The sequence below is a fragment of the Streptomyces sp. NPDC023157 genome, assembly GCF_055560575.1.
The window spans coordinates 165,443-277,777 of record NZ_JBVHIL010000001.1; the positions used below are offsets into that span (position 1 = coordinate 165,443).

Here is a 112,335-nt window from a genome sequence, read left to right on the forward strand (position 1 = left end):
GGGGCTGACGACCTCGAAAGGCGCCACCGTACGTTCGATCTTGGAAACGGGCCGCATGCAACCACCGTACGACCCGGCACTGACAGCCGGGCGGTGATCGGCCCGGCGCCGGGGCCGGAGCGGGCCGCTCACCAGTCCTGGGAGCGGTACGTGCCGCGGTGGGCGCCCCTGCGGGCCGTGCGGGCGGCGGGCCGGGACGACGACCAGTTCGCCGGCTCGCCGTACGCGGGGGCGCGGCGCGGGGCGGGCACCCCGGGGGCGCCGTGGCGGTAGCCGCCGCGGGCCGCGGGCTTCTGCCAGTCGGGCTCGCCCATGACGAGCAGCGGGTCGAACATGACCACGACGGCGGCCAGCAGGAGGAAGACGGCCGGCCCGACCAGCATGGGCAGCAGGAGCGAGGTGGCGGAGTCGCCGCTGCCCGGGGCGGCCGTGCCGTGCAGCTCGACGTCGACCGCCGCCATGGCGGTGTAGTGCATGCCGCTGACGGCCAGGCCCATCACCAGGCTGGCGCCGAGGCTGGCGAGGAAGCCGTGGATGGAGACGGCCGCCCAGAGGGCGACGGTCGCCGCCACGACGGCGATGACCACGGAGAGGGCGACCGTGGGGGTGTCGTAGGAGATCTGGCCGTGCAGCCGCATGCCGGCCATGCCCAGGTAGTGCATGGTGGCGACGCCGAGTCCGGTGATGGTGCCGCCGGTGACCAGGGTCAGGGCGGTGGCGCCGCGGTAGCCCACGATGAAGATGCCGATGCCCACCATGAGAACGGCGACGCCCAGACTGGCGAAGGTGATGGGCCGGTCGTAGCTGATGGGGGCGTGCTGGACGGAGAAGCCCATCATCGCGATGAAGTGCATGGTCCATATGCCGGTACCTATGGAGGTGGCGCCGAGCGCGAGCCAGCCGGCCTTGAAGGTGTCGTCGTGGCGCAGCGACCGTGTGGTGCAGCGCAGCCCGAGTGCCCCGCCGAGGCAGGCCATGAGGAAGGCCGCCACCGGTGTGACGAGTCCGTAGCTGAATCCGTCGACCGTGCCCTGCATGAGCGTCTGTCCTCCACCCCTGGTGCAACGTCGTCCGAAAACAGTCGGTACCGCTGAGTAGTGCTACCGGATTATGGCGCCAGGCGGGCCCCCTCGGCCACGTCGTCCGGGAATTGACCTGCCCGGTTGTCAGTGCCGGGTCGTACGGTGATCGGCATGGAGAGCGAGAAGCCGGCGACGGGACAAACGGCCGGGCGGGTGGAGTGGACGGTGGTGCCCAGCACCATCGGTCCCCTGCTGCTCGCCGCGACGGAGCGGGGTCTGGTGAGTGTGGTCTTCCACGCCGACGACCGGGTGCGCGACCGGGCCCTGGAGCGGCTCGCGGGCGCCCTGGGCGGGGAGCTCGTGGAGAGCGCGGAGGGTCTGCTGGCCGAGCCGGTGCGGCAGCTCGCCGCCTACTTCGGCGAGAGAGGGCGTGGCTTCGCCGTCAAGCTGGACTGGTCGCTGGTGACCGGATTCAACCGCCAGGTCCTGCGCGAACTCGCCGAGGGCGTCCCGTACGGGACGGTGGTGGGGTACGGGGAGCTGGCGCGCCGGGTCGGGCAGCCCGGGGCGGCCCAGGCGGTCGGCGCGGCGATGGGTGCCAATCCGCTGCCGGTGGTGGTGCCGTGCCACCGGGTGGTGGAGAGCGACGGCGGGATCGGGGGCTTCGGCGGGGGTCTGGAGACCAAGCGCCGACTCCTCGCCCTGGAGGGGGTGCTGCCGGAACCGCTGTTCTGAGCCGGGGGCGTTGCCCGGGGGCCGCCCGCCGTTCCCACGCTGTGGGAAGGCTGGCAGTATGCGTAAGTGACCACCACGCCAGGCGCCCCTGACGCGCTCCAGCCGACCGGGATATCCGGCCCCCTCTCCCCCGCACAGCTCCCGGCACTGCGCCGACGCATCCAGGCCGTGCTGATCGCCACCCAGATCCTGGGCGGTCTGGGCATCGCCACCGGAGTGGCGCTGGCCGCGGTCCTCGCCAAGGAGGTCAGCGGCACGGAGGCGCTGTCGGGGCTCGCCTCGACGGCCTCGGTGGCGGGTCCGGCCCTGCTCGCGATGCCGCTCGCCTCACTGATGTCGACCCGGGGCCGGCGCGCCGGACTCGTCCTCGCCTATCTCGTCGGCGCCGTCGGCGCGGGCGTCGCGGTCCTCGGCGCGGTCCTGGACAGCTTCCCGGTGCTGCTCATTGGCCTGGTCGGCTTCGGAGCCGGCTCCTCCGCCAATCTGGCGGCCCGCTTCGCCGCCGCCGACCTGGCCGAGCCCGACCGGCGGGCCCGGGCCATCTCCACGGTCGTGTGGGCCACCACCATCGGCGCCGTACTCGGCCCCAACATCGCGGCCCCGGCCGGGGAGAGCGTGGCCGGCCTCGGCATCCCGGTGGCGGCCGGGCCCTTCGTCTGGGCCTCCGGCGTCTTCGTGATCTCGGCCCTCGTCGTGGCCCTGCTGCTGCGCCCCGACCCGCTCCTGACGGCCCGGGCGCTGGCCGGTCCCGAGGGGGACGCGGCGGCGGAGGGCCGCTCCCTGAAGGCGGGGTTCCGTGCGGTCAGGGCCTCCTCGCGGGCCCGGCTCGCCCTGGTCACCGTGGCCGGCTCGCACACGGCGATGGTGTCGATCATGTCGATGACGCCGGTCGCGCTCAGCCACCACGGGGCGGACATCCGGCTGATCGGCCTGGTGATCAGCGGACACATCGCGGGCATGTACGCGTTCTCCCCGGTGATGGGCTGGCTGTCGGACCGTCTCGGCCGGCTGTCGGTGATCGGTCTGGCCGTCGCCCTGATCGCCGTCGCGGCCCTCCTCGCGGGCACGGCCGGACCGAGCCACGGGCAGACCGCGCTCGGCCTCTTCGTCCTCGGCCTCGGCTGGTCCGCCGGCCTCGTCTCCGGTTCGGCCCTCCTGACGGACTCCGTCCCGCAGGCCGCCCGGGCGGCGGTCCAGGGGCTCTCCGACTTCATCATGAACACCGCGGCCGGGGTCGGCGGCCTGGCGGCCGGCCTCATCGTCTCCACCGTGGGATACGGCTGGCTGAACGCGGTGGGCGCGTGCCTCCTGGTGCCGATGGCACTGCTGGCGCTGCGGGGCGCGGTGCGGCGGGCCTGAGGGCCGTCTCAGCGCGGCACCACCGGCGAACTCGCCCCCGCCGCCACCCGCCGCGGCTCCCCCGTCCCGTCCGCGGGCACGCTCCACACGTCTCCCCCGTACGCGTAGGAGACCGTGCCGGGCCCGGTCCAGGACGCCTGGTCGTCGACGGACCGGGTGTCGGCGAGCGGGTGTTCGCGCAGGGTGGCGAGGTCGAGTACGTACAGGCGCCAGGGTGCGGCGGAGTCGGTGGAGACCTTCTTCTTGTAGGCGATGCGGGTGCCGTCCGGGGAGAGCGAGGGGCACTCGACGTTCTCCTTGATGGCGCGCGCGGACCAGTTGCGCAGGTCGCCCTCGACCAGGTGGGTGCGTCCCTGGGTGGAGACGGTGGCGTAGAAGCGGTTGTCGTCGCGGGCGAAGCTGACGCCCCAGTAGTTGACGTCGGGGGCGTGGTGCCGGCGTCCGTCGAGGGTGAGCGGGATCTGCTCGATGTTCTTGACCAGGTAGCCGGTCCGCAGGTCGAGGATCGAGGTCCGGGTGGCGAACGCGGAGGTGTTGTAGGAGTCGCCGGTCGCGAAGGTCGTCCAGGCGAGCACCCGGCCGGAGGCGGAGACCCGGGCCCGGTTGGGGATGCCGGGCAGGCTCATCCGGCGCAGTTCGCGCAGCTGCCGGTCGAGCACGAGGACGTACGAGCGGGCCGGCAGTCCCGGGCGGCGCTGGAGGCAGAGCGCGGTGGTCGCGGCGGCGTGGAAGCGGTCGCAGCGCGGTCCGCCGACGAGGCGGGAGCCGGGTGCCGCCGGGTCCTGGCGGGCGACGCGTCCGGTGGCGGTGTCGCGGAGGTAGAGGGCGCCCGGGGGCCCGTCGAGGCCGAAGCCGGCGTCGGCGCCCGCGGCGGCCGCCCGTGGGTGTTCGGCGGCGGCGCGCAGGGTGTAGGCGGTGGCGCCGCCGACGAGGAGCAGGGCTCCCAGGAGGAGTGCCCACAGGCGACGGGCGGTCATGTCGTGGTCCTTCCGTGCGGTGGTTCGGCGGGCAGCAGGCGGGCGGCGCAGAAGAGGGCCGCGGCGAGACCGGCGGAGGCGAGGACGAGTGCGGTGGACGGCCCCCACAGGGTCCAGGCCGCGCCGAAGCCGGTGGCCGCGGCGACCTTGGCGAGGGCCTGCGCCGTCTGGACGAGGGCGAGCCCGCCGGCCCGCCGGGCGGCCGGGAGCAGGGGTCCGGTGAGGGCCATCAGGACCCCGTCGGTGGCGGCGTAGAAGACCCCGAGCAGGGCGAGGACGCCGCCGATGAGGACCGCGTCCGGTACGGGGGCGAGCAGCAGGGCCATGGCGAGGAGCAGGGCGCCGTGCCCGTACAGGAAGGGGCGTCGGCGGCCGATGCGGTCGGCGAGCCGCCCGGCGGGCACGGCGAGCAGCAGATAGGCGGCCGCGGCGCCGAGCGGCAGGAACGGGAACCAGGTGGCGTCCAGCGCGGTCCTGCGCTGGAGCAGCAGGTAGAGGAACGCGTCGCCGACGGTGGCCGCGCCGAGGAGCGCGGCGGCGAGCGCGACCCGGCGCACGGCGGGCTGCCGGAGCAGGGCCGGCAGCCCGCCGTGCGGACCGGGTGCGGTGCGCACGGTCTCCCGGCGCCCGCCGGGGACGAGCACGACGAGGAGGAGCACTCCCAGGAGCCCGACGCAGAAGCTGACGACGAAGACGGCGTCGTACGCGTCGGCGGTCGCCCACAGCAGCGCGAAGGCGGCCAGGGGGCCGAGGAGGGCGCCGGTGGTGTCCATGGCCCGGTGCACGCCGAAGGCGCGGCCGAGGGCGTCGGGCGGGCTTTCGAGGGTGATGAGGGCGTCGCGCGGGGCGGTACGGATCCCCTTGCCGAGCCGGTCGGCGGCGAGCGAGGCGGCGATGAGGCCGGTCGCGCCGCCCGCGAGGAGCAGGCCGAGCCGGGAGCAGGCGGACAGGGCGTAGCCGATCCCGGCGATCCGCTTGTGCCGGCCGCCCCGGTCGGCGGCGTGCCCGCCGAGGAGCCGGACGAGCGCGGTGGCACCGGTGAACAGCCCGTCGAGGAAGCCGAACTGGAGCGGGGTCAGGCCGAGTCCGAGGACCAGGTACAGGGGCAGTACGGCGGTGACCATCTCGGAGGAGACGTCGGTGACGAGGCTGACGGTGCCGAGGGCGAGAACGGTGGCGGGGACGCGCCGCCGCACCCCGGAGGGGGCGGGCGGCGCGCCGCGGCGACCGGTGGTCGCGAGGTACATCAGTGGCAGGTGTAGGTCGGGCCGGTGTCCTTGACCAGACCGTCGGTGCCGACGTACTGCCAGCTGTACGTGGTGTCGGTGAAGTCCAGCTTCAGCACCCCGTACGGACCGCTGATCCGCTTCTGGCTGTTGGGCTGGACGGTCTCGATGGGGTACGGCTCGGCGCCGCCCATGCCGCCGACGATCTCGACGATGCCGTCGGCGGTGGCCTTGCCGTTCGGGTCCTGCGGGGCGAAGCGCTCGTAGTGGTGGTCGTGCCCGTTGAGGACCAGGTCGGCCTTGGCCGCGTAGAGGATCTGCCAGACGGGCTTGGACACGGGGTCGTTGCCGTGGCCGCCGGAGGAGTACAGCGGGTGGTGGAAGTAGGCGGCGACGCAGCTCTTGGCGTTGCGGGCGAGGTCGTCCTTGAGCCACTGGATCTGGGCGGCGTCGTCGAAGGAGTTGGAGTCGAGGGCCACGAAGTGCCAGTTGCCCTCGTCGTAGCTGTAGTAGGACTTGCCCTGGGGGTAGGCGAGGGCGCCGAAGTACGACTTGTATCCGGCGAGGGAGCCGGCCGGGTCGTAGGTCTCGTGGTTGCCGGGCACGGGGCGCGTCTTGGCCTTGAAGGCGCCCCAGGTCTTGTCGTAGTAGGCGCGGTAGTCGCTCAGGCGGGCGTCGTCGTACTGGTTGTCGCCCATCGTCACGTAGAACTTCGGGTTGATCCGCTGGGCCTGTGCGGCGGTCTTGGGGTGGGCGCAGGAGCTGCTGGAGGCGGTGCACTGCGCGGCGATGTCGCCGGCCGCGACGACGGTGAAGGAGCCGGTGGGCGGAGTGGTGCCGTCCGTCGTCCCGTACACCTCCACTTCGTAGAGGGAGTAGCCGTACGAGGTGCCGCGGGCGGTGCCGTAGACGCGGAGGTAGCGGCCCTTTCCGGCCAGTCCGGTCCAGTCGTCGGTGCCGCCGTTGCCGGCGGTCTCGGTGGCGAGGGCGGTCCAGGTGGCGCCGTCGGCGGAGACCTCGACGCGGTAGGCCTTCGCGTAGGCCGCCTCCCAGGAGAGGCGGACACGGGAGACCGTCGCGGGGGCGCCGAGGTCGACGCGCAGCCACTGGGGGTCGGAACCCTCGGCGCTGGCCCAGCGGGTGGCCGGGTCTCCGTCGAAGGCCTTGGCGGGGCCGAAGCCGGCGTCCTCGTCGGAGGAGGAGGTGGCCGGCTTGCCGCGGGAGAGGAGCGGATCGGCCGCGTCGGCGCGGCCGGGGGCGGCGAGCAGGATGCCGCCGGTGAGGAGGAGGACGGCGGCGAGGAGAAGGGACAGTGTGGTGCGGCGAGGTGGGGCGGAGGCGTTCAGGCGCATACCGGGGACTCCCTGGCCTGGGGACGGCGAGAGCTGGGCACCAAGACGTGCATCGCGGCCCGGCCCGCGGGGCCGAGGGGCGCCACGGGGCGTGCTGCGGTGCACGGCGGCCGGGTCAGAGCTCTCGCTGAGCGCGTCACGCCCGCACCCAGGGAAGCCCTGGGCGCGGGCGCCGCGCCAAGCCGCTGCCGGGGATCGTAGTGGATAGGAAAGTTTCCTACCAGACTCCGGACCGGCTCCCTCCGAGGGGAGTTCAGAGGGTGATGTGGTACGCCTTGCGCAGGGTCTCGTGGACGGTCCAGGTGGTGCGGTCGCCCTCGCGCAGCACGCAGGCGTCGCCCGGGCCGATCTCCAGGGTGTCGCCGCCCTCGACCGCGACCGTGGCACGGCCGCTGACGACGACGAACAGCTCGTTCGCCTCGGTGTCGGTGACCACGCCGGGGGTGATCTGCCAGATGCCGCGGAGCTGCTTGCCGTCGGCGGACTCCCACAGGAGCTTGCCGGTCACCTCGGGGGTGCCGGAGACGATCTGGCCAGGGTCCAGCGGCTCGGGTTCGAGCTCGGCGTCGGGAATGTGGACGGCGAACGAGGGCTGCGCGTGAGTGGTCATGGGCGGTGACTGTAGCGGGGCCCCGACGCCTCCCCGGGCCCGGGACCGCCTGGAAGAATCCCTTCCGTTTCATGCTCCGACCAGGCACTTCTCCATTGAGCCCGGCACAACGGAATCCGCAGGAGGGGTTTACGGCCGGGGCACGCCCCAAGGGGCGGTCGGGCCGCGCCGAGCAGCGGCCCGGGGCACCGATTCCGCAGCCCTCCGGCAGGCGCGCGCGGGCGCGCACGAGGAGCACGATCCGGCCCCCGGGGCCCGGCCCCGGCCTCGCGGTGCCGAAAACCGCTCCCCGCGCGGGGGCGCCCGCGGACATCGCCGCTGGTCGGGGACGGCGCCTTTGGTGGGCCCAATGTTGGTACCGCGCAATGCGCACGGCGCGCTGACAACAGGGGCGCGAGGGCGTCACACTCCGAACGAACCACCCCACTCCCCCTCCTCCCCCACCCCCACCCCCACCCCGGACAGGAGAGTGCGATGCCCCCCACCCGAATCCTCGCCCGCGCGGCCGTCCTCGGCTCGGCGGCCCTGCTGACCGCCGCCACGGCCCTCCCCACCGCTTCCGCCACCGGCGCCTCCGCCGCTGATCCGGCGCCCGGCGCCCTGTACAAGGCCGCCCTCGACACCCTCGGGCCACAGAGGCTCACGGCGGGCCAGCACAGACTCGCCGCCGCCAAGCAGGCAGCGGCGGAGCGGACGTACGCGGGAGCGCGTGCCCTCGCCGGGTACAAGCTCTCCGGCGCCCTCCACCAGTCGCAGCAGACCTCCTACTGGTGCGGCCCGGCCACCCTGGTGATCACCCAGTCCGCCCACGACGAGGTCGCCGGCCGCTCCCAGCAGGACGCGGCGACCCTGCTCAAGGCGACCACCAGTGGCACCGCCTGGTACGGCATCGACATCAACGTGCCGAACCCGACCGGCTACCCCATGGCGGACGCCCTCAACTACCGGCTCCCTGGTGCCGGTTACGTACCGAACGCGCTGCCCTACACGCCGACCGCCACCGACAAGGCCGCGTTCAAGCAGCACATCACGCACAACACCGACAACGACTACGCCATCGCGGGCAACGCCTGGGAGGTGCCGGGCGGGCCGCACCTCGTCGGACACCCCAACATCGAGATCTTCCACTGGGTCTCGATCGACGGCTACAACACCGACACGGCCGCCGGGGAGGTCGACTATCAGGACCCGGTGGGCGGGGTCAGCACCAGCGTCATCTCCTGGGCGGGCCCGGTGCCGAAGTCCGCGCACATCTCCTCCGACACCCTCACCACCATCATGGGCGGCCGTGGGTACGTCTGGTAGGCGACGCCTCCTGCCGGTGCCGTTCCTGACGGGCGCCCTGCTCCTCGCGGGGTGCTCGTCGGGAGCCACCGGACCCGGCACCCCGCCCGCGCGGACGGCACTCGCCCCGGCACCCCCGACTGGGGTGCGGGCGGCGGCCTGCCAGGTGCCGCTGCCCGCCGCCTGGCAGGCCGCGTTCACCGCCGGCGAGTACCGGCCGCCGCCCGGGGAACGCGCGGTCCTCACCGAGACCGGACCCGGCTGGACGGCACTCCAGCTCACCGGCACCCAGGGGCGCCGCGCCGCCCTCGTACGCCAGGGCGAGACAGCGTCCCGCACCCTGCTCCGCCTCGCCGACCCGGCCGAACACCAGCTGCTGGCGGCGGACTTCGACGGGCGCCGCTGGGCCGCCTTCGCCGTCCTGGAGGGCCGGACCCTCGGCAGCCCGTGGAGCCTGTACGTGTGGGACGCGACCACCGGCAGGTCCCGGCGGCTCGCCCGCGCCGACCGGCCGGGCCCGCTCCCCCGCCCCGTCGTCCACGACGGCACCGTGCTGTGGGCGCAGGGCACGGGTTCCGGCAAGGCCACCGTCTTCGCGGCCCCGGCCGCGGGCGGCGCCCCGCGCGCGTGGCACACGGGTGTGCTGGACAGCCCCTTCGCCGCGGGCGGGCTGCTGGTGTGGCGCGAGGCCGCCGGCGGCGGGACCCGGCTGGCCGCCGTCTCCCTGCGGGACGGGCGCCCGGCGGCCCTGCCCCCGCCGGTCGCCGCCCTGCGCGACCTACGGTCCGCGGTGTCCGACGGCACGACCTGGGCGTGGGTGGCGGGCGAGACGGCGCCCCGGCTGATGGTGTGGCGCACGGGCCAGGCCAGGCCCACGGCCGCCGTGACCGCCTCCCCCGCCGTCGACGGCATGGACCAGCTCCGGGTCTCCGGCCGCCTGCTCACCTGGCGCACCCCGGAGACCTCCTACGGCCTGGACCTGGAGTCTGGCGCGTACGCCGAGATCACCCCCGCGTACGGGTACGCGCAGGCGGCGGGCGGCGCCCTGGCCCTCGCGTACAGCGTGGGCGACGCGAAGGCGACGGGCGCGCGGCCGGTGATCCAGGTGGTGGACGCGGACCGGCTGCCGGGGCTGCCGCGGTGTGGCTGACGGGCTGAGGCTGGCGTGCTGCGGCTGATGCGCTGTGGCCGATGGTCTGTGGCTGACGTGCTGTGGCTGACGCCGTGTGAGGGGACGCGGTGACGGACGCATCGAGGTCGGCGCGTGGTGGCCGATGCGCGCCACCGAGGTTTGCGGGGGCCACGGTTGCGTCAGAGATCCCCCATGTCCACACAGGTGTCCGAGGAGGTACGGGAGGCGCTCCGCGAGCGGCGTCCCGTCGTCGCGCTCGAGTCGACGATCATCGCCCACGGTCTGCCACGCCCGCGCAACCTGGCCGTGGCCAGAGAGCTGGAGGCCCTGGTGCGGGAGGGCGGGGCCGTCCCCGCCACCATCGCGGTGCTCGACGGCACCGCCCGGGTCGGTCTGGACGAGGCCGGGCTGACCAGGATCGCGGAGGACCCGTCGGTCCGGAAGCTGGGGCACCGCGATCTGGCGCCCGCGCTCGCGACGGGGGCGACGGGTGCGACGACCGTCTCCGGGACCGCCTGGCTCGCGGACTCCGTGGGCATCCGGGTCTTCGCGACCGGCGGGCTCGGCGGTGTGCACCGGGAGTGGGCCGAGACCCAGGACGAGTCGGCCGACCTGCGGCTGCTCGCCCGTGTCGGGGTCACCGTGGTGTGCGCGGGGGTCAAGTCCATCCTGGACGTGCCGGCGACGCTCCAGCGCCTGGAGACGCTCGGGGTGACCGTCGTCGGCTACGGGACGGACCGCTTCCCCGGCTTCTACCTCTCCTCGTCGGGCGAACCGGTCGACTGGACGCTGCGCACCCCGCACGAGGTGGCGGAAGTGATGCGCGCCCAGGACGCGCTCGGCGGCCCCCGGGCGGCGCTGATCGTCGCCCATCCGGTGCCGCGCGAGGACCAGCTCGATCCGGCGCTGCACGACCGGGTGCTCGCGCAGGGCCTCGCGGCGGCGAAGGAGAAGGGCGTCACGGGGCAGGCGGTGACGCCGTTCCTCCTCGACCACCTGACCGTGCACACGGAAGGCGCGTCCCTGGAGGCCAACCTGGCGGCGGTACGGGGCAATGTGCGGCTCGCGGCGCGGATCGCGGCGGCCTACCGCGAGCGCCCGTGACCAGCCCCGGCGGGCTCCTGGTCGTCGGGGACGTCGTCACGGACGTGATCGCCCGGCACCACAAGCCCCTGGCGGCCGCGACCGACACCCCGGCGCGGATCCGGACACTGCCCGGCGGCGCGGGGGCCAACGTGGCCTGCTGGGCGGCGCGTTCGGGCCGCGCGGACGTGCGGCTCCTGGGGCGGGTGGGCGCCGACTCGGCGCCCTGGCACGAGCGGGAGCTGCGCCGCGCGGGGGTACGCCCGCTGCTGGCCCTGGACCCGGACGCGCCGACGGCGGCGGTCATCGCCCTGGTGGGGCCCGACGCGGAGCGCACGTTCCTCACCGACAGCGGGGCCTCGCTGCGCCTGGCCCCCGAGGACTGGTCGCCGGCGCTGCTCGACGGGGTCGCCCGGGTGCATCTGTCCGGGTACCTGTTCTTCGCCGGGCCGAGCCGCGAGACGGCCGGGCGGGTGCTGCGCGACGCGCGTGCGGCGGGCGTCCCGGTGAGCGTCGACCCGGCGTCCGCCGGGTTCCTGACGGAACTCGGCACGGACCGCTTCCTCGGGGCCGTGGACGGCGCGGAGTGCCTGCTGCCCAACCTCGACGAGGCCCGCCTGCTGACCGGCCGCACCGACCCGGACGAGGCCGCCGCGGCCCTCAGCCGCCGCTTTCCACTGGTCGCGGTCACCCTGGGCGGCGAGGGTGCCGTCCTCGCCGAGGAGGGCCGGGTGACGGCCCGGGTGACGGCGCCGCCGGTCCGCGCGGTGGACTCCACCGGCGCCGGAGACGCCTTCACCGGCGCCTTCCTGGCCGCCCTCCTGACCGGCGCGACCCCGGTGACGGCGGCCGGAGCGGGCTGCCGCGCGGGAGCGGAGGCGGTCACCAAGGTGGGCGGGCGGCCCTAGTGGGCTCCCGGGGAATCCCCGAAGCCGGCCCAGGCCGGGCGCCTCGGGTCGTCGACGCGCACGACGGCGTCGGCGACGTCCCCCGGGCCGACCTCGTTCTCGTACCGCTCGAAGGCCGGGAGGGCCCAGGGCTCCTCGGTGCGGCGGGCGAGGGCACCCGGCGAGAGGCGCAGGTGCACGGTGAGGTCGAAGGGGAACCAGTGCCCGAGCAGGAAGGGCCCGTGCAGGACCAGGACACCACCGGGCGGCAGCGGAACGGCGGGGCTGCGGGTCGCGCGGTCGGTGGCCGGGTCCCACAGGTCGGGCAGCACCCGGCCGCTGCCGCCCGGCTCCAGCGGTCCGAAGACCTCCCGCCACAGCGCCCCGGTGTCGAACCAGCCGCCGTAGTAGGCGTCCGGGTCCTGCTTGCCGTACTCGAAGCGCAGGGAGGCCGGCCGCAGGAATCCGCCCGTGCCGACCACGAGCACCGACCGTCCGCGCAGCCGCAGCGCGTCGGCGACCCGGTCGGCCAGCTCCGCGCCCGGTGCGGCGGGTGCGCCGTCGATCCCCACCTTGAGCCAGGCACTGCCGTCGGCGGGCTCGGCCCCGTCGACCCGGCCGGCCACGGCGTCGGCGAGCTTCTCCCAGCTGATCGCTTCGAATCGCATCCGTCCCATCCTGCCGCACGGGGATTTTGGATACGGGCTCCCTGACACTGGATCCCGGATATTGGATCCCGGATATTGGATCCAGGCTTGACCTTGTCACTGGCGGCAACGTTCGACCCTCACCGCATGGACATCAGCACGGACAACACCCACCCCACCGCCCGCGTCGTCGTGGTCACCGGGGCCGGGACTGGGATCGGGCGGGCCACGGCACGGGCCTTCGCGCGCGAGGGGGCGACGGTCCTCGCCGTGGGGCGCAGGCCGGAACCGCTCGCGGAGACCGCCGAGGGCTTCCCGGGGGTCCGCCCCCTGGTCGCGGACATCACGGCGGAGGGCGCGCCCGAGAAGATCGTGGCGGCGGTCGACGGGTACGGGCGGCTCGACGTCCTCGTCAACAACGCCGGAATCGCCAAGGGCGGGCCGCTCGGCACCCTGGGCCGTGAGGTGATCGGCCCGCTCCTGGAGACCAATCTCGTCGCCCCGGTCCTGCTCACGCAGGCGGCGCTGCCGGCCCTGGAGGCCTCCCGGGGCGTCGTCGTCAACGTGACGACCACGATCGGGCAGCGCGGCTGGCCCGGCAACTCCTTCTATCCGGCGACCAAGAGCGCGCTGGAGACGCTGACCCGCTGCTGGGCCGTGGAACTGGCGCCGCGCGGGGTGCGGGTCGTCGCCGTCGCGCCCGGCGCGATCGAGACGCCGATCGCCGACCACATGGGGCTCACCCCGGAGCGGCGGAAGGCCCTGCGGGACTGGCAATTGGCGCACATTCCCCTGGGCCGGACCGGCCGCCCGGAGGACGTGGCCTGGGCGATCACCTCGCTGGCCTCGCCGGACGCCGCGTATCTGACGGGCACGGTACTGCCCGTCGACGGGGGCGCCCTGGTCGCGTGATACGACTGCGCGGGGAGGTGGTGTCCTTGCGGATCGGTGAACTGGCCCGGAGGACCGGAACGACGGCTCGCGCGCTGCGTCACTACGAGCAGGCGGGGCTGATCGCCTCCGTGCGCGCGGCCAACGGCTACCGGGTCTACGAGGAGGGCGCCGTGGTGCGTGTATCCAATATCCGGTACCTGCTGGACGCCGGGTTGACCCTCGACGACGTGGCCGCCTTCGCGTCCTGTCTCGACGGGAACATGCCCGCCGCGCCGCCCTCCGCCCGCGGTCTCGAGATCGCCCGCGAGCGGCTCGCGGTGATCGACGCGCGGATCGCGGCGCAGACGGAGGCCAGGAACCGCCTCGCGGCCGCCCTGGCCTCCCCCCTGCCCTTCCCCCTGAGCTCCGCGCAGAGCCCGGATCGGCCCGTCGACGCGTAGGCAGGCGTCGTCGTCGCGTCAGAGCGCCGCCGGGACCGTCTCGACGAGTTCGGCCCGGCCCGCCGTGACGGCGTCGGCGAGCGTCGACTCCCCGTTCGCCAGTGCCCGGCAGGTCTCCGCGTCGGTCACGAGGCGCACCTCGGCGTCGGCGGCCGGCCCGTCCCCGTACTCCGCCCGGCCGTCGGCCCCGGTCCGTACGTGGAACTCCCCCTCGTCGAGGGTGACCTGGACGACCCGCGCCCCCAGCGGCTCCAGGGCGGTCAGGAGCGGGATGGCGAACCAGTGGGCGCGCACGGCGTCCGTCGGCTGGGGCGCGTCGAGGGCGGGTGCGCCCCAGGCGGCGAGGGCGCGCAGGACGGGGAGCAGGTCGCGGCCGCGGTCGGTGAGCTCGTACACGGACGCGGAGGCGGGCGGCGGGAGCCTGCGGCGGGTGACGAGTTCGGCGCCCTCCATGTCCTTGAGCCGCCCGGCGAGCATGTCGGTGCTGACGCCGGGGAGATCGGCGTGCAGATCGGTGTAGCGGCGGGGCCCGGCGAGGAGTTCACGGACGATCAGGAGCGTCCATCGGTCACCGACGGCGTCGAGGGCGCGGGCTGCGGCGCAGTACTGGTCATAGCTTCGGCGGCATGGCATGCGACGCAGTCTAGACATGTTGTTGGACTTTCCAAGCTCGAACTTGGTAAAACCAAGCATCAACACATCTGGGGAGGTCGGCGCATGGAGTTCCGGCAGTCGAGCAAGCTGAGCGAGGTCTGCTACGAGATCCGCGGCCCGGTCATCGAGCATGCCAACGCCCTGGAGGAGGCGGGCCACAGCGTCCTGCGTCTCAACACCGGAAACCCCGCGCTCTTCGGTTTCGAGGCGCCCGAGGAGATCGTCCAGGACATGATCCGGATGCTCCCCAAGGCGCACGGATACACCGACTCGCGGGGCATCCTCTCCGCCCGCCGCGCGGTCGCCCAGCGCTATCAGTCGATGGGCCTGCGGGAGGTCGACGTCGACGACATCTTCCTCGGCAACGGGGTCTCCGAGCTGGTGTCGATGGCCGTCCAGGCACTCCTGGAGGACGGCGACGAGGTCCTGATCCCGGCCCCCGACTTCCCCCTGTGGACGGCGGTCACGACCCTCGCGGGCGGCAAGGCCGTGCACTACCTGTGCGACGAGTCCGCCGAGTGGTACCCGGACCTCGACGACATGGCCGCGAAGATCACCGACCGGACCCGCGCGGTCGTGATCATCAATCCGAACAACCCCACGGGCGCGGTGTATCCGAAGGAGATCGTCGAGGGCATCCTCGACCTCGCCCGCCGGCACGGTCTGATGGTCTTCGCCGACGAGATCTACGACCAGATCGTCTACGACGACGCCGTGCACTACCCGGCCGCCTCCCTCGCCCCCGACCTGGTCGTGCTCACCTTCGGCGGCCTGTCGAAGACGTACCGGGTGGCGGGCTTCCGGTCCGGCTGGCTGGTCGTCACCGGCCCCCGGGAGCACGCCAGGAACTACCTGGAGGGCCTGACGATGCTGGCCTCCATGCGCCTCTGCCCCAACGCCCCCGCGCAGTACGCCATCCAGGCCGCGCTCGGCGGCCGGCAGTCGATCCACGACCTGACCGCCCCCGGGGGACGGCTGTACGAACAGCGCGACCGCGCCTGGGAGAAGCTGAACGAGATCCCCGGCGTCTCCTGCGTCAAGCCGAAGGGCGCGCTCTACGCCTTCCCGCGATTGGATCCAAGCGTCCACAAGATCCACGACGACGAGAGGTTCGTCCTCGACCTGCTCCTGAGGGAGAAGATCCAGGTCGTGCAGGGCACCGGTTTCAACTGGCCGCGCCCGGACCACTTCCGCATCCTGACGCTTCCTCACGCGGACGACCTGGACGCGGCGATCAGCCGCATCGGGCGCTTCCTCAGCGGCTACCGCCAGTAGTCCGGGGCCGGGACAGCGGCCGGAACGGCGGCGTGCGCGGCGGCTGGAACGGCAGCGGGTCCGAGGGCGTAGCCTGCCCCCGGACCCTTTCGATGCCGCTCCCCTTCACACGCCGGCGCACTTGAGGACCCGGGTCAGTCGTCATTGCGTCGCGTCCTGCCATTGGACCACCGCCGATCGAAGCTCGGCGGACCAGATTCGAACTGGCATTTCGACGCACAGGGCCCGGGCCCGGTCGATCCGGCGATGAGCGGCGCATGCTGAGTCTGGAGCAATAGTCTGAGTTTGAACGCGATCCGGATCAGAAGTGCTCTGGTGATCCGGGCCGCGCATTCACGACAAGGCTCAGCTTCAGCTTTGCGCTCCTCGCGCACCCCGGCCGCGGCTGGCGGCCGGGGAGTTCATGGTGACGGCCGCGGGGCCGTCCGCGGACGGTTACCCGAAGAGGTAGCCGAAGACCGCGTCGCCGACGCGCTGGTCGGTGATCTCGGCGCCGTTCGCCTCCTCGCGGGCGAACTTCACCGCCTGCTGGACCTTCTCGACCCGTTCGACCAGCTCGTTGACCCGCCGGGCGGGCAGCGCGCCGGAGAACTTCACGGTCGTCCAGTACCCCACCGGTATGTCCTCGTAGTACACCTCGACCTGCGCCGGGTGCTTCTCCGTCGCCTCGGCCTTGACGTGGTTGCGCGGCACCTTCTTCGTACGGACCGTGCGGACCGGGTCGGTCTTCCACGCGTCCGTCGACGGGTCCTGCGTCCACGACTCGGCGGCGTCGAGGACCGGCAGCTTGCGGACGAAGGTGAGGATGTCCGTCAGCTGCTTCTCCAGGAAGAGCAGATACGCGACCGGCACCCCGGCCACCAGGACCCGTCCGTCGACGGTGATGTCGGCGCGGGCCTCGCAGTTCGCCCAGTCCTTGGTGGCGGTGACGTCGAAGAGGCGGGTCAGCGTCCGCGCGGTGTCGCGCAGCACGTCCTCGGCCTTGACCTGCACCAGCGTCGACTCGGGCGGCAGCTGCTCGCCCTCCTCGTCCTTCGGCTGATACGTACGGGAGATGCCCGCCAGCAGTGCCGGCTTCTGCAGTCCGTGATGGGCGGTGGTCAGGTCCTGATGCGCCCGGGACTTGACGCCTTTCTCTACTGCGATGATCTGATTGAGTTTCGTTGCCACGCGACCGACCTTAGGGTCCGGAGCCCGGCGAATCGAACTGTTTTTCCTGCCGGTTGGGCACGCGCTGACGATGCGTCGGGGGTGCGTCGAGAATGCGAGGAGCGAATCCGTCATGGATGCGGCGCTGATAGCCGTCTTCGGAACGCTGCTGGGTGCGGTCGCCACCCACTGGTTCCAGAGCCGGGCCACCGAACGGACGGCGGCCCTGGCCAGGACCGAGCAGCTGCGGCAGGAGCGGATCGCGACCTACAGCGCGTTCGCGGGCGCGGTCGTCGACTACCGGCACAGCCAGAACGACCGCTGGTTCCGGGCCAGGCTGGAACCGGGCTCCGACGAAGCGGAGGAGTCCCGGCACGCCTCGTACCGGCAGCGGACCGTCGCCCGCCAGGCCCTCTTCCGGGTCCAGCTGGTCTGCGACGAGCCGGAGACCCGTCAACTCGCCGAGTCCGCCTTCGAGATGACCCACTGCATGCACGAGGCGGCGGACGACGCCGAACGGACCGAGCGCTCGGAGCAGGCCAAGGAGGCCCTGGCCCTGTTCATCGCGGCGGCCGCCCCCGGGGTGCGCTGAGCCGCCGGGAACCCGGTCCCGGAGCGCGTTCCCGGGCATCGGCCGGGGTCCGTACGGGTAGGACGACACCGTGGATCTCGTCGCCCCCGTCGTGGTCGAACCGCTCAAGCGACGCCGCTGCTCGGAGTGCCGTCAGGGGCCGCTGGAGCGTGTGATCGTCGAGTTCAACGCGATCGTCTGCCTGGACTGCGCCGACCTCGGCCATCTCGTCTTCCTGCGCCGCGGCGACCCCGCGCTCACCCGCCGGGCCCGTGAGGGCAGCGCGCTGTGGGCGGTGGTGGTACGGCACAACAGGCGCCGCACCCGGTACGAACGCCAGGGCCTGCTCGTGGAGGAGGCGGCGCTGCGGCGCGCGGAGGCCGCCTGCCTCGCGGACGCCGAGGCACGGGCGCGGCGCCGGGCGAGGGACGCGGAGCGCCGGGCCGGATCGGACGTGGAGGTCACGGCGGCCCTGGAGGCGGAGATCCTCCGCCTCTTCCCGAGCTGCCCGGCCGACCGGGCGGCGGAGATAGCCGGGCACGCCTCGGCGAAGGGCAGCGGCCGGGTGGGGCGCACGGCCGCCGGCCGGTCCCTGGACCGGGGCGCGGTCACGGCGGCGGTACGGGCCGCCATACGGCATGTCGACACCGAGTACGACTCGTTGCTGATGACCGGGGTCCCCCGTCACCAGGCCCGGACGAGGGTCGCGCCCGCCATCGAGGCGGTGCTCCGGGCCTGGCGTATCGGCTGAGAGGACGCGTCACGCGTCCCGGTCAGCCCTGGTCGGCCGCGCGGCGGGCCCTGCGGTACATCAGCGCGCCGCCGAGGAGCAGCGCGGCGCCGGCCGGAGCGGCGAAGCCGACCGCGTCCGAGCCGGTGCTGGCGAGCTGGACCGAGCTCGACTGCGGGGCCGGGACGGGCGTCTGCTCGTCGGCGCCCGGGGCGGGCGGCACGTTGCGGACCGGGGTGTGCGGGCGCGGCGGGGGGTGCTCGTCGCAGGGCTGCTCGACCGGGCCGTTGACCGAGGTGTTGCCGATGGCCGGGTTGCCGATGCCGACGACGTTCAGCGAGTTGCCGCTGAGGTTGACCGGGAGGTCGACGGGGAGCTGCAGGCCGTTGCCGGACAGCACGCCGGGCGAGCCTACGGCGCGGCCCTCGGCCGTGGCGCCGCCGCCGTTGGACGAACCGCCCGAGCGGCCGCCGTTGTCGGAGGATCCGCTGCGCGGGGTGCCCGGCAGGTCCTTGTGGGTGGGGCCGCGGCCCTCGGAGCCGTACCCCCGGGATTCCGAGCGGTTGGCACAGTTGTTGCCGGCCGCCGGGTTGAGCAGTCCGACCACGTTGACGGTGTTCCCGCAGAGGTTGACGGGGACGTGCACGGGCAGCTGAACGGCGTTGCCGGAGCCGACCCCGGGCGAACCGACGGCGGCACCCTGGGCCGTGGAGTCGGCGTGGGCGGCGCCCGCCGAGAGCGCGAGCGCGCCACCGGTGACCAACAGTGTGGCCAGACCACTTCGGCGAATCTGCCTCATGGCTTCCTGCCTTCCGGATGTTCTTCACGGGCAGTCGCCCGTACCCGAAATAACGCCATCCGTGACGTGCGCGGATCCGACCTTTGCCGTGTTTCACTCCATCGAGCGAGTGTGGGGCGGTGGATCATGCCCCGACGTGGGGGTTCACGGACCCCCGCGCACGACGGGGTCGGCGACGCTCAGGTCCGGGGACCGCCCTGGTCGCCCGCGTCGGTCGATCCGGGCGAACCGGCTGATCCTGCTGAACCGGCCGATCCGGTCGCTCCGTTGTCGCCGATCCGGCCGGCGGTCCCGATGGTGCCGACCTGGAGGGTGAAGCCGTGATGGACCCCTCCGTTGATGGTGTTGCCGATCGTGATGTGCTGCGGCTGCGACTGCGGCGCTCCGTCACCCTCAGTCAACTCGCGCAGAATCGAACGCAGTTCTTCCGCCGACTCCGGGTCCGCCAGCAGGCTCCGCCGCATCCTCGCCCGCCATTCGACGCGGGCCTCGGTCCTGGCCTCGTCCGCTGTCCCCTGGTCGCCGGAGCGTTCGGCGCGCAGCAGGTCGTCGCGGGCCGCTTCGAGCTCCTCGCCGACCGCCTGCTCGTCCGCCCCGGAGCGGGCCGCGAAGAACGCGGCGACCCTGGTCCTGGCGCGCTCCCAGCCGTCACCCACCATCTGCTGCACCAATGCGGTCGCGCCCGCCGTCGCCAGTGCCACCAACTCGGCTTCCACCAGGCCCCCTTCGAGTCCGCTTCGCGTCGTACCAGCGTATCGGCCGATCATCTCCCCAGCAGGGCCGTGACCACCCCGACCGGGTCGGCGTCCGGGGTGCCGCGCGGCCACCAGTCCTCGCGGTCGGTGTCCGACTCGTACCCGTACCAGAGTCCGTCCCGGCCGAAGCGGAGCTGGAGGGAGCGGGTGGAGAGCCGGTTGCGCCAGGGGCGGAAGGCGGCGAGGTCCGCGGCGAGCAGGGCGGGTCTGGCCCGGTCGAACGGCCCGGCGGGCGGGTCCCAGGGCTCTTCGAGGACGGCGAGTCCGGCCGGCCCGCCCTGGCGCCAGGCGGCGACGGCGCGGGCCAGGTCGGTCGGGGTGCGGTCGAGGGCGTAGGACAGGTCCCGGTAGAGGGCGCGGGTGGAGGCGGTGAGTCCGGAGCCGGGGTGCGCGGCGGCCAGCCGTACCGCGTCCTGCCAGGGGGTGAGCGCGGCGACGGGGTCGTGGCCGGTGGTGAGGAAGGCGTGGGCGCGGGCGGCGGCCTCGCCGGCGAGCAGGTCGAGGGCGAGGGGGTCGGGTGCGTCGGGGTCGGCGGGGAAGACCGCGGGGCGGCCGGGGTGCGCGGGCGCGGGGAGCGGCGGAGGCAGTGGCGGGAGGGTGTGCCCGGTGAGTGGGGCGAGCGCGGTGCGGGCGGGGACGGTCGGGAGGACCGGGGCGGTGGTGCCGCGTTCGGCGGCGGAACGGGCCGCGTTGCGCCGGGTGAGGTCGGCGAGGAGTTCCTGTTCGCCGCGGCCGCGCATGAGGAAGAGGACGAAGGGGTCCTCGTCGAGGAGGCGCGCGGACTGGTAGCAGAGGGCGGCCGCGTGCTTGCAGGGGTAGCCGTCGTCGGGGCAGGAGCAGTCGGGGATCAGGTCGCCGGGGGCGGGGAGGAGTCCGGTGACGGCTTCCAGGGCGTGCGGGACGTCCTTGTCGAGGAGGGCGGCGATGTGCTCGGGCCGGGCGGCGGCCTCGTCGAGGAACCGCTCCCAGTCGGCGTCGCCGAGGGTGCGCAGGCGGATCTCGGTCCGGTACGGGCGCGGGCGGCTGCCGTGCACGTAGGCGACGACCCGGCCGGGGGTGACGGTGATCGCGTCCACGTGGCCGCGCTGGGCGTACGCCTTGCCGCGGGCGAGCCGGGCCGGGTCGAGGGCGGCGTCCTCCAGGGACTCGACCCAGGCGTTGCCCCACCAGGTGGCGGCGAACCGCCCGTCGGGCGCCGCGCGCGGGGCGAGCTGGGGGAAGGTCCGGCGCCGGTCGTCGTGCCGGGGCAGGGCGGGGCGGGCCGGGGCCGTGCGAGGCGGCCGGGGGCGGGCGGCGCCCGCGCGGGGGCGGCCAGGAGAGCGGGGGTCGTCGGGGTATCGGGGCTCGTCGGGGCGGCGGGGCTCGTCGGGGCGGCGGGGCTCGTCGGAGCGGCCGGACGCACCGGGGCGGCCGGACGCACCGGGGCGGCGGGGGTCGTCGGGGGTCATGACGGCCTCCTCAGGGACACCAGGTCGGCGAGATCGCGGTCGGTCAGTTCGGTGAGGGCGGCCTCTCCGCTGCCGAGGACGGCGTCGGCGAGCGCCCGCTTGGCGCGCAGCATCTCGGCGATGCTGTCCTCGACGGTGCCCTCGGCGATCAGGCGGTGCACCTGGACCGGCTGGGTCTGCCCGATGCGGTAGGCGCGGTCGGTGGCCTGCTCCTCGACAGCCGGGTTCCACCAGCGGTCGTAGTGCACGACATGGCCGGCCCGGGTGAGGTTGAGCCCCGTGCCGGCGGCCTTGAGGGAGAGCAGGAAGACGGGGACCTCGCCGGCCTGGAAGCGGTCCACCATCCGCTCCCGCTCCGGGACGGGCGTGCCGCCGTGCAGCAGTTGGGCGTCGATGCCCCGGGCGGCGAGGTGGTCGGCGAGGAGCCGGGCCATCGACACGTACTGCGTGAAGACGAGGACCGAGCCGTCCTCGGCGAGGATCGTGTCGAGGAGCTCGTCGAGGAGGGCCAGCTTCCCGGAGCGCCCGGCGAGGCGCGGGGCCCCGGCCCCGGCGCCGCTCGATCCGCGGTTCCGCGGGGAACGCTCCTTGAGGTACTGCGCGGGGTGGTTGCAGATCTGCTTGAGCGAGGTCAGCAGCTTCATGATCAGTCCGCGTCGGGCCATGCCCTCGGCGGCCTCGATCTGCGCCATGGTCTCGCGCACCACCGCCTCGTAGAGCGAGGCCTGCTCCCGGGTGAGGGCGACGGGGTGGTCGGACTCGGTCTTGGGCGGCAGCTCGGGGGCGATGCCGGGGTCGGACTTGCGCCGGCGCAGCAGGAACGGGCGGACCAGCCGGGCCAGGCGCTCGACCGCCTCCTCGTTGCCGACCTCCTCGTCGTTCTCCACCGCGCGGGCGTGGCGCGAGCGGAAGGCCTTGAGGGGGCCGAGGAGTCCCGGGGTGGTCCAGTCGAGGAGCGCCCACAGCTCGGAGAGGTTGTTCTCCACGGGGGTGCCGGTGAGGGCGACCCGGGCGGGTGTGGGGATCGTGCGGAGTGCCTTGGCCGTCGCCGAGAAGGGGTTCTTGACGTGCTGGGCCTCGTCCGCGACGACCATGCCCCACTCGTGCGCGGCGAGCTGGGCGGCGCTGGTGCGCAGGGTGCCGTACGTGGTGAGGACGAAGCCGCCGTCGAGTCCGCCGAGGGTGCGGTCGGCGCCGTGGAAGCGGCGTACGGGCACGCCGGGGGCGAAGCGCCGGATCTCCCGCTGCCAGTTGCCCAGGAGCGAGGCCGGGCAGACGACGAGGGTGGGTGCGGGGCGGGCGCGGCGCAGGTGGAGGGCGATGAGGGTGACGGTCTTGCCGAGGCCCATGTCGTCGGCGAGGCAGCCGCCGAGGCCCAGGGAGGTCATCAGGTCGAGCCAGGCCAGGCCGCGCAGCTGGTAGTCACGGAGGGTCGCGTCGAGACCGGGCGGCGGGGGGACGTCCTCGGGCCCGGCGAGGAGCCGGTCGCGCAGGGCCGCGAGGGCGCCGACGGGCACGGCGGGGACGGTCTCGCCGTCCACCTCCGCGGTGCCGCCGAGGGCGACGGCGAGCGCGTCGACCGGCTCCAGGAGTCCGAGCTCGCGCTTGCGGGCCTTGCGGACGAGGTCGGGGTCGACGACCACCCACTGGTCGCGCAGCCGGACGACGGGCCGGTGGGCCTCGGCGAGGACGTCCATCTCCCGTTCGGTGAGGGGGTCGCCGTCGAGGGCGAGCTGCCAGTTGAAGCGGAGCAGTTCCTCGCTGTCGAAGAAGGCGGTGCCGTCGGTGGCGGAGCCCGGTGCGGAGCGGGCCGGGCGGACGACGGCGGAGGCGCTGAGCGAGCGGGCGAGGTCGCGGGGCCAGTGGACGGCGACACCGGCGTCGGCGAGCCGTGGGGTGGCGGGGCCGAGGAGCTCGTACAGCTCGTCCTCGGTGATCGGGAGGACGTCGGGCACCTCCCGTTCGAGCAGGCGGCCGAGCGGCGGCCAGACGCGGGCGGCGCGGCGCAGGGCGAGGACGGCGTCGATCCGGGCGCGGGGGCCGAAGTGCTCGTCGCCGTCGCCGGCCCACAGGGCGGCGGCGTCGATGACGAGGGTGGGGTCGGCGAGGCTGTGCACCTGGAGCAGCACGGCCGCGGCCTGCCGCTCCTCTCCTTCCGCGGACTCCCCGGAGACGTCGAACAGCTCGTACTTCGACAGGTCGAGGCGGAGCGAGACGCGGACGCCCGCGTCCATGCCGGCGGCGGCCTCGGCGGCCCAGGTACGCGCGCGGGGCAGGTGGACGGCCTCCCGCGCGGCGAACGGCGCGCCGACCGCGTGGGGCGCCGCGGGTGTCCGGGGCAGGGTGTCGGCGACCGCGTCGAGGAAGGCCCGCACCAGCGCCTCCGGCTCGGGCAGGCGCAGCGGGCCGCGGCCTGAGCCGGGCCCGGGCAGCGGCGTGGCGTGACCCTCGTACGGCATGGCGGCGGCGATCGCCCTCAGGTGCGCGATGTCGTCGGCGTCGAGCGGTCCGGCCCGCCAGGCGTCGTGGTCGTCGGCGGTGAGTCCGGGCAGCAGCCGTCCCCGGGCGATTAGGTGCAGGGCGTGCAGGGCGGCGGCACCCCAGCAGGCGGTGGCGGGGTGCGCGGCCGGATGGTGCCGGGCGGCGACCAGCAGGGGCAGCGCCTCGGCGACGGGCAGGAACAGCGCGGGCACGGTCCGAGACCGGGCGCCCGCCCCGTGGCGCCGTACGACGGTCAGCTCGCCCCTGGTGGCGGAGGCGGGCGCGCCCTCGGCCCGGGCGGCCCCCGGCGTCGGGTCGAGCTGCTCCGGGTCGGGCAGGGGGGAGCCCTCGGGTGACCAGAGGGCGACCCGGCCCTCGCGGGGCAGGGCGGCGGGCAGGAAGACGGCGGCATGGCCGAGCGGGGTCTGGGTCACGGCGCTCCTCACCTCCTGTTCCGCTCCTGTTCCGCGACGGAGTTCCGACGGGACCTCCGACCATACGGGTGGGGTCTGACAACAGACTGTCACGGCGCATCGCCCGTACGGCCCAACAGAACATGACTCCCGCGCCCGGAGGGGGCACGGTGGCCAGGAACACGCTTCGCCGCCAGTCTCCGACAGACGAGGATTCCGCCATGTCCCTTCGCCGGCGTCTCACCATCGCCACCGGGGCCGCTCTGCTCGCCGTCACGGTCACGGGCTGCTCGGGCCTGGGCCGCAGCATGGTCGGCACGCTCTCGTACGAGACCGGGCGCGAGTTCGTGGTGACGGTGACCAGCCCGTCCGTGAAGGGCTGCCACCGGCTGGCGCCGTCGGGCGCGACCAGGGTCGAGAACAACACGCTGGTGGACATCCAGCTGTACCGGACCCGGGACTGCCGGGGCGAGAAGCCCATCTACGTGGCGACCAACACCGGTGACGAGATCGCGCCGGGAACCCTGCCCTGGCGCAGCTACAACGTCATCCACTGACCCCGGCGGGGCGGGCGCGCGCCCCGGCGCACCTGGGCGCGCTCGTGCCCCCCTCATCCCCCTCATCCCCCTCATTCCCGCTCGCCGTCCGGAAGTGCTTTCGGATCGCGCGTCGCGGGTGGATGCTGGAAGTGCCCTCGGAGGTTCCCGGAGGGAGATGTCGGCATCATGCGTACGGGAAGCGAGCCGGTGACCGCGCGCAGTCCCCTGCGGCTGCGGCTCGCGCTGAGTCTGTGGGGGCTGCTGTGGGCCGGCTTCGGCACCACAGTCTTCTCCTTGCTCGAACGGCCCGGCTGGGCGGCGGCCTGCGGGGCGCTGTTCGTGGTCGCCGCCGTCGACCTGATCATGGTCGTGCGCCATCTGCGGCAGGGCCCGCACTGGCAGCCGGGCCGGGACGTCCCGCCGTACGAGCCGGACCACGGCAACGACCGGCGCCGCTGACGCCCGCCGGGCCGCGGGCCTGGGGCGCCCGCCGGGCGCGCCGCGGACCGGGACTCAGTCGGCCTCCGCGCCGAAGCGGGCGGCCTCCAGGTACTCCGGCTTCGGGTCGAGCGCCGCGGCGAGACGGAAGTGACGCTTGGCCTGGTCGGGGCGGCCGGAGCGCTGGAAGGTGCGGGCGAGCGCGAAGTGCGCGAACGCGTTGTCCGGCTCGCGCTCCAGGACCAGCTCGAACTCCAGCTCGGCCGGGCGGAGTTGGGCGGCGGCGAAGAAGGCGCGGGCGCGGAGCAGGCGGGCCGCGGTGTTCTCGGGGTGGGCGGCGATCACCGAGTCGAGCAGCTTGACGGCGCCACGCGGGTCCCGGGCGGCGAGCAGTTGCTCGGCGGCGCGGAAGTCGATGACGTGGGTCTCCGGGTTCCTCTCGGCCACAGTGGCGTCCTTTCCTCGCTCCGGCGGTTCAACAAGCGGGCACGGCGGCCGTATTCCACGGGAACCCGGCGTGCGGAAGCCCCCGCCCAGGTCATCTCTACCCAGTCCAGGGGCCCTTGCCAACCGAAGCGGCCCCCGGCATTCCCCGGGGGCCGGCCCGCCGCTTCCCCTACGGGTGCCCGGCGGCGCGTTCCTTGAGCGTCTCCCAGACCTTGCGCACCTGGGGCTCCAGCGCCTCCAGCGGACCGTCGTTGTCGATGACGAGGTCGGCCACGGCCCGCCGTTGCGCGCGGGTGGCCTGCGCCGCCATCCGGGCCTTGGCCTCGGGTTCGGTCATGCCGCGCAGCCGTACGAGCCGGTCGAGCTGGGTCTCCGGGGCGGCGTCCACGACGACGACCAGGTCGTACAGGGGCGCGAGGCCGTTCTCGGTGAGCAGCGGGACGTCGTGGACGACGACGTCGCCGGCGGTGGCCCGGCTCTCCAGCTCGGCCGAGCGGGCGCCGACCAGCGGATGCACGATCGCGTTGAGGGCGGCCAGGCGCTCGGGGTCGTTGAAGACGATGGAGCCCAGGCGGGGCCGGTCGAGGGTCCCCTCCGGGGTGAGGATCCCGGGGCCGAACTCCGCCACGACGGCCGCGAGTCCGGGCGTACCGGGCTCCACGACCTCCCGGGCGATCCGGTCGGCGTCGATCAACACCGCTCCGTACGACACGAGAAGCCGTGACACTTCGCTCTTGCCGGCGCCGATGCCGCCAGTCAGGCCCACTTTCAGCATGAGCGGCAGCTTAGATCCCACCGCCGCGCCGTCAGGAGTCGCCCTCCCGTTCGGCGAGGAAGCGCTCGAACTCGCGGCCCAGTTCGTCCGCGGAGGGCAGGTCGACGGGCTCGGCGACCAGGCTGCCGCGGGTCTCGGCACCGGCCATCGCGTCGTACTGGTGCTCAAGGCCCTGGACGAGCGCGACCAGTTCGTCGTCGCCCTCGCCGATCTGGCGCTCGATCTCGGTCTGGGTGCGGCGCGCCTCGGTGCGCAGGGAGTGCGCGACGCCGGGCAGGACCAGGCCGGTGGCCGCGGTGACGGCCTCCAGCGCGGTCAGGGCCGCGTCGGGGTACGGGGAGCGGGCGACGTAGTGCGGGACGTGGGCCGCGACGCCGAGGGTGTCGTGGCCGGACTCCGTGAGGCGGAACTCGATGAGGGACTCGGCGCTGCCGGGCACCTGGGCCTCGTCGAAGGGGCTGCGGTGGCCCGGCATGAGGTCGGTGCGGTTGCCGTGCGGGGTGAGGCCGACGGGGCGGGTGTGCGGGACGCCCATGGGGATGCCGTGGAAGTTCACGGCGAGGCGCACGCCCAGGCGCTCGACGATCTGGCGCACGGCGGCGGCGAACCGCTCCCACTCGACGTCGGGCTCGGGCCCGGAGAGCACCAGGAAGGGGGCACCGGTGGCGTCCTGGACGAGCCGGACCTCGATCGCGGGCGTCTCGTACGCCGACCAGCGGTCGCGCCGGAAGGTCAGCAGGGGCCGACGGGCCCGGTAGTCCACGAGCCGGTCGTGGTCGAAGCGGGCCACGAGCTGGTGCGGCAGGGTGTCGAGCAGCCCTTCGACGATCTGCTCGCCGGTCTCACCGGCGTCGATGTAGCCGTCGAAGTGGTAGAGCATGACCAGTCCGGCCGACTCCTGGGCCAGGGCCACGTCGACCACGGCCAGCCCCTTCTGGTCCCATTCGTACAAATCCTGGGGATCAAGCACGATTTCCGCTCCTCCTCGCGTCCTTCCTGGACAACGTCCCCTGCGGCGGCGCCATTCCCCGGGTCCGGAAAAAGACCGAGGCCCGCTCCCCCGAAGGGGAGCGGGCCTCGACGCTAGCTACTGGAGCTCAGCGGAGAGCTTGTTCAGCTCTGGCCGCCGGCCAGCTTCTCGCGCAGGGCAGCCAGGGCCTCGTCCGACGCCAGGGCGCCGGAGTTGTCGTCCGACTCCGAGGAGTACGAACCACCGGAGACGCCCGCCGGGGCACCGGCCGGAGCGGCGGCGCCACCCTCGGCAGCGGCGGCCTCGTCGGCCTCGCGGGACTTGATGACCTGAGCCTGGTGCTGCTCGAAGCGCTGCTGCGCCTCGGCGTACTGGGTCTCCCAGGCCTCGCGCTGGGTCTCGTAGCCCTCGAGCCAGTCGTTGGTCTCGGGGTCGAAGCCCTCGGGGTAGATGTAGTTGCCCTGGTCGTCGTAGGACGCGGCCATGCCGTACAGGGTCGGGTCGAACTCGACCGACGCCGGGTCGGCACCGAAGGACTCGTTGGCCTGCTTCAGCGACAGCGAGATCCGGCGACGCTCAAGGTCGATGTCGATGACCTTGACGAAGATCTCGTCGTTGACCTGGACGACCTGCTCCGGGATCTCCACGTGGCGCTCGGCCAGCTCGGAGATGTGGACCAGACCCTCGATGCCCTCGTCCACGCGGACGAACGCACCGAACGGAACCAGCTTGGTGACCTTGCCGGGAACGACCTGGCCGATCTGGTGCGTGCGGGCGAACTGCTGCCACGGGTCCTCCTGCGTCGCCTTCAGCGACAGGGAGACACGCTCGCGGTCCATGTCCACGTCGAGAACCTCGACGGTGACCTCCTGGCCGACCTCGACAACCTCGGAGGGGTGGTCGATGTGCTTCCAGGACAGCTCGGAGACGTGCACGAGGCCGTCGACGCCACCCAGGTCCACGAAGGCACCGAAGTTGACGATCGAGGAGACGACGCCGGAGCGGACCTGACCCTTCTGCAGGGTCGTGAGGAAGGTCTGGCGGACCTCGGACTGGGTCTGCTCGAGCCAGGCGCGGCGGGACAGGACCACGTTGTTGCGGTTCTTGTCCAGCTCGATGATCTTCGCCTCGAGCTCCTTGCCCACGTAGGGCTGGAGGTCGCGGACGCGACGCATCTCGACGAGGGACGCCGGCAGGAAGCCACGGAGGCCGATGTCGAGGATGAGACCACCCTTGACGACCTCGATGACGGTACCGGTGACGATGCCGTCCTCTTCCTTGATCTTCTCGATGGTGCCCCAGGCGCGCTCGTACTGGGCACGCTTCTTCGAGAGGATCAGGCGGCCTTCCTTGTCCTCCTTCTGGAGAACCAGGGCCTCGATCTCGTCGCCGACCTTGACGACCTCGTTCGGGTCGACGTCGTGCTTGATCGAGAGCTCGCGGCTCGGGATGACACCTTCGGTCTTGTAACCGATGTCGAGCAGGACCTCGTCCCGGTCGACCTTCACGATGACGCCGTCGACGATGTCGCCGTCGTTGAAGTACTTGATCGTCTCGTCGATCGCGGCGAGGAAGGCTTCCTCGTTACCGATGTCGTTGACCGCAACCTGCGGGGTGGTGCTGGTGGCGGTGGTCTCGGTGCTGCTCGTCATGTGGGAAAGGGCTCCGGTTACGGACAGAAAGTCGTAGGTACTGCTACGCCGAAAGCCCGTATCGCAGCTGATGAAGCCGGCCAGCCAAAGAAGCGCCTGACCCGAGAACGGGCGGCACCTCGAAAACCGAGGGGACATACAACAGATGCGAGCGCGACCTGCTCCGTCTGAGGCGCGCAGGCTCGCAACGCAACCTTTAGCATACGGGGACGGCCGGACAGGGTCAATGCGCGAAGCGCGCACCCGGGGCGGATCGCCGCAAACCCGGCACAACTCATGTCCATCCAGGCCATCCTGGCCCGGGTCGCGCCGCGGCACTGAGCGCAAACTACATCGACGGGCGAGATGAACCAAGAGTACGGACAGGAAGACGGCCCCCAGGACGAGCCGGAGGCCACCCGGCGCGAGACCGGGGACGCGGAGAGCAGTCGGGCGAGCCGGGGCTGGTGGGACCGGAACGCCGACGAGTACCAGAACGAGCACGGGTCGTTCCTCGGGGACGACCGGTTCGTCTGGGGCCCCGAGGGCCTCGACGAGGAGGAGGCGGGGCTGCTCGGCCCGGCCGGCGCGCTGAAGGGCCTCGACGTCCTGGAGATCGGCGCGGGCGCGGCGCAGTGCTCGCGCTGGCTGGCGGCGCGGGGGGCCCGGCCGGTGGCCCTGGACCTCTCGCACCGGCAGTTGCAGCACGCGCTGCGGATCGGCGACGAGGTGCCGCTGGTGGAGGCGGACGCGGGGGCGCTGCCGTTCCGCGACGGCTCCTTCGACCTGGCGTGCTCGGCGTACGGGGCGGTGCCGTTCGTGGCGGATCCGGTACGGGTCTTCCGCGAGGTCCGGCGGGTGCTGCGGCCCGGCGGCCGGTGGGTGTTCTCGGTGACGCACCCGATCCGCTGGGCGTTCCCGGACGAGCCGGGGCCCGAGGGCCTGTCGGTCGCGGCCTCCTATTTCGACCGGACGCCGTACGTGGAGCAGGACGAGCGGGGGCGTGCGGTCTACGTCGAGCACCACCGCACGATCGGCGACCGGGTGCGGGACGTGGTGGCCGGCGGTTTCCGGCTGGTGGACCTGGTGGAGCCGGAGTGGCCGGCCTGGAACAGCCAGGAGTGGGGTGGCTGGTCACCGCTGCGGGGGAACCTGATCCCGGGCACGGCGATCTTCGTCTGCGAGCGCGCGGAGGACTGACCGTCCGGGCGGGCCCCGCCCGGCCACGCCGTGGCCCTGGCCCGGGTCCTGACCTGCCGGGCAATAGTCCTATTAATAGGTGGGGCCTGTGGACAACCGCGCACACCTGTCGGCGGGGCGTACGAGACTGACTGCGTGATCCGAAACGACGCACTCGACCTGCTCCCCGTCCGCCACGCCGTCCCCGAGCTGCTGACCGCGCTCGAGGAGCGCGGTGTCGCGGTGCTGTACGCCCCGCCCGGGACCGGCAAGACCACCCTGGTCCCGCTGGCCCTCGCGGGGCTCATAGGGGACGGGCCCCGGCGGCGGGTGCTGGTGGCCGAGCCGCGCCGGATGGCGGTGCGGGCGGCGGCCCGGCGGATGGCGTGGCTGCTCGGCGAGGAGGTCGGCGGGTCGGTCGGCTTCTCCGTGCGCGGCGAGCGCCGGGCCGGGCCCGCGACCCGGATCGAGGTGGTCACCACAGGTGTCCTGCTCCAGCGCCTCCAGCGGGATCCGGAGCTGGGCGGGGTGGACGTGGTGCTGCTCGACGAGTGCCACGAGCGGCATCTGGACGCGGACACGGCGATGGCGTTCCTGGTGGACGTGCGGGCGACGCTGCGGCCGGAGCTGAAGCTGATCGCCGCGTCGGCGACGAGCGACGCGGAGGCCTGGGCGCAGCTGCTGACCGTCCTCGACGGCGGGGGACCCGCGCCGATCGTGTGGGGCAAGGGCGAGGGGCACGGGTACGCGGTCCGTTTCACCGCCCCGCCCGCCGGGATCCGGCCGGCGCACGGCACCTGGGTGGACTCTGCGCTGCTGCGGCACGTGGCGGCGACCGTGCGGGGCGCGCTGGAGCGGCACGACGGGGACGTCCTCTGTTTCCTGCCGGGCACGGGGGAGATCGCCCGGACGGCGGGTCTGCTCGCGGACCTGGACGCGGACGTGCTCCAGCTGCACGGCCGCGCGCCCGCCGCGGTGCAGGACTCGGTGCTGCGGGGCGCCGAGCCGGGCGGGCGGCGCCGGGTGGTCCTGGCGACCTCGGTGGCGGAGTCGAGCCTCACGGTGCCGGGTGTACGGATCGTGGTGGACTCCGGGCTGGCGCGGGAGCCGCGGATGGACCACGCGCGGGGACTCGGTTCCCTGGCGACGGTGCCGGTGTCGGTGGCCGCGGCCACCCAGCGGGCCGGCCGGTCCGGGCGTGAGGCTCCCGGTGTGGTCTACCGCTGCTGGGCGGAGGCGGAGGACGGGGCCCGGGCGCGTTTCCCCTCCCCCGAGATCAGGATCTCGGACCTGGCGGACTTCGCGCTGCGCGCGGCCTGCTGGGGCGACCCGACGGGATCCGGACTGGCGCTGCTCGACGCGCCGCCGGCCGGGGCGATGACGGCGGCCCGCGCGGTCCTCACGGCGATCGGCGCCGTGGACGAGGACGGGCGCGCCACGGACCGGGGTGTACGGATGTCCCGGCTCGGCGTGCATCCCCGGCTGGGGCGGGCCCTGCTGGACGGCGCGAGGGAGGTGGGCGCCCGGCGGGCGGCGGAGGTGGTGGCCCTGCTGAGCGAGGAGCCGCCCCGGGAGTACGGGGACGACCTGGCGGCGGCCTGGCGGGCGGCACGCAAGGGCGGCGACGGGTACGGGGCACGATGGAAGGCCGAGGTGCGGCGCCTGGAGCGCTCGGCCGGGGAAGAGGCGGACGGGCGGCCCGGGGCCACGAGGGGCGGGGCGGGCGCGGGGGGCTCTTCCAGAGTGGCGGGCTCTTCCAGCACGGCACGCACCTCCACCGCTGCGGGCACATCCGGCGCATCCGGCACCTCCGGGAATGCCGGCACCTCCAGCACCGCGGCCCCGACCGGCGCCACGGGTGAGGACGCGGCGGCGGGGCTCGTGACCGCGTTGGCGTTCCCCGAGCGGGTGGCGAGGGCTCGGGAGCAGGGCGGGTATCTGATGGTGTCGGGGACGGGAGCCCGGCTCGCGGAGGGCTCGGGGCTGCGGTCCAGTGCCTGGCTGGCGGTGGCGGTGGCGGACCGGACGGCGCAGAGCGCGACCGCCCGGGTGCGGCTGGCCGCCGTGGTGGACGAGGAGGTGGCGCGGGGCGCCGCGGGGCATCTGTTCGCGGCGGGCGAGGAGGTCCACTGGGAGGACGGGGACGTGGTGGCCCGCTCGGTCGAGCGGCTCGGCGCGGTGGAGCTGACGGTCCGCCCGCTGCGGGACGGTGCCGATCCCGCGCTGGTGCGGGCGGCGCTGCTCGACGGGCTGGCCCGGGAGGGCCTGTCGCTGCTGCGGTGGAGCCAGGGGGCGACGGAGCTGCGGAGCCGGCTGGCCTTCCTGCGGCGGGAGGTGGGCGAGCCGTGGCCGGACGTGTCGGAGGGGGCGCTGCTCGCGCGGGCGGAGGAGTGGCTGGAGCCGGACCTGTCGCGGGCGCGGCGGCGGGCGGATCTGGGGCGGATCGACGCCGGGCAAGGGCTCCAGCGGCTGCTGCCGTGGGCGTCGGGCGAGGCGGGGCGGCTCGACGAGCTGGCGCCGGAGCGGATCGAGGTGCCGAGCGGTTCGCGGATCCGGGTGGAGTACGGCGGGGAGCGGCCGGTGCTCGCGGTGAAGCTGCAGGAGATGTTCGGACTGGCCGAGACGCCCCGGGTGGCGGGGGTCCCGGTCCAGGTGCATCTGCTGTCCCCGGCGGGGCGGCCGGCGGCGGTGACGGCGGATCTGGCCTCGTTCTGGCGGGAGGGCTACCGCTCGGTGCGGGCGGAGCTGCGGGGCCGGTATCCCAAGCACCCGTGGCCGGAGGACCCGTCGGCGGCGGAGCCGACCCGGCACACGAGCGCGCGGCAGCGGAGGGAGGTCAGACCGGAGCGGTGACGGGGTCCGGGGCGGGGCCGGGCCGGGCGTCCGGTTCCGGGCGCCGGGAGCGGGCTTCGAGCCAGAGGGCGAGGGCGAGCAGGAGGAGGGCGAGGACGGTGAAGGTCCAGGGGAGGTAGGAGACGACCATCAGCACCATCAGGCGGTTGGACTTGACCAGTTCGCCGACGCTCTCGACGTAGTCCTCGCGCATCTTCACGTGGCCCGCGAAGACGGTGATGGTGTCCTGGCCCATCAGGGCCTTGGCGTTGCGGAGCTCCTCCTTGTGGATCTCCTCGCCGTTGACGGGGGCGCCGGTGACGGGGTCGATCCAGAACATGCGCCGGGTGGTGTACCAGCGGGTGAGGCCGGTCTTGGCGAGGAGGTCGGGGGTGATGCCCTTGATGGGCATCGACTTGGGCATGGGGACCCGCGTCCAGGGGACGGTCTGCTCGAAGTAGTAGACCTCCATGCCGCGGAAGGTGCGGGTGCCCTTGTAGTGGATGGGGGCGGAGGTGCGGGTCTGGGCGTCGAAGTACTGGTAGTCCCGCTTCTCGACGAGGAAGGGCCACTTGAACTCGATGCCGGCGCGCCGGACCGGGTCGCCGTCGACCATCTCGCCGGTGGCGTTGACGGGGTCCTGGGTGTGGGCGTCGAAGATGTAGCGCTCGGGGATCTTGGACACCATCTTGCCGTCGGGTCCGGCGACGTAGGAGAGGGAGTCCCAGACGACGACGTCGCGTCCGGCGTCGCGTTCGATGCGCCGGGACTCCTCGACGTTGCCCTTGAGGGTCTGGACGATCGTGATCTTGTCGACCTTCTCGGCCTTGAAGGTCGAGTAGTTGAGCAGGGTCGCGGGCTTCGCCTCCAGGACGGTCACCTGGTACTGGTTCGACGGGATCTTCACCACGCGGGGGAAGACGTACCAGCGCAGGGTGGGTGCCATGGCGGCGAAGAAGACGGCGAAGGCGAGCAGGACGAGGCTGGCTCGGCGGCGCATGCGCGTCCCCCCTTACTTCTCGGGGCCGGGGACGGAGGTGAGCAGGGGGCTGGGCGAGGTGGGCCCGTCCGGCGGGATGTCGACCAGGGCGAAGAGCAGGATGACCAGGAGGACGGGGACCAGTCCGATGGCGGCGGCTACTAGGGCGCGCAAGGTCGGCCTCCCGGCGCTCGATCTGATAGGTCGTCAGGGCGGGGGAACCGTAGCAACGCGATCGCGAGATGAGAACACGTTGCACTCAGAACGACGGACGCCGCCCCCGTGTCCGGTGGGGACACGGGGGCGGCGCGGCGGAGCCGGGGAGGGCATCAGGAGGTCGGCGTGGCCTCCGGGGCGCCCGAGGACTGCGACGGGGAAGGCGTCGGGGTCGGGGTCGGCGTGGGAGTCGGCTCGGGGGCCGGCTCGGTGACCTTCAGGGTGACGGTCAGCGTGCCGCCGCCGGGCGCGGTCAGGCGCAGCAGGTAGGTGCCGGCCTTCCCGTCCGCGTAGATCTTCGGCAGGGTGAGCACCCCGTCGGCGTTCGTCTTCAGGCCCGTGAGGGTGTGGAGGGCGGTGCCGTCCGCGTCCTTGAAGTAGGGCCCCTCGGTGGCGGTCTGCGGGTTGTCCGCCGAGGTGATGAAGGTGGCGGTGAGGGCGACGCCGGAGGCGATGGCCCCGCCGTCGGTGGCCTTGACCTGCACCTGGTCGGCGAACTCGCCGCCGGTGGTGGCCGCGAGCTCCTTGGCGTCGAGACGGGTGAGCGTGTCGGCGCCCCGCTCGGTGACGGTCGCGGAGAAGGAGACGGCGCTCAGGGTCTTGCCCACGACCGTGGCGGCGACGGTGAAGCGGCCGGTCCGCTCGCCCGCCTTGAGGTTCGGGGCGACGGCCTTGCCGTTGGCCGCCGTGGTGGCGGTGATCTCGCGGGCGCCGATGCCGAAGCGGGCGTCGGTGTCACCGGTGATCTGGAAGCGCACCTGGACGCCGGCGACCGGCTTGCCCGCCGCGTCGAGCGCCACGACCGTGGGGCGGGTGGCGAAGGTGCCGCCGGCGGTGGCGGTCAGCGTGCCGGTGGAGGCGTCCTTGATCCGTACCACCTTGGTCGCCGGAGCGGGGGTGGGCGGCGTGGGCGGCTTCGGCGGGACGGGCTTCGACGGGGTCGGCTTCGGCGTGGGCGGCTTCGTGACCGGCGTCTTCGGCGGCGGGGTCTTCCCGCCGGGCGGGGTGACGCGGTCGTCGCTGCGGCCGCCGGGCAGCACACCGGTGCCGTCGGGCACCTGGTGGGTGCCGCGCTTGTAGTACTCGAACCAGGAGAGGACCGTGTTCAGGTACTCCCGGGAGTGGTTGTAGCTGAGGACGGCCCGGTCCAGGTCGGCCTTGACCGCGAGGTTGCGGTCGTTGGCGCAGAGGTACATGCCGGCGGCCTGGGCCGCGTCGTAGATGTTGCTGGGGTCCTTCTTCCCGTCGCCGTTGGCGTCCTGGCCCCAAGTGGCCCAGGTGGACGGGATGAACTGCATCGGACCTATCGCGCGGTCGTGCGTGGTGTCACCGTCGTAGGCACCCTTGTCCGTGTCCGAGATGTTGGCGAAGCCGACACCGTTGAGGACCGGGCCGAGGATGGGCGAGAGGGTGGTGCCGTTGGCGTCGACCTTGCCGCCGCGCGCCTGCCCCGACTCGACCTTGCCGATGCCCGCGAGCAGCTGCCACGGCAGGTTGCAGTTGGGGTCGGTCGACCGGATCGACTGCTCGGCGCGCTTGTACGCGGCGAGGACGGACGCGGGTATACCGGCCTCGGCGGGGCCGGTGATGACCGGCAGATTGGTGGTCGCGCCGGGCTTGTTCGGGGTGTTCAGCGGCGGCAGGTCGGTGTAGTACGGCGAGTTGCCGGAGGCCGAGCCGCCCGGGGGCGTCGCCGTGTCCTCGGCACCGGCGGGCAGGTCACCGCTCGCGTTGTCCGAGGGCGGCGGCGCCATGTCCGGTGCCTGCGAGGCGGCCAGTGCCGCGACAGCCGCGGCCACCACCGCACCGCTGGTGGCTCCCCTGCGCAGCCGACGCCCCAAGTGCGATGCCATACGTGTGGTCCCTCCCCGTTCACCGCCATCGCGCTCCCCGCGCGAGATCTGACCACGTGACCCTATGCCAACTCCCGGCGCGGCGGCACCGGGCCCTGACCGTGTTTCACGGTTTCGTCACCACTTGGCCGTCGCCGCTTTCGACACCGGCCGCTCTTGCATACTGGGCCGGACACCACACGAGGGGATCCCGGTGCCGTTCACACTGAGCCATGCCGCCGCCGTCCTGCCGGGCATCCGGAGCGACGGCAGAGCGCGCGGGCCCCTGGTGGCCTCGGCGCTCGTCGCGGGCTCCTTCTCCCCCGACCTGACCTACTTCGCGGCGACCGCGATCCCGGGCGCGATGCGATTCGGGAACGTCACCCACTCCCTGCTCGGGGTCGTCACGGTCGACGTCCTGATCACGGCGGCGCTGGTGGCCCTGTGGCTGATGGTGCGTGAGCCACTGCTGGGGCTGCTCCCACGCCGGTGGAGCGGCCGGGTGTACGGGTTCGTCCGGGGCCGCCCGTGGCGGGACCGGCGGCCCGCCGGGCTCGTCCTCTGGTTCGTCCTCTCGGCGGTGCTGGGGGCGACGACCCACGTGGTGTGGGACGCGTTCACCCACCTCGACCGCTGGGGCACCCGGCTGATCCCGTTCCTGGGCGAGATCGTCGGCGGCTTCCCCGTCTATCTATACGCGCAGTACGGGGGTTCGGCGCTGGCGCTGGTCCTGCTCGGCTGGTTCACCGTACGGGCACTGCGCGCCACCCCGGCCGGAGCCGAGCCGCCCGCCGGGGTCCCGGTCCTCGACAGGCGCGGGCGGCTCCTCGCGGCCACCGTGATCGGAGCGTGCGTCCTGGCCGCCACGGCCCATCGGGTGGTGCGCTTCTACGCGTACTGGGGACGGGTCGACAAGCCCCTCGACATCATCCCGACGCTCTGCTTCGGGGCGGGTTCGGGGCTGGCGCTCGGTCTGGTGCTGTACGGGGCGGGGACGCGGCTGTGGCCACCCCGCCGACCGGAGGCCGGACCGGCAGCCGGACCGGAGGCGCGGCTGGAAGTCCTGTCGGAAGCCGGGCCGGATGCCCGGGTCCAGCGCCTCCCGGAAGCGGGTCCGGGCGCCCCGGCAAGCGTGTCGGGTCGTGCGCCGGAGCGCTCCCGTCCGGGAACTCGCTGACCCCTCGCCTGGGCGGTGAAGCGGCAGTCGGCCGTCGTTCCGCCACCGAGCCGGCGGTGCACGGCGAGGGCGCCGGGCGCCGGGCGACGGCGGCGAGCGGGGTGAGCTGGTCTCGGGCGGTGGTGCGGGTGAGTCCCCCGTACTGGTCGTGGCCCAGGAGGGTGCCGGTGGCCCCGGCCTCGCGCGGCACCCGGTTCATGCGCTCCCGGTACGTGCCCAAGCCCGCCTGGCCCGGGCACGTGTCGGAACACGGGACCGGGCGGCCGGCCTCCTCGGCCGACCGCCCGGTCCCGTACCGTCCGTGCCGTCAGTGGGCGGCGGAGTCCCAGTCCGGTCCGACGCCGACCGAGACGTCCAGCGGGGCGCGCAGGTCGACGGCCTGGGACATCTGCTCGCGGACCAGGGCCTCGACCCGGTCGCGCTCGCCGGGGGCGAGCTCCAGGACGATTTCGTCGTGGACCTGGAGGAGCATCCGGGACGCGAGGCCCGACTCCGTGAGGGCGCGGTCCACGTCGAGCATGGCGACCTTCACGATGTCCGCCGCGGTGCCCTGGATGGGGGCGTTCAGCGCCATCCGCTCGGCCGCCTCACGGCGCTGGCGGTTGTCGCTGTTGAGGTCCGGGAGGTAGCGGCGACGGCCCAGCATCGTCTCCGTGTAGCCAGTGGCGCGGGCCTCGTCGACGACCCGGCGCAGGTAGTCGCGGACGCCGCCGAAGCGCTCGAAGTAGGTGTCCATCAGGCCGCGGGCCTCGCCCGGGTCGATGCCCAGCTGCTGGGAGAGGCCGAAGGCGGACAGGCCGTAGGCCAGACCGTACGACATGGCCTTGATCTTGCGGCGCATCTCCGCGTCGACGGCGGACCGCTCGACGCCGAAGACCTGCGAGGCAACCGTGGTGTGCAGGTCCTCGCCGGAGGCGAAGGCCTCGAGCAGGCCCTCGTCCTCGGAGAGGTGGGCCATCACGCGCAGCTCGATCTGGCTGTAGTCGGCGGTCATCAGGGCCTCGAAGCCCTCGCCGACGACGAAGCCGTGCCGGATGGCGCGGCCCTCGTCGGTGCGCACCGGCACGTTCTGCAGGTTGGGGTCGGTGGAGGAGAGACGGCCGGTGGCGGCGACGGTCTGGCTGAAGGTGGTGTGGATCCGGCCGTCGGCCGCGACGGTCTTGATCAGGCCTTCGACGGTCGAGCGCAGCCGGGCCTGCTCGCGGTGGCGGAGCATGATCACCGGGAGCTCGTGCTCGGTCTGGCCGGCGAGCCAGGCGAGGGCGTCGGCGTCCGTGGTGTAGCCGGTCTTGGTCTTCTTCGTCTTCGGCAGGTTGAGTTCGCCGAAGAAGACCTCCTGGAGCTGCTTGGGCGAGCCGAGGTTGAACTCGTGGCCGACGGAGGCGTGCGCCTCCTTCACGGCCTGCTGCACGGCGCCCGCGAACTGCAGCTCCAGGGCCTCCAGGTGGTCCCGGTCGGCGGCGATGCCGTGCCGCTCCAGGCGGGCGAGGAGGACGGACGTGGGCAGCTCGACGTCGTGCAGGAGCTCCCGCGCGCCGACCTCGGCGAGCCGCTCGTCGAAGGCGGCGCCGAGGTCGAGGACGGCACGGGCCTGGCTCATCAGGGCCTCGGCCTCGGCGGTGTCCTCGGCGCCGAAGGCGAGCTGGCCGTCGGCGGCGGCCGCGGGGGCGAGCTCGCGGCCCAGGTACTCGACGGAGAGCGCGTCCAGGGCGAAGGAGCGGCGGCCCGGCTTGACCAGGTAGGCGGCGAGCGCGGTGTCCATGGTGATGCCCGCGAGGCTCCAGCCGTGCTCGGGGAAGACCCGCAGGGCGCCCTTGGCGTTGTGCAGGACCTTGGGCCGCTCCGGGTCGGCGATCCACGCGGCCCACGCGCGCTCGTCGGCCTCGTCGAGCTGCGACGGGTCGAACCAGGCGGCGGCGCCGTCGGCCGCCGCGAGGGCGACCTCGGCGACGCTGCCGGTGCCGAGCGCCCAGCTGTCGACGGTGGCGACACCGAGCGGCTGGGCACCGTGCCCGTCGAGCCAGCCGGCGAGCTCGCCGGAGCCGAGGACGGTGAAGTCGAGCTCGACGCCGGCGGCGGGGGCCGGGGCGGCCTCCTCGGCGGAGCCGGGGTCGACGGCGAGGAGCCGCTCGCGCAGCGAGGGGTTGCGGATCTCCAGGGTGTCGAGGACGAGGGCGACGGCCGTGCGGTCGTACGGCTCGCGGGCCAGGTCCTGGACGCCCTTGGGCAGCTCCACGTCACGCACCATCTCGGTGAGGCGGCGGTTGAGCTTCACCGACTCCAGGTGGTCGCGGAAGTTCTGTCCGGCCTTGCCCTTGACCTCGTCGGCGCGCTCCACGAGCTCGGCGAAGGAGCCGAACTGGTTGATCCACTTGGCGGCGGTCTTCTCGCCGACGCCGGGGATGCCGGGGAGGTTGTCCGACGGGTCGCCGCGCAGGGCGGCGAAGTCCGGGTACTGGTCGGGGGTGAGTCCGTACTTCTCCTGGACCTTCTCCGGGGTGAAGCGGGTCAGCTCGGAGACGCCCTTGGTCGGGTAGAGCACGGTGGTGTGGTCGGTGACCAGCTGGAAGGAGTCCCGGTCGCCGGTGACGATCAGGACCTCGAAGCCGGCCGCCTCGGCCTGGGTGGCGAGGGTCGCGATGACGTCGTCCGCCTCGAAGCCCTCGACAGCGAAGCGGGGCGCGTGCATGGCGTCGAGGAGCTCGCCGATCAGCTCGACCTGCCCCTTGAACTCGTCGGGGGTCTTGGAGCGGTTCGCCTTGTACTCGGGGAACTCGTCCGAGCGCCAGGTCTTGCGGGACACGTCGAAGGCGACGGCGAAGTGCGTGGGCGCCTCGTCGCGGAGCGTGTTCGCGAGCATGGACGCGAATCCGTAGATCGCGTTGGTCGGCTGCCCGGTCGCGGTGGTGAAGTTCTCCGCGGGCAGCGCGAAGAACGCCCGGTACGCCAGGGAGTGCCCGTCCATGAGGAGCAGGCGCGGACGGTTCTCTTCGGTCATATCGGTCTTCTTCGCTGCTGTCTCGGCCACGGGACGATCCTGCCACGCGCCACCGACATTCCCGTCCACCGCTCGGTGGCCCGACCGGGCCTGGGCGCCTGTCGGTGGGGCGTGACAGGATCGGAGACGTACGAGAGTCGTCCCCCGGACCCGTCCGGGGGCCCACCGCTCAAGGGAGAGCGCGATGGTCAGCAAGCCGCCCGCCGGCGATCCGGTCCAGGACGCGCCGCAGGTCGCGGCGCCGCAGCACGCCGCGGCCGGTCTGCCCGCCGTCGCGCACACGCTGCGGATCGCGCAGGCGCAGATGGGTGTGCGGCGCACCGCGCAGACCCTGCTCAAGGTCAACCAGAAGGACGGCTTCGACTGTCCGGGCTGCGCCTGGCCCGAGGGCGACAAGCGGCACGTCGCGGAGTTCTGCGAGAACGGGGCGAAGGCGGTCGCCGAGGAGGCGACGCTGCGCCGGGTGACCCCGGAGTTCTTCGCCGCGCATCCGGTGGCGGACCTGGCGGCCCGCAGTGGGTACTGGCTGGGCCAGCAGGGCCGGATCACGGACCCCATGTACCTGGCGGAGGGGGCCGACCGGTACGAGGCGGTGTCCTGGGAGCGGGCCTTCGCGATCCTCGGGGAGGAGCTGACCGCGCTCTCCTCCCCCGACGAGGCGCTGTTCTACACCTCGGGGCGCACGAGCAACGAGGCCGCGTTCCTGCTCCAGCTGTTCGCCCGCGAGTTCGGCACCAACAACCTGCCTGACTGCTCCAACATGTGCCACGAGTCCTCGGGCTCGGCGCTCAACGAGACGATCGGGATCGGCAAGGGCAGCGTCTCCCTGGAGGACCTGCACCGGGCGGACCTGATCGTGGTCGCGGGGCAGAACCCGGGGACGAACCATCCGCGGATGCTGTCGGCCCTGGAGAAGGCGAAGGCCGCCGGCGCGCGGATCATCTCGGTGAACCCGCTGCCGGAGGCGGGCCTGGAGCGCTTCAAGAACCCGCAGACGCCGCAGGGCATGCTCAAGGGCGCCGCGCTCACGGATCTCTTCCTGCAGATCCGCATCGGCGGCGACCAGGCACTGTTCCGGCTGCTCAACAAACTGGTCCTGGAGACGCCGGGCGCCGTGGACGAGGAGTTCGTCGCCGCGCACACCCATGGGTACGAGGAGTTCGCCGCCGTCGCGCGAGGCGCCGACTGGGACGAGACGCTGGCGGCGACCGGCCTGTCCCGGGCGGAGATCGAGCGGGCCCTGGAGATGGTGCTCGCCTCGGAGCGGACCATCGTCTGCTGGGCGATGGGGCTCACCCAGCACAAGCACTCCGTGCCGACCATCCGCGAGGTGGTCAACTTCCTGCTGCTGCGCGGCAACATCGGCCGGCCGGGCGCCGGCGTGTGCCCGGTGCGCGGTCACTCCAACGTGCAGGGCGACCGGACGATGGGGATCTTCGAGCGCCCCTCGACGGCCTTCCTCGACGCCCTGGACAAGGAGTTCGGGATCGTCTCGCCGCGCCACCACGGCTTCGACGTGGTCCGCTCGATCGAGGCGCTGCGGGACGGCGAGGCGAAGGTGTTCTTCGCCATGGGCGGCAACTTCGTGGGCGCCACCCCGGACACCGAGGTCACCGAGGCGGCGATGCGCAAGGCCCGCCTGACGGTGCACGTGTCGACGAAGCTGAACCGCTCGCACGCGGTGACCGGCACGCGCGCGCTGATCCTGCCGACGCTGGGGCGCACCGACAAGGACGTGCAGAAGAGCGGCAAGCAGTTCGTCACGGTCGAGGACTCGATGGGCCTGGTGCACGCCTCGCGCGGCAACCTGCCGCCGGCGGGCCCGCGGCTGCTCTCCGAGCCGGCGATCGTGGCCCGGCTGGCGCGGGCCGTCCTCGGCGAGGGCTCGGCCACGCCGTGGGAGGCGTTCGAGGCGGACTACGCGACGATCCGGGACCGCATCGCCCGCGTGATCCCGGGCTTCGAGGACTTCAACGCGCGCCTGGCGGCCAACCCGGGCGGCTTCGCCCTGCCGCACGCCCCGCGCGACGAGCGGCGCTTCCCGACGGCGACCGGCAAGGCCAACTTCACGGCCGCGCCGGTCGAGTACCCGAAGGTGCCGGAGGGCCGGCTGCTGCTGCAGACGCTGCGCTCGCACGACCAGTACAACACCACGATCTACGGTCTCGACGACCGCTACCGGGGCATCACGGGCGGCCGCCGGGTGGTCATGGTGCACCCGGAGGACGCGGCGGCGCTGGGCTTCGCGGACGGGACGTACGCGGACCTGGTGAGCGAGTGGACGGACGGCAGCGAGCGCCGGGCGCCCGGCTTCCGGGTGGTCCACTATCCGACGACCCGCGGCTGCGCGGCCGCGTACTACCCGGAGACGAACGTGCTGGTGCCGCTGGAGTCCACGGCGGACATCAGCAACACCCCGGCGAGCAAGTCCGTGATCGTACGGCTGGTCGCACCGGCGGGTGACTGACCGGTTACGTGCTGCGCGGGAGGAGCGGGGATTCTGTATCCTCCACTCCCGCGCCGCGGCAGCCGGCCGACGGCCGAGGACGCCACGGGGGTCCTGTTGTCCACTCCTCCCTCCGGCGGACACCCGCCGGAGCAGCACCCGCCCGCACAGTCCCCACCCGCACCGAGCCCGCCGCAACCCCCGGTGCCGCAAGGCCCGCCGGCGCCGCAGAGCCAGCCCGTACCGCTGAGCCCTCCCGTACCGCAGAGCCCGCCGGCTCCCGCACCCCCGGTGGTCCCGCCCCCTCCCCCGCATCCGCCCACCGTCCCCGCCCCACCCGCCTTACCCGCCCCGCCCCCGCCCGAGCCGCCCGCCCCCTCCCTCAGTGCCCTCGCCCTGGAGCGGATCGCGCCGGGAAGTCCGGTGCCGTCGTCGCGGCGGGGCCGGTTGCGGGTGCTGGTCCGGGGGCTGCTGGTGATCGCCGCGGGGCTGGTGGCGACCGCGCTGCTCAGCCAGGTCGTCACCTACGTCTACGACACCGTCTTCGCCACCGACCGGGCCCGGGCCGAGGACGCCGCCCAGGACCGGCTGAACGACGAGAAGGCCCCGTTCACCGCCACGGCGGACGCCGATCTCTCGGCGCTCGACGGCGACGACTGGACGATCGTCCTCGACCGGACGCTCACCCCCGCCGAGCAGCGCGCGGTGCTGGCCGTGGAGGTCGAGGCCACCGGCTACGGCCGGAACGTCTGGCGGATCCTGGGGCCGCTCGGGGCGCGGGTCATCGGCACCACCCCGCATCTGGACGAGGGGCGGGACGGCGTCGTCTCGCCTCGGAGCGGGCCCACCACCCAGTTCCGGCTGAACCTCTTCAGCGACCGCACCTCCCAGCTGTCGGTCACCGGCATGGAGGCGGTCGACCTGCGCTGCCGCCCCTCCACGGCCCGCTTCGTGCTGCGGCACCCCGCCCAGGGCGAGGCGAGCTATCCGGGCGTCCACTTCGATCTGCGCCGGTCGGCCGCGAACCCGGTCATCACCGACGAGGGGGACGACCAGGGGCAGCGGTACTTCGACCGGCGGCGGATCGATCTCGGCGGGGGCAGCGAGCCGGGCGGGCTGCGGATCGCGGCCACGGTCGGCACCGAGACCTGCGACTGGGCGATCAGGGCCGTCTACCGCGACGCGTCCGGGGCGCGCGGCGAGCTCGTGATCCGCGACGGGGGCAAGCCGTTCCGCGCGGAGGCGCCGCCGGCCGCGCCCGACCAGTTCTACTTGGCACAGGTCGCCCCGTACCGGCTCACCCCGTGTCATGAGCCCGTGTACGCGGAAGACCGCCTCTGCCGTCTCTTCCTTCGGGGTGCATGACACAATCACCCTCACCTAAGCGTTTGCTCAGGCAGCTCAGGCAGCTCAGGAAACCAGGGCGGCCCGGGACGACGCAGCAGACCAGCCGTACGAAGACGAACGGAGCCGGACCCATGGGTGAGCAGCAGCACGTGAAGTTCCCGCAGGAGGTCATCGACGAGTACGCCTCGCTCGGCGTGGACCTGCCCGCGCTCTTCTCGGCGGGTCACCTCGGGAACCGGATGGGCGTGCAGATCCTGGAGGCCTCGGCGGACCGGGTCGTCGGCACCATGCCGGTGGAGGGCAACACCCAGCCGTACGGTCTGCTGCACGGCGGCGCCTCGGCGGTGCTCGCCGAGACGCTGGGCTCGATCGGCTCGATGCTGCACGGCGGCGTGTCCCGGATCGCCGTGGGCGTGGACCTGAACTGCACCCACCACCGCGGGGCGCGCAGTGGTCTGGTGACCGGCGTCGCGACGCCCGTGCACCGGGGCCGGTCCACCGCCACGTACGAGATCGTGATCACCGACGAGCAGGACAAGCGGGTCTGCTCGGCGCGGCTGACCTGCATGCTCAAGGAGATCGGCCCGAACGACGCGGGGAACCTGCCGGAGGCCGGACGCACCACCGGCGCCTGACGCGCGGCACACCGGGGCCCCGGGACGGACTTCCGTCCCGGGGCCCCGTCGCATTTCCAACTCCCTTTACCTCAGGGCCCCTTGCCCCCGGGCGCGGCAAGCGCTTCACTGGCGGGCGACTCACACACGAGGGGTTCCCGTTGAGGTCCACGCGCACCACGACCAGGGTGACCGCCGGCATCGCCGCGGCCCTGGCGGGCTGTGTCCTCGCCCTGTCCACCGGATGTGAGCGGGCACCCGCGGACCCGGAGCCGCGCGCGAGCTCCCCCGCGGACGTGTGCGCGAGCCTCGTGTCGTACTGGGTGAAGGAAGCACTCAAGGGCAGCAAGTGGGCCGGGCTCGACTGGGAGCAGAAGGGGCTGTCCAACGAGCAGTACGGGATCCATGACGAGGTCCTGCTCGCGGCGCGTGCCGAGGAGCGGCGGGCGGGCCGTGACGCCGCCTTCGCACTGGCCGACCGGGAGAGCCGGCGGCGCTGCGAGGAGGCCAAGGGAGCGACCGGAAGTTCGGAGAACTGGCGTCCGCCCAGCGAACAGAGAGTACCCACCGGCGGACTCAGACCCTCCTCTTCGTAACACTGCGTAACACTGGAGAAATGTCGGAGCGGAGCCCTCCGGTCAGGCCGCGCGTCCGCTGATACCGAGGCGAGTGTCCGATATCCGGAGAGGTGACAGGCTCGGTCGTCAGGAGCCAAAACCGCTCAAGCCCCTTAGCGGAACTGGGCGTTCTCAGCATGTGAACACCGCGGTACCGACCGTTGTGCCCGGCTTTGCCCACCGCCCGCACACCGTCTCCCCCCGTCGGCATAACAAGACAGTCACATCCTGACCTCGGCGCTCCCCGACCTTCCCCACCTGCGCCTAGAGTCACGGCCAGTCACCGCGCCGCCGGGCGCCCGCTCTGCACGGCACCCGCTCCACCCCGTACGGCCCGGCTTCGAAACGGCACCTCTAGCTACACAGCTTCACGGCACCGCCTCAGCTTGAGGGGGCCGCGCCAGGGAAAGGATTTTTCGTGCGACACCGTTCTTTGCTCATCCTCACCAGCGTGCTCACCACGGGAGCGCTCACCCTCACCGCCTGCGGTTCGCGCGACGAGGGCAAGGGCGGCGGCGACAACGCCGGCGGCACCACCACCGTCGTGATCGGTGTGGACGCCCCGCTCACGGGCTCGCTCTCCGCGCTGGGCCAGGGCATCAAGAACTCCGTGGACCTGGCGGCCAAGACCGCCAACAAGAACAAGGAAGTCCCCGGGATCACCTTCAAGGTGGAGGCCCTGGACGACCAGGCCGTCCCCGCCTCCGGCCAGGCCAACGCCACCAAGCTGGTCGGCAACAAGGACGTCGTGGGCGTCGTCGGCCCGCTGAACTCCGGCGTCTCCCAGCAGATGCAGGGTGTCTTCGCCGCCGCCGGCCTCGCGCAGGTCTCCCCGGCCAACACCAACCCCTCGCTCAGCCAGGGTGACAACTGGGGCAAGGGCGAGTTCAAGCGCCCCTTCCCGACCTACTTCCGTACCGCCGCCACCGACGTGGTCCAGGGCAAGTTCGCCGCCCAGTACCTCTTCAAGGACGCCGGCAAGAAGAAGGTCTTCGTCGTCGACGACAAGCAGACCTACGGCGCCGGCCTCGCCTCGATCTTCACCGACGAGTTCAAGCGTCTCGGCGGCCAGGTCGTCGGCACCGACCACGTCACCGTGAAGGAGACCGACTTCTCCTCCACCGCCGACAAGGTCAAGGCCTCCGGCGCCGACTCCGTCTACTTCGGCGGCCAGTACCCCGAGGGCGGTCTGCTCTCCGACCAGGTCAAGAAGACCGGCGCCAAGATCCCCGTCATGGGTGGCGACGGCATCTACGACCCGGCGTTCATCAGCGCCTCCGGCGAGGCCAACGACGGCGACCTGGCCACCTCGATCGGTTACCCGGTCGAGAAGCTGGACACCGCCAAGAAGTTCATCGCCGACTACAACGCCGGCGGCTACAAGGACCCGTACGCGGCCTACGGCGGCTACTCCTACGACGCCGGCTGGGCGATCATCCAGGCCGTCAAGGCCGCCGTCGCCGCCAACAACGGCAAGCTGCCGACCGACGCCCGCGCCAAGGTCACCGAGGCCCTGGGCAAGGTCTCCTTCGACGGTGTGACCGGCAAGGTCTCCTTCGACGAGTTCGGCGACACCACCAACAAGCAGCTCACGGTCTACAAGGTCGAGGGCGGCAAGTGGGTCGACGTCAAGAGCGACACCTTCAACCAGTAGTACTCCGGTCCGCCCCCGGGCCCTGAGGCCCGGGCGGCGAGACCCGCCCCCCGCAGTACCGCACACCTGAACCACACCCGCGCGAGGGCGCAAACAGCGCCCTCGCGCGGAGTCTTATCCGACACGCTCATCGGAGGCCCTGCGGTGAACGAACTGCCGCAACAGCTGGCCAACGGCCTGGCCCTCGGTGCTCTCTATGGCCTCATCGCCATCGGGTACACCATGGTCTACGGCATCGTCCAGCTCATCAACTTCGCCCACGGCGAGATCTTCATGATCGGGGGCTTCGGAGCCCTCACCACCTACACCGCTCTGCCGAGCGGAACGTCCCTGCTGGTGGCGATACCGCTCATGATCGTCGGTGGCGCGATAGCCTCCGTGGCCGTCGCCACCGCCGCCGAGCGGTTCGCCTACCGGCCGCTGCGCAGCGCGCCCCGGCTGGCCCCGCTCATCACCGCGATCGGCCTGTCCATCGCGCTCCAGCAGCTCGTCTGGCAGTTCTACCCGGACGCCAAGAAGGCCGTCAGCTTCCCCGAGTTCAAGGGTGAGGCCTTCCAGCTCCTCGACAACCTGGCGATCCAGCGCGCCGACGCCTTCGTGCTCATCCTGGCGCCGCTGTGCATGCTCGCCCTCGGCGTCTTCGTCTCCAAGAGCCGCAGCGGCCGCGCCATGCAGGCCACCGCGCAGGACCCGGACACCGCGAAGCTGATGGGCATCAACACCGACCGCATCATCGTCATGGCCTTCGCCATCGGTGCCGCGTTCGCCGCCGTCGCCGCGGTCGCCTACGGCCTCGACAAGGGCCAGATCAACTTCGAGATGGGCTTCATCCTCGGCCTCAAGGCGTTCACCGCGGCCGTCCTCGGCGGCATCGGCAACATCTACGGCGCCATGGTCGGCGGCGTGGTCCTCGGCATCGCCGAGTCCCTCTCGATCGCCTACATCGAGGACATCCCCGGCATGCAGCAGCTCGGCGGCGGTGCCTGGTCCAACGTGTGGGCCTTCGTCCTCCTCATCGTCGTCCTCCTCGTGCGGCCCCAGGGCCTGCTCGGCGAGCGCGTCGCGGACAGGGCGTGAGCGGCATGAGCGAGAACCTCACCAAGACCGAGGCTCCCGAGGCCGCGGCCCCGGCCGCCGGCAAGCCCGCCGGCCTGCTCTGGACGGTCGTCGGCGGCAGCGTCGCGACCGCCGTCAGTGCCTTCCTCGCCTGGACGTGGACCACCGACTTCCCCGGCAACCTCACGATCTACGGCAACCCCGCCCCGCTCCAGCTGCTCACCCTCGTCGGAGCCGTCCTCACCGCCGCCTACGCGCTCTCCGCGCTGGGCGTGAAGGGCCTCGGCTGGCTCACCCCGGCCGGCTCCCGCAAGGCGCTGTGGATCGTGGCCCTGGGCACCTTCGCCACCACCCTGTTCACGGCGCTCTCGATCGTCGTCGAGCTGGGCGCCCTGGTGGACCTGGAGCCCGGCGCCGGTGTCGCCGTCGTCGCCTCGGCCGTCCCGGCGCTCGCCGCGTACAAGCTGCCGGACGACACGCGCCGGCCGGCCCGCGCCAAGGCCCTCCCCTCCTGGGCCGAGGTCCTGATCATCGTCGCCGTCTTCGCCCTGGGCCTCTTCGTGGTCACCTTCGGCATCGACACCGACGACTCGGAGCCGCAGCTCTTCATCGCGTACCTGATCCTGGTCGGCTTCTCCACCACGGCTCTGGTCAAGTCCGGTCTCACCGGGCGCCTTTCGCAGATGACGGCGCGCAACCGCCAGGTGACCGTCACGGCCAGCCTGGTCATGGCGATCGCCTTCCCGTTCATCCAGCAGAGCGGCGACACGTACACGCTGATCGCGGTCAACATCCTGATCTTCGCGACCGTCGCCCTCGGCCTGAACATCGTCGTCGGTCTCGCCGGTCTGCTCGACCTCGGTTACGTCGCCTTCCTCGGCGTCGGCGCGTACACCGCGGCCCTGGTCTCCGGTGCCACCTCCTCCGCCTTCGGCGTCCAGTTCCCGTTCTGGGCCGCGGCCCTCACCGGCATGGCCGCCTCGCTGGTCTTCGGCGTCGTCATCGGCGCGCCGACCCTGCGGCTGCGCGGCGACTACCTCGCCATCGTGACCCTCGGCTTCGGAGAGATCTTCCGCATCGCCATGGGCAACCTCGACGGCACCTCCGGCCCGAAGATCACCAACGGTCCGAACGGCATCCCGAACATCCCGCAGCTGGAGTTCTTCGGCTACAACTTCGGGGAGTCCCACACCGTCCTGGGTGTCGAGCTCGGCGCGTACGCCAACTACTACCTGCTCATGATCTTCATCATGGCGCTGGTCGTGGTGGTCTTCTCCCGCGCCGGCAACAGCCGCATCGGCCGGGCCTGGGTCGCCATCCGCGAGGACGAGACCGCCGCCACCGCCATGGGCATCAACGGCTTCCGGGTCAAGCTGGTCGCCTTCGCCCTCGGCGCGGCCCTGGCCGGCCTCGCCGGCACGGTCCAGGCGCACGTCAACACCACGGTGGTGCCGGAGAACTACGTCTTCGCCGGCCCCGTGCCGCCGAACTCCGCCTTCCTGCTCGCGGCCGTCATCCTCGGCGGCATGGGCACGATCAGCGGTCCCATCGTCGGCTCCGCGCTGCTCTTCCTGATCCCGGCCAAGCTGTCCTTCCTCCAGGACTACCAGCTGCTCGGCTTCGGCATCGCCCTGATCCTGCTGATGCGCTTCCGCCCCGAGGGCCTCATCGCCAACAAGCGCGCCAAGCTGGAATTCCACGAGAACGACGAACAGCCCGACGTACCGGAGCAACGGCAGCCCGCCGACGCGGAGTCCGGTGTCGGTACGGCGAAGGCGGGGGCGTGAACGCCATGACGACCACCACCGAGACCGGCACGGAGACGCCCGAGACGGCGGCCGCCGTCCTGGAGGCGCGCGGGGTCACCATGCGCTTCGGCGGTCTGACCGCCGTCCGCGAGGTCGACCTGACCGTCCGCCAGGGCGAGATCGTCGGCCTGATCGGCCCCAACGGCGCCGGCAAGACCACCTTCTTCAACTGCCTGACCGGTCTGTACGTCCCGACCGAGGGGCAGGTCAGCTACAAGGGGACGGTCCTGCCGCCCAAGCCGCACCTGGTCACCCAGGCCGGCATCGCCCGTACCTTCCAGAACATCCGCCTCTTCTCCAACATGACGGTCCTGGAGAACGTCCTCGTCGGACGCCACACCCGGACCAAGGAGGGCCTGTGGTCCGCGCTGCTGCGCGGCCCCGGCTTCAAGCGGGCGGAGGCGGCCTCCCGTGCCCGGGCCATGGAACTCCTGGAGTTCGTGGGCCTGGCCGCCAAGGCCGAGCACCTCGCGCGCAACCTGCCGTACGGCGAGCAGCGCAAGCTGGAGATCGCCCGGGCGCTCGCCAGCGACCCCGGTCTGCTGCTGCTCGACGAGCCGACGGCCGGCATGAACCAGGCCGAGACCCGCACCACCGAGGAGCTGGTCTTCGCGATCCGCGACCTCGGCATCGCGGTCCTGGTCATCGAGCACGACATGAAGTTCATCTTCAACCTGTGCGACCGGGTGGCCGTCCTCGTCCAGGGCGAGAAGCTGGTCGAGGGCACCTCCGAGGTCGTCCAGGGCGACGAGCGGGTCGTCGCCGCGTACCTGGGCACGCCCTTCGAGGGCGCGCCCGGCGCGGAGGAGGCCGCCGAGGTCGAGGCCGCCGAAGCCGCGGCCGAGGCTGCGTCGGAGCCAGAGCCGGAGCCGCAGGCGGAGTCGGAGCCGGAGTCGGAGGGCGAGGCCGAGGAGGCTTCGGACGCCGGGACCGAGTCGGACGCCGAGGAGGCCTCGGACGACGAGGCCACCGAGACCGCCGAGACCGCCGAGGAGGCTTCGGGCGACGAGGCCGCCGAGGGCGACGCCCCCGCCCCGGCCGGGACCCCCGCGTCGGAGGACGCGGACAGCACCACCGAAGGAGACTCCAAGTGACCGCGCTTCTGGAGGTCGAGGACCTCAGGGTCGCCTACGGCAAGATCGAGGCCGTCAAGGGCATCTCCTTCTCCGTCGAGGCGGGCCAGGTCGTTGCCCTGATCGGCACCAACGGCGCCGGCAAGACCACGACGCTGCGTACGCTGTCCGGTCTGCTCAAGCCCTCCGGCGGCACGATCACCTTCGACGGCAAGCCGCTCAACGGCATCCCGGCCCACAAGGTGGTCTCGCTGGGCCTCGCCCACTCCCCCGAGGGGCGGCACATCTTCCCCCGGCTGAGCATCGCCGAGAACCTCCAGCTGGGCGCGTTCCTGCGCAGCGACAAGGACGGCATCGAGCGGGACATCCAGAAGGCCTACGACCTCTTCCCGATCCTGGGCGAGCGTCGCAAGCAGGCCGCGGGCACCCTCTCCGGCGGTGAGCAGCAGATGCTGGCGATGGGCCGGGCGCTGATGTCCCAGCCGAAGCTGCTGATGCTGGACGAGCCCTCGATGGGCCTCTCCCCGATCATGATGCAGAAGATCATGGAGACCATCGCGGCGCTGAAGGCCGAGGGCATGACGATCCTGCTCATCGAGCAGAACGCGCAGGCCGCGCTCTCCCTCGCGGACTACGGGTACGTGATGGAGGTCGGCACGGTGAAGCTGTCCGGCACCGGCCCCGACCTGCTCGTCAACGACGACGTGCGCAAGACGTACCTCGGCGAGGAGTAGGCACCACGGACGAAGGCCCGCCCCACGGCGACGTGGGGCGGGCCTTCCTCGCGTGTACGGGGCGGACTACTGCTCCTTGGCCTTCGCGGCCTTCTTCTCCTCGGCGTCCTCGATGACCGCCTCGGCGACCTGCTGCATCGACATGCGGCGGTCCATGGAGGTCTTCTGGATCCAGCGGAAGGCGGCCGGCTCGGTGAGCCCGTACTGGGTCTGGAGGATCGACTTGGCACGGTCGACCAGCTTGCGGGTCTCCAGGCGCTGGGAGAGGTCGGCGACCTCCTGCTCCAGGGCGCGCAGCTCGGCGAAACGGGAGACGGCCATCTCGATGGCCGGCACGACGTCGCTCTTGCTGAACGGCTTGACCAGGTACGCCATGGCGCCGGCGTCGCGGGCGCGCTCGACGAGCTCGCGCTGGGAGAAGGCGGTGAGCATGAGGACCGGGGCGATGGACTCGCCGGCGATCTTCTCGGCCGCGGAGATGCCGTCGAGGACGGGCATCTTCACATCGAGGATGACGAGGTCGGGGCGGTGCTCGCGGGCGAGCTCGACGGCCGTGGCGCCGTCACCGGCCTCGCCGACGACGGTGTAGCCCTCCTCTTCCAGCATTTCCTTGAGGTCCATGCGGATGAGGGCCTCGTCCTCGGCGATGACGACGCGGGTCGTCAGCGGCGGGACGTGCGACGTGTCGGCGTCGTCGTCGGCGGCGGGCTGGGGCGACTCGGGGGCGGTCACGCGGGCTCCTCGTTCAAGGCCTCGTTCGCAGGGTCATCGAGGCGGATACAGCTCCCCATGAGCCTACCCACCTCCTGTAAGGTAGGGGCACGGCGGGTGACCGCCTCCCTTCGTTTCGAAGGATGCCCCGGTAGCCCAGCGGCAGAGGCAATGGTCTCAAACACCATCTAGCGTGGGTTCGAATCCCACCCGGGGTACATTAACGCGATTTCCAAGGTCACGCCCCGACTGCGGCTTCCGGGGGACCTTCATTCCGCCGGGGGCTCCCCGATGTGGTGGACCCGGACCAGGTTGGTCGAGCCGGCCACACCGGGCGGAGAACCGGCCGTGATGACCACGATGTCCCCCTTCTCGCAGCGCCCGATCCGCAGCAGCTCCTCGTCGACCTGCGCCACCATCGCGTCGGTGGAGTCGACGTGCGGGCCGAGGAAGGCCTCGACGCCCCAGGTGAGGTTGAGCTGGGAGCGGGTCGCCGGGTCGGGCGTGAAGGCCAGCAGCGGGATCGGCGAGCGGTAGCGGGAGAGCCGCTTCACGGTGTCGCCGGACTGGGTGAACGCGACCAGGAACCGGGCCCCGAGGAAGTCCCCGATCTCGGCGGCGGCCCGGGCCACCGCGCCGGCCTGGGTGCGGGGCTTGCTGCGCTCGGTCAGCGGCGGCAGCCCCTTGGCGAGGACGTCCTCCTCGGCGGCCTCGACGATCCGGCTCATCGTGCGCACGGTCTCGACCGGGTACTTGCCGACGCTGGTCTCGCCGGAGAGCATCACGGCGTCGGTGCCGTCGATGACGGCGTTGGCGACGTCGGAGGCCTCGGCGCGGGTCGGCCGGGAGTTGTCGATCATCGAGTCGAGCATCTGGGTGGCGACGATGACCGGCTTGGCGTTCCGCTTGGCCAGCTTGACGGCCCGCTTCTGGACGATCGGCACCTGCTCCAGGGGCATCTCCACGCCCAGGTCGCCACGGGCGACCATGATGCCGTCGAAGGCGGCGACGATGTCCTCGATGTTCTCGACGGCCTGCGGCTTCTCGATCTTGGCGATGACCGGGACCCGGCGGTCCTCCTCGTCCATGATGCGGTGGACCTCCTCGATGTCCCGGCCGCTGCGGACGAAGGAGAGGGCGATGACGTCGGCGCCGACGCGCAGGGCCCAGCGCAGGTCCTCGACGTCCTTCTCGGAGAGGGCGGGGACGGAGACCGCGACCCCGGGCAGGTTGAGGCCCTTGTTGTCGGAGACCATGCCGCCCTCGACGACCCGGGTGTGGACCCGGGGTCCGTCGACGGAGACGACCTCCAGGGTGACCCGGCCGTCGTCGACGAGGATGCGCTCACCGGCGGTGACGTCCTCGGCGAGGCCCGCGTAGGTGGTGCCGCAGCAGTGGCGGTCGCCCTCCATCGGCTCGACGGTGATGGTGAACTCGTCACCGCGTTCAAGCAGTACGGGGCCTTCACGGAATCGGCCGAGACGAATCTTCGGGCCTTGAAGGTCGGCGAGGACGCCGACGCTGCGGCCGGTCTCCTCGGAGGCCTTGCGAACGCGCTGGTAGCGCTCCTCGTGCTCGACATAGGAGCCGTGGCTGAGGTTGAGACGGGCCACGTCCATCCCGGCTTCGACCAACGCCTTGATCTGGTCGTATGTTTCGGTGGCGGGCCCAAGGGTACAAACGATTTTTGCTCGGCGCATGAGGCGAGCCTAGGGCTTACCGGCGGGTAGCGAATGGGCCGGGCATGACGACTCAACAACCTTTCAGTGAAAGGTTGTTGACAAGTCTTGAATCTGTGCGAACGCCTGCTCTGATGAGCGATTTTCGCGGCCGGGGACCGGATGTCTCAGAGTGCGGGCGGGGCCATCGTGAACCGCGCGGCGACCTCGGCGGTGACCGTCTGGCGCTGCGGTTCGAGCTCCATCGGCGCCGGCGCGTCCACCGCCTCCGCCGCGAACGCCATCCGCGCCCCACCCATCGGTACGTGGCCACCGCCCTGCCCGAGCCCGGTGTCGGAGAGTTCGAGCAGCGCCACCAGCGAGGAGTCCAGCGCCTCCGCGTACTCGCGCGCCCGGCGCACCGCCTCCCGTACGGCCTGCCTGCGGGCCTCCGCGTACGCCGGGGAGTCCGGGCGCAGCGCCCACCACGGGCCGTCCACCCGGGTCCACTCCAGATCGGCCAGGCGCGTGGTCAGCTCGCCGAGGGCGGTGAAGTCGGTCAGCTCCGCCGACAGACGCACCCAGCCCTGGTAGCCGCGCACCCGCTCGCCACGCCCGTGCCGGGAGGGCTCAGGACTGACCGAGAGGGCGCCCGTCTCCAGCTTGGCGACGGCGTCCCCGTACGACTTGACCAGGGCGATCGCCTCGGCGTTCCGGCTCGTCAGGGCGGCCAGGACCGAGGAGCGGTCGGTGCCCCGGGCGCGTACCGAGACACCGATCCTGGCGAGCTCCGGATCGACCTCCAGGCGGCCTTCGCCACGAACCGTCACCTGGGGTGCCTCGGGGGTGGGCTGCTGCTGTGTCATACCGAACACTTTCCCACTCCGTAACCCGAAAGGTCTGTTGCGACGGTGCGGTCTGAGCCAGAATCTACGCGCGTTGTGCGCCACGGTCGGCGCCTTCGCCACAGAACCAAAGGGGAGAAACACACATGCCGCTGAACCGCAGGACGTTCCTGGAGCGCTCGGCCGCCGCCGGGGCCGGAGTGGCCCTCACCGGCGCCGTCGCCGTTCCCGCCGAGGCCCACGACGGAGCCCCCGGCCACGGCCGCCCGCGTCCGCAGAAGCGGTACTCCTTCACGGTGATGGGCACCACCGACCTGCACGGGAACGTCTTCAACTGGGACTACTTCACCGACAAGGAGTTCGACGACAAGGCCCACAACGACGTCGGCCTCGCCAAGATCTCCACCCTGGTCGAGCAGGTCCGCGAGGAGAAGGGGCGCTGCAACACCCTCCTCATCGACGCCGGCGACACCATCCAGGGCACCCAGCTGTCCTACTACTACGCCAAGGTCGACCCCATCACCAAGGCCGGCGGCCCGGTCCACCCGATGGCACAGGCCATGAACGCCATCGGCTACGACGCCGCCGCGCTCGGCAACCACGAGTTCAACTACGGCATCCCGGTGCTGCGCAAGTTCCAGGACCAGCTCGACTTCCCGCTGCTCGGCGCCAACGCGCTCGACGCGAAGACCCTGCGCCCGGCCTTCCCGCCGTACAGCATCCACCGGCTGCGCACCCCGCACGGGCGGGACGTCAAGGTCGCGGTCCTCGGCCTGACCAACCCGGGCATCGCCATCTGGGACAAGGCCAACGTCAGCGGCAAGATGGTCTTCCCCGGCCTGGAGGAGCAGGCCGCCAAGTGGGTGCCGAAGCTGCGCTCGCTCGGCGCCGACGTGGTCGTCGTCTCGGCGCACTCCGGCTCCAGCGGCACCTCCTCGTACGGTGACCAGCTCCCGTACATCGAGAACGCGGCCGGGCTCGTCGCCGAGCAGGTCCCGGGCATCGACGCGATCCTCGTCGGGCACGCCCACACCGAGATCCCCGAGTACCGGATCGCCAACAAGGAGACCGGCAAGGACGTCGTCCTGTCCGAGCCGCTCAAGTGGGGCCAGCGCCTCACCCTCTTCGACTTCGACCTGGTGTGGGAGAAGGGCCGCTGGACCGTCGAGAAGGTCGGCGCGCAGGTCCTCAACTCCAACACGGTCGCCGAGGACCCGGAGATCACGGGGCTGCTCGCGGACGAGCACAAGAAGGTCGTCGCGTACGTCAACCAGGTCATCGGCACCTCCACCGCCGCCATGACCACGGCCGACGCGCCGTGGAAGGACGAGCCGATCATCGACCTGATCAACGTCGTCCAGGCCGAGACGGTGAAGGCGGCCCTGGCCGGCGGCGCCTACGCGAACCTGCCGGTGCTCTCGCAGGCCTCCTGCTTCTCCCGGACGGCCCGCATACCGTCCGGGACCATCTCCATCAAGGACGCCGCCGGGCTCTACCCCTTCGAGAACACCCTGGAGGCCCGGCTGATGACGGGCGCCCAGCTCAAGGAGTACCTGGAGTACTCGGCGAAGTACTACGTCCAGACCCCGGCGGGCGCGCCCGTCGACACCGCGAAGCTCACCAACGCGGACAACACCCCGGACTACAACTACGACGCCGTGTCCGGGCTGACGTACGACATCGACATCGCCAAGCCGGCCGGGCAGCGGATCGCGAACCTGCTCTTCCTGGGCAAGCCGCTCGACCCGGCCGCGCAGTTCGTGCTCGCGGTGAACAACTACCGGGCCAGCGGCGGCGGCGCCTTCCCGCACGTGGCCAAGGCCCAGCAGCTGTGGGCGAACTCGGACGAGATCCGCAACACCATCATCCAGTGGGTGAAGGCCAAGGGCACCGTCGACCCGTCCCTGTTCGCCTCGGTGGACTGGAAGCTGACCCGGGACGGCGCGCCGGTGTTCTAGGACGGCTCCCTCCGGGGACTCATACGTTCTGCGTGAGAGGCGTCAGCTTCTGGCCCTGTGCCGGGATGCTCGGCGCCTCTCGCGCGTCCAGGCCGAAGGTGGTGAAGGCGGTGCGGCGGGGCAGCGGGTACGGCTCCTCACCGGTGACCGAGTTGAGGATGACGGCGCTGCGCCAGGCGGCGAGCCCCAGGTCGGGGGCGCCGACGCCGTGGGTGTGCTTCTCCGCGTTCTGGACGTAGACCGAGCCGGTCACCGAGTCGTCGAGCACCAGCCGGTAGGCGCTGTCGATCCGGGGCCGGCCGGCGGAGTCGTGCCGCAGGTACGGGTCCAGGCCGGCGAGCATCCGGTCGACCGGGCGCTCGCGGTAGCCGGTGGCCAGGACCACGGCGTCGGTGGTGAGCCGGGAGCGGGTGTTCTGCTGGGCGTGCTCCAGGTGCAGCTCGACCTTGGTGGTGGCGACCCGGCCGGCCGTGCGGACCCGGACCCCCGGGGTGAGGACGGCGTCCGGCCAGCCGCCGTGCAGGGTGCGCCGGTAGAGCTCGTCGTGGATGGCGGCGATGGTGTCGGCGTCGATGCCCTTGTGCAACTGCCACTGGCGGGGCACCAGTTCGCCGCGCACCGGCTCGGGCAGGGAGTGGAAGTAGCGGGTGTAGTCGGGGGTGAAGTGCTCCAGGCCCAGCTTGGAGTACTCCATGGGGGCGAAGGCCTCGCTGCGGGCCAGCCAGTGCAGCTTCTCGGCCCCCTCGGGGCGGGCGCGCAGCAGGTCGAGGAAGACCTCGGCGCCCGACTGGCCGGAGCCGATGACGGTGACGTGCCCGGCGGCGAGCAGGGTCTCGCGGTGGGTCAGGTAGTCGGCGGAGTGGATCACGGGCACGCCGGGGGCATCGGCGAGCGGGCGCAGCGGCTCGGGGACGTACGGCTCGGTGCCGACGCCGAGGACGACGTTGCGGGCGTACGCGCGGCCCAGCGCCTCGGCCTCGCCGTCGGCGTCCAGCTGGGTGAAGTCGACCTCGAACAGACGCCGTTCGGGGTTCCAGCGGACGGAGTCGACCTGGTGCCCGAAGTGGAGCCCGGGGACCAGGCCGCTGACCCAACGGCAGTAGGCGTCGTACTCGGCGCGCTGGATGTGGAACTTCTCGGCGAAGTAGAACGGGAAGAGCCGGTCGCGGCTGCGCAGGTAGTTGAGGAAGCTCCACGGGCTGGCCGGGTCGGCGAGGGTCACCAGGTCGGCCAGGAAGGGGACCTGGAGGGTGGCGCCCTCGATGAGCAGGCCGGGGTGCCAGTGGAAGACGGGCCGCTGCTCGAAGAAGGCGGTGGTCAGACCGCCGGGGACGCCCTGGGCGAGCGCGGCGAGGGAGAGGTTGAACGGGCCGATGCCGACGCCCACCAGGTCGTGCGGACGGTCGAGGTCGTGCGGGGGGGTGCTGCCGGTCATCGGTCGATGCCGCCTTCCACGAGGGTGATGATCTGTGCCAGGTCGCCGGGGGTGGCGTGGGGGTTGAGCAGGGTGGCCTTGAGCCAGAGCCGCCCGTCGGCCGTGGCCCGGCCGAGGACCGCGCGGCCCTCGGCGAGCAGGGTGCGGCGGATCCCGGCGACGGTGTCGTCGGGAGCGCCGTACGGCCGGAACAGGACGGTCGTGAGGGTGGGCCGGGCGTACAGCTCCAGTCCCGGGGCCTTCTCGATCCGTTCGGCCAGCTCCTCGGCGAGCGCCATGCAGGCGTCGACGAGGGCGCCGAGCCCCGAGCGGCCGAGGGCGCGCAGGGTGACGGCGGTCTTGAGGACGTCGGGCCGCCGGGTGGTGCGCAGCGACCGCCCGAGGAGGTCGGGCAGTCCGGCGTCGGTGTCGTCGTCGGCGTTCAGGTAGTCGGCGCTGTGTCCGAGTACGGCGAGGTCGTCGGCGTCCCGTACGGCGAGCAGCCCGGCGGCGGCCGGCTGCCAGCCCAGTTTGTGCAGGTCGACGGTGACCGTACGGGCCCGGTCGAGGCCGGCGAGGAGCGGGCGGTGCCGGTCGCTGAAGAGGAGCGGGCCGCCGTAGGCCGCGTCCACGTGGAGGTCGGCACCGCCGTGCGCCGCGCACAGCTCGGCGATCTCCGGGAGCGGGTCGACGAGTCCGGCGTCGGTGGTGCCGGCGGTGGCGGCGACCAGCAGCGGCCCGGGGAGGTCGGTGAGCGCCTGTTCCAGGGCGGCCGGGTCCATGGTGCCGTTCGGGGCCGGCACGAGGACCGGCTCGGGCAGGCCGAGGAGCCAGGCGGCGCGCCGGAAGGAGTGGTGGGCGTTGGCTCCGACGAGCGTCCGCACGGTGCCGCCGCGTTCCCGGGCGAGGAGCAGGGCCAGCTGGTTGGACTCGGTGCCGCCGGTGGTGACCAGGGCGTCCGGGCGGGGCGCGGCGGGGAACGCCTCGGCGGCGAGGGCGGCCGTGACCAGCTCTTCGAGCACGGAGGCGGCGGGGGCCTGGTCCCAGGAGTCCAGGGACGGGTTCAGCACGGAGGCGGCGAGGTCGGCGGCGGCCGCGAGGGCGAGCGGCGGGGTGTGGAGGTGCGCCGCGCACAGCGGGTGCGCGGGGTCGGCGGCACCGGCGGTGACCGCCCGCACGACGGCGTACAGCGCCTCGGCGCCTCCCGTGCCGTCCTCGGGCAGCGCCTCCCCCAGCGCCTCCCGCACCTGATGGGCCACCGCCCGGGGCCCGCCCGCCGGGAGGGGGCCGCCGCGGTCCTCCGCGCCGGCGCGGAGGGCGTCGAGGACGGTGTCGAGAAGGGGTCGGAGCTGCTCGGGGCCGGGGGCGCCTCCGGCGAGGGGTGCGGCACGCATGGACGACAGAGTGCCGGGGGTTCTGGGGGTTTGTCCGGAGAGTCGGGTGGTGTGACCCGAACGGGGGACGGGAAGGTGGGCCTTCGCTCCGCGGAGCGGAGCGAAGGCCCACGATGGACCGAGCTCTAGCCGCGGACCCGCAGCGCCCGGCGCAGGTCGTCGAGTTGGTCGACCAGCTTGCGGTGGAGGGACGGGATCGGCTTGTCCTCGGCGAGGTGGCGGTCGCCGAGGGCCAGGGAGTCGGCGTCGACCGCGTCGGCGGGGAAGGCCCAGCGGCCGGCGGCTTCGGCGATGGCGGGGCCCCGGCGGTCGGCGAGGGCGAGGGCGGCCGGGTAGAAGCGGGCCACGTAGGGGTGCAGCAGCTCGGCCTGTTCGGGCTTCCAGAAGCCCTGGGCGGTGGCCGTGAACAGGTAGTTGGAGAGGTCGTCGGAGTCGAACATGGACGCCCAGGCGGCGGCCTTGGCCTCCTCCGTGGGCAGCGCGGCGCGACAGCGGGCGGCGCCCTCCTGGCCGGTGGCGCTGGGGTCGCGGTCGAGTTCGGCGGCGATGGCGGCCTCGTCGGTGGCGCCGAGGACGGCGAGGCGGGCGAGGATGCGCCAGCGCAGCTCGGGGTCGAGCTCGGGGCCGCCGTGGACGGTGCCGTCGGCGAGCCAGGAGGCGATCTTGTCGGGGGTGGTGGCGCTGTCGACGTAGGTGCGGACGGCGGTGAGGCGCAGGCCGGGCGCGTCGCCGTCCTCGGTCCGGCGCATCAGGTCACGGGCGATCCCGCAGATCGTGGCGAGGGCGGCGGGGCGGTCGGCGGCGGAGACGTACCGGTCGGCGATCTGGCCGCGGGCGAAGCCCAGGACGCCCTGGACGACGGCGAGTTCGGTCTCCTCGGGGAGGTGCGCGAGGGCGGTCTCCAGGTAGGCGGCGGGCTCCAGTTCGCCGTCGCGGACCATGTCGCGCAGCGCGTTCCAGATCACGGCGCGGGTCAGGGCGTCGGGGATGCGGGAGAGGCCGCGCAGGGCGGTCTCCTCCGACACCTCGTCGAAGCGCATCTTGGCGTACGTGAGGTCGCCCTCGTTGAGGACGACGAGCGCGGGGCGCGGGCCGGTGAGTTCGAGCGGGGCGGCCTGGGGGACGTCGAGCTCGTGCCGGGCGCGCGGCACGAGGTCGCCGGCGGCGTCGCGGTCGTACACGCCGACGGAGACGCGGTGCGGCCGGCTGCCCTCGCGGTCGACGGTGAGCCGCCACCGCGTGGCCTCGCCCTCGACGCGCGGGGTGAGGACGTCGACGCCGGTGGTGCGCAGCCACTGCTCGGCCCAGCCGTGGACGTCGCGGTCGGTGGCGGCGGCGAGGTTGTCGATGAAGTCGGCGAGGGTCGCGTTGCCGAACTTGTGGCGCTTGAAGTGGATGTTGATGCCGGCGAGGAAGTCCTCCTCCCCCATCCAGGCGACGAGCTGGCGCAGCGCGGAGGCGCCCTTGGCGTAGGAGATGCCGTCGAAGTTGAGGAGGGCGGAGGCGGTGTCGGGGACGGCGTCCGGGTCGGGGGCGACGGGGTGGGTGGAGGGCCGCTGGTCGGCCTCGTAGCCCCAGGCCTTCCGGGTGGCGCCGAAGTCGATCCAGGTGTCGGCGAAGCGGTCGGAGCAGGCCTCGTTGATGGTCTGGAAGCCCATGTACTCGGCGAAGGACTCGTTGAGCCAGATGTCGTCCCACCAGCGCAGGGTGACGAGGTCGCCGAACCACATGTGGGCCATCTCGTGGGCGATGACCATGGCGCGGGTCATCCGCTCGGTGTCGGTGACGGCGGAGCGGAAGACGAACTCGTCGCGGAAGGTGACGAGTCCGGGGTTCTCCATGGCGCCCGGATTGAACTCGGGGACGAAGGCCTGGTCGTACGAGTCGAAGGGGTACGGCTCGTCGAACTTCTCGTGGTAGCGGTCGAAGCAGGCCTTGGTGATGTCGAGGATCTCGTCGGCGTCGGCGTCGAGGTGGGGGGCGAGCGAGCGGCGGCAGTGGATGCCGAAGGGCAGGCCGGCGTGCTCGGTGCGGACGGAGTGCCAGGGGCCGGCGGCGACGCAGACGAAGTAGGTGGAGAGCAGCTGGGTGGGCGCGGCGGTCCAGCGCCCGTCGGCGCCGCGCTCGGTGACGCCGTTGGACAGGACGGTCCAGCCCTCGGGGGCGGTGACGGTGATCTCGAAGACGGCCTTGAGGTCGGGCTGGTCGAAGGCGGCGAAGACCCGCTGGATGTCCTCCATGAACAGCTGGGTGTAGACGTACGCCTCGCCGTCGGTGGGGTCGGTGAAGCGGTGCATGCCCTCGCCGGTGCGGGAGTAGCGCATGGTGGTGGCGATGCTGAGGGTGTGCTCGCCCTCGGTGAGGGTGAGCGGGAGGCGGTTGCCGTCGAGGGCGGCGGTGTCGAGGGGTTCGCCGTCGAGGACGGCGGAGTGCAGTGCTTCCGGCTTGAGCTCGACGAAGCTGGTCCCGGCGGCGCGGGCGGTGAACCGGATGAGACTGCTCGACTCGAAGGTCTCGTCGCCGGTGGTGAGGTCGAGCTCCACGGTGTAGCGGTGGACGTCGAGGAGCTGGGCACGGGTCTGCGCTTCGTCGCGCGTCAGTACGGACATGGGGGCCATGCTGCCTGATGCCGCCCTGCCCCGGCAGGCGGGTTCGGGATCAGGGCATGTCCGAGCCCTGCGCGTCGGGGGCGGGCCGGGGCGTTCGGAGCGGGCGCGACGGGCGGGCCGGGCGGGCCGGGCCTGAAGCGAAGGGCTCGGACAGGTCCGATGCGAAGGGCTCGGACAGGCCCTACGCCAGGCCCGCGCCGTCCAGGTGGGCGAAGGCCGCCGAGATCCGGGGCCGGTCGTATCCGGCGGGTCCCTTGGCGCCGCTGGAGAGCAGGGCGTGCAGCAGGAGCCGGGCCTTGGCGGGGGCGAGCGGGCCGGCCGGGACGAGGCCGCGGTGCAGCAGGTCGTACTCGGAGCCGGGGCCGCGGTAGGTGTGCGAGAGGGTCGCGCCCGCGCCCGTACGGGAGGCGAGGACGACCGGGATGCGCTCGGCGAGCGCGGCGAGGGGTTCGACGAGCCCGGCGGGGACGTGGCCGGCGCCGAAGGCGGCGACGACGAGGCCGTCGTAGCGGTCGGCGACGGCGTCGAGGAGTTCGCCTCGGTCACCGAGGGAGAGGGTGAGCAGGGCCACCCGTACGGCGGGGTCGACGCTGAGCGGGCAGAGCCGGGACGGCACGGCGGGGCGGAGCAGGATCCGCGGCTCGCCCTCGACGACGGCGCCGAGGGGTCCGGCGCCGGGTGAGGTGAAGGTGGCGATCGAGGTGGTGTGGGCCTTGTGGGCGAAGCGGGCGGCGTGGATCTCGTCGGCGAGCACCACGAGGACGCCGAGGCCGCGGCAGCCGGGGTCGGCGGCGACGGCGAGCGCGGCGGCGAGGTTGGCGGGGCCGTCGGCGCCGGGCAGGTCGGGGCGGCGCATGGCGCCGGTGACGGCGATCGGCTCCTCGGTGGTGCAGAGCAGGTCGAGGAGGAAGGCGGTCTCCTCCAGGGTGTCGGTGCCCTGGACGACGACCGCGCCGGAGCCGGCGGCGACGGTCGCGCGCACCTCGTCGGCGAGGGCCGCGAGGTCCTCGAAGGAGAGCGAGGAGCTGGGCACGCGGCGGAAGTCGCGGAGCTCCACGTCGACGCCCTCGGGGGCGACGCCGAGCTCGGCGAGCACCTCGGTGCCGGTCATGCGGGAGGCGTCACCGCCTCGCGCGGAGATGGTGCCGCCCAGCGTGAATACGGTGACCCGGGCCATCAGCGTGCTCCGTCCGCGATCGTCTCGTGGTGCCGGATGACCTCCGCGATGATGAAGTTCAGCAGCTTCTCCGCGAAGGCCGGGTCCAGTTTCGCGTTCCCCGCGAGTTCCCGCAGCCGGGCGATCTGCCGGGCCTCCCGGGCCGGGTCGGCGGGCGGCAGCTCGTGCTCGGCCTTGAGGACGCCGACCTGCTGGGTGCACTTGAAGCGCTCGGCGAGCATGTGGACGACGGCGGCGTCGATGTTGTCGATGCTCTCGCGCAGCCGGGTCAGCTCGGCGACGACGGAGGGATCGATGCCGCCGGTGCCCCCGGCCTCGCCGGTGCCGCTGGTGCCGTGGGTGCCCCTGGTGTCGCCGGGCTCGCTGGACTCGCTCATGAGCAGCGACCTTATCCGGATCTCGGCAGGATCGTGGGCGGGTGTTCGGGATCCGGAACGGTGGTGCTCCAGCCGCCGGGGACGGCTCTGCCCTGTTGTTCGCGGAAGCGGATGGGGGCGGTGCCGACGCGGCGGGTGAAGAGGCGGGAGAAGTAGGCGGGGTCGTCGTAGCCGACCCGCCGGGCGACGGCGGCGACCGGGAGGTCGGTGCCGGCGAGGAGTTCCTTGGCGCGGCCGAGGCGGACGGTGAGCAGGTAGTCCTTGGGGCTGCAGCCGGCGGCGCGGCGGACGGCGGTGCGCAGCTCGGCGGCGGTCATGCCGTGCCGGGCGGCGTGTTCGGCGACGCTGAGGCGGCTGAAGGCGTCACGGGCGAGGGCGGTGAGGACGGGGTCGCCGTCGGCGTTGGTGTCGGCGCGGGAGCGGCGCAGGGCGACGAGGAGCTCGTGGACGGCGGCGCCGGTCTCGACCTCCAGGAAGGGGTTGCCGGGGCGGGCGGCGCGGGCGATGCGGCCGATGGCAGCGCGGGCGGGGGCGGCGTCGGCGAGGGGGACGACGGGCCGGTCGGGTTCGATGTAGCCGAGCTCGGTGTAGGTGGCGGTGGCGGGCCCGGTGAAGTCGACGAAGGACTCGTCCCAGCCGGTGCCGGGGTCGGCGGCGTAGTGGTGGGGCACGCCGGGGGTGAGCCAGATGACGGCCGGGGCGGTGACGGTGGTGCGGCGCCCGTCGGGGCCCCGGTACCAGCCGCCGCCCGAGCTGACGAGGACGGCGACGTGGTGGTCGAGGGTGCGCGGGCCGACGGTGGGCAGCGTGCCGTGCTGGAGCCCGACGCCGAGGCAGACCAGGCCGAGGCGGTGGTGGACGGGTCCGGGCGTGAAGTAGCGCATCCAGGTGTGGTACATCGCGTGGCAGCCTCCTCCTCAGCGCCCTCGAAGGTCCAAACTGCGACGATCTTTGTCCATGGACCGGTTCGCCGCCAGAGGGTGAAGGTGAGGCGCATGAGCGAGTTCGTGGTGGGTGACGAGGACTTTCTTCTCGACGGGCGGCCGGTGCGGCTGCTTTCGGGGGCGCTGCACTACTTCCGGGTGCACGAGGAGCAGTGGGCGCACCGGCTCGGCATGCTGCGGGCGATGGGCCTCAACTGCGTCGAGACGTACGTGCCGTGGAACCTGTACGAGCCGGAGCCCGGCCGCTACGGGGACGTGGACGCGCTCGGGCGGTTCCTGGACGCGGTGGCGGACGCCGGGATGTGGGCGATCGTGCGCCCCGGCCCGTACATCTGCGCCGAGTGGGAGAACGGCGGCCTGCCGCACTGGCTGACCGGGCCGCTCGGGCGGCGGGTGCGCACGGACGACGCGGAGTACCTGGCGCATGTGGAGCGCTGGTTCCGGCGGCTGCTGCCGCAGGTGGTGGAGCGGCAGATCGGCCGGGGCGGTCCGGTGGTCCTGGTGCAGGTGGAGAACGAGTACGGCAGCTACGGCACCGACGCCGGCTATCTGCGGCGGGTCGCCGACCTGCTGCTCGCCTGCGGGGTGGAGGTGCCGCTGTTCACCTCGGACGGCCCGGAGGACCACATGCTGACGGGCGGTTCGGTGCCGGGGGTGCTCGCGACGGCGAACTTCGGCTCGGGGGCGCGGGAGGCGTTCGCGACGCTGCGGCGGCACCAGCCGGGCGGCCCGCTGATGTGCATGGAGTTCTGGTGCGGCTGGTTCGACCACTGGGGCACGGAGCACGTCGGGCGGGACGCGGCCGACGCCGCCGCGACGCTGCGGGAGATCCTGGAGTGCGGGGCGTCCGTGAACATCTACATGGCGCACGGCGGGACCAGCTTCGCCGGGTGGGCCGGGGCGAACCGGGCCGGGCGGCTGCACGAGGGGGAGCTGCGGCCGACGGTCACGTCGTACGACTACGACGCGCCGGTCGACGAGGTGGGGCTGCCGACGGAGAAGTTCTGGCGCTTCCGCGAGGTCCTTGCCGCGTACGCGGAGGGGCCGCTGCCCGAGGTGCCGGAGCCGCCGGCCCGGATCGGCGCGCCCGCCGCCGGGGCGATGGACGGCTGGGCGCCGCTCGCGGAGGTGCTGTCGGTGCTCGGTGACGCCGAGACGGTCTCGCCGACGCCGCCGACCTTCGAACAGCTGGGCGTGGACCGGGGCCTGGTCCGCTACCGGGTGCAGGTGCCGGGCCCCCGGCAGCCGTACCCGTTGGCGGTGACCGGGCTGCGCGACCGGGCCTCGGTGTACGTGGACGGGATCCTCGCCGGGGTGCTCGACACGGAGGACGCCGTGCTGCCGGAGCCGGTGGCGGGGCCCGCGGTCGTCGAGCTGTGGGTGGAGTCCCTGGGTCGGGTCAACTACGGGCCGCGGCTCGCGGAACCGAAGGGCGTCACGGGCGGCATCCGGCACGAACGGCAGTACCTGCACGGGGTACGGGCCCGGGGCCTGCGGCTCGACGCCTTCGAGGCGGCGGCCGTGGACAAGGTGCCGTTCGCCCCGGCCCCGGCCACCGCGGGCCCGGGCCTCCACCGCGGCACCGTGACCGTCCCCTCCCCCGGCGACGCGACCCTTCGCCTGCCGGGCTGGACCCGCGGCTACGCCTGGGTCAACGGCTTCTGCCTGGGCCGCTACTGGAACACCGGCCCCCAGGACGCCCTGTTCGTCCCGGGCCCGGTGCTGCGGGAGGGACCGAACGAGGTGTGGGTGCTGGAGCTGGAGGGCGGGGCGGGGGGTGGGGTGGAGTTGGGGTAGGGGGGCGAGGGGGTGCGGGCGGGGGCGGGCGAGGCGGGGTGCGCGGGGGCGTGGCGGCGCGGGGTGGGGCGCGCGGAGGTGCGCGCGGGAGACTCGTACGTACCGGAGTGCCCGCAGGGGCCCCGTACGCGCGAAGGCGCCCGGTGGAGACCCGTACGCACGAAGGTGCCCGGGGCTTCGCGCCCGGGCACCCCGTGTGTTCACGTGGCCGCTACAGCGTGGCCGCGGCCGCCTTGATCGCGGAGGCGAAGGTCGAGACCTCGGTGTAGACGCCGGGGTAGCCGGCGCGGGCGCAGCCCTCGCCCCAGCTCACGATGCCGACCTGGACCCAGGCGTTGGTGTTGTCCTTGCGGAACATCGGGCCGCCGGAGTCGCCCTGGCAGGTGTCGACGCCACCCTGGCTGAACCCGGCGCAGATCTCCTCGGCGGGGACGAGGGAGCTGCCGTACGCCGCCTGGCAGGAGGCGTCCGAGACGAACGGGACGACCGCCTTGCGCAGGTAGCGCTGCTGGCCGCCGCCCTCGGTGGCGGCGCCCCAGCCGGCCACGGTGAAGTCGCCGCTGTTGTACGCGGTGGTCTCGGCGATCTTCAGGTTGGGCAGGCTGCTGATCGGCGAGGCCAGCTTGATGAGGGCCCAGTCCTTGCCCTGGCCGTTGTAGCCGGGGGCCTGGTACACCTTGGTCGACTTGACCTTGATGGCGCTGCTCGACTGGAGGTCGACGACTCCGGCGGTGGCCGTGATGCTCGTGTTGGCACCGGAGCCGTTCACACAGTGCGCGGCGGTGAGGACGACCTGCGGGGTGATCAGGGAGCCGCCACAGCCCATCGAGAGCCGGACCATCCAGGGGAACTCGCCCTGGGCGGCGCGGACTCCGCCGACGACCGGCGCGGGCGCGGCCGAGGCGGTGGTGGGCTGGAGGCTGACGGCGGCGAGGACGACGGCGCCGGCGGCGGCGATTTTCTGCAGCGCGCGGACCAGACTGTGCTTCTGCATGCGACTGCCTTCCTTCATGGGGGGTTGATCTTGATGGCATGAGCCCGTCAAGACGTGGTCCGGATTATGGACAGCGCCCGACGGGGGCAACAAGGAGGCCTTTTCGGCCAGGCGGTGGATGCCCAGGGGCACCGGCCACGCCGCCCGTACCCTGGACGGCAGGGGGTGGTCCGGGATGCCGCACAGCGACGAAGTCTCCCGTGTCGTCCACGGGTTCCCGCACCTCGACACGGTCCGAGCCGCCATCCGCGCGCTCTACCGGCGCCTCTCCCCCGACGGCGTACGCCGTTACGAGACGAGCCTCCCCGCCTCCGACGTCGCCGTCGAGGACCTGGAGGGGCTCCACCTCGGCGCGCAGGCCGCGGCCCGCGCCCTCGTCCGGCACCTGCGGCTGCCCGACGCCCGGATGGTGGTGAGCTTCCGCGCGATGGACCACGCGGCGGGCGTCGAACTGACGGCCGGTCCGGAGTACTTCGTCGAGCTCAACGAACGCTTCGCCCGGCCGGCCCACCGCCGGGACATCGGCGCCGCCCTCGCGCACGAGATCACCCATGTGCTGCTGCACCGCCTCGGGCTCGCCTTCCCCACGACAGCCGAGAACGAGATCCTGACCGATGTCGTCACCACCTACCTCGGCGCGGGCTGGCTGCTGCTCGACGCGTTCCGGCAGGACGGCATGTCCAGCCAGAAGCTGGGCTATCTGACGCCCGAGGAGTTCGGCTACGTCCTCGCCAAACGGGCCGAGGTGTTCGGGGAGGACCCCTCCCCGTGGTTCACCAGCGCGGTGGCGTACGACGCGTGGGTACGGGGCCGGGAGGAGGCCGCCCGCGACTGGCGGCACCCGCCGCTCGTCGGCGCCGGCTGGGCCGCCCGGCGGCGCGCCCGGGCCGGCGGGGACGGCGTCTTCCCCTGCCCGGTCTGCGGACAGCGGCTGCGCGTGGCGCCCGCCCGGGGGCGGGTCAAGGCCCGGTGCGGGGTGTGCGCCACCGTTCTGGAATGCGCGCCCTGACCGTACGTCAAGGAATGGATTTGCGCCGTTCGGGCGACTCGGGTGAGGGTCGGGCGCATGAGCACGTTGTTCGAAGCGCTGTGGAACGGGGACGACGACGGGGTCGTACGGGCCCTCCGGGACGGGGCCGACCCCGAGACACGCGAGGACGGCGAGACCGCGCTGTACCGCGCGGCCGTCGGCAACCAGCCCGTGGCCGTCCGGCTGCTGCTCGCCGCCGGGGCCGACCCGGCCCGGCGCGGCGGCGAGGACGACGCCGACCTGCCGCTCTGCGGGGCGGCCTGCGGCGGCCACGCCGAAGTGGTGCGGGCGCTGCTGGCCGCGGGCGCGGACCCGGACCAGGAGGAGGGCTACGGCTTCACCGCACTGGCCTGGGCGATCCGGCTCGGCCACACCGAGGTGGTGCGCGAGCTGCTCGAAGCGGGCGCCGCCCCGGACCGGCCGGGCCCCGACGGACTCCCCCCGCTCGTGGCCGCCGCCCGGCGCGGCTCCACCTCCTGCGTCCGCGCGCTGCTCGAACACGGCGCGGGCAGCAGGGCGGAGGCGCTCGACGAGGCGCGGCGGTGGATCGGCGCGGACATGGCGGCGGTGCTGCGGCGCGGGCTCGTCGAAGGCGGGGGCGTCGGGGACACCTACGAGGCGGTGGTGCGGCGGGTGCCCGAGGACGGCGGCGTGACCGTGATCGTCGAGCTGCTGCGCGAGGACGGCGCGCCGACCCGCGGCGACGAACGCCAGACCGGCCACGCGGCCATCGCCACCCTCCTGGAGGGCGCCCTCGGCCTCCGCACCCCGCACGAGGAGCTCGCCCGACGCGCCCTGCACTGCGGCGACCCCGCCCAGGACGCCTGGACGACAGCCGTCGCCGCCCTCACCGTCCGCCCCGACGAAACCGTCGCCACGGCCGCCACCACCTGGTGCACCACCCCCGACCCCCTCCGCCGCGCCCTCGGCATCCAGGTCCTCGCCGGCCTGCCGGGTCACGGAGCGCGGGGGCTGCCGGTGTTGCGGGGGCTGGCGGGGGAGATGGGGGCGGGGTTGCGGGGCGCCGGGGGTGGGGGCGGGGGCTCCGCCTCGGCGGGGGCGGGGGCCGGGGCTGCGGCCGAAGCCGGGGCCTCGGCCCGGGCTGCGGCCGGAGCTGACTCGGTGGCCGGGGCCCGTGCAGTGGCCTCAGCCGGGGCCTCGGCCGGGGCCCGTGCAGTGGCCTCAGCCGGGGCCTCGGCCGGGGCTGACTCCGTGGCCGGAGCGGGCGCCGAGGCCGGAGCCTCGGCCGGCCCGCCGGACGTCCCCGCCCCCACGCCCCCGCCCGCCGACGCCCCGCCCGTCCCCCGCGAGCCCGCCCTCTCCCTGGCCGTCGCGCTCGGGCAGTGCGCGGACCCGGGTGCCGTGCCCGGGCTGCTCGGGCTCGCCGGGCATCCGGATGGGGAGGTGCGGCGCCAGACGGCCGCCGCGCTGACCGGACTCGTACCAGCCGGGCACGCCGAGGCGGTCGGGGTGCTCCTCGGGCTGAGCCGGGACCATGAGCCCCGGGTACGGGACTGGGCCACCCTCGCGCTCGCCGAACTCCCCGACGACACCCCCCTCGTACGCGAGGCCCTCGCCGCGCGGCTCGCCGACCCGGACCCGGAGACGGCGGCCGAGGCCGCGCGGGGCCTGGCCATCCGTCAGGACCCGCGCGCCGTGGAGGCGCTGGCCCGCATCCTGGCGGACGGCGACCCGGACGGCCCCGCCCGCGAGACGGCCCTGGCCGCCCTGGAACACGTGACGGACCCCCGGACCCGGACCCGCCTGGAGTGGACGGCACCGCGCGGACGCTGAGGCGGGCGCGGGGCGGGGGGCGCGGGCGGGCGACGCGGACGGTTCAGGCGCGTCCGACTCGGGCACGGACCAGGACCCCGGCCCCAGCCCCGGCCATGGCCCTGGCCCGGCCGACCCCCCTCGGCCCAGCCCCGACCCTGGCCCGGCCGACCCTCCCCTGCCCGGCCCTGGCCCGGGCCCCGCCCCAGCCCTGGCGCGCCCCGGCCACAAGAGGCCCCGCCGACCCCGACGCCGCCCCTCCCCTCCGGCTCCCTCGGCTGCTACCTTCCTCCCAGCACGCTCACCTAACAAATGTTTGGTGGAAAGGTGGCCGATCCGCACATGGGGCGTCCCCACCTCCCGCCCGGACAAGGGCATCGCGCTCGTCATCGTCGACCGTCCGCAGGAGGACGCGTGACCGACAAGACCATGAGCCCCGAGCGCGTCGTGGCGCGGCCGCGGTCCGGTACGAGGCCGACTTCCGCCGCCTCTCCGGGCCGTCCTGGGCGGCGTAGGTCCGCGAGGGCCTGGCGACGCGCCACCGCCACGGCCACGGCCACGGCCACCGCCACGGCAAGGACCTGTCCTGGCCAGGCCCTGCTCGCCGCGAACACCCCGATGCTGCTGAAGGCTTCCCTGGTCGAGGGCCGCACCGACCTCGGCGTCATGGCCTCCGGACAGGTCGCGGGGGCGATCGAGGACCTGCCCAGCCGCGAGGAACTCGTCACCCGGATCGTGTCCGAGGCCGCGCACGTGCTCCGTACCCTCCCTTCTCCCTGACGGAGTCAGTCATGTCCCTGTCGAGACGCGCACTGCTGAGCACCGCCGGCGCCACCGCGATCCTGGCGGCCACCGCCCCGCCCGTCCTGGCCAGGCCACGGATCCGCACCGCGAACACCATCCGGCAGGTCCCCCTCCAGGGCGCGGTCAACGTCCGCGACCTCGGCGGGTACCTCACCTACGACGGCGCCCGGGTCCGGCACGGCCTGGTCTACCGGGGCGACCACCTCGGCAAGCTCACCGACGCCGACGTGACCGTACTGAACGGCCTCGGCCTCACCCGGGTGATCGACTTCCGGATCCCCCTCGAAGTCCAGTCCGACGGCACGGACCGCCTGCCCGCCGGCCCCGCCCTCGTGTCCCGGCCCGTCACCGACAACGGCCTGTACGGGCAGCTGCTCGCCGCGATCGGCTCGCGCGACCCGGTCCGGCAGGAGGAGATGCTCGGCGGCGGCCGGGCCGCGGCCTTCATGACCGAGGTGTACCGCACCTTCGTCACCAGCCCCGCCAACCGCGAACGCTTCGGCACGACCCTGCGCGAACTGGCCGCCCCGGGCGCGGGCCCGCACCTCTACCACTGCACCTCGGGCAAGGACCGCACCGGCTGGACCAGCTGGCTGCTCCTCACCCTCCTCGGCGTACCGGACCGCACGGCCACCGAGGACTACCTGGCCTCCAACACCTTCCGCGCCGCCAACGACGCCCGCGTCCGCGAGGGCCTCCGCCAGGCCGGCCTGATGCAGAACCCGGACCTGATCATCCCCCTCCAGGAAGTCCGCCCGTCCTACCTGGACGCCACCCTCACCGAACTCCGCACCACCTACGGCAGCGTCTACCGCTACCTGACGGACGGCCTGGGCCTGGACCTCCGGGTCCTGGCGGCCCTGCGCGGCCGACTGGTCACCTGACCCGCGCGGGAGCGACGGCGGCCCGCCGTCCCGGGCCGCCGCGCGACAACGCGACCGAAATTCCCCAACGCACCGCCCCCGACATGCAGTTAATCTCTCCAAGCCCACCAAAGCGTGATCGCGAAGCCCGACCGCACGAGCGTCTGGAGAATTGCCGCCGTTGAGTACCGATCTCAGCACCGCGACCGGCGCCCGGCAGTCCGTCACGGTCATCTTCCCCGTACGGCTGCCGGCTCCACCCCTGTGGGAGACCGGCCCGCTGCCGCTCCGGCTCGGCGCCCGCACGACCGACGCGGGAACCCGGCAGACGTACTTCACCCCCGCGGCCGCCCGCGCGCTGTACGGCACCCCCGAACGCCCGTGCCGCTGGCACACGTTCACCTCCGTGGCGCACGGCGACCTGACGCTGCGGGCGATGGAGATCCTGCACACCGCCACCGCACAGCATCCGCGGCACGCCCTCGCCATCCTGCACCTGGAGGTGAAGGGCCCGTCGCTGCTGACGACCCTGCGGGCCATCGGCCAGCGGCCGACGGCCGGTCCCGACCCGCTCGACGGCCCGCTGGACCCGGCCGTCCTGCTCGCCGGCATCGCGGTGCCGATGACCGCCCGGGGCCCCTTCGCCATAGCCCGCCCCTACACCGTCGCCTTCCTCACCCCGCGCCCCGAGCACGCCGCGGCCGTACGGGTCGACGGGCGGCTGCCGGACTCGGCCGACGGCTGGCTGTGGTCGCTCGCGTCCCGCTCCGCCGACGCGGACTTCCCCTCGGCGCCGGAGCAGTTCCCCCGGCAGACCGCCGACACGGTGCGCATCTCGGCGGACTGGAGCGCGCTGGTCCTGCGGCACGGCGCGGCGTTCCTGGGGCACCGTCCCGACACCGGTGACGGGGACTTCTACGACTTCGCCGCGCTCCACTCCCGGACCGTGTACCTGGACGCGATCCTGCTCGGCACCATCCAGCGCGACCACATCGACGAGCTCACCGAGGGCCTGTCGAACGTCTTCGACGGACGGCGCCTGGCCCGCCGGGTGACCGCCCTGGAACGCCACATCGCCGCCTTCCGCAGCACGTACTGGCGCCAGCACCTCACGGCCCACGGCCCGGCGAACGAGCTGCTCCTCGCCTTCCAGGCCCAGTACCGGCTGGCCGACCGCTTCACGGAGATCCTCGCCGAGGCCGCCGACTACAGCCGCCTCGTACAGACCCAGGACAACCAGCAGATCGCAGGCGCCCTCGGCGTCCTGACGATCCTCGGCCTCCCCCTCAGCACGGCCCTGGGCATCCTCCAGGTCCTCGGCGACGACAGCCCGACCCACCTGCTGATCGGCCTCGGCGCAGCCCTGATCGCCACCGCCGGCGCCTTCGCCACCCGCTACGGCCGCATCGTCCTGGCCTCGCTGAGCGGGGACCGGAGGTAGGGGGACGAGGCGGAGAAGTGGCTGGCGGGCACCCGCCGGTCTTGGTAGCTTCCGCGAAAAACAGTGAAGAGGACACGGGCGACGTGACGGTGAACGAGGGGGAGCCGATCCGGTTGTACCGGAAGGCTTTGCGCTACGCGGAGGCGGACCCGGAGGTCTTCCTCAGTACGGCACGGAGGGCGGCGGAGTCGATCCTGATGGATATCGCCATCAAGCAGGCGGTCGGCTCGAAGCCGACGCTGGAATCCTTATTGACGATCCTCTCGGCGAAGGGCCTGGTCCCGCCGAAGGTCGTGCTCGCCGTGCGGACCATCCAGAACTACGGCAACTACGGCAGTCACGCGCAGGACGCCGCCGGTGAGGAGATCTCCACCGAGGACGTGCAGCCCTGCCTCAACGCCCTGACCCAGCTGGCGGTCTGGTACGGCAGGACCACCGCGTCGTTCGCGGAGGACGAGGCCCAGCACGAGCTGTCCGCGCTCAAGCACCGTTCGGGGACGACCCGCCTCGCCGACTCCACCCTGATCGTGGTGAAGGCGGTGCTGCTGGGCTGCGGGTTCGACGAACTCCTCGGCCGTCGCCGCCATCGCGTCGTGCATGTGCAGATGCCGTGGTCGGACAGGCTGGTGACCGATGTCGCCGGGGGCCTGCTGGACCTCGCCGTCTACAACGAGCAGCGGTTGCTGCGCATGCGGGAGACGGACCCCGAGGTCGCCTCGCAGGTCGTCCCCATCGGCCAGGTCGGCTACTCGATGGGCGGCCGCAACTTCTACCTCCTGGCCGCCCGGGACGGACGCTGGGGAGGCACCTCGGGCGAGGAGTTCCTGCGGGACCCCGCGGGGGCGACGATCGCGGTGCCCAAGCACAGCGACATGTTCGACAACATCCTGCGGGCGTTCTCGACGGACGAGGCGGGACTGGCGGCGAAGGGGGTGCGCATCCTCGACGTGCCGCACCACCTGGGCCTGGAGCTCTTCCATCTCAACGGGGACGTCCTGGCGGTCGGCGGTCAGAACCTGCGGATGCACGCCCTGGAGGACGACGCGTACTTCGAGCTGCTGAACTCCGACATGCTGCCCCCGAACGCCCAGGCGCAGCTGCGGTCCGCGGCCGCGAACGTCCTGCTGGCCAACCGCGCCTGGCTGGAGGAGCTGAAGGTGCCGCCGGAGCAGCTGCACCAGGAGTTCATGCGTTCCTTCCACGATCTGAGTTCGGACGCGGCGCGGCTCGAGGAACTGGTGCGCGATCTCGTCACGCACGCCTCGTTCCCGCTGCAGAACACCGGTGAGAGCAGGGAGCGGCTGGTGCGGCACGTCCTGTTCGAGAGTTACCGGCTGGGGCGCCCGTGACCCGGCCGCGCCGTGTGCTCGTGGCCGGGGGCACCAACTTCGACATCATCGTGCACGCCGGGCGGCTGCCCGAGGAGCACGAGAAGCTGCGCGGCGGCGAGTACAGCGCCCAGCCGGGCGGCTCCGCCGCCAACACGGCGCTCGGCCTGGCCCGGCAGGGCTGCGAGGTGCGGCTGGTGTCGGCGGTGGGCGACGACCTGCTCGGACGGGTGTGCCTGGACGACCTGAGGGCGGGCGGGGTGGGCACCGGACTGATCCGCGTCGATCCCGCCGCGAGGACCGGTATGGCGATCGTCCTCGCCGCCGGCGACGGCAAGCGGATGATGACCTTCCCCGGTGCCGACCGCGACGCGGCGATCGCCTCGGTCACCGCGGACGACGTCCGCGAGGTGGACCACGTCCACCTCGTCGGGGAGCCTCGGCCGGCCCTCGACCGGCTCGTGTCGCTGGCCCGGAAGGCCGGCCGTTCCGTCTCCGTGGAGTGGAACGGGCGGGACATGGGGGCGTCCCTCGGACGGGGGGCGCTGAACTTCATGAACGCGGACGAGGCCGCCCGCCTGCCCGACGCGGTCCCCGGCGACCCCGAGGCCACGGCCCTCCGGTACGCCGCTTCCCTGTCCGGTCATGTGATCCTGACCCTGGGGCCGCGCGGCGCGCTGTGGGCGTCGCCGGACGGCAGGGTCGTCACCGAACCGACGGTGGCCGTCCGCCCGGTGGACCGGACCGGCGGCGGCGACGCGTTCGACGCGGGTTTCCTCGCCGGCTGGTTGGGCGGGGAGACCCGGGCGTCCTGCCTGCGCCGAGGGCTCGACGCCGCACTGCACGTGATCACGAAGATTGGAGCTCAGCCGTGACGAGATGGCTCGGCATCGCCCTGTTGCCCAGCGCGGAACACCGCACGACCGCGATTCGCCTCCAGCAGGAGGTGGGCGGGGACCACGTGTTGCGGCCGCCGCTGAGCCCGGAGGGCAACCTGCCCCATGTCACGGTGTTCCAGGGCCCGTTCCTCGACTCCCTCGACCCGGCGACGGAGCTCGACCGGATAGTCGACGCCGTGGACGCACCGGAGCGGATCACCCTGGCTTCGCACGGGGTCGTCTACCAGCCCACCGGCTGGGTGTTCCTCTCGTTGGAGCGGCCCGCCCTGCTGGAGAGGATCCAGCAGGCGACGCTGAAGGCGCTGGAGCCGCATCTGGACCGGGCCGCGTTCGACCCGTCCAAGGACATCTCCCGGTTCACCCCGGACGAGCGGGAGAGCTTCGAGCGGTACGGGTACCGGTACACCGGACCCGCGTACGCGCCCCACATCACCCTGGGGCGCGCCGATGAGGCGGTGGCCAAGGAGCTGGTCCGGTCGGCGCCCGAGCGGGTCGCCGTGCCGGGGACCTGGGTCTTCGACCGCTTCAGCTTCTACGTGATGGGCGAGAACGGTGCCCATGCGGAGATCCTGGAGGAGAGGACGCTGAACCCGCGGTGACGGGAGAAGGTGAGCTCCTCGCCGTCGCGGGCGAGGCCGTCGACGCGGGGGCGCGCTGGCTGGCCGGGGCGGACGCGGACTGGTCCCGGGCCCGGCACAAGCCCTCGGGCGAGGAGGTCACCGACGCCGATGTGGAGATCGAGCGCCGGGTCTCCGCGTTCCTGCGCCGCCGGACCCCGGACATCCCGGTCGTCGGCGAGGAGAGCTTCGCCGGGGGCCCGCTGCCGGACCGGTGCTGGCTGCTCGACCCCGTCGACGGCACCATGAACTTCGCCCGTGGTGCGCCGCTGTACGGCATCTCGCTGGCGTACGCGGAGGGCGGATCGCCGCGGCTCGGCGTGGTCGACGCCCCTGCGCTCGGCCGTCGTTGGACGGCCGGCGGGAGGTCTTCGCCCGACCGGGTCGCCACCGAGCCGCCCGGCACCGTACGGGAAATCGGGCGGGCGGTCGTCGGCCTGACCGGCACCGGCTCCGGTGACCCACGGGCGCGGACCCTGCTGGCGCTGTTGTACGACGAGGCCTACCGGATCCGGCTCCAGGGCGCGATGAGCCTGGACCTCGTCGGTGTCGCCGAGGGCTGGATCGACGCCTGCCTGTGCATCGGTCCGAAGCCCTGGGACGTGGCAGCGGGAGTCCCGCTGGTCCGGGAGCGCGGTCTGGCGGTCCTGGGCGCGGACGGGGCGGACTACCGCCTCGGCTCGCCGGTGCTCGCCGCGGGCAGTCGCCGTGCGGCGCGCGAGCTGGTCGACCGGTGGAGGCGGTCCGCTGCGGCCTGCCCCTGACCGGGTCGCGCCGCTTCGACGACGCAGGTCCCGGGCATCGCCGCTCCTCCCGGGGTGACCTGGGGCTAGGCGCGTACGGCGATTCCGTCCAGGACCATCGACAGGTACTGGCGGGCGATCTCCTCGGGGCTGTGCCGGCCGCCGGGGCGGTACCAGGACGCGGCGACCCAGACGGTGTCGCGGACGAAGCGGTAGGTGAGGCGGATGTCGAGGTCGGCGCGGAAGACGCCGGCCTCGACCCCGCGCTCCAGGGTGCCGAGCCAGGCCTTCTCGAACCTGACCTGCGAGTCGGCGAGGTACTGGAAGCGGTCCTGGTCGACGAGGTGGCGGGACTCCTTCTGGTAGATGGCGACGGCGGCGCGGTGCCGGTCGATCTCCCGGAAGGATTCGGTGACGAGGGCCTCGATGGTCTCCCGGGGGCCGAGGCCGGCGGCGAGCACGGTGTCGTAGCCGTCCCACAGCTCGTTCAGGAAGGTCGAGAGGATCTCGTCGAGCATCGACTCCTTGGAGTCGAAGTGGTAGTAGAGGCTGCCCGCGAGCATGCCGGCCTCGTCCGCGATCCTGCGGACGGTGGTGGCGTTGTAGCCCTGGGCGGCGAACACCTCGGCGGCGATGTCGAGGAGCTCGCGGCGCCGCTCGGGCGAAGCGGTCACCTGCGGCTTCTTCTTGGCGGATGAGGCGGCGGAAGTCTTGGTCGTCGGCACACGTCCATTCTGGTCCACGGGTGCCGGCTGCCGACCGCGCCCGTCTCGCCGGTTTTGGACGAGGGGTCGGGGGGCGGCCGGGAAGGCGGTGGCGTCGGCGGGCCTGCCACGGTTCCGCAGGCCGTCCGAAGGGGCTCCGGGTGGTCGCCTCAGGGGTCCCGGGTGGGCGCCTCGGGGTCCCGGGTGGGCGCCTCGGGGGTCCCGGGTGGGCGCCTCGGGGGTCCCGGGTGGGCGCCTCGGGGGTCCCGGGTGGGCGACTCGGGCTTATGACTCCCGCGCCGGCGCATCGTCGTTCCCTCGCCGGATCGTGCGCAGCGGCCGGCCCGGCGCCCATGTGCGCAGGACTAGCTCCTCGCCCTCGACCGCCGTGCGGACGACCTCCGTCGGCTCGACGCGGAAGAGGTGGAACGGCAGGGGCTGGCCGGCCTCCTTCGCGTACCACTCCAGGGTCCGCCGGTCGGTGATCTCGACCGCCCTCCCGGAGACGCGGACGTCGCCGCCGCCCATGCCGGTGCCCTCGCCGGGGTTGGCGAGCAGCGAGAAGCGCGGGTCCCGTAGGAGGTCCAGCGCCTTGCGGGAGTGCGGCATCATGCCGAGCCACAGCTCGTCGCCCCGGAAGTCCGCCTCGATGCCGCTGAGCCGCGGCGAGCCGTCCTTGCGGAGGGTGGCGAGGACGTGGTGGGTGTACTGCCCGAAGCGCTCGCGCACGGTGGCGGCGAAGGCGGGCTCCGCGGCCTCGAAGGCGGCCCAAGTGGCCGGGGCGGCGGGGGGCGTGGTGGTTCCGGTGTCTCCCATGGCTCCAGGAGACACCGGAATCCCGACAACCTCTGTCCTGATTACTCTGGATTACTCCGGATCGGTGTCGGTCAGTGCCGATCGGTGCCGACCGCCGCTGGCTACTCCGCCTGCTCGGTCGCGGCCCGCTCCCCCTTGCTGCGCTCGACGCAGAACTCGTTGCCCTCCGGGTCCGCGAGGACCGCCCAGCCCAGGCCGTCCGGGCGGCGCTGGTCGTCGACGAGGGTGGCGCCGAGGGCGAGGAGGCGTTCGACCTCCTCCTCGCGAGTGCGGTCCTCCGGCTGGAGGTCGAGGTGGATCCGGTTCTTCAGCGACTTCTTCTCGGGCACCTGGATGAAGAGCAGGCCCGCGCCCGGCGACTCGACCAGCACTTCGGGGTCGCCCGGCCGGTCGTCGTCGGACAGCTTGGAGTCGAGGACCTGGGCCCAGAAGCTGCCCAGGGTGTAGGCGTCGGCACAGTCGATGGTGATGTGGCGTACGAGAGAGCTCATCCGGTCACTATCGCCCGTGGGGAACGCTTCTGACCATCCGATATCCCTGCATCCCTGCATCCCGGCAACTCGGTATCTCGGCAACTCGGTATCTCGGCCACGTGCAGTCCGCCGCCGGGGTCCCGGGCTCAGGCGCGGACGATGCCCTCGGCCCGCGCCGCGGCGAGCCAGGTGGGGAACTCGGCGACCAGCCGGTCGTACAGCTCCTCGTCCGGCACCCGGCGCGGGTCCTTTCCGGCGTGGAAGAAGCCCGCGTTGTCGACCGGGCGCTTCGCGGGGACGGCCAGTTCGTCGAGGCGGCGCAGGAAGTCGAACTGGCGGCTGTCCGGGTCGCCGAAGCCGATGAACTGCCAGAAGATCGGCAGCCGGGCCGCCTTGCACACGTACCGCTCGGCGGCCGGCTTGTTGATCGGGCCGCCGTCGGTCTGGAAGACGACGAGCGCGGGCGCCGTGGTGCCGCTGTCGAGGTAGTGGTCGATGACCGCGTCCATGGCCAGGTGGTAGCTGGTCTTCCCCATGTGTCCGAGGCCCGCGACGATGCGGTCGATCCGGCCCTCGTGGCCGGCGAGTTCGATGTCGGTCTCGCAGTCGATGTCGGTGGAGAAGAAGACCACCGGCACCCGCCCGTCGTCGTCGAGCTGCGCCGACAGCCCGAGGACCCGGTCGGCGAGGGCCTGGACGCTGCCGTCGGTGTAGTAGGGCCGCATCGAGCCGGAGTGGTCGACGACGAGGTAGACGGCGACCCGCTGCCCTTCGATGCCGTGCCGGCGGAGCGAGTCGCCCGCCGTCTTGTACAGGCTGACCAGCGCGGGGGCGGTCTCCTCGATCTTGCGCAGGCTCAGTGCCACGGGCGATTCCTCTCCAGCTCCTCGATGTCCGCGAGCATGGCGTCGGCCAGGTCGCGCTCGGCGGCGTAGTACCGCTCGGCCCATTTGAGGGTGAGCAGCGGGTACGCCCAGGAGGCGTCGGCCCCGGCGTCGGCGGCGTCCGCCTCGGCGCGCAGCCGCATGGTCTCGGCGTGCTCCCGGTGTCCGGCGAGGATCTCGCGGGTCCGCTCGGGTTCGAGGAGGTGTCCGAGCCAGAGGCGCAGCATCGGCCCGTGTTTGAGGACCGGCGGGTCGAGGGGGGCGGTGTGGGCCCAGGTGCGGACGGCGGCGAGGCCTTCGCCGGTGATGCGGTAGACGCGTTTGTCGCGGGAGCCGGACTCCGGGGCGACCAGGCGGGAGGTGGCGTAGCCGGCCTGTTCCAGGCGCTTGAGCTCGGCGTAGATCTGGCTGAAGGACGGGCTCCAGTAGAAGAGGCCGAGCGAGCGGTCGGACCATTTCTTCAGGTCGTAGCCGGACAACTCCCGCCCGAAGGAGAGCAGTCCGAGCACGGCCCAGCTGGTCGCGGGCAGCGCGGGCAGTGCGGGCACCTTCTCGTCGTCCACCACGGTGGGCAGTCTACGGCTCTCTTCTCTCCTCCCCCTATACCTGCTAGAAGTATTTCGATTAGGCATACCGCCGATCGGTTTCGGTTTCGGTTTCGGGAGGAGCTCCCCCGTGAAGTTCTCGATGATCTTCGAAGCACAGCTCGTCGACCCCACCCCCGCCCGCGAACAGCAGGTCATCCACGACTGCGTCGAACAAGCCGTCCACGCCGAGGAGATGGGCTTCGACCGGATCTGGGCGGTCGAGCACCACTCCCTCACCCAGTACGCCCACATGAGCGCGTCCGAGATCTTCCTGACCTGGGTCGCCGCCCGCACGCGCACCATCCGGATCGGCCACGGCGTGGTCACCCTGCCCTTCGGCTACCAGCACCCGGTGCGGGTGGCCGAGCGCACCGCCATGCTCGACGTGCTCTCCGGCGGCCGGGTCGACATCGGCGCCGGCCGGGGCGCGACCCGCCAGGAGACCCGCATGTTCGGCGTGGACCCGGCCGACACCCGGCCGCAGATGGAGGAGGCCCTGCGGATCCTCGCCGCCGCCTGGCGCGAGCCGGAGTTCGAGTGGCACGGCTCCCTCGACATCGGCCCCGGCGCGGTCCTGCCCCGGCCCGTGCAGGGCCCGCACCCGCCGCTCTTCATGGCCTGCTCGCAGCACGACTCCCTCAAGCGGGCCGCCGAACTCGGCGTCGGCGCGCTGGTGATGGGCTTCGCGGGCGCCGACGACGTCCGCGCGATGCGCGGGGTGTACGACGAGGCCATCGCCGTACGGGACGGCTCGCAGCTCGTGTCCACCGAGGTCAACGACCACTTCTCCGCGCTCTGCCCGACCATCGTCCTGGACGACGCCGCCCGCGCCCTGCGCCTGGGCACCCGCGGCCAGCGCTTCTTCGCCGAGTCCATCGCCCACTGGTACGGCGGCGCCCCCGCGCCCACCGGCTACGCCGAGGACGAGGACCACGCGGGAGCCCTCGAACAGGAGCGGCGGGAGCTGGTCGCCCGGCTGCACGAGGCGAACATCCCGGCCCGGCCGGTCGACACCGGCACGTACCACACGGACCACGCCTACGGGGACGCGGACACCGCCATCGCCTATGTCGAACGGCTGCGGCGGATCGGTGTCGACGAGGTCATGTGCCTGATCCAGATGGGGACCGTGCCGCAGGAGGTCTGCATGGAGACCATCCGGCAGTGGGGCGAGAAGGTCATCCCGCACTTCCGCGCGCTGGACACCGCCGCGTGAGCCGGCGCGACGGCAGGAAGGTCGTCGCGACCGGCGCGGGGAACGCTCCGACCGTCGACGCGATTGGCGCGGGGAACGCTCCGACCGTCGTCGTGACCGGCGCGGGGACGCGCATCGGCGCCCTACCCAGTCGTCCGGTCGGGGACATTCGGGGGGCGCCGCGCTCAGTTCCGTACGTCGTTGTACGGGACGTTCTCAGGGGGTCCGGCCGGTCAGACCGTCAGGGAACGGTCCGTGGGACGGATCGGGGCCGGCAGGGAGCTGGCGCCCGTCAGGTGGCGGTCCACGCCGCGGGCGGCCGAGCGGCCTTCGGCGATGGCCCAGACGATGAGTGACTGGCCACGGCCGGCGTCGCCGGCGACGAAGACGCCATCGACATTGGTGGCGAAGTCCTCGTCACGGGCGATGTTACCCCGCTCGTCGAGGTCCAGACCAAACTGCCCGACGAGGCCGTTCTCGACGTCCGTGCCGGTGAAGCCCATGGCGAGGGTGACCAGCTCGGCGGGGATCCTGCGCTCGGTGCCCGGCTTCTGGGTCAGCTTGCCGTCGACGAACGCGACCTCGATGAGGTGCAGGAAGCGGACGTTGCCGTCCTCGTCGCCCTCGAAGTGGGTGGTGGAGACGGAGTAGACCCGCTCGCCGCCCTCCTCGTGGGCCGAGGTGACCTTGTAGAGCATGGGGAAGGTGGGCCAGGGCTGGCCCGGGTTCCGCTCCTCGCCCGGCCTGGGCATGATCTCCAGCTGGGTCACGGAGGCCGCGCCCTGCCGGTGCGCCGTGCCGACGCAGTCCGCGCCGGTGTCGCCGCCGCCGATGACGACGACGTGCTTGCCCTCGGCGGAGACCGGCGAGGAGACGAAGTCGCCCTCGACGACCTTGTTGGCGAGCGGCAGGTACTCCATCGCCTGGTACACGCCCTTGAGCTCCCGGCCCGGGACGGGCAGGTCGCGGGCGGTGGTGGCGCCGGCGGCGACGACCACCGCGTCGAACCGCTTGCGCAGGTCCGTCGCGGTCAGGTCGCGGCCGATCTCGATGCCGGTGCGGAACTTGGTGCCCTCCGCGCGCATCTGCTCGATGCGGCGGTTGATGTGCCGCTTCTCCATCTTGAACTCGGGGATGCCGTAGCGCAGCAGTCCGCCGATGCGGTCGGCCCGCTCGTACACGACGACGGTGTGGCCGGCCCGGGTCAGCTGCTGGGCCGCGGCGAGACCCGCCGGGCCGGAGCCGATGACCGCGACGGTCTTGCCGGACAGACGCTCGGGGGCCTGCGGCCGGACGTCGCCGCCGTCCCACGCCTTGTCGATGATGGAGACCTCGACGTTCTTGATGGTCACGGCCGGCTGGTTGATGCCGAGCACGCACGCCGCCTCGCACGGAGCCGGGCACAGGCGGCCGGTGAACTCCGGGAAGTTGTTGGTGGCGTGCAGCCGCTCCGACGCCGCCGACCAGTCCTCGCGGTAGGCGTAGTCGTTCCACTCGGGGATGAGGTTCCCGAGCGGGCAGCCGTTGTGGCAGAACGGGATGCCGCAGTCCATGCAGCGGCCGGCCTGCTTGCTGATGATCGGCAGCAGGGAGCCGGGAACGTAGACCTCGTTCCAGTCCTTGACTCGCTCGCCCACCGGCCGGGTCTTGGCGACCTCGCGCCCGGTGGTCAGGAAGCCCTTGGGGTCAGCCATGGGTCGCCGCCTCCATCATCTTCTCGGTGGTCTCGGTCTCGGAGAGACCGGCGAGCTCAGCGGCGTCCTTGGCGGCGAGCACTGCCTTGTACGTGGTGGGGATGATCTTGCTGAACCGGTCCGCGTTCGCGGTCCAGTCGGCCAGCAGCTTCTCGGCGACGGTCGAGCCGGTCTCCTCGGCGTGGCGGCGCACGACGTCGTGCAGCCATGCCTTGTCGGCGTCCGACAGGGCCTCGACCGCGCCCTGGTTGCCGGGGTTGACGTGGTCCCGGTCGAGGTCGATCACGTAGGCGACGCCGCCGGACATGCCGGCCGCGAAGTTGCGCCCGGTCTCGCCGAGGACGACCGCCGTACCGCCGGTCATGTACTCGCAGCCGTGGTCGCCCACGCCCTCCGAGACGACCAGCGCGCCGGAGTTGCGGACGCAGAAGCGCTCGCCGGTGCGGCCGCGCAGGAACAGCTCGCCGCCGGTCGCACCGTACGCGATGGTGTTGCCCGCGATGGTGGAGTACTCGGCGAGGTGGTCGGCGCCGCGGTCCGGGCGGACCACGACCCGGCCTCCGGAGAGGCCCTTGCCGACGTAGTCGTTGGCGTCGCCCTCCAGGCGGAGGGTGACTCCGGACGGCAGGAAGGCGCCGAAGGACTGGCCGGCGGAACCGGTGAAGGTGATGTCGATGGTGTCGGCGGGCAGGCCCGCGCCACCGAACTTCTTCGTCACCTCGTGGCCGAGCATGGTGCCGACGGTCCGGTTGATGTTGCGGATCGCGACCTGGGCGCGGACCGGCTGGGCGGCCTCGGCGGACGCGGCGTTCAGGGCCTCGGCGGCGAGCTCGATCAGCTCGTTGTCGAGGGCCTTCTCCAGACCGTGGTCCTGCTCGACCACGGCGTGGCGGACCGCGCCCTCGGCCAGCTCGGGCACGAAGAACAGCGGCTCCAGGTCCAGGCCCTGCGCCTTCCAGTGGGTGACCGCGCGGCTGGTGTCGAGGAGCTCGGCGTGACCGACGGCCTCCTCCAGGGTGCGGAAGCCCAGCTCGGCGAGGAGCTCGCGGACCTCTTCGGCGATGAACTCGAAGAAGTTGACGACGAACTCGGGCTTGCCGGAGAAGCGGTCGCGCAGCACCGGGTTCTGGGTGGCGATGCCGACCGGGCAGGTGTCCAGGTGGCAGACGCGCATCATGACGCAGCCGGAGACCACGAGCGGCGCGGTGGCGAAGCCGAACTCCTCGGCGCCGAGGAGCGCGGCGATGACCACGTCGCGGCCGGTCTTGAGCTGGCCGTCGGTCTGGACGACGATCCGGTCGCGCAGGCCGTTGAGCAGCAGGGTCTGCTGGGTCTCGGCGAGGCCGAGCTCCCAGGGGCCGCCCGCGTGCTTCAGCGAGGTCAGCGGGGAGGCGCCGGTGCCGCCGTCGTGGCCGGAGATCAGCACGACGTCCGCGTGGGCCTTGGACACACCGGCCGCGACCGTGCCGACGCCGACCTCGGAGACCAGCTTCACGTGGATGCGGGCGGCCGGGTTGGCGTTCTTGAGGTCGTGGATCAGCTGGGCCAGATCCTCGATGGAGTAGATGTCGTGGTGCGGCGGCGGGGAGATCAGGCCGACGCCGGGCGTCGAGTGACGCGTCTTGGCGACCCACGGGTAGACCTTGTGGCCGGGCAGCTGGCCGCCCTCGCCGGGCTTGGCGCCCTGGGCCATCTTGATCTGGATGTCGTCCGCGTTGACCAGGTACTCGCTGGTGACGCCGAAGCGGCCGGAGGCGACCTGCTTGATCGCGGAGCGGCGCTCCGGGTCGTAGAGGCGGTCCGGGTCCTCGCCGCCCTCACCGGTGTTGGACTTGCCGCCCAGCTGGTTCATGGCGATGGCGAGGGTCTCGTGGGCCTCGCGCGAGATGGAGCCGTACGACATGGCGCCGGTGGAGAAGCGCTTGACGATCTCGGAGACCGGCTCGACCTCGTCGAGGGGGATCGACGGACGGTCGGTGCTGAAGCCGAACAGGCCGCGGAGCGTCATGAGGCGCTCGGACTGCTCGTTCACCCGCCCCGTGTACTGCTTGAAGATGTCGTACCGCTTGGAGCGCGTGGCGTGCTGCAGGCGGAAGACGGTCTCCGGGTCGAACAGGTGCGGCTCGCCCTCGCGGCGCCACTGGTACTCGCCGCCGATGTCCAGGGCGCGGTGCGCCGAGGGGACGCCGGTGACGGGGTACGCCTTGGCGTGGCGGGCGGCGACCTCCTTGGCGACGACGTCGAGGCCGGCGCCGCCGATCTTGGTGGCGGTGCCGTTGAAGTACTGCTCGACGAAGGCGGCGTCGAGGCCGACGGCCTCGAAGACCTGCGCGCCGCGGTAGGAGGCGACGGTGGAGATGCCCATCTTGGACATGACCTTGAGAACGCCCTTGCCCAGCGCGTAGATCAGGTTGCGGATGGCCTGCTCGGGCTCCAGACCCTCGATGAAGGTGCCGGCCCGGACCAGGTCCTCGACGGACTCCATGGCCAGGTACGGGTTGACGGCGGCGGCGCCGTAGCCGATGAGGAGGGCCACGTGGTGGACCTCGCGGACGTCGCCGGCCTCGACCAGCAGGCCCACCTCGGTGCGCTGCTTGGTGCGGATGAGGTGGTGGTGGACGGCCGCGGTGAGCAGCAGCGACGGGATCGGCGCGTGCTCGGCGTCGGAGTGCCGGTCGGACAGGACGATCAGGCGGGCACCGCCCTCGATCGCCGTGTCGGCCTCGGCGCGGATCTCCTCGATCCGGGCGGCCAGGGCCTCGCCGCCGCCGGAGACCCGGTAGAGGCCGGAGAGCGTCGCGGCCTTCATGCCGGGCATGTCGCCGTCGGCGTTGATGTGGATGAGCTTGGCCAGCTCGTCGTTGTCGATCACCGGGAAGGGCAGCGTGACGCTGCGACAGGACGCGGCGGTCGGGTCGAGCAGGTTGCTGCCGGGGCCGAGCGAGGAGCGCAGCGAGGTGACGAGCTCCTCGCGGATGGCGTCCAGCGGCGGGTTGGTGACCTGCGCGAACAGCTGGGTGAAGTAGTCGAAGAGCAGCCGGGGCCGCGCGGACAGGGCCGCGATGGGCGAGTCGGTGCCCATGGAGCCGATCGGCTCGGCGGCGCTGCGGGCCATCGGGGCGAGGATGACGCGGAGCTCTTCCTCGGTGTAGCCGAAGGTCTGCTGGCGGCGGGTGACCGAGGCGTGGGTGTGCACGATGTGCTCGCGCTCGGGGAGGTCGGAGAGCTCGATCTCGCCGGTCTCCAGCCAGTCCGCGTACGGCTTCTCGGCGGCGAGGCCGGCCTTGATCTCGTCGTCCTCGATGATGCGGTGCTCGGCGGTGTCGACGAGGAACATCTTGCCGGGCTGCAGGCGGCCCTTGCGGACGACCTTGGCGGGGTCGATGTCGAGGACGCCGACCTCGGAGGAGAGGACGACGAGGCCCTCGTCGGTGACCCAGTAGCGGCCGGGGCGCAGACCGTTGCGGTCGAGGACCGCGCCGACCTGGACGCCGTCGGTGAAGGTGACGCAGGCCGGCCCGTCCCAGGGCTCCATCAGGGTGGCGTGGTACTGGTAGAAGGCGCGCCGGTCCGGGTCCATGGAGTCGTGGTTCTCCCACGCCTCGGGGACCATCATCAGGACCGCGTGCGGCAGCGAACGGCCGCCGAGGTGGAGCAGCTCCAGGACCTCGTCGAAGGAGGCCGAGTCGGAGGCGTCCGGCGTACAGACCGGGAAGATCCGCTCGATGCCCCGGCCGTCGGCGCCGGTGCCGAAGACGTCGCCGGCGAGCTGTGCCTCGCGGGCGGTCATCCAGTTGCGGTTGCCCTTGACCGTGTTGATCTCGCCGTTGTGCGCGACGAAGCGGTACGGGTGGGCGAGCGGCCAGCTCGGGAACGTGTTGGTGGAGAACCGGGAGTGGACCAGGGCCACGGCGGTGGCGCAGCGGCGGTCCGACAGGTCCGGGAAGAAGGGCTCCAGCTGGCCGGTGGTCAGCATGCCCTTGTAGACGATCGTGCGGGCGGAGAGCGACGGGAAGTACGTCCCGGCCTCGCGCTCGGCGCGCTTGCGCAGCACGAAGGCCTTGCGGTCCAGCGCGATGCCCGTGCTGGTGCCGTCGGCCACGAACAGCTGGCGGAAGACCGGCATGGTGGAGCGGGCGGAGGCGCCGAGCAGCTCGGGGGCGACGGGGACCTCGCGCCAGCCGAGGACGTTCAGACCTTCCTCGGACGCGATCGTCTCGATCCGCGAGACGGCCTGTGCGGAGCCGTCGGCGGGGAGGAAGGCGATGCCGACGGCGTACGCGCCGGCCTCGGGAAGCTCGAATCCGGCGACCTCGCGCAGGAAGGCGTCGGGGACCTGGAAAAGGATTCCGGCGCCGTCCCCGGAGTCGGGCTCGGAGCCGGTGGCGCCGCGGTGCTCGAGGTTGCGCAGTACGGTCAGCGCCTGCTCGACCAGCGCATGGCTGGCTACACCGGTGAGGGTGGCCACGAACCCGACACCACAGGCATCGTGTTCGTTACGGGGGTCGTACATCCCCTGGGGGGCGGGGCGACCGTCCATGGGCGACCAGGCGTCGGAACGCATCGGCTCTCCCGTCGTCGTCGTGGCATATGCAGCAGCCGAGGGACGACGTTGGCCCTCCGCGAAATTTCGTGCAGGTTACATGATGGCTGGCTTCTCGGGAAGTGGATAGCTCATTCCAGCATGCGGACACCGCGCGTGCGAGCGGTGGCAATGATCCAGCCGTGGGACACGGGAACTTCGGGGCTCCCATGGCACCCATGGGGGGGGACGGATCGCGATTTCCGGGGGTCTTCGGCGACCCGTCGCAGAGCGGGCCTCATTGCCCGCGGCGCTTACGCCTCATGCCCGGTGGTCAGGCTTTCGAAACCGCCGGGTAACCGGCTAGTTATGTGGCGCTGTGCATAGTGTCCCACCGGAAGGGTGGATCCGCTCCGGGATATACGTCACAGAGACAGGGGCCGTCGGTCGTGTCTTCGGACATGCGAAAGGCCCCCGGGGCGTGGACCGGGGGCCTTTACGGCGCATACGGGGGCGAGCGGGAGGGGCAGGGCTCGCGGGGTGGGACGGGGTGCGCGGGGTGGGACGGGGCTCGCGGGGCGGGACGGCCCGTTCCTACAAGGCGGCGCCGAAGAGCATGCCGAGCCCGTACGTGAGGGCCGCGGCGGCGCCGCCGAGGACGAGCTGGCGCAGGCCGCTGAACCACCAGCTGCGGGCGGTGACCCGGGCGACCAGGGCGCCGCAGGCGAAGAGCCCGAGGAGCGCGAGCAGCACGGCCGGCCACAGCGCGGTCGCGCCGAGCAGGAACGGCAGCACGGGCAGCAGGGCGCCGAGCGCGAACGAGCCGAACGAGGACACCGCGGCGACCATCGGCGACGGCAGGTCGTCGGGGTCGATGCCCAGCTCCTCGCGGGCGTGGATCTCCAGCGCCTGCTCCGGGTCCCTGGACAGCTGCATGGCGACCTCGCGGGCGAGCGCGGGCTCCACACCACGGGAGACGTAGAGCGCGGCCAGCTCCTCCATCTCGTCGACCGGGTGCTTGCGCAACTGACGCCGCTCCACGTCCAGTTCGGCCTGGACCAGCTCGCGCTGCGAGGCGACCGAGGTGTACTCGCCGGCCGCCATGGAGAAGGCACCGGCCGCGAGCCCGGCGAGGCCGGTGATCACGACGGTCTGCGTGGAGACGGCGCCGCCGACGACACCGGTCATGAGGGCGAGGTTGGAGACGAGTCCGTCCATCGCGCCGAAGACCGCCGGGCGCAGCCAGCCGCCGTTGACGTCACGGTGGGTGTGGTTGTCGCGGTGGGCCTCGTGGAGCGGTGCGACGGCTTCGATGATGGACATGCTTCTCCCCTGTCTTTCCAGCGGGTTCGGCACGCCCGCCCCCTTCGACATCATCGAAAATACGCCCGATGTAAGGGGCGCGCCAGCAAGCCAGGCCGTACTTACTAAGGCTCGCTTTACTGAGGCAGGCCTGCCTGACCTGCTGTCACCCGGGTGACAGAAACGTTTCTGTGGAGGGTCGGGCCCCCTCGCGTGGCAGGCATTCGGGGGAGCGCGGAAGGGGAGCGAACATGATCGGCGAGACGGTGTGCGACGTCCGGGAGCGCGCGAGGGGCGCGCTGCTCGGACTCGCGGTGGGCGACGCGCTCGGCGCGCCCGCCGAGAATCTGCGCCCCTCGGAGATCCGGCGCCGGTGGGGCCGGATCGAGGGCTTCGTGACGGACCGTCCGGCGGGCACGGACGACACCGAGTACGCCGTCTTCTCCGGCCTGCTGCTCGCCCGGCACGGTTCGGCGCTGACCGTCGCCCACGTCGAACGGGCCTGGCACCACTGGATCGCCGACCTCGACGAGGGCCCGTTCCGCGGCGCCGGCTTCTCCGAACGCGGCACCCTGGAGAACCTGCGCCGGGGCCTGGCCGCCCCCATCTCCGCCCAGCACCGGCACGCCTGGAGCGACGGCCTCGCCATGCGGGCCGCGCCCTTCGGGGTCTTCGCGGCGGGCCGCCCCGCCGAGGCGGCCCGGCTGGTCGCCATCGACGGGAGCGTCAGCCACGAGGGCGAGGGCATCTACGGCGGCCAGGCCGTCGCCGCGGGCGTCGCGGCGGCGATGGGCGGCGCCTCGGTCACCTCGGTGATCGCGGCGGCCCTGTCGGTCGTCCCGATGGACTCCTGGACGGCCCGTTCGATGCGCCGCGCGGTGGTCGCGGCCCAGCGCGTCCAGCCCGACCCGCTGACCCGCGAGCGCACGGTCCGCTCGGCGGTCGTCATCGGCGGCTACCCCTGGACGGACCTGGCCCCCGAGGCCGTCGCCCTCGCCTTCGGCGCCTTCGCCGCCGCCCGCGGAGACTTCCGCACGGCGGTCCTGACCGCCGTCAACATGGGCCGCGACGCCGACACGACGGCTGCGGTCGCAGGCGCCCTGGCCGGCGCGTCGGGCGGCCTCACCGCCATCCCGGAGGAATGGTCCACCGCCATCACCCCGGTCACCGGCAGCTGCCTGCCCTCGATGCGGGGCTACCACGTACTGGACATCGCGGACTTGCTGACACCGGAGGAGGAGGCTTGATGAGCGGAGACACGACGGTCGCCTCTGCCGCAGCGGCTGTGGGCGATCGTTCCGCAGGGCGAGGGGGGTCCCCCCGGACGGAGCCCGGGGGAGGCTGGGCACAGCCCACGACGGCGGAGACCGCCTCCCCGGACCCGGCCTCGGCCCCCGCCCCCGCCTCCGAGAGCCCGCCCCCAGGACGCCGCCGCACCCGACGCGCCCCCGTCCTGGGCACCCGCCGCACCGCCCCCCGCACCAAGGCAAGACGCCCCGACGCCATCGAAGGCCTTCTCCTGGGCCTCGCCGCAGGCGATGCCGCCGGCTGGCCCGCGGCCCGCCACCGAGCGGCCCGCATGCCCGAATGGACCCGCCGCCTCACCCGCGAACTCGACACCTTCGCGGAGCAGAACGCCACGACCACCCTCCCCGTTCCCATCGCCCTCAACCAGCCCCCCGAACCCCTCCGCCTCGGCCCCTCCGACGACGCCGAGTGGGCGGTGTTCACCGCCGAGGCCCTGCTCGCCTCGGCGGGCCCGCTCTTCGATGCCCTGCCCCCCGAGCGCCGCCTGCGCGCCGCCGTCGACATGGCCTGGAACGCGCTCGCCGGGCAGGTCGCCGCCGCCGCCGACCGCGCCCCCGAGGTCGAGTCGGCCGTCCTCCCCCTCCGGGCCCGGATCTCGGTCCGGGCCGGTCTCGGCAACCTCGCCGCCGGTCTCCGTCCGCCCGCCACGGGCCACGACAACCCGCACTACTTCGACGACGCGGCCTGTGTACGGGCCGCCGTGCTCGCCCTGGTGCACCCCGGCGACCCGGCCGCCGCCGCCGAACTCGCCGAGTTCGACGCCCGGTACACCCAGGACGGCGACGGCGTGCACGGCGCCCGGGCGATGGCGGCGGCCACGGCGGCGGCCCTCGGCGGGGCCTCGCCCGACGAGACCGTGGCGGCGGCCCTGGCGCAGCTGCCGCCCGCCACCGAGATCGGCCGCAACGGCCGGTACGCCGTCGAACTGGCCCGCACCACCGCCTCCGCGTTCGAGCTCGTCCCGCTCCTGGAGCACCGGATCGTCGACCACGTGTACAGCTACGGCATCGCCGCCGCCGAGACGGTGCCGGTCGCGCTCGCGCTGACCGTCGCCGCGCGCGGTGAGATCGCCGTGGCCGTACCGGCCGCGGCCTGTCTGTCGCGGGTCGCCGACTCGGCTCCGGCGCTCGTGGGCGCGCTCACCGGCGCGCTGGGCGGCGGCGGTTCGGTCCCGGCGACCTGGCGGGAGGCCTGCCGTACGCTCGCGGGCTGTGCGCTGCCCCGGCTCGCGGGCACCGACCTGGTGGAACTCGCCGGTCTCCTCGGAGCCACGGAACCGGCCTACCGGGGTGGACAATTCCGACATGACACCCACTCTGGATGACCGGATCACCGGCAGCCTCATCGGTGCCGCCGTCGGCGACGCCCTCGGCGGCCCCGTCGAGGGCTATACGCCCGCCCAGATCCTGGAACGCCACGACGGCCGCGTCACCGGCATCGTCGGCCCGTGGAACGGCGAGGCCTGGCGTACGGCGCGCCCCCTCGCGCCGTACCACAAGGGCGACGGGCACGTCACCGACGACACCTTGATGACGCACGCCCTGATCAGGGTGTACGAGAAGGTCCGCGACCACCTCGACGCGTACGCGGTCGCCGAGCACCTGGTCCCCGAACTCATGGGCCGCCCCGTGTGGATCCCCGAGCTGGAGGCGGAGGCCCTGCCCCTCCAGCGGGTGTTCCTCGCCGAGAAGTGGATCGTGACCCGGCTCCACTACGCGCACGCCGACCCGCGCGAGGCGGGGACCGGCAACATCGTCAACTGCGGCGCCGCGATGTACATGGCGCCGGTCGGCCTGGTGAACGCGGCGAACCCGGCGGGTGCCTACGCCGAGGCGCTCGACCTGGCGGGCGCCCACCAGTCCTCGTACGGCCGGGAGGCGGCCGGTGTCTTCGCGGCGGCGGTCGCCGCGGCCTGCGTCCCGGGCGCCACCCCGCGCTCGGTCGTCGACACGGCGCTGGCGCTCGCCAAGGACGGCACCCGCGCGGCGATCCGCGCGGTCGCCGAAGTCGCCGGGGCGTACCGGGACTTCGAGTCCGCGCTCGATCCGCTGCGCCGCGCGGTCGCCCCGTACGACTCCGTCGGCCCCGACTACCGCGCCCCCTCCCTCGACGCCCGCCGCCCCTCCCGCGTCCACGCGATCGAGGAACTGCCCGTCGCCCTCGGCATGCTGCTCGTCGGCGCGGGCGACTACCGGCGTACGGTCCTGGGCGCGGTCAACTACGGGCGGGACTGCGACTCGATCGCCACGATGGCGGGCGCGATCAGCGGCGCGCTGGGCGGCGAGTCGGTGATCCCCGCGGAGTGGGCGAAGCGGGTGGCGGAGGCCAGCCGCCTCGACCTGCACGCCCCGGCGCGCGCCCTCGCCGCGGTCTCCCGCGAGGTCCACACCCGTGACACCGCACGCCGCCGCGCCCACGAGTCGGCCTACGCGGCCCTGACGGGCTCGGCCCGATGACGACCGCCGAAGCCGGGGCACCGTCCCGGACCCGGCCGCCCGCCGGGGCGGCGGAGGAGCCGCTGCGGCTGACGTGGGTGCAGCCCGAGGACCTGGTCGGGCACGAGCTGCGCCAGGCCGCGGAGGACGGGCGCGACGCCACGGAACTCGCCGCCCGCTGGTACGCGGCCGGCGGCCCCCCGGCCCCGACGACAGCCGGAGCCTCCCCCGGCACCCGCCCGGAACTACGCCCCCTGGCCGAGGAGATCCTGGACGCCCTGTCCGCACTCCCCTCCCCCCTGGCCACCCGCGAACCGACCACTCTCACCGCCATCGTGGCAGCCTGCCCGGACTGGCCGGACGGCCCGGGACAGCCGCCGGGCGCTCCCGGCGGCACCCACCTCGCGCTCCTCCCCCGCCTGCACGCCGCCTGGCTCGGACGGGCCGTCGGCTGTCTGCTCGGGAAGCCCGTCGAGAAGCTGCCCCTGGACGCGATCCGGGCCCTCGCCCGCGCCGCCGGCAACTGGCCGCTCGCCGACTGGTTCACCGCCCGCGGCGTGCCCCCCGCCCTGCTCGCCGCGCACCCGTGGAACCGGCGCTCCGCCCCCACCTCCCTCGCGGAGAACATCGCCGGGATGCCCGAGGACGACGACCTCAACTACCCCCTCCTGGCGCTGCTCCTGCTGCGCCGTCACGGCCGTGACTTCAGCACCGCCGACGTCGCCCGGCTGTGGCTCGACGAGCTGCCGGCCGGCCGTACCTTCACCGCCGAGCGGATCGCCTACCGCAATCTGCTCGACGGCGTCGAACCCCCTCTCACCGCCTCCCGCCGCAACCCGTTCCGGGAGTGGATCGGCGCCCAGATCCGCGCCGACGTGCACGGCTGGACCCACCCCGGGGACCCGGCCGCCGCCGCCCGCCAGGCGCACCGGGACGCGGTGCTCACCCACACCGGCAACGGCGTGTACGGCGCCCTGTTCGTCGCCGCCACCCTCGCGACCGCCGCCACCGGCACCGCCGACGTGCACGAGGCCCTGGCGTCCGGACTGGCCGTCGTACCGCCGGAGTCACGGCTGGCCGAGGCGGTCCGGTACGGCATCACCGCCGCCCGCGGCGCCCGGACGCCGGACGCGTTCGACTCGGTCGTGGACCGGCTCCACGCCCGGTACGGCGGGTATCACTGGGTGCATGCCGTCCCCAACGCCGCGCTGCTCGCCGCCGCCCTCACCCACGCCGACGGCGACTTCACGCGCTCCGTCTGCGCGGCCGTCTCCGGCGGCTGGGACACCGACTCCAACGGCGCCACGGCCGGCTCCGTCGCCGGTCTCCTCGCCGGCCGGCCGGACCGGCTCCCCGCCCACTGGACCTCCCCCCTCCAGAACCGCCTCTCCACCTCGGTGCCGTCCTTCGACGGCATCGGCTTCGACACCCTGGCCGCACTGACACACTCGGAGGCCGTACGCCCATGACCAGCATCGTCGTGCTCGGCAGCACGAACATGGACCTCGTGGCCTATGTGCCCAGGGCCCCCGCCCGCGGCGAGACCGTGACCGGCCGCGAGTTCCGCACCGTCCCCGGCGGCAAGGGCGCCAACCAGGCCGTGGCCGCCGCCCGGGCCGGTGCCGAGGTGTCGATGATCGGCGCGGTCGGCGCCGACGACTTCGGCGCCCGGCTCCGGTCCGCGCTCGACCACAGCGGCGTCGACACCGACCTGCTGCGCACCGTCGAGGGCCCCTCCGGCACCGCGCACATCGTCGTCGACGACGAGGGCGGCAACGCGATCGTCGTCGTCCCCGGCGCCAACGGCACCGTCACCTCCCTCAGCCACGGCGACGAGGCCCTGATCGGCACCGCCGACGCCCTGCTCCTCCAGCTCGAACTCCCCCTCCCCGTCGTCGTCGAGGGCGCCCGCACCGCCCGTGGGCTCGGCGTGCGCACGGTCCTCACCCCCGCCCCCGCCCGCTCCCTGCCCCCCGAACTCCTCGCCTCCACGGACCTGTTGGTGCCCAACGAGCACGAGGCCGCCGCCCTCACCGGTCACACCGAACCGCACGCCGCCGCTCAGGCGCTGCTGCGCTTCGTCCCCGAGGTGGTGATCACCCTCGGCGCCAGCGGCTGCCTGTACGCCGCGCGCGGCGCCGAACCGGTCACCGTGCCCGCGGCCCGCGTCCGGGCCGTCGACACCACCGCCGCGGGCGACACCTTCGTCGGCGCGCTGGCCGTCGCCCTCACCGAGGGCCGGCCCGCGCCGGAGGCGCTCGCCTGGGCGTCGGCCGCCGCCGCGCTCTCCGTCCAACGCCCCGGCGCGTCCACCTCGATGCCGTACCGCTCCGAGATCGACGCGGCGGCCGGCGCACCGGAGGCCGAGCGCGCATGACCGCCACCGACCCGCCCGCCTCCACCGTCCCCGCCCCTCCCCTGCGCGGACTGCGCGTCCTCGACCTCGCCACTCTCTTCGCCGGCCCGCTCGCCGCGATGATGCTCGGCGACTTCGGCGCCGACGTGGTCAAGATCGAGCACCCCCGCCGGCCCGACCCCTCGCGCGGCCACGGCCCGGCGAAGGACGGGGTCGGTCTGTGGTGGAAGGTCCTCGGCCGCAACAAGCGGACGATGACCCTCGACCTGTCCACCCCCGGCGGCCGCGACACCCTGCTGCGGCTCGCCGCCGACGCCGACGTGATCGTGGAGAACTTCCGCCCCGGCACCCTGGAGCGCTGGGACCTCGGCTGGGACGAGCTGTCCACCGTCAATCCGCGCCTCGTGCTCGCCCGGGTCACCGGCTTCGGCCAGTTCGGCCCGTACGCCCACCGGCCGGGCTTCGGCACCCTCGCCGAGGCGATGAGCGGCTTCGCCGCCATCACCGGCGAACCCGACGGCCCGCCGACCCTGCCGCCCTTCGGCCTCGCCGACTCGATCGCCGCCCTCGCCACCGCGTACGCGGTGATGACGGCGCTCACCGCCAGGACCACCACCGGCCGCGGCCAGGTCGTCGACATGGCCATCATCGAACCGATGCTCTCCGTCATCGGACCCCACCCCCTCTGGTACGACCAGCTCGGCTATGTCCAGCCCCGCACCGGCAACCGCTCCCGCAACAACGCCCCGCGCAACACCTATCGGACCGCCGACGGGTCCTGGGTCGCCGTCTCCACCTCCGCCCAGTCCATCGCCGAACGCGTACTGCGCCTGGTCGGCCGCCCGGAGCTGATCGACGAGCCCTGGTTCGCCGACGGCACCGGCCGGGCCGCGCACGCGGAGCTCCTCGACGAGGCCGTCGGCTCCTGGATCGCCCGCCACACCCGCGACGAGGCCATGGCCGCGTTCGAGAAGGCGGAGGCCGCCATCGCCCCGGTCTACGACGTCCGGGACGTGCTCGCCGACCCCCAGTTCCAGGCGCTCGGCACCGTCACCGAGGTCCCGGACCCCGAACTCGGCCCGCTCCGCATGCAGAACGTCCTCTTCCGGCTCTCCGAGACCCCCGGCGGAATCCGCTGGGCCGGCCGCCGGCACGGCGCCGACACCACCGAACTCCTCACCGAGCTGGGCCTCAGCGACGCCGAGATCGACGCCCTGCGCGAGGAGGGAGCCGTATGACGGGCCCCGCCGGGCACACCGAACTCACCCGGCGCGCCCGGCAGGCCACCCCGCCCGTCCCCCTCACCTGGCTCTACGCCCCCGGCGACCGCCCCTCCGTGGTCCGCAAGGCCCTGGCCTCCGGGGCCGATGTCGTCATCGTCGACCTGGAGGACTCGGTGGCCCCGGACCGCAGGGCCTACGCCCTGGCCGCCACCGCCGAACTGCTCGCCGAACCCCACCCCGTACCGATCCACGTCCGCATCCACTCGCCCCGCGACATCCCCGCACTGGCACCCCTCCCCGGCCTCGTCGCTCTCCGTGTTCCCAAGGTGACACACCCCACTGACATCACCCGGATCGCCGAACTCGCCCAGGGCCTCCCGCTCTACGCGCTCCTGGAGAACGCCCTGGCCGTGGAGCGCGCGTACGCCATCGCCGCCGCCCACCCCTCGGTCCACGGCATCGCCCTCGGCGAGGCGGACCTGCGCGCCGATCTGGGCGTACGGGAGGACGGCGGTCTCGACTGGCCGCGCGGCCGGATCGTGGTCGCCGCCCGCGCGGCCGCGCTCCCGCCGCCGGTCCAGTCGGTCCACCCGGACATCCGCGACCTGGACGCGCTCGCCGCGGGATGCGCGCGGGGCCGCGCCATGGGGTTCCTCGGCAGGGCCGCGATCCACCCCCGCCAGCTCCCCGTCATCGCCCGGGCCTACCTCCCCACGCCCGACGAGATCGCCGCGGCCGAGGAGGTCGTGAAGGCGGCGGAGACCGAGGAGGGGGCGCTCGCCCTTCCCGACGGACGCTTCGTGGACGCGGCGGTGGTCGAGGGCGCCCGCCGCGTCCTGACCCTCGCGGCCCGTGCGGTCTGAGGGCGGGGCGCCCGGAAAAAGCGGAAGGGCCGCCGGGACCGGATGGTCCCGACGGCCCTTCGCCGTGTGCGTGCGGCCGGGTCAGCGCCCGCCCGCGCCGGCGCCGTTGTCCACGCCGTCCTTCGCGGCGGCGTCCTCGGCCGGAGCGTCGGAGGGCTCGCCTTCCGGCGTCCTGCCCGCCTTGCCCTGCGGAGCCTCGTCGGCGGCGGCGTCCTTCGCGAGGACGTCGTCCGGGCCGGAGTCGCCGTCGGGGGCCTTGTCGCCGCCGTCCGCCTTCTCACCGGCGACGTCATCGCCCTTGTCGGCGTCGTCGGCCTTCGCGGCCTTCTCGGCCTTCTCGTCGTTCTCGTCCTTCTTCGCCTTCGGCTCCACGATCTCCTCGCGGCCCGGGCGGATCTTCGCCGAGATCACGATGTAGACGACCGCGAGGACGAAGACGATGATCGCCGTCCAGACGTTCAGCCGCAGGCCGAGGATGTGGTGCGCCTCGTCGACGCGCAGGTACTCGGTCCAGACGCGGCCCGCGCAGTACGCCGCGACGTACAGCGCGAAGGCGCGGCCGTGGCCCAGCTTGAAGCGGCGGTCCGCCCAGATGACCAGGAGCGCGACACCGACGCACCACAGCGACTCGTAGAGGAAGGTCGGGTGGTACAGGCCGGCTTCGCGGTTGGGGCCCGCGGTGATCTTCAGCGCCCAGGGCAGGTCGGTCGGCTTGCCGTAGAGCTCCTGGTTGAACCAGTTGCCCCAGCGGCCGATGGCCTGGGCGAGGGCGATACCGGGCGCGATGGCGTCCGCGTACGCCGGGAGCGGGATGCCGCGGCGGCGGCAGCCGATCCAGGCGCCGACGGCACCGAGCGCGATGGCGCCCCAGATGCCGAGGCCGCCCTCCCAGATCTTGAAGGCGTCGACCCAGTTCTCACCCTCGCTGAAGTACAGCTGGTAGTCGGTGATCACGTGGTAGAGCCGGCCGCCGACAAGGCCGAAGGGCACGGCCCAGACGGCGATGTCGGCCACGGTGCCGGCAGTGCCGCCCCGGGCGATCCAGCGCTTGTTGCCGAGCCAGACGGCGACGAAGACACCGATGATGATGCAGAAGGCATAGCCGCGCAGCGGGATCGGTCCGAGGTGGATCACGCCGGTCGACGGGCTGGGAATGTAGGCAAGGTCCATGGCAGGTCCGACGCTACCCTGCCGGGCGGGCCGTGCGGCAGCCAGCCCGGCAACTTCTCCGTAACTACCGCGACGGACGAGGTCAGCGGGTGGCGGATCCGGCGGCCGGGGAGGCGGTGCCGGCCTTCTTGCCCTTGTTGGCCTCGGCGACCCACTTCTTCAGGTTCTCCGGGGAGATCTGCTCGTTCCCCTTCGAGGGGAAGATCGATTCGCCGTTGAGCAGGACGGACGGCGTGCCGGTGAACTCGCTGGCCTTGAAGGCGTCGTTCGACTTCTTCACCCAGGCGTCGTGCGTGCCGTCCTCGACGCAGCTGCGGAAGGCGGGGGTGTCGAGTCCGGGGACCTTCGCGGCGAGCTCGATGAGCCTGCTGTTCTTCGCGTAGGCGTCGTCGGTCTCCTGCGGCTGGTTGATGTAGAGCACGTCGTGGTACTTCGTGAACTTCCCGGCGTCCTGCGCGCAGGACGCCGCGTTGGCGGCGCGCAGGGAGCCGCTGCCGCCCATGTTCCCGTCGATGAGGGTGGCGAGGTGGTACTCGGCCTTGACGGCGCCCGAGGCCTCCAGCTCGTGGACGGTGTCCCGGAAGAAGTTCTCGAACTGGGCGCAGGCCGGGCAGCGGAAGTCCTCCCAGACCGCGAGCGTCGACGGGGCGTCCTGCCTGCCCTGGGGGATGGCCGGCTTGTCGCCGCCGATGGCCCCGGTGGGGGCGACCACGGGGCCGGCCTTGTCGGAGCTGTCCTTGCCGCCGCTGTTGGCGGCGATCACTCCGACGACCGCGGCCAGGCCGAGGACGCCGACGACCGCCGCCGACACGATGAGGACGCGCCGCTGCTTCTCGCGGGCCTTGTCACGCTGACGCTGCTGTTGGAGGCGCTCCCGCGCGCTCTGGGTACCGCCACTGTTCTTCTCGCTCACGCCCACAGCAACGAACCGGGGAGGCACCACCGTGCCTCCCCGGTCCGGAATCCACCCGTATGGGTTACGGGGTGCGGCGCACGCCTTCGGCGAGTTCGGCCGCCAGTTCCCTTACGGCGTCCAGTCCGGCGCTCTCGTCGCCGTCGGCGTCGAGGATCCGCCGCACGAAGGCGGAGCCGACGATGACGCCGTCGGCGAAGCCGGCGACCTCCTTCGCCTGGCGCGCGTTCGAGACGCCGAGTCCGACGCAGACGGGCAGGTCGGAGGTGGCCCGGGTGCGGCGGACGAGGTCGGAGGCCTGCTCGCCGACCGACTCTCGGGTGCCGGTGACCCCCATGAGGGAGGCGGCGTAGACGAAGCCGGAGCCGGCCGCGGTGATCGTGGCGAGCCGCTCGTCCTTGCTGCTGGGCGCGACGACGAAGACGGTGGCGAGACCGTGCTTGTCGGCGTGCTCACGCCAGAGGGCGGACTCCTGGACCGGCAGGTCGGGCAGGATGCAGCCCGCGCCGCCGGCCGCGGCAAGCTCCTCGGTGAAGCGCTCGACGCCGTAGCGGTCGATGGGGTTCCAGTAGGTCATGACGAGGACCGGCTTGCCGGTGGCCTCGTGGGCCTCCTTCACCGTGCGCATGACGTCGGCGATCTTGACGCCGCCGCGCAGGGCGATGTCGTCGGCGGTCTGGATGACCGGGCCGTCGAGGACCGGGTCGCTGTGCGGCAGACCGACCTCGACGACGTCGGCACCGCCGTCGAAGACGGCCTTGATGGCGGCGATGCCGCCGTCCACGGTCGGGAACCCGGCCGGGAGGTAGGCGATGAGCGCGGCCCGGTTCTCCGCCTTGGCCTTGGCCAGGGTGTCGCTGAGCAGCTGAATGTTCCCGGTCACTTGGCGACCCCCTCGGCTCCGTTGTCGTACAGCCCGAAGTAGCGGGCCGCGGTGTCCATGTCCTTGTCGCCGCGCCCGGAGAGGTTGACGAGGAGCAGCGCGTCCTTGCCGAGCTCCTTGCCGATCTCCAGCGCCCCGGCGAGGGCGTGCGCCGACTCGATGGCCGGGATGATGCCCTCGGTACGGGAGAGCAGGCGCAGGGCCTGCATGGCGGCGTCGTCGGTGACGGCGCGGTACTCGCCCCGGCCGCTGTCCTTGAGATAGGCGTGCTCGGGCCCGATGCCGGGGTAGTCGAGTCCGGCGGAGATCGAGTACGGCTCGGTGATCTGACCCTCGTCGTCCTGGAGGACGTAGGAGCGGGAGCCGTGCAGGATGCCGGGCTCGCCCGCGGTCAGGGTGGCCGCGTGCTCGCCGGTCTCGACGCCGTGGCCGGCCGGCTCGCAGCCGATCAGCCGGACGGAGGCGTCCGGGACGAAGGCGTGGAAGAGGCCGATGGCGTTGGAACCGCCGCCGACGCAGGCGACGGCCGCGTCGGGCAGGCGGCCGGCGCGCTCCAGGATCTGGCGGCGGGCCTCGACGCCGATGACGCGGTGGAAGTCGCGGACCATGGCGGGGAAGGGGTGCGGGCCCGCGACGGTGCCGAAGAGGTAGTGGGTGTTGTCGACGTTGGCGACCCAGTCGCGGAACGCCTCGTTGATGGCGTCCTTGAGGGTGCGGCTGCCGGACTTCACCGCGATGACCTCGGCGCCGAGCATGCGCATGCGGGCCACGTTGAGGGCCTGGCGCTGGGTGTCGATCTCGCCCATGTAGATGGTGCAGTCGAGGCCGAACAGGGCGCAGGCGGTGGCGGTGGCGACGCCGTGCTGGCCGGCGCCGGTCTCCGCGATGACGCGGGTCTTGCCCATGCGCTTGGTGAGGAGGGCCTGGCCCAGCACGTTGTTGATCTTGTGCGAGCCGGTGTGGTTGAGGTCCTCGCGCTTGAGGAAGACGCGGGCGCCGCCGGCGTGCTCGGCGAAGCGCGGGACCTCCGTCAGGGCGCTGGGGCGGCCGGTGTAGTTGACCATCAGGTCGTTGAGCTCGCGGGCGAACTCGGGGTCGGCCTTGGCCTTGTCGTACTCGACCGCGACCTCGTCGACTGCGGCGACGAGGGCCTCGGGGATGAACTTGCCGCCGTAGGCGCCGAAGTAGCCCTCGGGGGAGGGGATCTGACCGTCCGGGTCTGGGATGAAGAACTCGCTGGACATGCGGTTGCTCCTGATACGCGTGCTGATGATGGCCACCGTATGCGCGCGCCCCCACCCACCACCCCCCAACACGAGCCACCGCCCGCTATGGGCCGCCGCCCCGCCCGTCGCGGACCGCCGCCCCCCCGTTGTGGGCATTCGTTCCGCTGGGGCTGGGGGTCCCCCCGGACGAAGTCTGGGGGAGGGTGGGCACAACGGAACGGCGCCCCTTGCCGGGCCTAGGCTCCAGCGCCTGTAGCCCAGCCCCCTTGGTGCAGGACCCTCGTGGTGAGGGTCCAGGCGCTGGGAGCGGAGGCGCCGCAGAGGGCGCCGTCCCGTGTGCCCACCCGTCCCGCCCTGCGGGACGATTGCCCACACGGGGGGTGGGCGAGGGCGGTTGCCCACGTGGGGGTGGGCTCGGGGCGGTTGCCCACGCGGGGGTTCGCGAGGGGTTGGGTGGCGGTTCGCGACGGGTTGGGGTGGCGGGGGCGCCGCCCCGTGCCGGTGCGGGGGTGGTTACGTGTTGGTGGTGTGGGTCGCGGTGCGCGCTGGGCGCGGGCGCCATCGCATGCCGTTGACCTGGCCGGGCTCGTCGCCGATGACGTACCGGACCCGGCGGCCGTGGACACGGCGGGCGGGTGCGCGGCAGCCGCGCGGCCGGCAGCCCCGGGCCAGCGGGGCGTGGGCGGTCGCGGCGGCGGTGCGGAGACGGGTACGGCGCGCCGACGGTGCTTCCGGCGTGGCGGCGCGGCGGACGGTCATGGCCGGGTCAGCTCCGGCCGTGGCGCAGGGCCGGGTGGGCGCCGGCGGCGACGAGGTCGGCGACGGCGGCCTTCGGGTCGCGGCCGGTGACGAGCGACTCGCCGACCAGGACCGCGTCGGCGCCGGCGTTGGCGTACGCGATCAGGTCGTGCGGGCCGCGGACGCCGGACTCGGCGATCTTGACGATGTGGTCCGGGATCTCGGGGCCGACGCGCTCGAAGGTGGTGCGGTCGACCTGGAGGGTCTTCAGGTTGCGCGCGTTGACGCCGATGATCCGGGCGCCGGCCTCGACGGCCCGCTCGACCTCGTCCTCGTCGTGGACCTCGACGAGCGGGGTCAAGCCGATGGACTCGGCCCGCTCGATGAGGGAGACCAGGGCCTCCTGCTCCAGGGCGGCGACGATGAGGAGGGCGAGATCCGCTCCGTACGCCCGCGCTTCCCACAGCTGGTACGCGGTGACGATGAAGTCCTTGCGCAGCACGGGGATGCCGACCCGGGCGCGGACGGCCTCCAGGTCGGCGAGGGAGCCGCCGAAGCGGCGCTGCTCGGTGAGGACGGAGATGACGGCGGCGCCGCCCTCTTCGTAGTCCGCGGCGAGCGCGGCCGGGTCGGCGATGGCGGCGAGTGCGCCCTTGGACGGGCTGGAGCGCTTGACCTCGCAGATCACCTTGACGCTGTCCCCGCGCAGTGCGGCGACGCCGTCCTTGGCCTGCGGCGCCTTGGCGGCGCGCTCCTTGAGCTCGTCGAGGGAGACCCGCGCCTGCCGCTCTGCGAGGTCGGCGCGCACGCCTTCGATGATCTCGTCGAGCACACTCACGCGAGAGGCCCCCTTCCGGGACGGTGACGGTGTTGATGAACGCCGGGGAACAGTGTTCAGCCAAGTCGATGGTATCCGCAGGTGGGCCCCGGACCCGCATCGGTTCGGGACGCGTCCCACCTGCTGGGACTTCAGGGGGCCAGCGCGGAGCCGAACGGAAGGTTCCGCACCAGGGTGAAAAGGGCCAGGACGGCCCCGATGCCCCACCAGAGGACGGGGGAGACCGCGAGGCGCATCGGGACGCCCTTGACGGCTCGAATCAGCCAGACGGTCATGACGACCGCGAAGACGCCGTAGCCGACGACGGCCAGGGCGTTCGCGCCGAAGGCGGCGCCGAGGTCGCCGTGGACGAAGGCGTGGGCGCTGCGCAGACCGCCGCAGCCGGGGCAGTAGAGGCCGGTGAAGCGGAGCAGTGGGCAGACGGGGTAGTGGCCGGGTTCGTTGGGGTCGACCGTGCCGACGTACGCGAAGGCCGCGGCGACCCCGGTGAGGGCGCCGAGCGGGGCGAGCAGCCGTCGGGCGAGGGGCTTGGGCGGCACGGCGGGGGTGTACGGGCCGGGCGGCGGCGCCCAGGGGGCCCGTACGGGTTCGGTCTCGGCTGCCGCCGTCGGCTTCGCGTCCACCCGGTGATTCTCGCCCGGGACGCGCGATGGCGCAGCCCCGCGTCGCGGGACTGCGCCATCGGAGTGACCTCGGGGTGTCAGGCGCGCGCCTTGATGCTCTCGGTGGCGGCCTCACGGGCGGCGACGACGGCGGCCGACTGCTTCGGCATGCCGAGGCCCGCGACCTTCATCACGCCACCGACGATGCCGCCGAGGACGATGACTCCGATGCCGCCCCAGAAGCCGGGGATGTTGGCGGCCACCATGAAGACTCCGGCGATGCAGAAGCCGATGAACGAGATGATGACACCGGTCCAGGCGGCCGGGGTGTGTCCGTGGGCGCTGCCCGCCATGAGTTGCTCCTCGTCGATGTTGCTCGGTGGTGACGCCTCATTCTTCCGCACATGGGGGCGCGGAGATGAATCGGGGTGCCCGAACGATCACGCGTCGCGCTCGCGGTCCGGCCGTCAGTCGCCGTGGGTGGGGTCCTCGCCGCGGTCGAGGGCCTTCCACAGGTCCTCGGGCCGGTCCGGATCGGCGGTCGCGGCGCGTCGCGTCGCGCGGGGGGCGCCGGTGCGCTCGTAGCGGCCGCCCATGGCGGGCCAGGTCTTGCCGTAGCGCAGGGCGAAGAGCCCGGCGGCCAGGATGAGGACGGCGCCGGCAGCGGTCACGTACGGCCAGACGGTGTGGCTGAGGCCGCCGACGACGGCGGCGGTGTTGCCGCTGATACGGGCCGCCTCGGCGTCCAGGGCGGCGCTGTCGGAGGCGCCGAGGACGGCGGCGAGGGCCGCGCCCGCGCCGCTGAGGGCGAGCAGGGCGGCGACCAGGGCGCGACCGGTGCGGCGGACGGCGAAGACGGCGACGAGCGCGGCGAGGCCGACGATCGCGAGCGCGGTCGGCACGCCGGTGACGGCGCCGCCGTCGGCGTGCACGGGGACGGCTCCGCCGCCGACGGCCGCGGTCCCCTCGGCCCAGATCTGGCCCGCGGAGAGCAGCACGACGGTGGCGCCGAGGGCGCCGAGCAGGAGGGCCGCGGCCAGGCTGCGGCGGGCGCCGGAGGAAGAGGCGGCGCCGCCCGTGCGGGCGGCTCGGGGCTGGGGTACGGGTACGGCACTCACGTACCCCACTATCCCCTACCGGCTCCCCGTGCGTTCATCCGGTCGTGGTCATCCGGTTGGCCGTGTGGACGGCGCGGAGCACCGCCGCGGCTTTGTTGCGGCACTCGTTGTCCTCGGCGACCGGGTCGGAGTCGGCGACGACACCGGCGCCCGCCTGCACGTACGCGGTGCCGTCGCGCAGCAGCGCGGTGCGGATGGCGATGGCCGTGTCGGAGTCCCCGGCGAAATCGAGATACCCGACACATCCGCCGTACAGGCCGCGCCGGGTGGGTTCGAGCTCCTCGATGATCTGCATCGCGCGGGGCTTGGGCGCGCCGGAGAGGGTGCCGGCGGGGAAGCAGGCGGTGAGCACGTCGAAGGCGGTCTTCCCCTCGGCGACCCGGCCGGTCACGGTGGAGACGATGTGCATGACGTGCGAGTACCGCTCGATCGACATGAAGTCGACGACCTCGACGGAACCCGGCTCGCAGACCCTGCCGAGGTCGTTGCGGCCGAGGTCGACGAGCATGAGGTGCTCGGCGCGCTCCTTGGGGTCGGCGAGCAGTTCCTCGGCGAGGTCGTGGTCCTCCTGCGGGGTGGCGCCGCGGTGCCGGGTGCCGGCGATGGGGTGGACCATCGCCCGCCCGTCCTCGACCTTGACCAGCGCCTCGGGCGAGGAGCCGACGACGTCGAAGCCGTTCTCGAAGCGGAAGAGGTACATGTACGGGGAGGGGTTGGTGGCCCGCAGGACCCGGTACACGTCCAGGGCGGTGGCGGCGCACGGCGTCTCGAAGCGCTGCGAGGGCACCACCTGGAAGGCCTCTCCGGCCCGGATGCGCTCCTTGATGTCCTCGACGGCGTCCTGGTAGGCCGGGCCGCCCCACAGGGCGGAGAACTCGGGGAGCGCGGAGGCGGGCAGGGCGGCGGGGACGGTGGCGACCGGGCGGGCCAGGTCGGCCTCCATCGCGTCGAGGCGGGCGACGGCGTCCGCGTACGCCTCGTCGACGCCGGTCTCCAGGTCGTTGTGGTTGATCGCGTTGGCGATCAGCAGGACCGTGCCGTCCCAGTGGTCGAGGACGGCGAGGTCGCTGGTGAGCAGCATGGTGAGCTCGGGCAGCCGGAGGTCGTCGCCGCCGTGCTCGCCGATGCGCTCCAGGCGGCGGACGATGTCGTAGCCGAGGTAGCCGACCATGCCGCCGGTGAACGGGGGCATGCCGCCCGCCAGGTCGCGGGGGGTGTGCAGGGTCTCGACGGTCGCCTTGAGGGCGGCCAGCGGGTCGCCGTCGACGGGGACGCCGACCGGCGGGGTGCCGAGCCAGTGGGCCTCGCCGTCCTCGACGGTCAGGGTCGCGTCGCTGCGGACCCCGATGAAGGAGTAGCGGGACCAGCTGCGCCCGTTCTCCGCGGATTCGAGGAGGAAGGTGCCGGGGCGTTCGGCGGCCAGCTTGCGGTAGAGCCCGACCGGGGTGTCGCCGTCCGCGAGGAGCCTGCGGCTGACGGGGATGACGCGGCGGTCGGCCGCCAGCTTGCGGAAGTGCTCGAGATCCATGGCGCCAGACCCTACTCGGCCGCGAGGAGGACGTCGGCGTCGAAGCAGGTCCGGGCCCCGGTGTGGCAGGCCGCGCCGACCTGGTCGACCGTGACCAGCAGGGTGTCGGCGTCGCAGTCGAGCGCGACGGACTTGACGTGCTGGACGTGACCGGAGGTGTCGCCCTTGACCCAGTACTCCTGGCGGCTGCGGGACCAGTAGGTGCAGCGGCCGGTGGTGAGGGTGCGGTGCAGGGCCTCGTCGTCCATCCAGCCGAGCATGAGCACCTCGCCGGTGTCGTACTGCTGGGCGATGGCGGGGATCAGACCGTCCTCGCTCCGCTTGAGGCGGGCGGCGATGGCCGGGTCGAGGTCGCTGGGGGTGCGGGGCGTGCTGCTCATACCGCCATTCTGCCGCGCCCGGCGGGGATGTCCGGCGGTGCGTCCACTGGGCGGACCGGCGGGCGCCGCCGTACCCTGGCGAGCATGTCGACCCATGCCAAGCGTGAACGCCTTCTGCTCGCCGACCTGTTGGAGGCGGCCGGTCCGGACGCCCCCACGCTCTGCGAGGGGTGGCGGACCCGGGACCTGGCGGCCCATGTGGTGGTGCGCGAGCGCCGTCCGGACGCGGCGGCCGGTTCGGTGGTGCCGGTGCTGAAGGCCAGGCTGGAGCGGGTGCAGGCGGAGTTCGCCGAGAAGCCGTACGAGGAGCTGGTCCAGCTGATCCGTACGGGTCCGCCGCGGCTCTCGCCGTTCACGATCAAGCAGGTGGACGAGGGCGCGAACGTGGTGGAGTTCTACGTCCACGCCGAGGACGTGCGCCGGGCGCAGCCGGAGTGGTCGGCGCGCGTACTCGACCCGGTCTTCTCCGACGCGCTCTGGTCGCGCCTGGAGAAGACCGCCCGGCTGCTCGGCCGCAAGGCCCCGGTCGGCCTGGTGCTCCGCCGCCCGAACGGGCAGACGACGGTCGCGCACAAGGGCACCCCGGTGGTGACGGTCTCCGGGGAGCCGGGCGAGCTGACGATGTTCCTGTTCGGCCGCCAGGACGTGGCGAAGGTGGCCGTGGAGGGCGAGCAGGACGCGGTGGACCGGCTGCACGAGACGAAGCAGCTGGGGATCTGAGCGACGGCTGCCGGCCCGGCTCCCTGGCCGCTACGTGGGCAGCTCGGCCTTGCGGACCGCCGGGACGACGAGACCGTAGACCCCCGAGAGGGCGCAGACGGACGCGCTCACGACGTACACCGGGCCGATGCCCCACAGGCCGATCGCCGCGCCCGTGAGCGGGTAGCTGAGCGGGGCGAGGCCGAGGGAGCAGAGGCCGGCCACGGCGGTGACGCGGCCCAGGTAGGCGGGGTCGCAGTGGGTCTGGAGGAGGGCGTTGCACAGCGCCCCGGAGAGTCCGGCGAGCAGGCCGATGGCCAGGGCGACGGCGACCGCGACGGGCAGGAGCGACGCGTAGGCGAGCGCGCCGATGGCGACGGCGCCCAGGGTCATGGTCCAGCCGCTGACGGCTCCGGCGCGCGGCACGTGGCCCCGTACCGTCAGGAGCAGTGAGGCGGCGCCCGCGCCGATGCCGAAGCCGGCGAGGATCCAGCCGATGCCGGACGCGCCCCAGTCGCGCTGCTCGGCGAGGACGGCGAGGCCGACGTTGAGCGGGCCGGCGAAGCCGAGGTCGCTGAGGAGCACGATGACCATGAGCGGGCCGAGGACGCGGTGCCCGCGCAGGTAGCGCAGTCCGTCGGCGAGGTCGCTCAGCGCGGTGCCGTCGCGGGCCTCGTCGGTGGCGGGGAGCGGGCGGAGCCGCAGCGCGCACAGCAGGGGGATCGAGAGGGCGAAGAGCACTCCGGCGGCCCCGAAGGCGGTGGCCGGGCCGCCGACGGCGACCGCGAGGCCGCCGAGCGGGCCGCCGAGGACGGCGCCGCAGCGGTACGCGAGGCCGCGCAGGCCCTGGATCCGGGCCAGCTGGTCGGTGGGGGCGATCCGCGGCGGCAGGGCGCCGACCGCGGGCAGGAACAGGGCGTCGACGGTGCCGAAGACGAGGGCGACGGCGGCGAGCGCCCACAGGCCGGGCGAGGTGAGGAAGAGGGTCGCGGCGAGGCCGAGGACGACGAGGCCGCGGACGGCGTCGGAGCCGATGACGACGCGGCGCGGGCCGAGGCGGTCGGCGATCACTCCCCCGCCGAGCATGAGCAGGGCGCGGGGCACGGCGCTGACGGCCATGACGAGTCCGGCCTGGGTGGGGGTGCCGGTGCTGACGACGGTCCAGGACAGGGCGAGGTAGTAGATGCTGTCGCCGAGCGTGGAGGCGGTGTAGGCGCCGACCCAGCGCAGGACGTTCGGGTCGCGGTGAGCGGGGCGCGCGGGGGCGGGGGCGGCGGCCGTGGCGGTGGTCATCGGCTCAGCCCCGGTACGGGAAGCCGAAGAGGTGGACGGCGACGTTCTCGCGGCCCTCGGTGTCGCCCGCGGCCTCGGCGGCGCGGGCCCGCTCGTCGTACTTCCTGAGGACCGCGTCGAGCTCCGCGCCGAGCGCGCCGAGTTCGGCGGCGGTGAGCCGGGGCAGCCACTCGGAGCTCAGGGCGGCGGCGCGCCACTCCTCGGGCCAGGTGTTCCGCTCGTCGAGGAAGCGGCTGTGCATCTCGGTGCGCTGCGCGTTGACGGTGTGGCCGAACGCGGCGGTCGCGGCGGCGAGTTCGGGCGCGCCCCGGAGGTCCTCCTCGCGGATGCTGAACCCGTAGGAGCTGGGCTGCCACCAGCGCTCGCGGCCGTCGGCGGACTGGTTCGCGGCCTCTTCGATGAGACCGTGGTCGGCCAGCTTGCGCAGGTGGTAGCTGACGAGGGAGACGGCCTCGTCGACCTGGTCGGCGAGCTGCGAGGCGGTGGCGGTGCGGGCGACGAAGAGGGCGCGGTAGAGGCGCATCCGCAGCGGGTGGGAGATGGCTTTGAGGGTGCCGAGATCGGTGATCCGGCGGTTCTCCGACGAGGTCATGTCAGGAACTCTAGATAGGAAAGAAAACTTGCGCAATGGATCTTGCGCAAATAATCCAGTGCATCTGGGCGCGAAAAAGGCCCCCGGAACCCGGGGGCCTCTCCGCACAGCCTGCGTCCGTACAGCCTGCGCTCAGCGGACCTGGTGGCCCGCCTCCTTCAGCGCCTGCTTGACCTCGCCGATCCGCAGATCGCCGAAGTGGAAGACCGAGGCCGCGAGCACCGCGTCCGCGCCCGCCGCGATGGCCGGCGGGAAGTCGGACAGCTTGCCGGCGCCGCCGGAGGCGATCACCGGCACGGTCACGTGCTTGCGCACCGCCGCGATCATCTCGGTGTCGTAGCCGTCCTTCGTGCCGTCCGCGTCCATCGAGTTGAGCAGGATCTCCCCCGCGCCCAGCTCGGCGGCCCGGTGCGCCCACTCGACGGCGTCGATGCCGGTCCCCCGGCGACCGCCGTGCGTGGTGACCTCGAAGGAGCCCGTCTCGGTGCGGCGGGCGTCCACCGACAGGACGAGGACCTGACGGCCGAAGCGCTCGGCGATCTCACGGATCAGCTCGGGGCGGGCGATGGCGGCCGTGTTGACGCCCACCTTGTCCGCGCCGGCCCGCAGCAGCTTGTCGACGTCCTCGGCGGAGCGGACCCCGCCGCCGACGGTCAGCGGGATGAAGACCTGCTCGGCGGTGCGGCGCACCACGTCGTAGGTGGTCTCCCGGTTGCCCGAGGAGGCGGTGATGTCGAGGAAGGTGAGCTCGTCGGCGCCCTCGGCGTCGTACAGCTTGGCCATCTCGACGGGGTCGCCCGCGTCCCGCAGGTTCTGGAAGTTGACGCCCTTGACGACCCGGCCGTTGTCCACGTCCAGGCAGGGGATCACGCGTACGGCGAGACTCATGCGGCGCCTCCCTCGGTGGCGTCCGGGCGGTACGCCTCCACCTCGACCTCGACGACCAGACGCGGGTCGACGAATCCGGAGACGATGATCATGGACGCCGCGGGGCGGACGGCGTCGAAGAGCTCCTTGTGGGCCCGGCCGACCTCGTCCACGTCCCGCGCGTGCGTGAGGTACATGCGGGTGCGGACGACGTGCTCGGCGCCCAGACCCAGCTGCTTCAGGGCCTCGAAGGCGACATGGAAGGAGTTGACGGCCTGGTCGTACGGACCGCCGTCGGCGATCGCGCCGCCGACCACGGAGGTGCAGCCGGCGACCAGCACGGTCCCGTTCGGCAGCTCCACCGCGCGGGAGTAGCCGAACTGCTCCTCCCAGGGGGCGCCGGTCACGACCTTGCGCACGGAGTCGCTCATACGGCGGCCACCGCCCGCAGGGCCTCTTCCAGGGTGAACGCCTTCGCGTACAGCGCCTTGCCGACGATCGCGCCCTCGACGCCCAGCGGGACCAGACCGGACAGGGCCCGCAGGTCGTCAACGGAGGAGACGCCGCCGGAGGCGACGACCGGCTTGTCGGTGGCCGCGCAGACGTTCCGCAGGAGCTCCAGGTTGGGGCCCTCCAGGGTGCCGTCCTTGGCGATGTCGGTGACCACGTAACGGGCGCAGCCCTCGGAGTCGAGGCGGGCCAGCGTCTCGTACAGGTCGCCGCCGTCGCGGGTCCAGCCGCGGCCGCGCAGGGTCGTGCCGCGCACGTCCAGGCCGACGGCGATCTTGTCGCCGTGCTCGGCGATGACCTTGGCGACCCACTCGGGCGTCTCCAGGGCGGCGGTGCCCAGGTTGACGCGGGTGCAGCCGGTGGCGAGCGCCGCGGCCAGCGAGGCGTCGTCGCGGATGCCGCCGGAGAGCTCGACCTTGATGTCCATCGCCTCGGTGACCTCGCGGACCAGCCGCCGATTGTCGCCGGTGCCGAAGGCGGCGTCCAGGTCGACCAGGTGCAGCCACTCGGCGCCGGAACGCTGCCACGCGAGGGCGGCCTCCAGGGGCGAGCCGTAGGAGGTCTCCGAGCCGGACTCGCCGTGCACGAGCCGGACGGCCTGGCCGTCGCGGACGTCGACGGCGGGGAGGAGTTCGAGCGCGCTGGTCACAGGGTTCCGATCCAGTTGGTGAGGAGCTGGGCGCCGGCGTCGCCGGACTTCTCGGGGTGGAACTGGGTCGCCCACAGGGCCCCGTTCTCCACCGCGGAGACGAACGGCTCGCCGTGGGTGGACCAGGTCACCTTGGGGGCACGGATGTGCGGGTTGCCGATCTCCAGCTCCCACGCGCGCACCCCGTAGGAGTGCACGAAGTAGTAGCGGGTGTCGGCGTCCAGGCCGGCGAACAGCTCGCTTCCCTCGGGGGCGTCGACCGTGTTCCAGCCCATGTGGGGCACGACCGGCGCGTCCAGCGGCTCGACCGAACCGGGCCACTCGTCGAGCCCCTCGGTCTCCACGCCGTGCTCGATGCCGCGGGCGAAGAGGATCTGCATGCCGACGCAGATGCCCATGACCGGGCGGCCGCCGGAGAGCCGGCGCCCGATGATCCAGTCGCCGCGGGCCTCCTTGAGCCCCTCCATGCAGGCGGAGAAGGCGCCGACGCCGGGGACGAGGAGGCCGTCGGCGTTCATGGCGCGCTCGTAGTCGCGGGTGATCTCGACGTCGGCGCCGACCCGGGCGAGGGCGCGCTCGGCGGAGCGGACGTTGCCGAAGCCGTAGTCGAAGACGACGACCTTCTTGGGGCTGCCGACGCTCATGACCACACGTCCAGCCGCAGCACACCGGCCGCCAGACACATGGCGGCGCCGATGGAGAGCAGCACGATGAGGCCCGCGGGCATCTTCTGCTTGGCGAAGGAGTAGATGCCGCCGAGCAGGAAGAGACCGACGACGATCAGGATGGTGGAGAGGCCGTTCACTTTTACAGCGCGCCCTTCGTGGAGGGGAGGATTCCGGCGGCGCGCACGTCACGCTCGGAGGCGTACCGCAGGGCGCGGGCGAGCGCCTTGAACTGGCACTCGACGATGTGGTGGGCGTTGCGCCCGTACGGCACGTGGACGTGCAGGGCGATCTGCGCCTGGGCGACGAAGGACTCCAGGATGTGCCGGGTCATCGTCGTGTCGTAGGAGCCGATCATCGGCGCCATGTTCTCGGGCTCGGTGTGCACCAGGTACGGGCGGCCGGAGAGGTCCACGGTGACCTGGGCGAGCGACTCGTCCAGCGGGACGGTGCAGTTGCCGAAGCGGTAGATGCCGACCTTGTCGCCGAGCGCCTGCTTGAAGGCGGCGCCCAGGGCGAGGGCGGTGTCCTCGATGGTGTGGTGCGAGTCGATGTGGAGGTCGCCGTCGGTCTTCACGGTCAGGTCGAACAGACCGTGCCGGCCGAGCTGGTCGAGCATGTGGTCGTAGAACCCGACCCCG

At 73.1% G+C, this 112,335-nt stretch carries 101 protein-coding genes, 1 tRNA gene and 2 pseudogenes (2 of these 104 only partly in view); 46 read left to right on the forward strand and 58 right to left on the reverse strand.

All coding sequences use genetic code 11. The annotated features are described in order from the left end of the window. Nucleotides 1-57, reverse strand: the 5' end (the start) of a protein-coding gene (gene uvrB / locus ACZ3ZE_RS00805) for an excinuclease ABC subunit UvrB (RefSeq protein ID WP_361164353.1). The gene continues 2,076 nt to the left of window position 1, outside the view; the window shows 57 of its 2,133 coding nt (coding positions 1-57); its start codon is at nt 55-57; its stop codon lies off the left edge, out of view. Nucleotides 58-128: 71 nt separating this feature from the next. Continuing rightward, entirely contained in the window at nt 129-1,037 is a 909-nt protein-coding gene (locus ACZ3ZE_RS00810) for an MHYT domain-containing protein (protein WP_361164350.1), read from the reverse strand. A gap of 156 nt (nt 1,038-1,193) precedes the next feature. Between ACZ3ZE_RS00810 and ACZ3ZE_RS00815 the strand changes: the two genes are divergently transcribed. After that, entirely contained in the window at nt 1,194-1,757 is a 564-nt protein-coding gene (locus tag ACZ3ZE_RS00815; RefSeq protein WP_361164347.1) for a methylated-DNA--[protein]-cysteine S-methyltransferase, read from the forward strand. A gap of 66 nt (nt 1,758-1,823) precedes the next feature. Continuing rightward, nucleotides 1,824-3,116 (forward strand): MFS transporter, encoded by a 1,293-nt coding sequence (locus ACZ3ZE_RS00820; protein ID WP_467256922.1) that lies wholly within the window; start codon nt 1,824-1,826, stop codon nt 3,114-3,116. Nucleotides 3,117-3,124: 8 nt separating this feature from the next. Here ACZ3ZE_RS00820 and ACZ3ZE_RS00825 read toward each other — a convergent pair whose 3' ends face one another. From ACZ3ZE_RS00825 to ACZ3ZE_RS00840, 4 genes are all read right to left on the reverse strand, one after another. Further along, the gene (locus ACZ3ZE_RS00825) at nt 3,125-4,093 is read right to left on the reverse strand and encodes a TolB-like translocation protein (protein WP_361164344.1); all 969 of its coding nucleotides are present in this window, start codon (nt 4,091-4,093) and stop codon (nt 3,125-3,127) included. Further along, nucleotides 4,090-5,340, reverse strand: a complete 1,251-nt coding sequence (locus tag ACZ3ZE_RS00830; RefSeq protein ID WP_361626047.1) for an MFS transporter — start codon at nt 5,338-5,340, stop codon at nt 4,090-4,092. The genes ACZ3ZE_RS00825 and ACZ3ZE_RS00830 overlap by 4 nt, the downstream gene beginning before the upstream one ends. Further along, entirely contained in the window at nt 5,340-6,671 is a 1,332-nt protein-coding gene (locus tag ACZ3ZE_RS00835; protein WP_361626050.1) for a discoidin domain-containing protein, read from the reverse strand. The genes ACZ3ZE_RS00830 and ACZ3ZE_RS00835 overlap by 1 nt, the downstream gene beginning before the upstream one ends. 253 nt (nt 6,672-6,924) lie before the next feature. Beyond that, nucleotides 6,925-7,281: a cupin domain-containing protein gene (locus ACZ3ZE_RS00840; RefSeq protein WP_361164335.1), complete on the reverse strand. Its 357-nt coding sequence runs from the start codon at nt 7,279-7,281 to the stop codon at nt 6,925-6,927. A gap of 474 nt (nt 7,282-7,755) precedes the next feature. Here ACZ3ZE_RS00840 and ACZ3ZE_RS00845 point away from each other — a divergent pair, with 474 nt between their 5' ends. The 4 genes from ACZ3ZE_RS00845 (at nt 7,756) to ACZ3ZE_RS00860 (ending at nt 11,688) form a co-directional block, all read left to right on the forward strand. Then, nucleotides 7,756-8,586 (forward strand): hypothetical protein, encoded by an 831-nt coding sequence (locus tag ACZ3ZE_RS00845; protein ID WP_361626053.1) that lies wholly within the window; start codon nt 7,756-7,758, stop codon nt 8,584-8,586. Beyond that, nucleotides 8,570-9,715 (forward strand): hypothetical protein, encoded by a 1,146-nt coding sequence (locus tag ACZ3ZE_RS00850; protein ID WP_361626056.1) that lies wholly within the window; start codon nt 8,570-8,572, stop codon nt 9,713-9,715. Before ACZ3ZE_RS00845 ends, ACZ3ZE_RS00850 begins: the two co-directional genes overlap by 17 nt. A 174-nt stretch (nt 9,716-9,889) precedes the next feature. Continuing rightward, nucleotides 9,890-10,801, forward strand: coding sequence for a pseudouridine-5'-phosphate glycosidase (locus ACZ3ZE_RS00855; protein ID WP_442304270.1), 912 nt, complete (start codon nt 9,890-9,892; stop codon nt 10,799-10,801). Continuing rightward, complete coding sequence (locus tag ACZ3ZE_RS00860) at nt 10,798-11,688, forward strand: carbohydrate kinase family protein (RefSeq protein WP_467256924.1); 891 nt, start codon at nt 10,798-10,800, stop codon at nt 11,686-11,688. Before ACZ3ZE_RS00855 ends, ACZ3ZE_RS00860 begins: the two co-directional genes overlap by 4 nt. Here the strand turns inward: ACZ3ZE_RS00860 and ACZ3ZE_RS00865 are convergent. After that, entirely contained in the window at nt 11,685-12,335 is a 651-nt protein-coding gene (locus tag ACZ3ZE_RS00865; protein ID WP_442304269.1) for a nucleoside/nucleotide kinase family protein, read from the reverse strand. The two genes, ACZ3ZE_RS00860 and ACZ3ZE_RS00865, sit on opposite strands and share 4 nt — an antisense overlap. A 126-nt stretch (nt 12,336-12,461) precedes the next feature. On the opposite strand from ACZ3ZE_RS00865, the gene ACZ3ZE_RS00870 reads away from it, so the two are divergent. Together ACZ3ZE_RS00870 and ACZ3ZE_RS00875 are read left to right on the forward strand one after the other, a co-directional pair. Beyond that, complete coding sequence (locus ACZ3ZE_RS00870; protein WP_467256925.1) at nt 12,462-13,226, forward strand: SDR family NAD(P)-dependent oxidoreductase; 765 nt, start codon at nt 12,462-12,464, stop codon at nt 13,224-13,226. A gap of 26 nt (nt 13,227-13,252) precedes the next feature. Further along, nucleotides 13,253-13,648: a MerR family transcriptional regulator gene (locus ACZ3ZE_RS00875; RefSeq protein WP_467256927.1), complete on the forward strand. Its 396-nt coding sequence runs from the start codon at nt 13,253-13,255 to the stop codon at nt 13,646-13,648. An 18-nt stretch (nt 13,649-13,666) separates the two neighbouring features. Here the strand turns inward: ACZ3ZE_RS00875 and ACZ3ZE_RS00880 are convergent, their stop codons facing one another. Further along, nucleotides 13,667-14,299: a winged helix-turn-helix transcriptional regulator gene (locus tag ACZ3ZE_RS00880; protein WP_467256929.1), complete on the reverse strand. Its 633-nt coding sequence runs from the start codon at nt 14,297-14,299 to the stop codon at nt 13,667-13,669. Nucleotides 14,300-14,365: 66 nt separating this feature from the next. On the opposite strand from ACZ3ZE_RS00880, the gene ACZ3ZE_RS00885 reads away from it, so the two are divergent. Further along, a complete protein-coding gene (locus ACZ3ZE_RS00885; RefSeq protein ID WP_361164308.1) occupies nt 14,366-15,577 on the forward strand; it encodes a pyridoxal phosphate-dependent aminotransferase in 1,212 nt (403 codons plus the stop codon). Nucleotides 15,578-16,012: 435 nt separating this feature from the next. Here the strand turns inward: ACZ3ZE_RS00885 and ACZ3ZE_RS00890 are convergent, their stop codons facing one another. Then, nucleotides 16,013-16,747, reverse strand: a complete 735-nt coding sequence (locus tag ACZ3ZE_RS00890) for a DUF7873 family protein (RefSeq protein ID WP_361164305.1) — start codon at nt 16,745-16,747, stop codon at nt 16,013-16,015. Between the two features lie 112 nt (nt 16,748-16,859). Here ACZ3ZE_RS00890 and ACZ3ZE_RS00895 point away from each other — a divergent pair, with 112 nt between their 5' ends. Together ACZ3ZE_RS00895 and ACZ3ZE_RS00900 are read left to right on the forward strand one after the other, a co-directional pair. Further along, nucleotides 16,860-17,318, forward strand: coding sequence for a hypothetical protein (locus ACZ3ZE_RS00895; protein WP_361164302.1), 459 nt, complete (start codon nt 16,860-16,862; stop codon nt 17,316-17,318). Between the two features lie 70 nt (nt 17,319-17,388). Continuing rightward, nucleotides 17,389-18,048: a DUF2293 domain-containing protein gene (locus ACZ3ZE_RS00900; RefSeq protein WP_361164299.1), complete on the forward strand. Its 660-nt coding sequence runs from the start codon at nt 17,389-17,391 to the stop codon at nt 18,046-18,048. Nucleotides 18,049-18,070: 22 nt separating this feature from the next. Here ACZ3ZE_RS00900 and ACZ3ZE_RS00905 read toward each other — a convergent pair whose 3' ends face one another. From ACZ3ZE_RS00905 to ACZ3ZE_RS00920, 4 genes are all read right to left on the reverse strand, one after another. Next, complete coding sequence (locus tag ACZ3ZE_RS00905; protein WP_361164296.1) at nt 18,071-18,826, reverse strand: chaplin; 756 nt, start codon at nt 18,824-18,826, stop codon at nt 18,071-18,073. Between the two features lie 179 nt (nt 18,827-19,005). Beyond that, nucleotides 19,006-19,542, reverse strand: a complete 537-nt coding sequence (locus ACZ3ZE_RS00910) for a hypothetical protein (protein ID WP_467256931.1) — start codon at nt 19,540-19,542, stop codon at nt 19,006-19,008. A 47-nt stretch (nt 19,543-19,589) separates the two neighbouring features. Next, nucleotides 19,590-21,029 (reverse strand): SWIM zinc finger family protein, encoded by a 1,440-nt coding sequence (locus tag ACZ3ZE_RS00915; protein ID WP_467256933.1) that lies wholly within the window; start codon nt 21,027-21,029, stop codon nt 19,590-19,592. Next, nucleotides 21,026-23,944: an SNF2-related protein gene (locus tag ACZ3ZE_RS00920; protein ID WP_363291130.1), complete on the reverse strand. Its 2,919-nt coding sequence runs from the start codon at nt 23,942-23,944 to the stop codon at nt 21,026-21,028. The genes ACZ3ZE_RS00915 and ACZ3ZE_RS00920 overlap by 4 nt, the downstream gene beginning before the upstream one ends. A 200-nt stretch (nt 23,945-24,144) precedes the next feature. On the opposite strand from ACZ3ZE_RS00920, the gene ACZ3ZE_RS00925 reads away from it, so the two are divergent. Then, entirely contained in the window at nt 24,145-24,480 is a 336-nt protein-coding gene (locus ACZ3ZE_RS00925) for a hypothetical protein (RefSeq protein WP_361164284.1), read from the forward strand. 168 nt (nt 24,481-24,648) lie between these two features. After that, nucleotides 24,649-24,921 carry a DUF6343 family protein gene (locus ACZ3ZE_RS00930; RefSeq protein ID WP_361164281.1) on the forward strand — a complete coding sequence of 91 codons (273 nt, stop codon included), beginning with the start codon at nt 24,649-24,651 and terminating at the stop codon, nt 24,919-24,921. Nucleotides 24,922-24,975: 54 nt separating this feature from the next. On the opposite strand, the gene ACZ3ZE_RS00935 is transcribed toward ACZ3ZE_RS00930, so the two are convergent. The 4 genes from ACZ3ZE_RS00935 to rpsA all read right to left on the reverse strand — a co-directional run bounded on the left by ACZ3ZE_RS00935 (nt 24,976) and on the right by rpsA (nt 28,744). Further along, entirely contained in the window at nt 24,976-25,347 is a 372-nt protein-coding gene (locus tag ACZ3ZE_RS00935; RefSeq protein ID WP_361164278.1) for a tetratricopeptide repeat protein, read from the reverse strand. Nucleotides 25,348-25,516: 169 nt separating this feature from the next. Further along, nucleotides 25,517-26,122, reverse strand: coding sequence for a dephospho-CoA kinase (gene coaE / locus ACZ3ZE_RS00940; RefSeq protein WP_363291129.1), 606 nt, complete (start codon nt 26,120-26,122; stop codon nt 25,517-25,519). Nucleotides 26,123-26,153: 31 nt separating this feature from the next. Next, the gene (locus ACZ3ZE_RS00945; RefSeq protein WP_361164272.1) at nt 26,154-27,092 is read right to left on the reverse strand and encodes a PAC2 family protein; all 939 of its coding nucleotides are present in this window, start codon (nt 27,090-27,092) and stop codon (nt 26,154-26,156) included. Nucleotides 27,093-27,235: 143 nt separating this feature from the next. After that, the gene (gene rpsA, locus ACZ3ZE_RS00950; RefSeq protein ID WP_315890802.1) at nt 27,236-28,744 is read right to left on the reverse strand and encodes a 30S ribosomal protein S1; all 1,509 of its coding nucleotides are present in this window, start codon (nt 28,742-28,744) and stop codon (nt 27,236-27,238) included. Nucleotides 28,745-29,089: 345 nt separating this feature from the next. Here rpsA and ACZ3ZE_RS00955 point away from each other — a divergent pair, with 345 nt between their 5' ends. Then, nucleotides 29,090-29,923, forward strand: coding sequence for a class I SAM-dependent methyltransferase (locus tag ACZ3ZE_RS00955; protein ID WP_361164269.1), 834 nt, complete (start codon nt 29,090-29,092; stop codon nt 29,921-29,923). A gap of 135 nt (nt 29,924-30,058) precedes the next feature. Further along, entirely contained in the window at nt 30,059-32,755 is a 2,697-nt protein-coding gene (locus tag ACZ3ZE_RS00960; RefSeq protein ID WP_467256935.1) for an ATP-dependent RNA helicase, read from the forward strand. On the opposite strand, the gene pgfA is transcribed toward ACZ3ZE_RS00960, so the two are convergent. The 3 genes from pgfA to ACZ3ZE_RS00975 all read right to left on the reverse strand — a co-directional run bounded on the left by pgfA (nt 32,739) and on the right by ACZ3ZE_RS00975 (nt 35,782). Next, nucleotides 32,739-33,734 carry a cell envelope lipid trafficking protein PgfA gene (pgfA, locus tag ACZ3ZE_RS00965; protein WP_361164263.1) on the reverse strand — a complete coding sequence of 332 codons (996 nt, stop codon included), beginning with the start codon at nt 33,732-33,734 and terminating at the stop codon, nt 32,739-32,741. The genes ACZ3ZE_RS00960 and pgfA overlap by 17 nt on opposite strands. 12 nt (nt 33,735-33,746) lie before the next feature. Beyond that, nucleotides 33,747-33,887, reverse strand: coding sequence for an SPW_0924 family protein (locus ACZ3ZE_RS00970; RefSeq protein ID WP_361164261.1), 141 nt, complete (start codon nt 33,885-33,887; stop codon nt 33,747-33,749). A 155-nt stretch (nt 33,888-34,042) separates the two neighbouring features. Continuing rightward, on the reverse strand, nt 34,043-35,782 hold the full coding sequence (locus ACZ3ZE_RS00975; protein WP_363291126.1) for a lytic transglycosylase domain-containing protein: 1,740 nt from the start codon (nt 35,780-35,782) through the stop codon (nt 34,043-34,045). Nucleotides 35,783-35,975: 193 nt separating this feature from the next. Between ACZ3ZE_RS00975 and ACZ3ZE_RS00980 the strand changes: the two genes are divergently transcribed. After that, on the forward strand, nt 35,976-36,938 hold the full coding sequence (locus ACZ3ZE_RS00980; protein ID WP_361164257.1) for a DUF4184 family protein: 963 nt from the start codon (nt 35,976-35,978) through the stop codon (nt 36,936-36,938). Between the two features lie 307 nt (nt 36,939-37,245). Here the strand turns inward: ACZ3ZE_RS00980 and polA are convergent, their stop codons facing one another. Beyond that, nucleotides 37,246-39,966, reverse strand: a complete 2,721-nt coding sequence (gene polA, locus ACZ3ZE_RS00985; protein WP_442304640.1) for a DNA polymerase I — start codon at nt 39,964-39,966, stop codon at nt 37,246-37,248. A gap of 154 nt (nt 39,967-40,120) precedes the next feature. Here polA and ACZ3ZE_RS00990 point away from each other — a divergent pair, with 154 nt between their 5' ends. The 9 genes from ACZ3ZE_RS00990 to ACZ3ZE_RS01030 all read left to right on the forward strand — a co-directional run bounded on the left by ACZ3ZE_RS00990 (nt 40,121) and on the right by ACZ3ZE_RS01030 (nt 51,285). Beyond that, on the forward strand, nt 40,121-42,403 hold the full coding sequence (locus ACZ3ZE_RS00990) for an FdhF/YdeP family oxidoreductase (protein WP_467256937.1): 2,283 nt from the start codon (nt 40,121-40,123) through the stop codon (nt 42,401-42,403). A gap of 402 nt (nt 42,404-42,805) precedes the next feature. After that, nucleotides 42,806-43,747, forward strand: a complete 942-nt coding sequence (locus ACZ3ZE_RS00995; RefSeq protein WP_467256939.1) for a hypothetical protein — start codon at nt 42,806-42,808, stop codon at nt 43,745-43,747. A gap of 113 nt (nt 43,748-43,860) precedes the next feature. Then, the gene (locus tag ACZ3ZE_RS01000; protein ID WP_361164249.1) at nt 43,861-44,364 is read left to right on the forward strand and encodes a PaaI family thioesterase; all 504 of its coding nucleotides are present in this window, start codon (nt 43,861-43,863) and stop codon (nt 44,362-44,364) included. Nucleotides 44,365-44,504: 140 nt separating this feature from the next. Further along, a complete protein-coding gene (locus ACZ3ZE_RS01005) occupies nt 44,505-44,939 on the forward strand; it encodes a hypothetical protein (RefSeq protein WP_361164247.1) in 435 nt (144 codons plus the stop codon). A 439-nt stretch (nt 44,940-45,378) separates the two neighbouring features. Continuing rightward, nucleotides 45,379-46,614, forward strand: a complete 1,236-nt coding sequence (locus tag ACZ3ZE_RS01010; RefSeq protein WP_361164245.1) for a branched-chain amino acid ABC transporter substrate-binding protein — start codon at nt 45,379-45,381, stop codon at nt 46,612-46,614. Between the two features lie 144 nt (nt 46,615-46,758). Next, complete coding sequence (locus ACZ3ZE_RS01015; protein ID WP_361164243.1) at nt 46,759-47,691, forward strand: branched-chain amino acid ABC transporter permease; 933 nt, start codon at nt 46,759-46,761, stop codon at nt 47,689-47,691. 5 nt (nt 47,692-47,696) lie between these two features. Then, the gene (locus ACZ3ZE_RS01020) at nt 47,697-49,457 is read left to right on the forward strand and encodes a branched-chain amino acid ABC transporter permease (protein ID WP_361164241.1); all 1,761 of its coding nucleotides are present in this window, start codon (nt 47,697-47,699) and stop codon (nt 49,455-49,457) included. 5 nt (nt 49,458-49,462) lie between these two features. Continuing rightward, a complete protein-coding gene (locus ACZ3ZE_RS01025) occupies nt 49,463-50,572 on the forward strand; it encodes an ABC transporter ATP-binding protein (protein WP_467257494.1) in 1,110 nt (369 codons plus the stop codon). Next, nucleotides 50,569-51,285, forward strand: a complete 717-nt coding sequence (locus ACZ3ZE_RS01030; protein WP_361164239.1) for an ABC transporter ATP-binding protein — start codon at nt 50,569-50,571, stop codon at nt 51,283-51,285. The genes ACZ3ZE_RS01025 and ACZ3ZE_RS01030 overlap by 4 nt, the downstream gene beginning before the upstream one ends. 66 nt (nt 51,286-51,351) lie before the next feature. Here ACZ3ZE_RS01030 and ACZ3ZE_RS01035 read toward each other — a convergent pair whose 3' ends face one another. After that, the gene (locus ACZ3ZE_RS01035; RefSeq protein ID WP_329419736.1) at nt 51,352-52,017 is read right to left on the reverse strand and encodes an ANTAR domain-containing response regulator; all 666 of its coding nucleotides are present in this window, start codon (nt 52,015-52,017) and stop codon (nt 51,352-51,354) included. Between the two features lie 124 nt (nt 52,018-52,141). On the opposite strand from ACZ3ZE_RS01035, the gene ACZ3ZE_RS01040 reads away from it, so the two are divergent. Next, nucleotides 52,142-52,214 (forward strand) — tRNA-Leu (locus ACZ3ZE_RS01040). Between the two features lie 51 nt (nt 52,215-52,265). Here the strand turns inward: ACZ3ZE_RS01040 and pyk are convergent. Beyond that, entirely contained in the window at nt 52,266-53,696 is a 1,431-nt protein-coding gene (gene pyk / locus ACZ3ZE_RS01045; RefSeq protein ID WP_361164235.1) for a pyruvate kinase, read from the reverse strand. 146 nt (nt 53,697-53,842) lie between these two features. After that, a complete protein-coding gene (locus tag ACZ3ZE_RS01050) occupies nt 53,843-54,520 on the reverse strand; it encodes an SIMPL domain-containing protein (protein ID WP_442304637.1) in 678 nt (225 codons plus the stop codon). A gap of 125 nt (nt 54,521-54,645) precedes the next feature. Here ACZ3ZE_RS01050 and ACZ3ZE_RS01055 point away from each other — a divergent pair, with 125 nt between their 5' ends. Further along, nucleotides 54,646-56,457 (forward strand): bifunctional metallophosphatase/5'-nucleotidase, encoded by a 1,812-nt coding sequence (locus ACZ3ZE_RS01055; protein ID WP_467256941.1) that lies wholly within the window; start codon nt 54,646-54,648, stop codon nt 56,455-56,457. A 19-nt stretch (nt 56,458-56,476) separates the two neighbouring features. Here the strand turns inward: ACZ3ZE_RS01055 and ACZ3ZE_RS01060 are convergent, their stop codons facing one another. From ACZ3ZE_RS01060 to ACZ3ZE_RS01085, 6 genes are all read right to left on the reverse strand, one after another. After that, complete coding sequence (locus ACZ3ZE_RS01060) at nt 56,477-57,892, reverse strand: lysine N(6)-hydroxylase/L-ornithine N(5)-oxygenase family protein (protein WP_361164229.1); 1,416 nt, start codon at nt 57,890-57,892, stop codon at nt 56,477-56,479. Further along, nucleotides 57,889-59,265 (reverse strand): pyridoxal phosphate-dependent decarboxylase family protein, encoded by a 1,377-nt coding sequence (locus tag ACZ3ZE_RS01065; protein WP_361164227.1) that lies wholly within the window; start codon nt 59,263-59,265, stop codon nt 57,889-57,891. Before ACZ3ZE_RS01065 ends, ACZ3ZE_RS01060 begins: the two co-directional genes overlap by 4 nt. Before the next feature lie 125 nt (nt 59,266-59,390). Then, a complete protein-coding gene (pepN, locus tag ACZ3ZE_RS01070; RefSeq protein WP_363291123.1) occupies nt 59,391-61,874 on the reverse strand; it encodes an aminopeptidase N in 2,484 nt (827 codons plus the stop codon). Between the two features lie 181 nt (nt 61,875-62,055). Then, nucleotides 62,056-63,051, reverse strand: coding sequence for an asparaginase (locus ACZ3ZE_RS01075; protein ID WP_361164223.1), 996 nt, complete (start codon nt 63,049-63,051; stop codon nt 62,056-62,058). Continuing rightward, entirely contained in the window at nt 63,051-63,428 is a 378-nt protein-coding gene (locus ACZ3ZE_RS01080; protein WP_361164221.1) for a chorismate mutase, read from the reverse strand. The genes ACZ3ZE_RS01075 and ACZ3ZE_RS01080 overlap by 1 nt, the downstream gene beginning before the upstream one ends. Nucleotides 63,429-63,439: 11 nt before the next feature. Continuing rightward, nucleotides 63,440-64,327 carry a helix-turn-helix domain-containing protein gene (locus ACZ3ZE_RS01085; protein WP_363291122.1) on the reverse strand — a complete coding sequence of 296 codons (888 nt, stop codon included), beginning with the start codon at nt 64,325-64,327 and terminating at the stop codon, nt 63,440-63,442. Nucleotides 64,328-64,423: 96 nt separating this feature from the next. Here ACZ3ZE_RS01085 and ACZ3ZE_RS01090 point away from each other — a divergent pair, with 96 nt between their 5' ends. After that, on the forward strand, nt 64,424-66,169 hold the full coding sequence (locus tag ACZ3ZE_RS01090; protein ID WP_442304636.1) for a glycoside hydrolase family 35 protein: 1,746 nt from the start codon (nt 64,424-64,426) through the stop codon (nt 66,167-66,169). Between the two features lie 211 nt (nt 66,170-66,380). On the opposite strand, the gene ACZ3ZE_RS01095 is transcribed toward ACZ3ZE_RS01090, so the two are convergent. Further along, nucleotides 66,381-67,163, reverse strand: coding sequence for a S1 family peptidase (locus ACZ3ZE_RS01095; RefSeq protein ID WP_361164215.1), 783 nt, complete (start codon nt 67,161-67,163; stop codon nt 66,381-66,383). Between the two features lie 175 nt (nt 67,164-67,338). Between ACZ3ZE_RS01095 and ACZ3ZE_RS01100 the strand changes: the two genes are divergently transcribed. From ACZ3ZE_RS01100 to ACZ3ZE_RS01140, 9 genes and pseudogenes are all read left to right on the forward strand, one after another. After that, nucleotides 67,339-68,172, forward strand: coding sequence for a hypothetical protein (locus tag ACZ3ZE_RS01100; RefSeq protein ID WP_361164749.1), 834 nt, complete (start codon nt 67,339-67,341; stop codon nt 68,170-68,172). A gap of 57 nt (nt 68,173-68,229) precedes the next feature. Continuing rightward, nucleotides 68,230-69,987: an ankyrin repeat domain-containing protein gene (locus ACZ3ZE_RS01105; protein WP_467256943.1), complete on the forward strand. Its 1,758-nt coding sequence runs from the start codon at nt 68,230-68,232 to the stop codon at nt 69,985-69,987. A 416-nt stretch (nt 69,988-70,403) separates the two neighbouring features. Then, a pseudogene (locus ACZ3ZE_RS01110) lies at nt 70,404-70,746 on the forward strand (nitronate monooxygenase); the annotation flags it as partial. An 11-nt stretch (nt 70,747-70,757) separates the two neighbouring features. Then, a complete protein-coding gene (locus tag ACZ3ZE_RS01115; protein ID WP_363291119.1) occupies nt 70,758-71,654 on the forward strand; it encodes a tyrosine-protein phosphatase in 897 nt (298 codons plus the stop codon). A gap of 160 nt (nt 71,655-71,814) precedes the next feature. Further along, nucleotides 71,815-73,074, forward strand: coding sequence for a hypothetical protein (locus tag ACZ3ZE_RS01120; RefSeq protein WP_363291118.1), 1,260 nt, complete (start codon nt 71,815-71,817; stop codon nt 73,072-73,074). An 83-nt stretch (nt 73,075-73,157) separates the two neighbouring features. Continuing rightward, entirely contained in the window at nt 73,158-74,423 is a 1,266-nt protein-coding gene (locus ACZ3ZE_RS01125; RefSeq protein ID WP_361164207.1) for a DUF4145 domain-containing protein, read from the forward strand. After that, the gene (locus ACZ3ZE_RS01130; protein WP_361164205.1) at nt 74,420-75,277 is read left to right on the forward strand and encodes a carbohydrate kinase family protein; all 858 of its coding nucleotides are present in this window, start codon (nt 74,420-74,422) and stop codon (nt 75,275-75,277) included. Before ACZ3ZE_RS01125 ends, ACZ3ZE_RS01130 begins: the two co-directional genes overlap by 4 nt. Beyond that, nucleotides 75,274-75,900, forward strand: coding sequence for a 2'-5' RNA ligase family protein (locus tag ACZ3ZE_RS01135; RefSeq protein ID WP_467256945.1), 627 nt, complete (start codon nt 75,274-75,276; stop codon nt 75,898-75,900). The genes ACZ3ZE_RS01130 and ACZ3ZE_RS01135 overlap by 4 nt, the downstream gene beginning before the upstream one ends. Then, complete coding sequence (locus ACZ3ZE_RS01140; RefSeq protein ID WP_361164201.1) at nt 75,897-76,682, forward strand: inositol monophosphatase family protein; 786 nt, start codon at nt 75,897-75,899, stop codon at nt 76,680-76,682. The genes ACZ3ZE_RS01135 and ACZ3ZE_RS01140 overlap by 4 nt, the downstream gene beginning before the upstream one ends. 65 nt (nt 76,683-76,747) lie before the next feature. Here ACZ3ZE_RS01140 and ACZ3ZE_RS01145 read toward each other — a convergent pair whose 3' ends face one another. From ACZ3ZE_RS01145 to ACZ3ZE_RS01165, 5 genes and pseudogenes are all read right to left on the reverse strand, one after another. Beyond that, nucleotides 76,748-77,386: a TetR/AcrR family transcriptional regulator gene (locus ACZ3ZE_RS01145; RefSeq protein WP_361623704.1), complete on the reverse strand. Its 639-nt coding sequence runs from the start codon at nt 77,384-77,386 to the stop codon at nt 76,748-76,750. Between the two features lie 264 nt (nt 77,387-77,650). Beyond that, the gene (locus ACZ3ZE_RS01150) at nt 77,651-78,181 is read right to left on the reverse strand and encodes a pyridoxamine 5'-phosphate oxidase family protein (protein WP_361623701.1); all 531 of its coding nucleotides are present in this window, start codon (nt 78,179-78,181) and stop codon (nt 77,651-77,653) included. A gap of 119 nt (nt 78,182-78,300) precedes the next feature. Continuing rightward, nucleotides 78,301-78,672, reverse strand: a pseudogene (locus ACZ3ZE_RS01155) (VOC family protein); the annotation flags it as partial. A 128-nt stretch (nt 78,673-78,800) separates the two neighbouring features. Beyond that, on the reverse strand, nt 78,801-79,520 hold the full coding sequence (locus ACZ3ZE_RS01160; RefSeq protein WP_361623698.1) for a vWA domain-containing protein: 720 nt from the start codon (nt 79,518-79,520) through the stop codon (nt 78,801-78,803). Further along, complete coding sequence (locus tag ACZ3ZE_RS01165; protein WP_467256947.1) at nt 79,511-80,104, reverse strand: PadR family transcriptional regulator; 594 nt, start codon at nt 80,102-80,104, stop codon at nt 79,511-79,513. Before ACZ3ZE_RS01165 ends, ACZ3ZE_RS01160 begins: the two co-directional genes overlap by 10 nt. Nucleotides 80,105-80,213: 109 nt before the next feature. On the opposite strand from ACZ3ZE_RS01165, the gene ACZ3ZE_RS01170 reads away from it, so the two are divergent. Continuing rightward, entirely contained in the window at nt 80,214-81,341 is a 1,128-nt protein-coding gene (locus ACZ3ZE_RS01170; protein WP_467256949.1) for an LLM class flavin-dependent oxidoreductase, read from the forward strand. A 212-nt stretch (nt 81,342-81,553) separates the two neighbouring features. Here the strand turns inward: ACZ3ZE_RS01170 and ACZ3ZE_RS01175 are convergent, their stop codons facing one another. The 3 genes from ACZ3ZE_RS01175 to ACZ3ZE_RS01185 form a co-directional block, all read right to left on the reverse strand. Further along, complete coding sequence (locus ACZ3ZE_RS01175) at nt 81,554-83,014, reverse strand: glutamate synthase subunit beta (RefSeq protein WP_361164189.1); 1,461 nt, start codon at nt 83,012-83,014, stop codon at nt 81,554-81,556. Further along, nucleotides 83,007-87,578, reverse strand: coding sequence for a glutamate synthase large subunit (gene gltB, locus ACZ3ZE_RS01180; RefSeq protein WP_361164187.1), 4,572 nt, complete (start codon nt 87,576-87,578; stop codon nt 83,007-83,009). The genes ACZ3ZE_RS01175 and gltB overlap by 8 nt, the downstream gene beginning before the upstream one ends. A gap of 552 nt (nt 87,579-88,130) precedes the next feature. Beyond that, entirely contained in the window at nt 88,131-88,859 is a 729-nt protein-coding gene (locus ACZ3ZE_RS01185; RefSeq protein WP_361164185.1) for a VIT1/CCC1 transporter family protein, read from the reverse strand. A gap of 230 nt (nt 88,860-89,089) precedes the next feature. Between ACZ3ZE_RS01185 and ACZ3ZE_RS01190 the strand changes: the two genes are divergently transcribed. Genes ACZ3ZE_RS01190 through ACZ3ZE_RS01220 form a run of 7 tightly spaced genes read left to right on the forward strand, consistent with a single transcriptional unit; the run spans nt 89,090 to nt 97,023 of the window. After that, nucleotides 89,090-90,085, forward strand: coding sequence for an ADP-ribosylglycohydrolase family protein (locus ACZ3ZE_RS01190; RefSeq protein WP_467256951.1), 996 nt, complete (start codon nt 89,090-89,092; stop codon nt 90,083-90,085). After that, complete coding sequence (locus tag ACZ3ZE_RS01195) at nt 90,085-91,470, forward strand: ADP-ribosylglycohydrolase family protein (RefSeq protein WP_467256952.1); 1,386 nt, start codon at nt 90,085-90,087, stop codon at nt 91,468-91,470. Before ACZ3ZE_RS01190 ends, ACZ3ZE_RS01195 begins: the two co-directional genes overlap by 1 nt. After that, nucleotides 91,451-92,602 carry an ADP-ribosylglycohydrolase family protein gene (locus ACZ3ZE_RS01200; protein ID WP_467256954.1) on the forward strand — a complete coding sequence of 384 codons (1,152 nt, stop codon included), beginning with the start codon at nt 91,451-91,453 and terminating at the stop codon, nt 92,600-92,602. Before ACZ3ZE_RS01195 ends, ACZ3ZE_RS01200 begins: the two co-directional genes overlap by 20 nt. Next, nucleotides 92,599-94,050, forward strand: a complete 1,452-nt coding sequence (locus ACZ3ZE_RS01205) for an ADP-ribosylglycohydrolase family protein (RefSeq protein ID WP_467256956.1) — start codon at nt 92,599-92,601, stop codon at nt 94,048-94,050. Before ACZ3ZE_RS01200 ends, ACZ3ZE_RS01205 begins: the two co-directional genes overlap by 4 nt. Next, nucleotides 94,047-94,958: a ribokinase gene (gene rbsK / locus ACZ3ZE_RS01210; protein WP_361164175.1), complete on the forward strand. Its 912-nt coding sequence runs from the start codon at nt 94,047-94,049 to the stop codon at nt 94,956-94,958. Before ACZ3ZE_RS01205 ends, rbsK begins: the two co-directional genes overlap by 4 nt. Beyond that, on the forward strand, nt 94,955-96,175 hold the full coding sequence (locus ACZ3ZE_RS01215; RefSeq protein WP_363291113.1) for a CaiB/BaiF CoA transferase family protein: 1,221 nt from the start codon (nt 94,955-94,957) through the stop codon (nt 96,173-96,175). The genes rbsK and ACZ3ZE_RS01215 overlap by 4 nt, the downstream gene beginning before the upstream one ends. Next, nucleotides 96,172-97,023: an HpcH/HpaI aldolase/citrate lyase family protein gene (locus tag ACZ3ZE_RS01220; RefSeq protein ID WP_361623680.1), complete on the forward strand. Its 852-nt coding sequence runs from the start codon at nt 96,172-96,174 to the stop codon at nt 97,021-97,023. Before ACZ3ZE_RS01215 ends, ACZ3ZE_RS01220 begins: the two co-directional genes overlap by 4 nt. Nucleotides 97,024-97,104: 81 nt before the next feature. Here the strand turns inward: ACZ3ZE_RS01220 and lgt are convergent, their stop codons facing one another. From lgt to hisI, 11 genes are all read right to left on the reverse strand, one after another. Further along, a complete protein-coding gene (lgt, locus tag ACZ3ZE_RS01225) occupies nt 97,105-98,193 on the reverse strand; it encodes a prolipoprotein diacylglyceryl transferase (protein WP_467256958.1) in 1,089 nt (362 codons plus the stop codon). Nucleotides 98,194-98,275: 82 nt separating this feature from the next. Next, nucleotides 98,276-99,106 carry a DsbA family protein gene (locus ACZ3ZE_RS01230; RefSeq protein WP_467256960.1) on the reverse strand — a complete coding sequence of 277 codons (831 nt, stop codon included), beginning with the start codon at nt 99,104-99,106 and terminating at the stop codon, nt 98,276-98,278. Between the two features lie 64 nt (nt 99,107-99,170). Beyond that, a complete protein-coding gene (gene trpA, locus ACZ3ZE_RS01235; protein WP_361164165.1) occupies nt 99,171-99,989 on the reverse strand; it encodes a tryptophan synthase subunit alpha in 819 nt (272 codons plus the stop codon). Next, nucleotides 99,986-101,233, reverse strand: a complete 1,248-nt coding sequence (gene trpB / locus ACZ3ZE_RS01240; RefSeq protein ID WP_467256962.1) for a tryptophan synthase subunit beta — start codon at nt 101,231-101,233, stop codon at nt 99,986-99,988. The genes trpA and trpB overlap by 4 nt, the downstream gene beginning before the upstream one ends. 495 nt (nt 101,234-101,728) lie before the next feature. Beyond that, nucleotides 101,729-101,974, reverse strand: a complete 246-nt coding sequence (gene trpM / locus ACZ3ZE_RS01245; protein WP_442304627.1) for a tryptophan biosynthesis modulator TrpM — start codon at nt 101,972-101,974, stop codon at nt 101,729-101,731. Nucleotides 101,975-101,981: 7 nt separating this feature from the next. Further along, entirely contained in the window at nt 101,982-102,791 is an 810-nt protein-coding gene (trpC, locus tag ACZ3ZE_RS01250) for an indole-3-glycerol phosphate synthase TrpC (protein ID WP_361164159.1), read from the reverse strand. Between the two features lie 131 nt (nt 102,792-102,922). After that, nucleotides 102,923-103,414 carry a DUF2752 domain-containing protein gene (locus ACZ3ZE_RS01255; RefSeq protein ID WP_442304626.1) on the reverse strand — a complete coding sequence of 164 codons (492 nt, stop codon included), beginning with the start codon at nt 103,412-103,414 and terminating at the stop codon, nt 102,923-102,925. Nucleotides 103,415-103,491: 77 nt separating this feature from the next. After that, complete coding sequence (locus ACZ3ZE_RS01260) at nt 103,492-103,746, reverse strand: HGxxPAAW family protein (RefSeq protein WP_361164157.1); 255 nt, start codon at nt 103,744-103,746, stop codon at nt 103,492-103,494. A gap of 114 nt (nt 103,747-103,860) precedes the next feature. Beyond that, nucleotides 103,861-104,520 (reverse strand): TIGR02234 family membrane protein, encoded by a 660-nt coding sequence (locus ACZ3ZE_RS01265; protein ID WP_361623671.1) that lies wholly within the window; start codon nt 104,518-104,520, stop codon nt 103,861-103,863. A gap of 25 nt (nt 104,521-104,545) precedes the next feature. Next, nucleotides 104,546-106,039: an anthranilate synthase component I gene (locus tag ACZ3ZE_RS01270; RefSeq protein ID WP_361164153.1), complete on the reverse strand. Its 1,494-nt coding sequence runs from the start codon at nt 106,037-106,039 to the stop codon at nt 104,546-104,548. Between the two features lie 11 nt (nt 106,040-106,050). After that, nucleotides 106,051-106,419 (reverse strand): phosphoribosyl-AMP cyclohydrolase, encoded by a 369-nt coding sequence (gene hisI, locus ACZ3ZE_RS01275; protein ID WP_361164151.1) that lies wholly within the window; start codon nt 106,417-106,419, stop codon nt 106,051-106,053. An 84-nt stretch (nt 106,420-106,503) separates the two neighbouring features. Here hisI and ACZ3ZE_RS01280 point away from each other — a divergent pair, with 84 nt between their 5' ends. Then, nucleotides 106,504-107,139, forward strand: a complete 636-nt coding sequence (locus ACZ3ZE_RS01280; protein WP_361164149.1) for a TIGR03085 family metal-binding protein — start codon at nt 106,504-106,506, stop codon at nt 107,137-107,139. Between the two features lie 30 nt (nt 107,140-107,169). Here the strand turns inward: ACZ3ZE_RS01280 and ACZ3ZE_RS01285 are convergent, their stop codons facing one another. From ACZ3ZE_RS01285 to hisB, 8 genes are all read right to left on the reverse strand, one after another. Further along, nucleotides 107,170-108,411 carry an MFS transporter gene (locus ACZ3ZE_RS01285; protein ID WP_361164147.1) on the reverse strand — a complete coding sequence of 414 codons (1,242 nt, stop codon included), beginning with the start codon at nt 108,409-108,411 and terminating at the stop codon, nt 107,170-107,172. Between the two features lie 4 nt (nt 108,412-108,415). Further along, the gene (locus ACZ3ZE_RS01290) at nt 108,416-109,003 is read right to left on the reverse strand and encodes a winged helix-turn-helix domain-containing protein (RefSeq protein ID WP_467256964.1); all 588 of its coding nucleotides are present in this window, start codon (nt 109,001-109,003) and stop codon (nt 108,416-108,418) included. Nucleotides 109,004-109,135: 132 nt separating this feature from the next. Beyond that, the gene (hisF, locus tag ACZ3ZE_RS01295; protein WP_351659751.1) at nt 109,136-109,891 is read right to left on the reverse strand and encodes an imidazole glycerol phosphate synthase subunit HisF; all 756 of its coding nucleotides are present in this window, start codon (nt 109,889-109,891) and stop codon (nt 109,136-109,138) included. Then, nucleotides 109,888-110,301 (reverse strand): RidA family protein, encoded by a 414-nt coding sequence (locus tag ACZ3ZE_RS01300; RefSeq protein WP_467256966.1) that lies wholly within the window; start codon nt 110,299-110,301, stop codon nt 109,888-109,890. Before ACZ3ZE_RS01300 ends, hisF begins: the two co-directional genes overlap by 4 nt. Then, nucleotides 110,298-111,029: a bifunctional 1-(5-phosphoribosyl)-5-((5-phosphoribosylamino)methylideneamino)imidazole-4-carboxamide isomerase/phosphoribosylanthranilate isomerase PriA gene (gene priA / locus ACZ3ZE_RS01305; protein ID WP_361164141.1), complete on the reverse strand. Its 732-nt coding sequence runs from the start codon at nt 111,027-111,029 to the stop codon at nt 110,298-110,300. The genes ACZ3ZE_RS01300 and priA overlap by 4 nt, the downstream gene beginning before the upstream one ends. Further along, the gene (hisH, locus tag ACZ3ZE_RS01310) at nt 111,026-111,673 is read right to left on the reverse strand and encodes an imidazole glycerol phosphate synthase subunit HisH (protein ID WP_361623659.1); all 648 of its coding nucleotides are present in this window, start codon (nt 111,671-111,673) and stop codon (nt 111,026-111,028) included. The genes priA and hisH overlap by 4 nt, the downstream gene beginning before the upstream one ends. Then, nucleotides 111,670-111,834, reverse strand: coding sequence for a hypothetical protein (locus tag ACZ3ZE_RS01315; RefSeq protein ID WP_329419812.1), 165 nt, complete (start codon nt 111,832-111,834; stop codon nt 111,670-111,672). The genes hisH and ACZ3ZE_RS01315 overlap by 4 nt, the downstream gene beginning before the upstream one ends. Before the next feature lie 2 nt (nt 111,835-111,836). Further along, nucleotides 111,837-112,335, reverse strand: partial view of an imidazoleglycerol-phosphate dehydratase HisB gene (gene hisB, locus ACZ3ZE_RS01320; protein ID WP_030211590.1) — the 3' portion only. The gene runs 95 nt beyond the window's last position; the window shows 499 of its 594 coding nt (coding positions 96-594); its start codon lies beyond the right edge, outside the window — the gene reads right to left on this strand; the stop codon is at nt 111,837-111,839.

What these genes read in the sequence shown, in the direction of transcription:
- gltB (WP_361164187.1), bottom strand. Translation starts at nt 87,578, where the DNA reads ATGCGTTCCGACGCCTGGTCGCCCATGGACGGTCGCCCCGCCCCCCAG.
- rbsK (WP_361164175.1), top strand. Translation starts at nt 94,047, where the DNA reads ATGACCAGCATCGTCGTGCTCGGCAGCACGAACATGGACCTCGTGGCC.
- ACZ3ZE_RS01290 (WP_467256964.1), bottom strand. Translation starts at nt 109,003, where the DNA reads ATGACCTCGTCGGAGAACCGCCGGATCACCGATCTCGGCACCCTCAAA.
- coaE (WP_363291129.1), bottom strand. Translation starts at nt 26,122, where the DNA reads ATGCTGAAAGTGGGCCTGACTGGCGGCATCGGCGCCGGCAAGAGCGAA.
- ACZ3ZE_RS01185 (WP_361164185.1), bottom strand. Translation starts at nt 88,859, where the DNA reads ATGTCCATCATCGAAGCCGTCGCACCGCTCCACGAGGCCCACCGCGAC.
- ACZ3ZE_RS00840 (WP_361164335.1), bottom strand. Translation starts at nt 7,281, where the DNA reads ATGACCACTCACGCGCAGCCCTCGTTCGCCGTCCACATTCCCGACGCC.
- ACZ3ZE_RS00830 (WP_361626047.1), bottom strand. Translation starts at nt 5,340, where the DNA reads ATGTACCTCGCGACCACCGGTCGCCGCGGCGCGCCGCCCGCCCCCTCC.
- ACZ3ZE_RS01090 (WP_442304636.1), top strand. Translation starts at nt 64,424, where the DNA reads ATGAGCGAGTTCGTGGTGGGTGACGAGGACTTTCTTCTCGACGGGCGG.
- ACZ3ZE_RS00810 (WP_361164350.1), bottom strand. Translation starts at nt 1,037, where the DNA reads ATGCAGGGCACGGTCGACGGATTCAGCTACGGACTCGTCACACCGGTG.
- ACZ3ZE_RS01280 (WP_361164149.1), top strand. Translation starts at nt 106,504, where the DNA reads ATGTCGACCCATGCCAAGCGTGAACGCCTTCTGCTCGCCGACCTGTTG.
- ACZ3ZE_RS00870 (WP_467256925.1), top strand. Translation starts at nt 12,462, where the DNA reads ATGGACATCAGCACGGACAACACCCACCCCACCGCCCGCGTCGTCGTG.
- pyk (WP_361164235.1), bottom strand. Translation starts at nt 53,696, where the DNA reads ATGCGCCGAGCAAAAATCGTTTGTACCCTTGGGCCCGCCACCGAAACA.
- ACZ3ZE_RS01285 (WP_361164147.1), bottom strand. Translation starts at nt 108,411, where the DNA reads ATGACCACCGCCACGGCCGCCGCCCCCGCCCCCGCGCGCCCCGCTCAC.
- ACZ3ZE_RS01105 (WP_467256943.1), top strand. Translation starts at nt 68,230, where the DNA reads ATGAGCACGTTGTTCGAAGCGCTGTGGAACGGGGACGACGACGGGGTC.
- pgfA (WP_361164263.1), bottom strand. Translation starts at nt 33,734, where the DNA reads ATGCGCCGCCGAGCCAGCCTCGTCCTGCTCGCCTTCGCCGTCTTCTTC.
- ACZ3ZE_RS01050 (WP_442304637.1), bottom strand. Translation starts at nt 54,520, where the DNA reads ATGACACAGCAGCAGCCCACCCCCGAGGCACCCCAGGTGACGGTTCGT.
- ACZ3ZE_RS01095 (WP_361164215.1), bottom strand. Translation starts at nt 67,163, where the DNA reads ATGCAGAAGCACAGTCTGGTCCGCGCGCTGCAGAAAATCGCCGCCGCC.
- ACZ3ZE_RS00845 (WP_361626053.1), top strand. Translation starts at nt 7,756, where the DNA reads ATGCCCCCCACCCGAATCCTCGCCCGCGCGGCCGTCCTCGGCTCGGCG.
- ACZ3ZE_RS00905 (WP_361164296.1), bottom strand. Translation starts at nt 18,826, where the DNA reads ATGAGGCAGATTCGCCGAAGTGGTCTGGCCACACTGTTGGTCACCGGT.
- ACZ3ZE_RS01270 (WP_361164153.1), bottom strand. Translation starts at nt 106,039, where the DNA reads ATGGATCTCGAGCACTTCCGCAAGCTGGCGGCCGACCGCCGCGTCATC.
- ACZ3ZE_RS00865 (WP_442304269.1), bottom strand. Translation starts at nt 12,335, where the DNA reads ATGCGATTCGAAGCGATCAGCTGGGAGAAGCTCGCCGACGCCGTGGCC.
- ACZ3ZE_RS00955 (WP_361164269.1), top strand. Translation starts at nt 29,090, where the DNA reads ATGAACCAAGAGTACGGACAGGAAGACGGCCCCCAGGACGAGCCGGAG.
- ACZ3ZE_RS00895 (WP_361164302.1), top strand. Translation starts at nt 16,860, where the DNA reads ATGGATGCGGCGCTGATAGCCGTCTTCGGAACGCTGCTGGGTGCGGTC.
- ACZ3ZE_RS00925 (WP_361164284.1), top strand. Translation starts at nt 24,145, where the DNA reads ATGTCCCTTCGCCGGCGTCTCACCATCGCCACCGGGGCCGCTCTGCTC.
- ACZ3ZE_RS01195 (WP_467256952.1), top strand. Translation starts at nt 90,085, where the DNA reads ATGAGCGGAGACACGACGGTCGCCTCTGCCGCAGCGGCTGTGGGCGAT.
- ACZ3ZE_RS00880 (WP_467256929.1), bottom strand. Translation starts at nt 14,299, where the DNA reads ATGTCTAGACTGCGTCGCATGCCATGCCGCCGAAGCTATGACCAGTAC.
- trpB (WP_467256962.1), bottom strand. Translation starts at nt 101,233, where the DNA reads ATGTCCAGCGAGTTCTTCATCCCAGACCCGGACGGTCAGATCCCCTCC.
- ACZ3ZE_RS01020 (WP_361164241.1), top strand. Translation starts at nt 47,697, where the DNA reads ATGAGCGAGAACCTCACCAAGACCGAGGCTCCCGAGGCCGCGGCCCCG.
- lgt (WP_467256958.1), bottom strand. Translation starts at nt 98,193, where the DNA reads ATGGACCTTGCCTACATTCCCAGCCCGTCGACCGGCGTGATCCACCTC.
- ACZ3ZE_RS01220 (WP_361623680.1), top strand. Translation starts at nt 96,172, where the DNA reads ATGACGGGCCCCGCCGGGCACACCGAACTCACCCGGCGCGCCCGGCAG.
- ACZ3ZE_RS00815 (WP_361164347.1), top strand. Translation starts at nt 1,194, where the DNA reads ATGGAGAGCGAGAAGCCGGCGACGGGACAAACGGCCGGGCGGGTGGAG.
- ACZ3ZE_RS01190 (WP_467256951.1), top strand. Translation starts at nt 89,090, where the DNA reads ATGATCGGCGAGACGGTGTGCGACGTCCGGGAGCGCGCGAGGGGCGCG.
- ACZ3ZE_RS01065 (WP_361164227.1), bottom strand. Translation starts at nt 59,265, where the DNA reads ATGCGTGCCGCACCCCTCGCCGGAGGCGCCCCCGGCCCCGAGCAGCTC.
- ACZ3ZE_RS00930 (WP_361164281.1), top strand. Translation starts at nt 24,649, where the DNA reads ATGCGTACGGGAAGCGAGCCGGTGACCGCGCGCAGTCCCCTGCGGCTG.
- ACZ3ZE_RS01025 (WP_467257494.1), top strand. Translation starts at nt 49,463, where the DNA reads ATGACGACCACCACCGAGACCGGCACGGAGACGCCCGAGACGGCGGCC.
- ACZ3ZE_RS01100 (WP_361164749.1), top strand. Translation starts at nt 67,339, where the DNA reads ATGCCGCACAGCGACGAAGTCTCCCGTGTCGTCCACGGGTTCCCGCAC.
- ACZ3ZE_RS01060 (WP_361164229.1), bottom strand. Translation starts at nt 57,892, where the DNA reads ATGACCGGCAGCACCCCCCCGCACGACCTCGACCGTCCGCACGACCTG.
- trpM (WP_442304627.1), bottom strand. Translation starts at nt 101,974, where the DNA reads ATGACCGTCCGCCGCGCCGCCACGCCGGAAGCACCGTCGGCGCGCCGT.
- ACZ3ZE_RS00825 (WP_361164344.1), bottom strand. Translation starts at nt 4,093, where the DNA reads ATGACCGCCCGTCGCCTGTGGGCACTCCTCCTGGGAGCCCTGCTCCTC.
- ACZ3ZE_RS01080 (WP_361164221.1), bottom strand. Translation starts at nt 63,428, where the DNA reads ATGAGCGAGTCCAGCGAGCCCGGCGACACCAGGGGCACCCACGGCACC.
- ACZ3ZE_RS01075 (WP_361164223.1), bottom strand. Translation starts at nt 63,051, where the DNA reads ATGGCCCGGGTCACCGTATTCACGCTGGGCGGCACCATCTCCGCGCGA.
- ACZ3ZE_RS01150 (WP_361623701.1), bottom strand. Translation starts at nt 78,181, where the DNA reads ATGGGAGACACCGGAACCACCACGCCCCCCGCCGCCCCGGCCACTTGG.
- ACZ3ZE_RS00885 (WP_361164308.1), top strand. Translation starts at nt 14,366, where the DNA reads ATGGAGTTCCGGCAGTCGAGCAAGCTGAGCGAGGTCTGCTACGAGATC.
- ACZ3ZE_RS01260 (WP_361164157.1), bottom strand. Translation starts at nt 103,746, where the DNA reads ATGGCGGGCAGCGCCCACGGACACACCCCGGCCGCCTGGACCGGTGTC.
- ACZ3ZE_RS01175 (WP_361164189.1), bottom strand. Translation starts at nt 83,014, where the DNA reads ATGGCTGACCCCAAGGGCTTCCTGACCACCGGGCGCGAGGTCGCCAAG.
- ACZ3ZE_RS01115 (WP_363291119.1), top strand. Translation starts at nt 70,758, where the DNA reads ATGTCCCTGTCGAGACGCGCACTGCTGAGCACCGCCGGCGCCACCGCG.
- hisF (WP_351659751.1), bottom strand. Translation starts at nt 109,891, where the DNA reads ATGAGTCTCGCCGTACGCGTGATCCCCTGCCTGGACGTGGACAACGGC.
- ACZ3ZE_RS01000 (WP_361164249.1), top strand. Translation starts at nt 43,861, where the DNA reads ATGGGTGAGCAGCAGCACGTGAAGTTCCCGCAGGAGGTCATCGACGAG.
- ACZ3ZE_RS00975 (WP_363291126.1), bottom strand. Translation starts at nt 35,782, where the DNA reads ATGGCATCGCACTTGGGGCGTCGGCTGCGCAGGGGAGCCACCAGCGGT.
- ACZ3ZE_RS01055 (WP_467256941.1), top strand. Translation starts at nt 54,646, where the DNA reads ATGCCGCTGAACCGCAGGACGTTCCTGGAGCGCTCGGCCGCCGCCGGG.
- rpsA (WP_315890802.1), bottom strand. Translation starts at nt 28,744, where the DNA reads ATGACGAGCAGCACCGAGACCACCGCCACCAGCACCACCCCGCAGGTT.
- ACZ3ZE_RS00990 (WP_467256937.1), top strand. Translation starts at nt 40,121, where the DNA reads ATGGTCAGCAAGCCGCCCGCCGGCGATCCGGTCCAGGACGCGCCGCAG.
- ACZ3ZE_RS00915 (WP_467256933.1), bottom strand. Translation starts at nt 21,029, where the DNA reads ATGACCCCCGACGACCCCCGCCGCCCCGGTGCGTCCGGCCGCCCCGGT.
- ACZ3ZE_RS00855 (WP_442304270.1), top strand. Translation starts at nt 9,890, where the DNA reads ATGTCCACACAGGTGTCCGAGGAGGTACGGGAGGCGCTCCGCGAGCGG.
- ACZ3ZE_RS01205 (WP_467256956.1), top strand. Translation starts at nt 92,599, where the DNA reads ATGACGACCGCCGAAGCCGGGGCACCGTCCCGGACCCGGCCGCCCGCC.
- hisI (WP_361164151.1), bottom strand. Translation starts at nt 106,419, where the DNA reads ATGAGCAGCACGCCCCGCACCCCCAGCGACCTCGACCCGGCCATCGCC.
- ACZ3ZE_RS01215 (WP_363291113.1), top strand. Translation starts at nt 94,955, where the DNA reads ATGACCGCCACCGACCCGCCCGCCTCCACCGTCCCCGCCCCTCCCCTG.
- ACZ3ZE_RS01300 (WP_467256966.1), bottom strand. Translation starts at nt 110,301, where the DNA reads ATGAGCGACTCCGTGCGCAAGGTCGTGACCGGCGCCCCCTGGGAGGAG.
- hisH (WP_361623659.1), bottom strand. Translation starts at nt 111,673, where the DNA reads ATGAGCGTCGGCAGCCCCAAGAAGGTCGTCGTCTTCGACTACGGCTTC.
- pepN (WP_363291123.1), bottom strand. Translation starts at nt 61,874, where the DNA reads ATGTCCGTACTGACGCGCGACGAAGCGCAGACCCGTGCCCAGCTCCTC.
- ACZ3ZE_RS01085 (WP_363291122.1), bottom strand. Translation starts at nt 64,327, where the DNA reads ATGTACCACACCTGGATGCGCTACTTCACGCCCGGACCCGTCCACCAC.
- ACZ3ZE_RS00835 (WP_361626050.1), bottom strand. Translation starts at nt 6,671, where the DNA reads ATGCGCCTGAACGCCTCCGCCCCACCTCGCCGCACCACACTGTCCCTT.
- ACZ3ZE_RS01200 (WP_467256954.1), top strand. Translation starts at nt 91,451, where the DNA reads ATGACACCCACTCTGGATGACCGGATCACCGGCAGCCTCATCGGTGCC.